109 protein-coding genes, 2 tRNA genes and 1 pseudogene (2 of these 112 running past the window's edge) are annotated in these 111,728 nt (G+C 64.5%); 60 read left to right on the forward strand and 52 right to left on the reverse strand.

Annotated elements, in window-relative coordinates; genetic code table 11:
• The 4 genes in view from GDR53_RS10025 to GDR53_RS10040 are tightly spaced (at most 56 nt apart) and all read left to right on the forward strand, a layout consistent with a single transcriptional unit that may run on beyond the window.
• Positions 1-76, forward strand: the 3' end of a protein-coding gene (locus GDR53_RS10025; RefSeq protein ID WP_193334382.1) for an STAS domain-containing protein. The gene continues 215 nt to the left of window position 1, outside the view; the window shows 76 of its 291 coding nt (coding positions 216-291); its start codon lies beyond the left edge, outside the window; the stop codon is at positions 74-76.
• A complete protein-coding gene (locus tag GDR53_RS10030; protein ID WP_193334383.1) occupies positions 73-441 on the forward strand; it encodes a response regulator in 369 nt (122 codons plus the stop codon). The genes GDR53_RS10025 and GDR53_RS10030 overlap by 4 nt, the downstream gene beginning before the upstream one ends.
• Before the next feature lie 33 nt (positions 442-474).
• Entirely contained in the window at positions 475-2,835 is a 2,361-nt protein-coding gene (locus GDR53_RS10035; protein ID WP_193334384.1) for a chemotaxis protein CheA, read from the forward strand.
• A gap of 56 nt (positions 2,836-2,891) precedes the next feature.
• The gene (locus GDR53_RS10040; protein ID WP_193334385.1) at positions 2,892-3,380 is read left to right on the forward strand and encodes a chemotaxis protein CheW; all 489 of its coding nucleotides are present in this window, start codon (positions 2,892-2,894) and stop codon (positions 3,378-3,380) included.
• A gap of 247 nt (positions 3,381-3,627) precedes the next feature.
• Here the strand turns inward: GDR53_RS10040 and GDR53_RS10045 are convergent, their stop codons facing one another.
• Positions 3,628-3,981, reverse strand: a complete 354-nt coding sequence (locus tag GDR53_RS10045; protein WP_193334386.1) for a hypothetical protein — start codon at positions 3,979-3,981, stop codon at positions 3,628-3,630.
• 164 nt (positions 3,982-4,145) lie between these two features.
• Between GDR53_RS10045 and GDR53_RS10050 the strand changes: the two genes are divergently transcribed.
• From GDR53_RS10050 to GDR53_RS10135, 18 genes and pseudogenes are all read left to right on the forward strand, one after another.
• Positions 4,146-4,736, forward strand: coding sequence for a chemotaxis protein CheD (locus tag GDR53_RS10050; protein WP_193334387.1), 591 nt, complete (start codon positions 4,146-4,148; stop codon positions 4,734-4,736).
• A gap of 154 nt (positions 4,737-4,890) precedes the next feature.
• Positions 4,891-6,237, forward strand: a pseudogene (locus GDR53_RS10055) (methyl-accepting chemotaxis protein); the annotation flags it as partial.
• A gap of 201 nt (positions 6,238-6,438) precedes the next feature.
• Positions 6,439-7,284 carry a CheR family methyltransferase gene (locus GDR53_RS10060; RefSeq protein ID WP_193334388.1) on the forward strand — a complete coding sequence of 282 codons (846 nt, stop codon included), beginning with the start codon at positions 6,439-6,441 and terminating at the stop codon, positions 7,282-7,284.
• On the forward strand, positions 7,281-8,330 hold the full coding sequence (locus GDR53_RS10065) for a protein-glutamate methylesterase/protein-glutamine glutaminase (RefSeq protein WP_193334389.1): 1,050 nt from the start codon (positions 7,281-7,283) through the stop codon (positions 8,328-8,330). The genes GDR53_RS10060 and GDR53_RS10065 overlap by 4 nt, the downstream gene beginning before the upstream one ends.
• 117 nt (positions 8,331-8,447) lie before the next feature.
• Positions 8,448-8,837 (forward strand): response regulator, encoded by a 390-nt coding sequence (locus GDR53_RS10070; RefSeq protein ID WP_056233086.1) that lies wholly within the window; start codon positions 8,448-8,450, stop codon positions 8,835-8,837.
• Positions 8,838-9,099: 262 nt separating this feature from the next.
• The gene (locus GDR53_RS19765; RefSeq protein WP_232846589.1) at positions 9,100-11,628 is read left to right on the forward strand and encodes a methyl-accepting chemotaxis protein; all 2,529 of its coding nucleotides are present in this window, start codon (positions 9,100-9,102) and stop codon (positions 11,626-11,628) included.
• A gap of 155 nt (positions 11,629-11,783) precedes the next feature.
• On the forward strand, positions 11,784-13,844 hold the full coding sequence (locus GDR53_RS10080; RefSeq protein ID WP_193334390.1) for a methyl-accepting chemotaxis protein: 2,061 nt from the start codon (positions 11,784-11,786) through the stop codon (positions 13,842-13,844).
• A 247-nt stretch (positions 13,845-14,091) separates the two neighbouring features.
• Complete coding sequence (locus tag GDR53_RS10085; RefSeq protein WP_193334391.1) at positions 14,092-16,173, forward strand: methyl-accepting chemotaxis protein; 2,082 nt, start codon at positions 14,092-14,094, stop codon at positions 16,171-16,173.
• Between the two features lie 209 nt (positions 16,174-16,382).
• On the forward strand, positions 16,383-18,434 hold the full coding sequence (locus tag GDR53_RS10090; protein ID WP_193334392.1) for a methyl-accepting chemotaxis protein: 2,052 nt from the start codon (positions 16,383-16,385) through the stop codon (positions 18,432-18,434).
• A gap of 263 nt (positions 18,435-18,697) precedes the next feature.
• A complete protein-coding gene (locus GDR53_RS10095) occupies positions 18,698-21,091 on the forward strand; it encodes a methyl-accepting chemotaxis protein (protein ID WP_193334393.1) in 2,394 nt (797 codons plus the stop codon).
• Between the two features lie 246 nt (positions 21,092-21,337).
• Positions 21,338-22,975, forward strand: a complete 1,638-nt coding sequence (locus GDR53_RS10100) for a globin-coupled sensor protein (protein ID WP_232846590.1) — start codon at positions 21,338-21,340, stop codon at positions 22,973-22,975.
• Positions 22,976-23,071: 96 nt separating this feature from the next.
• Entirely contained in the window at positions 23,072-23,434 is a 363-nt protein-coding gene (locus GDR53_RS10105) for a methylglyoxal synthase (protein WP_193334394.1), read from the forward strand.
• Between the two features lie 121 nt (positions 23,435-23,555).
• Entirely contained in the window at positions 23,556-24,338 is a 783-nt protein-coding gene (locus GDR53_RS10110; RefSeq protein ID WP_193334395.1) for an ABC transporter ATP-binding protein, read from the forward strand.
• The gene (locus tag GDR53_RS10115; RefSeq protein WP_193334396.1) at positions 24,338-25,042 is read left to right on the forward strand and encodes an ABC transporter ATP-binding protein; all 705 of its coding nucleotides are present in this window, start codon (positions 24,338-24,340) and stop codon (positions 25,040-25,042) included. Before GDR53_RS10110 ends, GDR53_RS10115 begins: the two co-directional genes overlap by 1 nt.
• 3 nt (positions 25,043-25,045) lie before the next feature.
• Positions 25,046-26,050 carry a branched-chain amino acid ABC transporter permease gene (locus GDR53_RS10120; protein ID WP_193334397.1) on the forward strand — a complete coding sequence of 335 codons (1,005 nt, stop codon included), beginning with the start codon at positions 25,046-25,048 and terminating at the stop codon, positions 26,048-26,050.
• Complete coding sequence (locus GDR53_RS10125; protein WP_193334398.1) at positions 26,047-27,330, forward strand: branched-chain amino acid ABC transporter permease; 1,284 nt, start codon at positions 26,047-26,049, stop codon at positions 27,328-27,330. Before GDR53_RS10120 ends, GDR53_RS10125 begins: the two co-directional genes overlap by 4 nt.
• Before the next feature lie 83 nt (positions 27,331-27,413).
• Positions 27,414-27,920, forward strand: coding sequence for an MbcA/ParS/Xre antitoxin family protein (locus GDR53_RS10130; protein WP_193338039.1), 507 nt, complete (start codon positions 27,414-27,416; stop codon positions 27,918-27,920).
• Entirely contained in the window at positions 27,917-28,582 is a 666-nt protein-coding gene (locus GDR53_RS10135; protein WP_193334399.1) for an RES family NAD+ phosphorylase, read from the forward strand. Before GDR53_RS10130 ends, GDR53_RS10135 begins: the two co-directional genes overlap by 4 nt.
• A 196-nt stretch (positions 28,583-28,778) precedes the next feature.
• Here GDR53_RS10135 and GDR53_RS10140 read toward each other — a convergent pair whose 3' ends face one another.
• Entirely contained in the window at positions 28,779-29,984 is a 1,206-nt protein-coding gene (locus GDR53_RS10140) for an ABC transporter substrate-binding protein (RefSeq protein WP_193334400.1), read from the reverse strand.
• A 224-nt stretch (positions 29,985-30,208) separates the two neighbouring features.
• Between GDR53_RS10140 and GDR53_RS10145 the strand changes: the two genes are divergently transcribed.
• The 4 genes from GDR53_RS10145 to pyc all read left to right on the forward strand — a co-directional run bounded on the left by GDR53_RS10145 (position 30,209) and on the right by pyc (position 37,049).
• A complete protein-coding gene (locus tag GDR53_RS10145) occupies positions 30,209-31,240 on the forward strand; it encodes a glycine betaine ABC transporter substrate-binding protein (protein WP_193334401.1) in 1,032 nt (343 codons plus the stop codon).
• A gap of 203 nt (positions 31,241-31,443) precedes the next feature.
• Complete coding sequence (locus GDR53_RS10150; RefSeq protein WP_193334402.1) at positions 31,444-32,949, forward strand: putative bifunctional diguanylate cyclase/phosphodiesterase; 1,506 nt, start codon at positions 31,444-31,446, stop codon at positions 32,947-32,949.
• A gap of 143 nt (positions 32,950-33,092) precedes the next feature.
• Positions 33,093-33,509 (forward strand): TIGR01244 family sulfur transferase, encoded by a 417-nt coding sequence (locus tag GDR53_RS10155; RefSeq protein WP_193334403.1) that lies wholly within the window; start codon positions 33,093-33,095, stop codon positions 33,507-33,509.
• A gap of 99 nt (positions 33,510-33,608) precedes the next feature.
• The gene (gene pyc / locus GDR53_RS10160) at positions 33,609-37,049 is read left to right on the forward strand and encodes a pyruvate carboxylase (protein ID WP_193334404.1); all 3,441 of its coding nucleotides are present in this window, start codon (positions 33,609-33,611) and stop codon (positions 37,047-37,049) included.
• Positions 37,050-37,079: 30 nt separating this feature from the next.
• Here pyc and GDR53_RS10165 read toward each other — a convergent pair whose 3' ends face one another.
• Both GDR53_RS10165 and GDR53_RS10170 read right to left on the reverse strand, forming a co-directional pair.
• Positions 37,080-37,568, reverse strand: coding sequence for a DUF421 domain-containing protein (locus tag GDR53_RS10165; RefSeq protein ID WP_193334405.1), 489 nt, complete (start codon positions 37,566-37,568; stop codon positions 37,080-37,082).
• Positions 37,569-37,663: 95 nt separating this feature from the next.
• A complete protein-coding gene (locus tag GDR53_RS10170) occupies positions 37,664-37,987 on the reverse strand; it encodes a YkvA family protein (RefSeq protein WP_193334406.1) in 324 nt (107 codons plus the stop codon).
• A gap of 126 nt (positions 37,988-38,113) precedes the next feature.
• On the opposite strand from GDR53_RS10170, the gene ispG reads away from it, so the two are divergent.
• Positions 38,114-39,352, forward strand: coding sequence for a flavodoxin-dependent (E)-4-hydroxy-3-methylbut-2-enyl-diphosphate synthase (ispG, locus tag GDR53_RS10175; RefSeq protein ID WP_193334407.1), 1,239 nt, complete (start codon positions 38,114-38,116; stop codon positions 39,350-39,352).
• Positions 39,353-39,439: 87 nt separating this feature from the next.
• Here the strand turns inward: ispG and GDR53_RS10180 are convergent, their stop codons facing one another.
• The 4 genes from GDR53_RS10180 to GDR53_RS10195 all read right to left on the reverse strand — a co-directional run bounded on the left by GDR53_RS10180 (position 39,440) and on the right by GDR53_RS10195 (position 42,760).
• On the reverse strand, positions 39,440-40,639 hold the full coding sequence (locus tag GDR53_RS10180; RefSeq protein ID WP_193334408.1) for a GGDEF domain-containing protein: 1,200 nt from the start codon (positions 40,637-40,639) through the stop codon (positions 39,440-39,442).
• Positions 40,640-40,719: 80 nt separating this feature from the next.
• A complete protein-coding gene (locus tag GDR53_RS10185) occupies positions 40,720-41,196 on the reverse strand; it encodes a YbaK/EbsC family protein (protein ID WP_193334409.1) in 477 nt (158 codons plus the stop codon).
• A gap of 22 nt (positions 41,197-41,218) precedes the next feature.
• Positions 41,219-41,854 (reverse strand): MOSC domain-containing protein, encoded by a 636-nt coding sequence (locus GDR53_RS10190; RefSeq protein WP_232846591.1) that lies wholly within the window; start codon positions 41,852-41,854, stop codon positions 41,219-41,221.
• A 3-nt stretch (positions 41,855-41,857) separates the two neighbouring features.
• Complete coding sequence (locus tag GDR53_RS10195) at positions 41,858-42,760, reverse strand: polyprenyl synthetase family protein (protein WP_193334410.1); 903 nt, start codon at positions 42,758-42,760, stop codon at positions 41,858-41,860.
• A 133-nt stretch (positions 42,761-42,893) separates the two neighbouring features.
• On the opposite strand from GDR53_RS10195, the gene GDR53_RS10200 reads away from it, so the two are divergent.
• From GDR53_RS10200 to GDR53_RS10215, 4 genes are all read left to right on the forward strand, one after another.
• The gene (locus GDR53_RS10200) at positions 42,894-43,607 is read left to right on the forward strand and encodes a transglycosylase domain-containing protein (protein WP_193334411.1); all 714 of its coding nucleotides are present in this window, start codon (positions 42,894-42,896) and stop codon (positions 43,605-43,607) included.
• A 166-nt stretch (positions 43,608-43,773) separates the two neighbouring features.
• Entirely contained in the window at positions 43,774-43,953 is a 180-nt protein-coding gene (rpmF, locus tag GDR53_RS10205) for a 50S ribosomal protein L32 (protein ID WP_193334412.1), read from the forward strand.
• 134 nt (positions 43,954-44,087) lie between these two features.
• Positions 44,088-45,488, forward strand: a complete 1,401-nt coding sequence (fumC, locus tag GDR53_RS10210) for a class II fumarate hydratase (RefSeq protein WP_193334413.1) — start codon at positions 44,088-44,090, stop codon at positions 45,486-45,488.
• 107 nt (positions 45,489-45,595) lie between these two features.
• Positions 45,596-46,045 carry a hypothetical protein gene (locus GDR53_RS10215; RefSeq protein ID WP_232846592.1) on the forward strand — a complete coding sequence of 150 codons (450 nt, stop codon included), beginning with the start codon at positions 45,596-45,598 and terminating at the stop codon, positions 46,043-46,045.
• 79 nt (positions 46,046-46,124) lie between these two features.
• On the opposite strand, the gene GDR53_RS10220 is transcribed toward GDR53_RS10215, so the two are convergent.
• The 5 genes from GDR53_RS10220 to gloB form a co-directional block, all read right to left on the reverse strand.
• Positions 46,125-46,772 (reverse strand): DUF4389 domain-containing protein, encoded by a 648-nt coding sequence (locus GDR53_RS10220; RefSeq protein WP_210321315.1) that lies wholly within the window; start codon positions 46,770-46,772, stop codon positions 46,125-46,127.
• A 143-nt stretch (positions 46,773-46,915) separates the two neighbouring features.
• Positions 46,916-47,254 (reverse strand): hypothetical protein, encoded by a 339-nt coding sequence (locus GDR53_RS10225; protein ID WP_193334414.1) that lies wholly within the window; start codon positions 47,252-47,254, stop codon positions 46,916-46,918.
• Positions 47,255-47,317: 63 nt separating this feature from the next.
• A complete protein-coding gene (locus tag GDR53_RS10230) occupies positions 47,318-49,150 on the reverse strand; it encodes a methyl-accepting chemotaxis protein (RefSeq protein ID WP_193334415.1) in 1,833 nt (610 codons plus the stop codon).
• Positions 49,151-49,389: 239 nt separating this feature from the next.
• Positions 49,390-49,653 (reverse strand): hypothetical protein, encoded by a 264-nt coding sequence (locus GDR53_RS10235; protein ID WP_193334416.1) that lies wholly within the window; start codon positions 49,651-49,653, stop codon positions 49,390-49,392.
• Positions 49,654-49,897: 244 nt separating this feature from the next.
• Entirely contained in the window at positions 49,898-50,665 is a 768-nt protein-coding gene (gene gloB / locus GDR53_RS10240; protein ID WP_232846593.1) for a hydroxyacylglutathione hydrolase, read from the reverse strand.
• A gap of 105 nt (positions 50,666-50,770) precedes the next feature.
• On the opposite strand from gloB, the gene GDR53_RS10245 reads away from it, so the two are divergent.
• Positions 50,771-51,502: a class I SAM-dependent methyltransferase gene (locus GDR53_RS10245; protein ID WP_232846594.1), complete on the forward strand. Its 732-nt coding sequence runs from the start codon at positions 50,771-50,773 to the stop codon at positions 51,500-51,502.
• Positions 51,503-51,892: 390 nt separating this feature from the next.
• On the opposite strand, the gene GDR53_RS10250 is transcribed toward GDR53_RS10245, so the two are convergent.
• Positions 51,893-52,675, reverse strand: a complete 783-nt coding sequence (locus GDR53_RS10250; protein WP_193334419.1) for a DUF3108 domain-containing protein — start codon at positions 52,673-52,675, stop codon at positions 51,893-51,895.
• Between the two features lie 217 nt (positions 52,676-52,892).
• Here GDR53_RS10250 and rpmB point away from each other — a divergent pair, with 217 nt between their 5' ends.
• Positions 52,893-53,177 (forward strand): 50S ribosomal protein L28, encoded by a 285-nt coding sequence (gene rpmB / locus GDR53_RS10255; protein ID WP_193334420.1) that lies wholly within the window; start codon positions 52,893-52,895, stop codon positions 53,175-53,177.
• Positions 53,178-53,302: 125 nt separating this feature from the next.
• The gene (locus GDR53_RS10260) at positions 53,303-53,989 is read left to right on the forward strand and encodes a queuosine precursor transporter (RefSeq protein WP_193334421.1); all 687 of its coding nucleotides are present in this window, start codon (positions 53,303-53,305) and stop codon (positions 53,987-53,989) included.
• Between the two features lie 97 nt (positions 53,990-54,086).
• On the opposite strand, the gene fdxA is transcribed toward GDR53_RS10260, so the two are convergent.
• The 3 genes from fdxA to GDR53_RS10275 all read right to left on the reverse strand — a co-directional run bounded on the left by fdxA (position 54,087) and on the right by GDR53_RS10275 (position 58,087).
• Positions 54,087-54,425 (reverse strand): ferredoxin FdxA, encoded by a 339-nt coding sequence (gene fdxA, locus GDR53_RS10265; RefSeq protein ID WP_193334422.1) that lies wholly within the window; start codon positions 54,423-54,425, stop codon positions 54,087-54,089.
• A gap of 152 nt (positions 54,426-54,577) precedes the next feature.
• Positions 54,578-54,991: an RNA-binding S4 domain-containing protein gene (locus tag GDR53_RS10270; protein ID WP_193334423.1), complete on the reverse strand. Its 414-nt coding sequence runs from the start codon at positions 54,989-54,991 to the stop codon at positions 54,578-54,580.
• Positions 54,992-54,994: 3 nt separating this feature from the next.
• The gene (locus GDR53_RS10275; protein WP_193334424.1) at positions 54,995-58,087 is read right to left on the reverse strand and encodes a helicase-related protein; all 3,093 of its coding nucleotides are present in this window, start codon (positions 58,085-58,087) and stop codon (positions 54,995-54,997) included.
• A gap of 548 nt (positions 58,088-58,635) precedes the next feature.
• Between GDR53_RS10275 and GDR53_RS10280 the strand changes: the two genes are divergently transcribed.
• Entirely contained in the window at positions 58,636-59,730 is a 1,095-nt protein-coding gene (locus GDR53_RS10280; protein ID WP_193334425.1) for a pyridoxal phosphate-dependent aminotransferase, read from the forward strand.
• On the forward strand, positions 59,727-60,674 hold the full coding sequence (locus GDR53_RS10285) for a prephenate/arogenate dehydrogenase family protein (RefSeq protein WP_193334426.1): 948 nt from the start codon (positions 59,727-59,729) through the stop codon (positions 60,672-60,674). The genes GDR53_RS10280 and GDR53_RS10285 overlap by 4 nt, the downstream gene beginning before the upstream one ends.
• Here GDR53_RS10285 and GDR53_RS10290 read toward each other — a convergent pair.
• Entirely contained in the window at positions 60,671-61,642 is a 972-nt protein-coding gene (locus GDR53_RS10290; protein ID WP_193334427.1) for a DUF2125 domain-containing protein, read from the reverse strand. The genes GDR53_RS10285 and GDR53_RS10290 overlap by 4 nt on opposite strands.
• A 157-nt stretch (positions 61,643-61,799) precedes the next feature.
• Here GDR53_RS10290 and GDR53_RS10295 point away from each other — a divergent pair, with 157 nt between their 5' ends.
• On the forward strand, positions 61,800-62,348 hold the full coding sequence (locus tag GDR53_RS10295; protein WP_193334428.1) for a gamma-glutamylcyclotransferase: 549 nt from the start codon (positions 61,800-61,802) through the stop codon (positions 62,346-62,348).
• Here GDR53_RS10295 and GDR53_RS10300 read toward each other — a convergent pair.
• The 4 genes from GDR53_RS10300 to ftsE form a co-directional block, all read right to left on the reverse strand.
• A complete protein-coding gene (locus GDR53_RS10300) occupies positions 62,345-62,668 on the reverse strand; it encodes a hypothetical protein (RefSeq protein ID WP_193334429.1) in 324 nt (107 codons plus the stop codon). The two genes, GDR53_RS10295 and GDR53_RS10300, sit on opposite strands and share 4 nt — an antisense overlap.
• Before the next feature lie 154 nt (positions 62,669-62,822).
• The gene (locus GDR53_RS10305) at positions 62,823-63,632 is read right to left on the reverse strand and encodes a lysophospholipid acyltransferase family protein (RefSeq protein ID WP_193334430.1); all 810 of its coding nucleotides are present in this window, start codon (positions 63,630-63,632) and stop codon (positions 62,823-62,825) included.
• 108 nt (positions 63,633-63,740) lie between these two features.
• Complete coding sequence (locus GDR53_RS10310) at positions 63,741-64,670, reverse strand: cell division protein FtsX (RefSeq protein ID WP_193334431.1); 930 nt, start codon at positions 64,668-64,670, stop codon at positions 63,741-63,743.
• On the reverse strand, positions 64,663-65,325 hold the full coding sequence (gene ftsE, locus GDR53_RS10315) for a cell division ATP-binding protein FtsE (RefSeq protein WP_193334432.1): 663 nt from the start codon (positions 65,323-65,325) through the stop codon (positions 64,663-64,665). Before ftsE ends, GDR53_RS10310 begins: the two co-directional genes overlap by 8 nt.
• 220 nt (positions 65,326-65,545) lie before the next feature.
• Here ftsE and GDR53_RS10320 point away from each other — a divergent pair, with 220 nt between their 5' ends.
• Positions 65,546-66,625, forward strand: coding sequence for a zinc-ribbon domain-containing protein (locus GDR53_RS10320; protein ID WP_193334433.1), 1,080 nt, complete (start codon positions 65,546-65,548; stop codon positions 66,623-66,625).
• Entirely contained in the window at positions 66,625-67,035 is a 411-nt protein-coding gene (locus tag GDR53_RS10325; RefSeq protein ID WP_193334434.1) for a response regulator, read from the forward strand. Before GDR53_RS10320 ends, GDR53_RS10325 begins: the two co-directional genes overlap by 1 nt.
• Before the next feature lie 6 nt (positions 67,036-67,041).
• Here the strand turns inward: GDR53_RS10325 and lysA are convergent, their stop codons facing one another.
• The 3 genes from lysA to argH all read right to left on the reverse strand — a co-directional run bounded on the left by lysA (position 67,042) and on the right by argH (position 70,697).
• Positions 67,042-68,301: a diaminopimelate decarboxylase gene (gene lysA, locus GDR53_RS10330; RefSeq protein ID WP_193334435.1), complete on the reverse strand. Its 1,260-nt coding sequence runs from the start codon at positions 68,299-68,301 to the stop codon at positions 67,042-67,044.
• Between the two features lie 177 nt (positions 68,302-68,478).
• Positions 68,479-69,177 (reverse strand): gamma-glutamylcyclotransferase, encoded by a 699-nt coding sequence (locus GDR53_RS10335; RefSeq protein WP_193334436.1) that lies wholly within the window; start codon positions 69,175-69,177, stop codon positions 68,479-68,481.
• Positions 69,178-69,248: 71 nt separating this feature from the next.
• Positions 69,249-70,697, reverse strand: a complete 1,449-nt coding sequence (argH, locus tag GDR53_RS10340; RefSeq protein ID WP_193334437.1) for an argininosuccinate lyase — start codon at positions 70,695-70,697, stop codon at positions 69,249-69,251.
• Between the two features lie 21 nt (positions 70,698-70,718).
• Here argH and GDR53_RS10345 point away from each other — a divergent pair, with 21 nt between their 5' ends.
• On the forward strand, positions 70,719-71,381 hold the full coding sequence (locus tag GDR53_RS10345; protein WP_232846595.1) for a TlpA family protein disulfide reductase: 663 nt from the start codon (positions 70,719-70,721) through the stop codon (positions 71,379-71,381).
• Positions 71,382-71,479: 98 nt separating this feature from the next.
• Here GDR53_RS10345 and GDR53_RS10350 read toward each other — a convergent pair whose 3' ends face one another.
• Positions 71,480-71,695, reverse strand: coding sequence for a hypothetical protein (locus tag GDR53_RS10350; RefSeq protein WP_193334438.1), 216 nt, complete (start codon positions 71,693-71,695; stop codon positions 71,480-71,482).
• Positions 71,696-71,712: 17 nt separating this feature from the next.
• On the reverse strand, positions 71,713-71,895 hold the full coding sequence (locus tag GDR53_RS10355) for a putative motility protein (RefSeq protein ID WP_193334439.1): 183 nt from the start codon (positions 71,893-71,895) through the stop codon (positions 71,713-71,715).
• Between the two features lie 208 nt (positions 71,896-72,103).
• Between GDR53_RS10355 and GDR53_RS10360 the strand changes: the two genes are divergently transcribed.
• Positions 72,104-73,270, forward strand: a complete 1,167-nt coding sequence (locus GDR53_RS10360) for a GGDEF domain-containing protein (RefSeq protein WP_193334440.1) — start codon at positions 72,104-72,106, stop codon at positions 73,268-73,270.
• A gap of 25 nt (positions 73,271-73,295) precedes the next feature.
• Here GDR53_RS10360 and GDR53_RS10365 read toward each other — a convergent pair whose 3' ends face one another.
• From GDR53_RS10365 to GDR53_RS10375, 3 genes are read right to left on the reverse strand one after another with little or no spacing between them, the layout of a single operon-like run.
• Positions 73,296-73,889: a cob(I)yrinic acid a,c-diamide adenosyltransferase gene (locus GDR53_RS10365; RefSeq protein WP_193334441.1), complete on the reverse strand. Its 594-nt coding sequence runs from the start codon at positions 73,887-73,889 to the stop codon at positions 73,296-73,298.
• A 5-nt stretch (positions 73,890-73,894) separates the two neighbouring features.
• A complete protein-coding gene (locus tag GDR53_RS10370) occupies positions 73,895-74,095 on the reverse strand; it encodes a twin transmembrane helix small protein (RefSeq protein WP_193334442.1) in 201 nt (66 codons plus the stop codon).
• A gap of 19 nt (positions 74,096-74,114) precedes the next feature.
• A complete protein-coding gene (locus GDR53_RS10375; protein WP_193334443.1) occupies positions 74,115-75,005 on the reverse strand; it encodes a LysR family transcriptional regulator in 891 nt (296 codons plus the stop codon).
• Between the two features lie 88 nt (positions 75,006-75,093).
• Here GDR53_RS10375 and GDR53_RS10380 point away from each other — a divergent pair, with 88 nt between their 5' ends.
• A complete protein-coding gene (locus GDR53_RS10380) occupies positions 75,094-76,041 on the forward strand; it encodes an NAD-dependent epimerase/dehydratase family protein (RefSeq protein WP_193334444.1) in 948 nt (315 codons plus the stop codon).
• Here GDR53_RS10380 and gluQRS read toward each other — a convergent pair.
• Entirely contained in the window at positions 76,038-76,901 is an 864-nt protein-coding gene (gene gluQRS / locus GDR53_RS10385; protein WP_193334445.1) for a tRNA glutamyl-Q(34) synthetase GluQRS, read from the reverse strand. The genes GDR53_RS10380 and gluQRS overlap by 4 nt on opposite strands.
• A gap of 13 nt (positions 76,902-76,914) precedes the next feature.
• On the opposite strand from gluQRS, the gene GDR53_RS10390 reads away from it, so the two are divergent.
• The 5 genes from GDR53_RS10390 to GDR53_RS10410 all read left to right on the forward strand — a co-directional run bounded on the left by GDR53_RS10390 (position 76,915) and on the right by GDR53_RS10410 (position 79,480).
• Positions 76,915-77,574, forward strand: a complete 660-nt coding sequence (locus GDR53_RS10390; RefSeq protein ID WP_193334446.1) for a DNA-3-methyladenine glycosylase family protein — start codon at positions 76,915-76,917, stop codon at positions 77,572-77,574.
• Positions 77,571-78,230 carry an alpha/beta hydrolase gene (locus GDR53_RS10395; RefSeq protein WP_193334447.1) on the forward strand — a complete coding sequence of 220 codons (660 nt, stop codon included), beginning with the start codon at positions 77,571-77,573 and terminating at the stop codon, positions 78,228-78,230. Before GDR53_RS10390 ends, GDR53_RS10395 begins: the two co-directional genes overlap by 4 nt.
• Before the next feature lie 89 nt (positions 78,231-78,319).
• Positions 78,320-78,877: an HNH endonuclease gene (locus tag GDR53_RS10400; RefSeq protein ID WP_193334448.1), complete on the forward strand. Its 558-nt coding sequence runs from the start codon at positions 78,320-78,322 to the stop codon at positions 78,875-78,877.
• A 67-nt stretch (positions 78,878-78,944) separates the two neighbouring features.
• Complete coding sequence (locus tag GDR53_RS10405; protein WP_193334449.1) at positions 78,945-79,196, forward strand: type II toxin-antitoxin system ParD family antitoxin; 252 nt, start codon at positions 78,945-78,947, stop codon at positions 79,194-79,196.
• Positions 79,196-79,480: a type II toxin-antitoxin system RelE/ParE family toxin gene (locus GDR53_RS10410; RefSeq protein ID WP_193334450.1), complete on the forward strand. Its 285-nt coding sequence runs from the start codon at positions 79,196-79,198 to the stop codon at positions 79,478-79,480. Before GDR53_RS10405 ends, GDR53_RS10410 begins: the two co-directional genes overlap by 1 nt.
• A gap of 2 nt (positions 79,481-79,482) precedes the next feature.
• Here the strand turns inward: GDR53_RS10410 and GDR53_RS10415 are convergent, their stop codons facing one another.
• The 10 genes from GDR53_RS10415 to GDR53_RS10460 form a co-directional block, all read right to left on the reverse strand.
• A complete protein-coding gene (locus GDR53_RS10415; RefSeq protein ID WP_193334451.1) occupies positions 79,483-79,992 on the reverse strand; it encodes a disulfide bond formation protein B in 510 nt (169 codons plus the stop codon).
• A 78-nt stretch (positions 79,993-80,070) separates the two neighbouring features.
• Positions 80,071-80,907 carry a DUF72 domain-containing protein gene (locus tag GDR53_RS10420; RefSeq protein ID WP_193334452.1) on the reverse strand — a complete coding sequence of 279 codons (837 nt, stop codon included), beginning with the start codon at positions 80,905-80,907 and terminating at the stop codon, positions 80,071-80,073.
• Between the two features lie 152 nt (positions 80,908-81,059).
• Positions 81,060-82,973, reverse strand: a complete 1,914-nt coding sequence (locus GDR53_RS10425) for a glycoside hydrolase family 127 protein (protein WP_193334453.1) — start codon at positions 82,971-82,973, stop codon at positions 81,060-81,062.
• Between the two features lie 9 nt (positions 82,974-82,982).
• Entirely contained in the window at positions 82,983-84,041 is a 1,059-nt protein-coding gene (locus GDR53_RS10430; protein WP_193334454.1) for an ABC transporter ATP-binding protein, read from the reverse strand.
• A complete protein-coding gene (locus GDR53_RS10435; RefSeq protein ID WP_193334455.1) occupies positions 84,038-84,865 on the reverse strand; it encodes a carbohydrate ABC transporter permease in 828 nt (275 codons plus the stop codon). Before GDR53_RS10435 ends, GDR53_RS10430 begins: the two co-directional genes overlap by 4 nt.
• Positions 84,862-85,764 carry a carbohydrate ABC transporter permease gene (locus GDR53_RS10440; protein ID WP_193334456.1) on the reverse strand — a complete coding sequence of 301 codons (903 nt, stop codon included), beginning with the start codon at positions 85,762-85,764 and terminating at the stop codon, positions 84,862-84,864. Before GDR53_RS10440 ends, GDR53_RS10435 begins: the two co-directional genes overlap by 4 nt.
• A 70-nt stretch (positions 85,765-85,834) precedes the next feature.
• Positions 85,835-87,061 carry an ABC transporter substrate-binding protein gene (locus GDR53_RS10445; protein ID WP_193334457.1) on the reverse strand — a complete coding sequence of 409 codons (1,227 nt, stop codon included), beginning with the start codon at positions 87,059-87,061 and terminating at the stop codon, positions 85,835-85,837.
• A 107-nt stretch (positions 87,062-87,168) separates the two neighbouring features.
• Entirely contained in the window at positions 87,169-88,206 is a 1,038-nt protein-coding gene (locus GDR53_RS10450; protein ID WP_232846596.1) for a LacI family DNA-binding transcriptional regulator, read from the reverse strand.
• A gap of 78 nt (positions 88,207-88,284) precedes the next feature.
• The gene (locus tag GDR53_RS10455) at positions 88,285-89,184 is read right to left on the reverse strand and encodes a sugar phosphate isomerase/epimerase family protein (RefSeq protein ID WP_193334458.1); all 900 of its coding nucleotides are present in this window, start codon (positions 89,182-89,184) and stop codon (positions 88,285-88,287) included.
• Positions 89,181-90,194 carry a Gfo/Idh/MocA family protein gene (locus GDR53_RS10460; protein ID WP_232846597.1) on the reverse strand — a complete coding sequence of 338 codons (1,014 nt, stop codon included), beginning with the start codon at positions 90,192-90,194 and terminating at the stop codon, positions 89,181-89,183. Before GDR53_RS10460 ends, GDR53_RS10455 begins: the two co-directional genes overlap by 4 nt.
• A 192-nt stretch (positions 90,195-90,386) precedes the next feature.
• On the opposite strand from GDR53_RS10460, the gene GDR53_RS10465 reads away from it, so the two are divergent.
• Positions 90,387-91,412, forward strand: coding sequence for a LacI family DNA-binding transcriptional regulator (locus GDR53_RS10465; RefSeq protein WP_193334459.1), 1,026 nt, complete (start codon positions 90,387-90,389; stop codon positions 91,410-91,412).
• 142 nt (positions 91,413-91,554) lie between these two features.
• Here GDR53_RS10465 and GDR53_RS10470 read toward each other — a convergent pair whose 3' ends face one another.
• From GDR53_RS10470 to GDR53_RS10485, 4 genes are all read right to left on the reverse strand, one after another.
• Complete coding sequence (locus tag GDR53_RS10470) at positions 91,555-92,232, reverse strand: outer membrane protein (protein WP_193334460.1); 678 nt, start codon at positions 92,230-92,232, stop codon at positions 91,555-91,557.
• Positions 92,233-92,431: 199 nt separating this feature from the next.
• Positions 92,432-92,515 (reverse strand) — tRNA-Leu (locus tag GDR53_RS10475).
• A gap of 55 nt (positions 92,516-92,570) precedes the next feature.
• Entirely contained in the window at positions 92,571-92,879 is a 309-nt protein-coding gene (locus tag GDR53_RS10480; RefSeq protein WP_193334461.1) for an AzlD domain-containing protein, read from the reverse strand.
• On the reverse strand, positions 92,869-93,585 hold the full coding sequence (locus GDR53_RS10485; RefSeq protein ID WP_193334462.1) for an AzlC family ABC transporter permease: 717 nt from the start codon (positions 93,583-93,585) through the stop codon (positions 92,869-92,871). The genes GDR53_RS10480 and GDR53_RS10485 overlap by 11 nt, the downstream gene beginning before the upstream one ends.
• A gap of 301 nt (positions 93,586-93,886) precedes the next feature.
• On the opposite strand from GDR53_RS10485, the gene GDR53_RS10490 reads away from it, so the two are divergent.
• Positions 93,887-95,245, forward strand: a complete 1,359-nt coding sequence (locus tag GDR53_RS10490; protein WP_193334463.1) for an MATE family efflux transporter — start codon at positions 93,887-93,889, stop codon at positions 95,243-95,245.
• A 67-nt stretch (positions 95,246-95,312) separates the two neighbouring features.
• Here GDR53_RS10490 and secA read toward each other — a convergent pair whose 3' ends face one another.
• Positions 95,313-98,069, reverse strand: coding sequence for a preprotein translocase subunit SecA (secA, locus tag GDR53_RS10495; protein WP_193334464.1), 2,757 nt, complete (start codon positions 98,067-98,069; stop codon positions 95,313-95,315).
• A gap of 373 nt (positions 98,070-98,442) precedes the next feature.
• On the opposite strand from secA, the gene GDR53_RS10500 reads away from it, so the two are divergent.
• The 5 genes from GDR53_RS10500 (at position 98,443) to GDR53_RS10520 (ending at position 102,123) form a co-directional block, all read left to right on the forward strand.
• Entirely contained in the window at positions 98,443-99,369 is a 927-nt protein-coding gene (locus tag GDR53_RS10500) for a peptidylprolyl isomerase (protein ID WP_232846598.1), read from the forward strand.
• Between the two features lie 147 nt (positions 99,370-99,516).
• Positions 99,517-100,749 carry a bifunctional glutamate N-acetyltransferase/amino-acid acetyltransferase ArgJ gene (gene argJ / locus GDR53_RS10505; protein ID WP_193334465.1) on the forward strand — a complete coding sequence of 411 codons (1,233 nt, stop codon included), beginning with the start codon at positions 99,517-99,519 and terminating at the stop codon, positions 100,747-100,749.
• Positions 100,750-100,751: 2 nt separating this feature from the next.
• A complete protein-coding gene (locus GDR53_RS10510) occupies positions 100,752-101,501 on the forward strand; it encodes a GNAT family N-acetyltransferase (RefSeq protein WP_193334466.1) in 750 nt (249 codons plus the stop codon).
• Positions 101,498-101,902 (forward strand): (deoxy)nucleoside triphosphate pyrophosphohydrolase, encoded by a 405-nt coding sequence (locus tag GDR53_RS10515; protein ID WP_193334467.1) that lies wholly within the window; start codon positions 101,498-101,500, stop codon positions 101,900-101,902. The genes GDR53_RS10510 and GDR53_RS10515 overlap by 4 nt, the downstream gene beginning before the upstream one ends.
• 29 nt (positions 101,903-101,931) lie before the next feature.
• A complete protein-coding gene (locus GDR53_RS10520) occupies positions 101,932-102,123 on the forward strand; it encodes a Flp family type IVb pilin (RefSeq protein ID WP_193334468.1) in 192 nt (63 codons plus the stop codon).
• A 15-nt stretch (positions 102,124-102,138) separates the two neighbouring features.
• Here the strand turns inward: GDR53_RS10520 and GDR53_RS10525 are convergent, their stop codons facing one another.
• Complete coding sequence (locus GDR53_RS10525) at positions 102,139-103,620, reverse strand: M48 family metalloprotease (protein ID WP_193334469.1); 1,482 nt, start codon at positions 103,618-103,620, stop codon at positions 102,139-102,141.
• A complete protein-coding gene (locus GDR53_RS10530) occupies positions 103,617-104,426 on the reverse strand; it encodes a thermonuclease family protein (protein WP_232846599.1) in 810 nt (269 codons plus the stop codon). Before GDR53_RS10530 ends, GDR53_RS10525 begins: the two co-directional genes overlap by 4 nt.
• A gap of 171 nt (positions 104,427-104,597) precedes the next feature.
• On the opposite strand from GDR53_RS10530, the gene GDR53_RS10535 reads away from it, so the two are divergent.
• The gene (locus tag GDR53_RS10535) at positions 104,598-105,749 is read left to right on the forward strand and encodes a D-alanyl-D-alanine carboxypeptidase family protein (RefSeq protein ID WP_193334470.1); all 1,152 of its coding nucleotides are present in this window, start codon (positions 104,598-104,600) and stop codon (positions 105,747-105,749) included.
• Positions 105,750-105,763: 14 nt separating this feature from the next.
• On the opposite strand, the gene GDR53_RS10540 is transcribed toward GDR53_RS10535, so the two are convergent.
• Positions 105,764-105,985: a sulfurtransferase TusA family protein gene (locus GDR53_RS10540; protein ID WP_332872311.1), complete on the reverse strand. Its 222-nt coding sequence runs from the start codon at positions 105,983-105,985 to the stop codon at positions 105,764-105,766.
• Positions 105,975-106,472, reverse strand: a complete 498-nt coding sequence (locus GDR53_RS10545; RefSeq protein ID WP_193334472.1) for a CAP domain-containing protein — start codon at positions 106,470-106,472, stop codon at positions 105,975-105,977. Before GDR53_RS10545 ends, GDR53_RS10540 begins: the two co-directional genes overlap by 11 nt.
• Before the next feature lie 261 nt (positions 106,473-106,733).
• Here GDR53_RS10545 and GDR53_RS10550 point away from each other — a divergent pair, with 261 nt between their 5' ends.
• Positions 106,734-107,126: a host attachment family protein gene (locus GDR53_RS10550; protein ID WP_193334473.1), complete on the forward strand. Its 393-nt coding sequence runs from the start codon at positions 106,734-106,736 to the stop codon at positions 107,124-107,126.
• Complete coding sequence (locus GDR53_RS10555) at positions 107,123-107,467, forward strand: c-type cytochrome (RefSeq protein ID WP_193334474.1); 345 nt, start codon at positions 107,123-107,125, stop codon at positions 107,465-107,467. Before GDR53_RS10550 ends, GDR53_RS10555 begins: the two co-directional genes overlap by 4 nt.
• A 48-nt stretch (positions 107,468-107,515) precedes the next feature.
• On the opposite strand, the gene GDR53_RS10560 is transcribed toward GDR53_RS10555, so the two are convergent.
• Both GDR53_RS10560 and GDR53_RS10565 read right to left on the reverse strand, forming a co-directional pair.
• Positions 107,516-107,592, reverse strand: a tRNA-Arg gene (locus tag GDR53_RS10560).
• A 98-nt stretch (positions 107,593-107,690) separates the two neighbouring features.
• Positions 107,691-109,157 carry an alanine/glycine:cation symporter family protein gene (locus GDR53_RS10565; RefSeq protein ID WP_193334475.1) on the reverse strand — a complete coding sequence of 489 codons (1,467 nt, stop codon included), beginning with the start codon at positions 109,155-109,157 and terminating at the stop codon, positions 107,691-107,693.
• A gap of 215 nt (positions 109,158-109,372) precedes the next feature.
• Here GDR53_RS10565 and GDR53_RS10570 point away from each other — a divergent pair, with 215 nt between their 5' ends.
• From GDR53_RS10570 to GDR53_RS10580, 3 genes are all read left to right on the forward strand, one after another.
• A complete protein-coding gene (locus GDR53_RS10570; RefSeq protein ID WP_193334476.1) occupies positions 109,373-109,942 on the forward strand; it encodes a DJ-1/PfpI family protein in 570 nt (189 codons plus the stop codon).
• Positions 109,943-110,073: 131 nt separating this feature from the next.
• Positions 110,074-110,442 carry a hypothetical protein gene (locus tag GDR53_RS10575; RefSeq protein WP_193334477.1) on the forward strand — a complete coding sequence of 123 codons (369 nt, stop codon included), beginning with the start codon at positions 110,074-110,076 and terminating at the stop codon, positions 110,440-110,442.
• Positions 110,443-110,680: 238 nt separating this feature from the next.
• Positions 110,681-111,728: the 5' portion of an MFS transporter gene (locus tag GDR53_RS10580; protein WP_193334478.1), read on the forward strand. The gene runs 176 nt beyond the window's last position; the window shows 1,048 of its 1,224 coding nt (coding positions 1-1,048); it begins with the start codon at positions 110,681-110,683; its stop codon lies beyond the right edge, outside the window.

Below are 111,728 nucleotides of genomic sequence, written 5' to 3' on the forward strand. Positions count from 1 at the left end.
GCCGAGCGCGGCCTTGACCAGCGCGATTGAGCGTCTGGGCCTTGGTGCTCAGTTTTCAGGAATGATGAGAGGATGACGACTTTGCGGGTTCTTACCGTAGACGATTCGAGGACTATCCTGGCCATGCTGCACCACACGCTGAGCAATGCCGGATTCGAGGTGCTGCAGGCCCAGGACGGCCAGCAGGGGCTCGATGTGCTCAAGACCCAGACCGTGGATGTGGTCATCACCGACATCAACATGCCGGTCATGGATGGCATCGAATTCATCAAGAATGTGCGGGCCACGGGCAATCACCAGAGCTTGCCAATTCTCATTCTCACCACCGAAACCTCGCAGGACAAGCGGGATCAGGGCAAGGCTGCCGGGGGTACCGGCTGGATCGTCAAACCATTCGATCCGGAAAAGCTGATCTCCGTCATCCATCGTGTGGTCCACTGATAGCAAGCGCCCAAAAGGGTTGGATATTCCGGCATGAGCGATCTCGACGATTTCAAAGCCACCTATTTCGACGAGTGTTCCGAGCTGCTCAATGAGCTGGAGGAACAGTTCGCGGCGATCGAGGCCGGCGAGCGTGATGCCGACAGGCTGAACGCGGTATTCCGGGCCATTCACTCCATCAAGGGTGGCGCGGGCGCCTTCGGCTTCACCGCCATGGTGGGCTTTGCCCATGCCTATGAGACCCTGCTGGACTATGTCCGCGATGGCCGCGTCGAGCTCACCGATGACGTCGTGGTGCTGTGCATCCGGGCCAATGACATCATTGCCGATCACGTCAATGCCGCCCAGACGGGCGAAGCGCTGGCGGCCGATTACGGCATGGAAGAAAAGAACCGCTTCGATGCGCTGGCCCGCGGCGACAAGGGCGAAGACGATGATATCGGCGGCGAACATGTCGAAGAGTTCGACATCGAGTTCGTGCCGGTCATGGTGAACCTGGGTGGCGCTGCGGACGATGTTGCTGGCGACATGTCCATGGCCCTCGACGCCGATCTGGCACTGAGCGCAGTGGCTGCCGGTGATGCGCCGGCTGCCGATGCCTTTGCCGCCGCGCCGCTGCAGATCGAAGCCGGGCACTGGGAAGTCAAGTTCACGCCGCACCGTGCGCTCTATGCACGGGCCAATGATCCCCTGCTGCTGTTCCGCGAACTGGCCGTTCTGGGCGAGATGCATGTGCGGGCGGTATTGACCGATGACCTGCCGGCCCTGGCCGACTTTGAACCCTTTGCCGTCTATTGCAGCTGGGAAATCACCCTGATCTCGCCAACACTGAACGAGGCGATGATCCGCGAAGTCTTCGAATTCGTCGATGGCGACTGCGACATTGTCGTGACGCAGCTGGGCGCGAGCGCCGCGCTGGATGTCGGCAGCGATGCGGCCGGTCCGGTCCTGGTTCCGGCCAATGACAGCGACGATCTGCTGGCTCTGGCCGATGACGAGGTGGCCGGGCTCGGCGACCTTTCGACCGAAACGGCGCCGATGCCCACACTGGCCGCGACCGCCCAGGACAGCTTTGAAGAGCCACCGGCCATGAGCTTTGCCGAACTGGCTGCCTCGATTGCGCCGACCCCCGTGGTCAAGGCCGCGCCACCCAAGCCGGTGGCCCTGGCCGCCGCTCCAGTGGCGGAAGGCGAAGAAACCAGTAGCCGGAGCAATGGTGTCCAGTCGATCCGTGTCGATCTCGACAAGGTCGACCGCGTGGTCAACATGGTGGGCGAGCTGGTCATTACCCAGTCGATGCTGACCCAGCAGATGGATGAGACCCTGCGCGTGCGCTATACCGAACTGGTGCGCGGCCTCGAAGTGCTGGCCCAGACCACGCGCGGCCTGCAGGATTCGGTGATGGCGATCCGCGCGCAACCGGTCAAGTCGGTGTTCTCGCGCATGCCGCGCCTGGTGCGCGAGCTGGCCACCAAGACCGAAAAGAAAATCAAGCTCGAGACCATCGGCGAGAATACCGAAATCGACAAGACGGTGATCGAGCAGCTCAGCGATCCGCTGACGCACATGATCCGCAACTCGGCCGATCACGGCATCGAAACGCCCGAAGTGCGGGCTGGCCGCGGCAAGAACGAAACCGGCACCATTCGCCTGTCGGCCGAACAGGCGGGCGGCAATATCCTGATCATCGTGGAAGACGATGGCGCCGGCATCAACCGCGAACGCGTGCTGCAGGTGGCCCGCGACAAGGGCATTGTGGCGCCCGACGTCAATCCGACCGAAGAGCAGATCGACCAGCTGATCTTTGCGCCTGGCTTCTCGACCGCCAGCGAAGTCAGCGATCTGTCCGGCCGTGGCGTCGGCATGGACGTGGTGCTCTCCAATATCAAGAAGATCGGCGGCTCGGTGCATGTCCGCTCCTGGACCGGCAAGGGAACGCGCATGACGCTGCGCCTGCCGCTCACCCTGGCGGTGCTCGATGTCATGCTGGTCAAGGTCGGCGGCAGCCCCTATGTGGTGCCGCTGTCCTCGATCGTGGAAACCATCCAGTGTTCGCGCGCCAGCTTCGAGCGGGTGCCGAGCGGTGGCCAGGTGCTGCAGGTGCGCGGCGAATATGTGCAGGTCATCGATCTGGTCGAACGCTTCGAGCTGGTTGCCGATACGCCGCAGGAAAACCGCTTCGTGGTGCTGTGCGAGGCCGAGGGCAGCCACAAGGTGGCGCTCGTGGTCGATGATATCATCGGCCAGCAGCAGGTGGTGATCAAGTCGCTGGAAGAAAACTTCCAGAGCGTTGAAGGTGTCGCTGGCGGCACGATCCTGGGCGATGGCAATGTTGCGCTGATCGTTGACGTGCAGGGTCTGAAGTCAGCGGTCATCCGTAAGAATGCAGCCTAAGGGCTGTTTGTAAAAGCGTAGGTCGTCCAGAACAGGCGACAGAAAGGCAAAGTTGAATGGAAGCGCTCGGTATGCGCGACGAGATGGGCGACAAGTCCGCGATCGCCGCCCAAAATTCTCTGCAGTTGATCGCTTTCTCGATCGGCGAACAGACCTATGGTGTGGAGATCACCACGGTGCGGGAAATCCGCGCCTGGAATGGTGCAACGCCGCTGCCCAATACGCGCGAATTCGTGCGCGGGGTGATCAATCTGCGCGGCACGATCGTGCCGATCTTTGATCTGCGCGCCCGCTTTGGCGACGGCCCGACCTCGCCCACCAAGAACCACGTCGTGGTGGTGATGAGCGTTGGCGACAAATGGGTCGGCATCCTGGTCGATGCGGTCAGCGACATCCTGACGGTGTCGCGCGACGACATTCACAATGTCCCCGAAGGCAATTCGGTCGATACCGAACTGCTCAACGGAATTGTCACCCATGACAGCCGCATGGTCGGCCTTATCGACCTGCATGCCGTGGTCAGCGGCGCCAAGCTGGACGGCTAGTTCGCCAGTCCAGGAACAGTTCTGCAAGAAGGGCGCCGCAAGCGCCCTTTTTCTTTGTCTGCTGGGCGGAAACAGGCGCCACTAGTGCGCGGGCCGCGGCAAGGCGGGGCCCGGGGCTGTCGGGGCGGCCTGGAAAGGGACTGGAAAATGGCCTGGAAAAGCGCCCGGGCGTGAAGCGGCGGCGGGCCGAAGCCCTTGTGAGCAGGCCACAGCGATGGGGAGGCGGCGTCAGCCCGGGATGGGCCGACTAGAACAGTTCGGCGTCGCCGTGGTTCTGCAGCGCGGCAATGCCGGACATCGAGGAAACGCGCAGCTCGTCGAGCGACAGGCTTGACCAGATCTCGTCATAAACGCTTTCGGGCGCTGCCGTGGGCAGCAGGGCAAATTGCCGTGTCGCCAAGGCCATGTTGTGGCAGCGTTGCTCGATCCGGTCCTGTCCCTGCAGAGCGGTGATGATCATCATGATCGCATCGCGGACCGAGGGGTCCTTGTTGAGCTTGCCATCGGAGAGGATGTCGAGGGCCTCGGTGAACCCTTCGACCATGGCAGCCGATTGGCGCGCGGTCTCATCGAGTTCTCTTGCCAGTCTATGCAGTGACATATAATCCAACCCCAGCCCTGAGCGCCCAAGGTAACGCGACATTCCTAAAGTAGTTGTTGCAAATCGTTGCTTTGTGTCGTCCTTGATTGACGTGGTTAGCGATTGGCTAACGAGTTTAACGATACCATCGGAACATAAGCGTCACCGAGGTATGAGCTCGATAAATGGCACTGGCCAATGCACTCCCGCCCGAATTCGATCGCGGCGTGGTTACTACTGTCCACCAGGGTGACTGTCATGTCTCCAATGCGGTGGATCTGACCTTTTCGACCGTGCTTGGTTCCTGCATCTCGGCCTGTGTGCGCGATGTCGTGGCCAATGTCGGGGGTATGAACCACTTCCTGCTCGCCGTGCAGTCGGGCGCGGCCAAGGATCGCTACGGCGCCTCGGCGCGCTATGGCGCCTTTGCCATGGAGCAATTGATCAACAAGGTGCTCGCCCAGGGCAGTGGCCGCAAGTCGAACCTCGAAATCAAAGTATTCGGCGGCGGCAAGATCAATGCGGCGCTTGACGATGTCGGGGCCAAGAACATCGAGTTCGTGCACGAATTTCTTGCAGCTGAAGGTTATACGGCGGCCAGCAAGGATCTGGGCGGAAATTATGCGCGACGGGTGCTGTTCAAGCCGCATTCCGGACGCGCCTTCGTCAAGCGGCTGGACAGCGATTCGGGTGCCAATGTGGCGCGCGAGGAAATCGCCCTGGCCACGCGCCGGGTGGTCATTCCCGCGCCGGTGGACGATATCGAATTGTTCTAGCGCCGGGCGGCAACCAGGCCGGCCTTTGCATTTTGGCAACCTTGCTTAGCAAAGTGTTACCAGCGTGCAGGGCCGGATAGGTTTGGTTAACCATTGGCCGCCTATGGTTGGGCATGTCGTCACCGCTTGCCCCCATTTTCGCTTCAGACATCCTATGCCTGGCCTGAGTCTAGCGGCGATCGCGGCCGCGTGCTGGCTGGTGGCCGGCGCGCTGGCATCGGGCCTGAGCGCCTGGGTCGCGCCGGGCCTGCCACAGCTCGCCCTGCAGATCGGTGTTGGTCTCATCGCGCTTTTCGGCACGCTGCTGGCGGGGCTGCAGCTGGACCGGCAAACCGCTCGCGACAGGCTGGCGCTGGCCGACGCGGCAGAATTGGGCGATCCCAAACCCGTGCTGGCGGCCATCCTGACGCAGCTGGAGCAGCGCCGGGCCCGGATGCAGCAGCTCGCAGGGGCCTTGTCGGCGCTTGACCATCCTGCACTCCTGATCGACGAAAACGGCCGGATTCTGGTCGCCAGTGCCGGCATGACGCGCCTTACCCCAGCGGCCGCGGCGGGCGCAACGCTTGAGTCTGTGCTCGGTCCGGGCCATCGGGGGGCGGCAGTCCAGACTGAACAGCGCCTGGCCGTGGTTGGCGGCGCGCGGTTCACCCTGCGACGCCAGGCCGTGCCGGGGCAATACCTGCTGATCGAGCTGGTGCCGGCGGGCAGCTATCTGCAGGATGACGAACTCGATGCCTTTGCCGGCGCCCTGGCCGGCGGGCAGACCGGCTTTCGCTTCGACACCAGGGCGGCTCTGGCCAATCCGGCGCTGGCGGCGCTCAATCGCGGGTTGGCACGGCTGGATGGCAGCCTGCGCCAGCTTGGCGCGGTGGCGGCGGGCGGGGGCGATTTGCCCGATGCGCTGGAGGGGCCGCTGGGCGCGGTGGCACGCCAGTTCGATGATTTTGTGCGCGCGCTGGGCGAAGAACTGGACGAGACGCGCGACAGCCGGGACCGGCTAGAGGCGCGGTTGGGCCAGATCGGGCCGCTGGTCGCCCATTTCGAGGCACGGCTGGCCCGGCTGACGGCATTGGCAACCAGCAATCTGAGCGATGCCGAGGATGCAAGGCTGGCGCTTGGCACGGGTGCCGGACAGCTGGGCACGACGCGGACCATCCGCAACAATGCGCAGAATCTGGCGGGGGCGGCCGAACAGGCCGTGCAGCGCACGCAGGTCATGGTGGGCGAATTCGACGGCATGACCGGGGAGATCGACAAGCTGGTGCAGGCCATCGAGGCGGTGTCGTTCCGCACCAATCTGCTGGCGCTCAATGCGGCGGTGGAAGCGGCGCGGGCCGGCGAAAAGGGGGCCGGCTTTGCCGTGGTCGCCGACGAGGTGCGGCAGCTGGCGCAATTGATCAACAGATCTGCCAAGGAAATCCGCGCCGTCGTCAGTCGCGGGCGGGCGCAGACCGAGAATGAAATCAATGCAGTCAAGGGTTTGGCAAAAATCATTACAGATCTGGCGGCGCATTTACGCAATCTAAGTAATGAGACTGACAATATCAGCGCGACCCTGAGCCAGGGTGAGGCGGCGCTGAGCCGACTGACCGGGCGGCTGGGCATATCGGATGAGCCCGCCACAGTCGCCCATCGGCCGACGCGACGGGCTAACGCTTAAACGACTGCCTTGCCGGTGGTCGGGGCAATTGGGGTAGCTGGCATGGAACAGGGGGAAATCTCCCTTAGCGAACGTGAATTTGCGCGGATCAAAGGTCGCGTTTATCAGGTCGCAGGAATCTCGCTGAGTGATGCCAAACGGACGCTGGTGGTCTCGCGCCTGTCCAAGATCGTGCGCGCGCTCGGCCTGCCAAGCTTTGATGCCTATATCGATTTTCTCGAGCGCGGCGGCACCGGCCAGGATGGCCAGGAATTCGTCAACGCGCTGACCACCAATCTGACCCGGTTCTATCGCGAGGACCATCACTTCGATCACCTGCGCAAATATGTCGAGGGCCTGCTCGCGAGCAAGCCACGCGGCAGCCGGCTGCGCATCTGGTCGGCGGGGTGCTCGACGGGCCAGGAACCCTATACGATCGGCATGGACCTGCTGGGCGCCTTTCCCGAACTCAAGCGCTGGGACTTCAAGATCCTGGCCACCGATATCGATACGGCGGTCATCGAAAAGGCGGCCCGTGGCGTCTATCCGGAAAATGAGCTGAGCGGGCTGTCGCGCGAACGCGCCGCGCCGTTCACCCAGCCTGGCGACGGCACCATAAGGGTGCCCGAGGTGGTGCGCAGCCTCGTCTCGTTCAAGCCGCTCAACCTGATCGGCGCCTGGCCGATGAAGGGGCCCTTCGATGCCGTGTTCTGCCGCAATGTGGCGATCTATTTCGACAAGCAGACACAGGGCGAAGTGTTCGGCCGCTTTACCAAGCTGATCGCGCCTGAAGGCTTTCTCTATATCGGCCATTCGGAAAATGTCGGCTCGGGCGGCGACGGGCTGCGGCTCGTCGGCAAGACCATTTACCAGGCCAAGGCCAAACAGAACAAGCAGGAGGCAGCATGAGTATCAAGGTCCTCGTGGTCGACGATTCGGCGCTGATCCGTGAAGTCCTGACCCGCACACTGACGCGCGACGGCGATATCGAGGTGGTGGGAACCGCCACCGATCCGATCGATGCGCGCGAGAAGATCAAGCAGCTCAACCCCGATGTGGTGACGCTCGATATCGAAATGCCCAATATGAACGGGCTGCAGTTTCTCGAAAAACTGATGCGGCTGCGGCCGACGCCGGTCATCATGGTGTCGACGCTGACCAAAAAGGGTGCCAGCGAAACCTTGCTGGCGCTCGAACTGGGTGCCGTCGATTTCGTGGCCAAGCCCAGCGCCGAATTTGCCGGCGGCATCGAGGCCTTCGGCGTGGGCCTGCGTGACAAGATCCGCGCTGCGGCCAAGTCCGATGTGCGCGGGCGCTCCAATACGCGGGCCGAGGCCCCGCGGGTTGCCCTCAAGACGGCTGCCGCGCCGCATGGCGCACTGATTGCCATTGGCGCATCGACCGGTGGCGTCGAGGCCATCCGCGCCGTGCTGGCGCAGATGCCGGGCGACTGTCCGCCCATCGTCATCGCCCAGCACATGCCACCCGGCTTTACCAGCCGGTTTGCGGCGCGGCTCGATGAAGTCTGTTCGCTCAAGGTGGTGGAAGCGGAAGACCGCATGCTGCTGCTGCCCGGCCATGCCTATGTGGCCAAGGGCGACTATCACCTGCGGGTGGAAAAATCCTCAGGACAGCTCAAGTGCCGGCTGACCCAGGACGAGTTGACCTCGGGCCATCGTCCCAGCGTCGACATCCTGTTTGAATCGGTGGCCAAGACGGTGGGCAATATGGCGGTGGGCGCGATCCTGACCGGCATGGGGCGCGACGGCGCGCGTGGCCTCAAGATGATGCGCGATGCCGGCGCCTATACGGTGGGGCAGAGCAAATCCTCGGCCCTGGTCTATGGCATGCCGCGCGTTGCCTTCGAAGAAGGCGCCGTTGTCGAGCAGGCGCCGGTCGAAGAGATCGCCAGCCGCCTGGCTAACGCGCTGGTGCGGCTCAAGTCTGCAGCCTGATTGGCTGCTTGGCGCAATGTCGCGGTGCGGATTGAGAGATTTGTAACGCTTCTTGCCTAGTGTTTGCACAAATACCGGGGCTTTCATGTCCCGGGCACCAGGAAGGTGAATTCTAACATGCCTAAAGCCAGCGCAGTCAGTGTTCTCATCGTCGATGATCAGCAGTCCATGCGCGGTATCTGCAAGTACATCCTCACCCAGCTCGGCTTCAAGGATATCATCGAGGCCAAGAGTGGCCGCGACGCCCTGGGCAAGCTGGAAAAGTCCAATGTCGACCTGATCATTTCCGACTGGAACATGGAAGACATTGACGGGCTGACCTTGCTCAAGGTGATCCGCAAGCATCCGCGTACCCAGGCCATGCCGTTCATCATGGCGACCGGCCGTTCCGACAAGGAACAGGTCAAGGAAGCCATTTCCTTTGGCGTGAACAATTACATCATCAAGCCGTTCGACGCCTCCACCATGAAAAAGCGTATCGAGGCGGTCATCGGCGCGCTGAGCTGATCGCTCGGCCGGCCATCATTCGACCGCATGCCATTTTGCGCCCCCTGACCCCGGTCAGGGGGCGCCTTTGTTTGTGCTGTAGCGCTGCGTCCGGGCCGTGTCTCCGAATCGGCGCGGACCCGCTGTGGGCGTAACAAGCTCTTAATCCCCACAGATGTATCGTTTGCATGATTTGGATCACGTTGAGCGTGACGATCGACGCCGGAGCCGTACAGGACTCCATTTGCAACAGGCGCGATCATCGTTGAGGAGTTTGAAATCCATGAGATTGTTTCCGCGCCTGAAGATTGCCCAGAAATTGCCGCTGGCGCTGGTGGGGTCCGCCCTGCTGGTAGGGGCGGGCGTCGGCCTGGCCAGTTACTGGATCGGGCTGGGGACGGTGCAGCAGCAGCGCGAACAATCCATGCAGGCATCGCTGCAGACGGCAGTGGCGCTGGTCAGTGACTATTACGCGAGTGCCGAAGTCGATCTGCGCCTGTTCGTGCAGCGCTCCGATACCGTGACGGCGATGAAGAACCTGACGCGCGCGCTCGACGAGTTGCGCATGGGCCTCAAGGAACGCGCGGCCCTGCAGCTGCAGACCGCATATGTCACCGAAAGTCCCAACCCGGAAGACCGCGCCGCCGTCGACAGCAATATCATGGCGGCAAGCTATGATGCGCCGCACAAGCGCTACCATCCCGGCTTCCGCACGCTGATGCAGGAACGCGCCTATGCCGACGTGCTGCTGATCAGCATGGCGGGCGACGTGGTCTATTCAGTCGCCAAGAATACCGATTTCGCCACCAACGTGGTCGCCGATACTGCCATGGCCGGTTCGGGCCTGGGCCAGATCTTTGCTTCAGCCAAGGACCTCCCCGAGGGTGAAGCGGCCTTTATCGACTATTCCAACTATGCACCGACCGGTGTGGCGGCGAGCTTCATGGCCATGCCGGTGTTCGAAAAGGCAGAGGTCACCGGCGTCATGGTGCTGGCCATCCCCACCGATGTGATCAGCGCCCGGGTCGCGGCGCTGTCGGGTCTCGGGTTGAGCGGCGAAGTGGTGCTGGTGGGCGGCGATGGCCTGTTGCGCACCGAGTCGCCGCGGACCGACACACCGGACGTGCTGCAGGCGAGCCTCAGCTCCGATGTGGTTGCGCGGGCCCTGGCCGGCGAATCCGCCGAAGGCACCAGCACCGACTATCGTGCTGCGCCCATGGTGGTGCGGGCGCAGGCGGTGAGCGTGGGCGACGTCTCCTGGGCCGTGGTAGCGGTGCAACCGGAAGAAGAAGTCTATGCCGCGGTCACCCATATGGGCACGATGATCGTGCTGGTGGGCGGCGGGCTGCTGGCCCTGGCCGCTTTGGCGGGCTATTTCTTCGCCCGCTCGGTCAGCCGGCCGCTCAGCCGGTTGACAGAGACCATGGAAGCCCTGGCCGAGGGCGATCTCGACGTGACCGTTGCGGGTACGGCGCGTCAGGACGAGATCGGCGCCATGGCCGGCGCCGTGGAAGTGTTCCGCGAAAACGGGCTCAAGATGGCGCAGATGACCGAGGCGGAAGCGGCCCAGATTATCCGCAGTCAGGCCGACCGCGCCGCCATGATGGCGGATCTGCAGCGCGCCTTCGGCGCCGTGGTTGATGCGGCGATTGCCGGCGATTTCAGCCGGCAGGTGGAGGCCGAGTTCCCCGATGACGAACTCAACACGCTGGCGCGCTCGGTCAACAATCTGGTGAGTACCTTCAATCGCGGCGTCACCGATATCGGGGTGGTGCTGGCGGCGTTGGCCGATACCGACCTGACGAAGCGCATGGAGGGCGACTACGAGGGGGCCTTTGCCAAGCTCAAGACCGATACCAATGCGGTGGCCGACAAGCTCGGCGACGTGGTCGGCCAGCTCAAGGACACCTCGCGCACGCTCAAGACCGCGACCGGGGAAATCCTGAGCGGCGCCAATGACCTGTCCGAACGCACCACCAAGCAGGCGGCGACCATCGAAGAGACCTCGGCGACGATGGAACAGCTGGCGGCGACAGTGCTGCAGAATGCGCAGCGGGCCAATGATGCCGCGGCGGTGGCCGCCAATGTGACGCGTACGGCCGAGGAGGGTGGGCAGGTGATGGGCCAGGCCACCGATGCCATGGAGCGCATCACCCAGAGCTCGGCCAAGATCTCCAACATTATCGGGCTGATCGACGATATTGCCTTCCAGACCAACCTGCTGGCGCTGAACGCCTCGGTGGAAGCCGCCCGGGCGGGCGACGCCGGCAAGGGTTTTGCCGTGGTGGCGGTGGAAGTGCGCCGGCTGGCGCAATCGGCCGCCAGCGCCTCGGCGGACGTCAAGGCGCTGATCGAGCAGAGCGCCACCGAGGTCAAGGGCGGCTCACGGCTGGTGGCCGATGCCGCCGCCAAGCTTGCCTCGATGCTGGGGGAGGCGCGCACCTCCAATGCGCTGATGAGCGGCATTGCCAAGGAAAGCCGCGAGCAGGCTTCCTCGATCGACGAGGTCAACACCGCCGTGCGGACCATGGACGAGATGACCCAGCACAATGCGGCACTGGTCGAAGAGATCAATGCGGCCATCGAGCAGACCGAGGCGCAGGCCAGCGAACTCGATCGCATCGTGGATATCTTTGCCATCGATGACAGCGCGGTCCGGACGCGCCAGGCCACTCCCGGCCAGCCGGTGCCCGCCGCTGCCAAGGGCTTTGGCGAGGGTGCACGGGGTCTGCAGAACAAGCTCAAATCGGTGGCCAAATCCTATCTGAGCCATGGCAATACGGCGGTCGAGCGGGACTGGAACGAGTTCTAGCTCGTTACTGATTGCTGATCATGCAGCGGGGCTCAATGGGCCCCGTTGTTTTTGGATCATTCAGATTCTTCAACGCAACCAGACGTTAAGAACCATCATGGTATCTACCATACAAGGCGGCGCATATTTTCGTGCTGAGGGGAGCAGGTCATTTCATGAAAGCCATTTCGGGATTTTTTGGCAATATCAAGCTGACAACGGCGATCGCCGGGCTGGTATTGACCAGCATCGTGGTCACCATCGTGGCGTTTTCGGTCAGCGGTTATATCAACCTGCGCCAGCAATCGGTCGAGCAGAGCATCACCCAGCAGGTGTCCAATCTGCAGGTGGCCGGCACGATCCTCGAAAAGCGGCTGTCCGGCTCGGCAGTGACCTGGGCCGAAGATGGATCGGTCGCAGCGTTCCAGACCTATTCTATCCCGTTCTTTCACGACAACGGCGCGGTTGACGCGGTGACCCATATAACCAAGGGCGCGGCCGTCATTTTCGGCCTCGACAAGGACAGCCAGCAGTTTGTGGCCAAGTCGACCAGCTTTGTCGGTGCCGATGGCGCGCGCATCATTGATTTCGTCCTCGACCCGGCCTCGCCCGAACATGCGGCGCTCACGGCCAACCAGCCCTATTTCGGTACGGTGACGATGAACGGGGCGCAGTTGTTTGGCGCCTTTCAGCCGATTGCTACCCTCAAGAACGACCTTATCGGCGCCTATTTCGTGGGCAGCGATGTGGCGGCGGCGGAAGCCAGCGCCAATGAGGCTGTGCCCGGCATGGTGGTGATGGGGTTGGTGCTGATCGGTGTGCTCGGCGCCATCAGCCTGGTGGTCACGCGCCTGCTGATGCGCCCGATTCCGCGCATCGCCACGGCCATGGAAGCCATTGCCGCCGGCGATTTCGCCACCGAAGTGCCCTATGTCAACCGCGGCAACGAGCTGGGCGCCATGGCGCGGGCGGTGGAAGTGTTCCGCGCCAGCGGCTTGCGCATCAGCGAGATGACCGAGGCCGAGGCAGCGCGCATCATTGCCGACCAGCAGGCGCGCCAGGAAATGATGACGCAGCTGCAATCGGCTTTCGGCGCGGTGGTCGATGCCGCCGTGGCCGGCGATTTCAGCAAGCAGGTGGCGGTGGAATTCCCTGATCCGGAACTGAACGGGCTGGCGGCCAGCATCAATTCGCTGGTGGCCACCTTCAATCGCGGTGTCACCGGCATCGGCGCGGTGCTGGGTGCCCTGGCCAATACCGATCTGACGCAGCGCATGGGCGGCGACTATGACGGCGCCTTTGCCACGCTCAAGAGCGACGTCAATGCGGTGGCCGACAAGCTGTCTGAGGTGGTCGGGCAGTTGCGCGAGACATCGGGCACGCTCAAGACGGCGACCGGCGAGATCCTGAGCGGCGCCAATGACCTTTCCGAACGGACCACGCGACAGGCGGCCACAATCGAGGAAACCTCGGCGGCGATGGAACAGCTGGCGCGGACGGTGATCAAGAATGCCGAACTGGCAGGCGAGGCCAGCACGGTGGCCGGTACGGTGACCCAGGCGGCCGAGGATGGTGGCCAGGTGATGCATCAGGCCACCGAGGCGATGGAGCGGATCACCCAGAGTTCGGCCAAGATCTCCAACATTATCGGGCTTATCGACGACATTGCCTTCCAGACAAATCTCCTGGCGCTGAACGCCTCGGTTGAAGCGGCGCGGGCGGGTGACGCGGGCAAGGGCTTTGCCGTGGTGGCGGTGGAAGTGCGCCGGCTGGCGCAATCGGCGGCCAGCGCCTCGGCCGAGGTCAAGGTGCTGATCGAGCAGAGTGCGACCGAGGTGGCGGGCGGCTCGAGGCTCGTAGTCGATGCGGCCGGCAAGCTCGAAGCCGTGCTGGGCGCCTCGCGGTCATCGAGCGCGCTGATGATCGATATTGCCCGCGAAAGCCGGCAGCAGGCGGGCTCGATCGACGAGGTCTCGACCGCCGTGCGGACCATGGATGAAATGACCCAGCACAATGCGGCGTTGGTTGAAGAGATCAATGCAGCGATCGAGCAGACCGAAGCCCAGGCCAGCGCGCTGGACGGCATTGTCGACATCTTCGCCGTGGGTCATGCGGGCCAGCGCCACGCAGCCGTGCCGGCCCGAGACGTGCCGGCGGAGGGGCGCCGCGCCCCCGCACCCCGGGCCTATCTCAGCCATGGCAATGCTGCCATTGATCGCGACTGGAACGAATTCTAGCCGTCACAAACGCCTGAAACGATCCGACCTGCCCGCCATCCCGCGACGCCAGAGGCGCCGCGGGATTGTCTTTGTCTAGCGATTGCCAAAAAAATAATCCCTTGACCTGAGTGGTTTACGTCCAGAAACGCGAGCGAAAGTCTGCCGAAAAGCCCGTTAAACACTCAGGTAAGCCGGCACTGATACCTTTGATCGCAATTTAAGTGTTGCGGTTGACAGCAATGCATTCCGGTTTTGGGGCAAAAACATGATCAGACGGCTCGGTCAATTCATTGGCAATATCAAGTTAACCACGATGATTGCGGCGCTGGTGATCTCGGCGATCATCGTTTCTGTGGGCGTGGTTACGGCGGCTATCTATATCAATCTGAGCGCAGCGACGACTGAGAATGCGATGCGGCAGCAGGTTGCCAACCTCAAGACTGCCGCCACCATTGTTGAAGGCAGCCTGCCCGGCGCCGAGGTGGAATGGAACGAGGCCGGCGACATCACGGCCATCCGCACCTGGGCCATGCCACGGCAGTTTCTGGACAATGGTCTGGTCGATTCCATCGCCCGGGTCACCGGCGAGGCCGCCACCATCTTCGGCTGGGATGAGACCGAACAGGACTTCATGCGGATGACGACCACGATTGAGGGCGCCGATGGCGCCCGCATCCTGGGCACGCCCCTGGGCAAGACCGGCGCCGTCTATGCGGCGATCATGGAGGGCAAGACCTATTTCGGCGAGGCAACGATCGTCGGCCGTCCCTATTACACCGCCTACCAGCCCATCCTTGATCAGGCGGGCACGCCGGTGGGCATCGTGTTTGTCGGTATCGACAAGGCCGATATCCAGGCGGTGATCTACCAGACGCTGACGCTGCTGCTGATCGTGGGCGCGGCGACGCTGCTGGTACTGGGCGGGCTGGGCTACTGGCTGTCGCGCCTGATGATGGCGCCGGTACCGCGCCTGGCCGAAACCATGCGTCGCGTGGCCGATGGCGACTACAGCGCTGAGGTGCCCTATATCGGCCGCGGCAATGAAGCCGGCGAGATGGCGCGTGCCGTCGAGGTGTTCCGTCAGAATGGCCTCAAGATGGCCGACATGACCGAGGAAGAACGCGCGGCAGCTTTGCGCCGCACTGCCGAGCGCACCGACATGATGGTGACGCTGCAGGCGGCGTTTGGCGAGGTGGTGGACGCCGCCATTGCCGGTGACTTTTCCAAGCGGGTGCATGCCCAGTTTCCCGACCCCGAGCTCAATGCCCTGGCGACCAGCGTCAACAATCTGGTGGAGACGGTGGATCGCGGCATCGGCGAGACCGGCGCGGTGCTGGGTGCGCTGGCCAATACCGATCTGACGCAGCGCATGCGCGGCCAATATCACGGCGCCTTTGCCCAGCTGCAGAGCGATACCAATGCCGTGAGCGAAAAGCTGACCGAGGTGGTGGGCAATGCCAAGAAGATCTCCGGCTCGCTGAAGCAGGCGACCGGCGAGATCCTGTCGGGCATGAACGATCTGTCCGAGCGGACCACCAAGCAGGCTGCCACCATCGAGGAAACCTCGGCGGCCATGGAACAGCTGGCCAGCACGGTGGCCGAGAATGCGCGCATGGCCGAGGATGCCAATGGCAAGGCGCAGACCGTGTCCGGCAGTGCCACCCAGAGCGGCGTCACCATGAGCGAGGCCAATGCGGCCATGGCGCGCATCACCTCAAGCTCGGCCAAGATTTCCAATATCATCGGCATGATTGACGACATTGCCTTCCAGACCAACCTTTTGGCCCTCAATGCCTCGGTGGAAGCGGCGCGGGCCGGCGATGCCGGCAAGGGTTTTGCCGTGGTGGCGGTGGAAGTGCGGCGGCTGGCCCAATCGGCGGCGAGCGCGTCGGCCGACGTCAAGGCGCTGATCGAGCAGAGTGCCAGCGAGGTTTCGGGCGGCTCCAAGCTGGTGTCCAATGCGGCCGACCAGCTGGCGGCCATGCTGGCGGCGGTCAATGAAAATGCGGTGCTGATGCAGGCGATCGCCAAGGCCAGCCGCGACCAGGCCTCGGCGATCGACGAGGTATCGGTGGCGGTGCGCACCATGGACGAGATGACCCAGCACAATGCGGCATTGGTGGAACAGACCAATGCGGCGATCGAGCAGACCGAGGCACAGGCCAGCGAGCTCGACCGGGTGGTTGAAGTCTTCACTCTCGACGAGAGGGCCGCCGTTGCGGCGCCACGCCCTGTGCGGGCTGCGCCGGCCGTTTCGCAAGGGTCGGCGGACAAGGGGTCGTCGGCGGCCCGCGCCTATCTCAGCCGTGGCAATGCCGCACTGGCGCCGGACTGGTCCGAATTCTAGTCGCCAGCGACCATCGACAAGCAAAGGGCGCCTGCGGGCGCCCTTATTTTTTGCCCGGTCAGTAGTGGATTTACCGAACATTAAGGCAGACGCCACAATTGTTCTGATGACGGCATGAGTGACTGGATGCGAGGCCTGACGATCGCCACCAGGATTTTGTCCGCCCCCCTTTGTCGACTCTCCGTCAACATCCCTCCCGGAGCCTTTTCGTGATCAACCTCTTCACCGGCAGCATCGCGCGGCGTCTGTACGCGCTGATCTTCATTTTCGCCATCGGTTTTGCCAGCGTACTGGCCTATCAACTCTATACGCTGCGCGAGAACCTCGACAACTTCAAGCGCACCGAGCTGCAAAGCGTGGTGCAGGGCGCGACCAGCATCGCTCAGAACTATTATGACCGCTTCCAGGCCGGCGAGTTCACTGAAGAGCAGGCCAAGACGATGGCGCTCGAGTCGCTGCGCGGCTTCCGCTACCAGGGCAAAGAATACGTCTTTGTTGACAGCTATGACATGGTCCTGCTGATGCATCCGACCAAGCCGGAAAAGCAGGGCAATGACCGCTCGATCGAAGAGGATGGCCGCGGCAAGCTCTTCATCAAGGAGATGATCACCAATGCCAAGGCGAACGGCTCGACCTTCGTCACCTATCTGTTCAAGTCGCCTGATGGCGGCGAGTTCGACAAGCTCAGCTATGCCCAGGCATTCGAGCCCTGGGGCTGGACCATTGCCTCGGGCGTATTGACCACCCAGGTGGACGCGATCTTCCTGCAGGCGGCCCAGATCAGCGGCGCCATTGCCTTTGGCGTCACGCTGCTGCTGCTGATCATCGGCGTGATGATCGCGCGTTCGATCTCCAAGCCCATCGCCAAGCTCAACAGCGACATCGTGCGCATCGCCGCCAGTGATTTCGGCGTGGTGCCGCATGGCATGGATCGCCGCGACGAGATCGGCGACATGGCCCGCTCGGTGGAAGTGTTCCGCGAACAGGGCCTCAAGGTAAGCCAGATGACCGAGGCCGAGGCCGGCCGCATCATTGCCGAAGAGCAGCAGCGCCGGGTCATGATGACTCAGTTGCAGGGTGCCTTTGGCGAAGTGGTGGATTCGGCCATTGCCGGCGATTTCGGCAAGCGCGTGCAGGCCGAATTTCCCGATCCTGAACTCAACAGCCTCGCCAGCAGCGTCAACAGCCTGGTCAAGACGGTCGAGGATGGCCTCAATGAAACCGGTCGGGTGCTCAAGGCGCTGGCCAATACCGACCTGACCGAGCGCATGGAAGGCAGCTATCACGGCGCCTTTGCCCATCTGCAGGCCGATACCAATGCCGTGGCCGACCGTCTGACCGATGTGGTTGACCGGCTCAAGAACACGTCGCAGTCGCTGCGCACGGCCACTGGGGAAATCCTGGCCGGTGCCAATGACCTCAGCGAACGCACCACCAAGCAGGCGGCGACGATCGAGGAGACCTCGGCGACCATGGAGCAGTTGGCCGCCACCGTGCTGGCCAATGCCGAACGGGCCAAGGATGCCAGCGTCAATGCCGGCGCGGTGACCCAGACCGCCGAAGAGGGTGGCGCGGTGATGCAGAAGGCCAATGAGGCGATGACGGCGATCGAGGCCAGTTCGGGCAAGATTTCCAACATTATCGGGCTGATCGATGACATCGCCTTCCAGACCAACCTGCTGGCCCTCAATGCCTCGGTGGAAGCGGCGCGTGCCGGCGATGCAGGCAAGGGCTTTGCCGTGGTGGCCGTGGAAGTGCGGCGCCTGGCGCAATCGGCGGCCTCGGCCTCGGCCGACGTCAAGCTGCTGATCGAGCAGAGCGCGAGCGAAGTGGCCGGCGGCACCAAGCTGGTGTCGGACGCTGCGGGCAAGCTGACGGCAATCCTCGAAGGCATCCGCGAAAACAGCGTCGTCATGGAGGGCATTGCCCGCGAGAGCCGCGAGCAGGCTTCGGCCATCGAAGAGGTCAATGTCGCCGTCCGCCTGATGGACGAAATGACCCAGCATAATGCGGCGCTGGTTGAAGAAACCAATGCGGCGATCGAGCAGACCGAGGGCCAGGCCAGCGAGCTGGACGAGATCGTGGCGGTGTTCACCACCGCGGGCGGCTCGAGCAGTGCCGTGATGGCCCGCGCTGCGGTGGCCAACCGGCCGGCAGCAAAGTCTGTGGCCAAGCCGGCCGCCCCGGTGGCGCGCAAGGCGGCTGCGCAATATCTCAGCCAGGGCAATGCCGCGGTCTCGACCGACTGGAACGAATTCTAGCCAGACCAGCCTGCACAGGTTCACGATGGCGGTCATGGGTAACCATGGCCGCCATTGTCGTTGGCGAGGGGCGCAGCGCTGCCAGAACGGCGCGCCCTCCGACGCGCCGCTGACCGCTTATGGTTAATGAAAAAGCAAGGCTCACGGGTGCACAGTAAGTGACCGTTAATGAGCGCCGCGAGTAAATTCCTCAACGGCATATAATTGGCCTAAGTACCTGCGACCGAACTGCCCGGAACCATTGTGGCAGAGAGAGAGCGTCGATGACTCAACTCCGGATTGCCTTCAAACTGCCTGCCATGGTGGTCGCCATTTCGCTGGTTGCCGGGGCGAGCGTTGGCCTGGCGGCCTATCTGATCAGCAGTGCCATCGTGACGCAGCAGGCCGAACAGCGCCTCGATGCGGCGGCGGACAATGCCAGCACCGTGCTGTCGGCCTATCTGGCCGAGGTCGCCGCGGACCTGACGCTGTTTGCCGGGCGCGCCGACACCGTCAGCGCCCTCGACCAGCTGTCGGGCGCGGTAGGCGGGCTGCAGGCCGGCGGCGATGCGACCGAGTTGCTGCAGGGTGCCTATATCACGCAGAACCCGCATCCGGCCGGTGAGAAACTGCTGCTCGATGCGTCCAGCCTGCTGCCCGATTACGATCGTGTGCATGCGGCAGTGCATCCCGACCTGCGCGGTCTGCTGCTCAATCGCGGTTATTACGACATCTTCCTGTTCGATGCCGGCCTGAACAATGTCTACACCGTCTACAAGGAGGCGGATTTCGCCACCAATTTTGCAGAGGGCGGCGGTCCCTGGTCCGACAGCGATCTGGGCGCGGTCGCGCGCGCGGCGCTCGCCAGCCCGGAAGGATCGATCATCCTGTCCGATTTCGTGCCCTATGCGCCCAGTGCCGGCGCGCCTGCCAGTTTCATGGCCACCCCGATCTATCGCGATGGCGCCATAGACGGGGTCCTGGCCGTGCAGCTGCCGACGCAGCGGATTGACGACGTGCTGGGGCGGGTCAAGGGCCTTGGCGCAAGCGGCGAGGTCTTCCTGATCGGCGCCGGTGGCATGGTGCACAATGATTCGCCCCTGACCCAGGATGAGGATGCCGGCAATCTGGTACTGCAGGGCGCTGTGATCACCACTGCCCTGGACGGCGCCAAGGGGCAGGGCAGTATCGAGCACCATGACGGCGCGCCCTATCGGGCCGCTGCCGAGCCGATCGACTTTGCCGGGGTGGACTGGGCCGTGGTGGCCATGGAGAGCCAGGCAGCCATCGAGGCGCCGGCGGCCGGATTGCGCAACACCATCCTGGCTATCGGTGCGCTGATGCTGGCGATTGCCGCGGGTGTCAGTATTGCCTTTGCCCGCACCGTGACCAGGCCGGTCTCCCGACTGACCGATACCATGACCGAAATAGCCCATGACAATTACGCGCTGGCGGTGCCCGGGCTCGAGCGCGCCGATGAGCTGGGCTACATGGCCGAGGCGGTCGAAGTGTTCCGCAACAATGGCATCAAGATGCGCGACCTGCGGGCCGCCGAGCTGGACATGAGTGAGGAGCGGGCTGGACAGGTCCAGGTCATACAGGCGCTGCAGCGCGATATCGGCGTGGTTGTGGCCGCCGCCCTGGACGGCGACTTTTCCCAACGGCTGGCGGCCAATCAGCCCGATGCCGACCTGCGGCAGCTGGCCGAGAACGTCAATGCGCTGGTGGCATCGGTCGATGACGGGCTCAAGGCCACCGGCACCGTGCTGGCGGCGTTGGCCCGGGCCGATCTGGGCGAGCGGATGACGGGCAGCTTCAAGGGCGCCTTCGACCAGCTCAAGAGCGACACCAATGCGGTCGCCGAACGGCTGAGCGACATCATCGGCCAGTTGCGCGACACCTCCGGTGCGCTCAAGACGGCGACGGGTGAAATCCTCTCGGGGGCCAATGACCTGAGTGAACGCACGACGCGGCAGGCGGCGACCATCGAGGAAACCTCGGCGGCGATCGAGCAGCTGAGCCGGCGGGTGATGGAGAATGCCGACGAGGCCGATACCGCCAGCCAGCAGGCGCATGCGGTTTCGGGCGATGCGGAAACCAGCGGCGCGGTGATGGGGCAGGCCACCGAGGCGATGAACCGGATCACCCATTCCTCGGCCAAGATTTCCAACATTATCGGGCTGATCGACGACATCGCCTTCCAGACTAATCTCTTGGCGCTGAACGCGTCGGTCGAAGCGGCGCGGGCCGGCGATGCCGGCAAGGGCTTTGCCGTGGTCGCGGTGGAAGTGCGCCGGCTGGCGCAGTCGGCCGCCAGCGCCTCGGCGGAGGTCAAGGTGCTCATTGAACAGAGTGCCATCGAGGTGGCGGGCGGGTCGCGGCTGGTTGGGGATGCGGCCCAGCGGCTGGTGGGCGTGCAGCAGGCTATCAAGGCCAATGCGGGGATGCTGGAGGGGATTGCCCGGGCCAGCCGCGCACAGGCGCAGGCGATCGACGAGGTGACGGTGGCGGTGCGGCAGATGGACGAGATGACCCAGCACAATGCCGCGCTGGTGGAAGAGACCAATGCGGCGATCGAACAGACGGAAGCCCAGGCCAGCGAACTCGACCGGGTCATCGGGGTCTTTACCCTGGGTGATGGCGGACGAGCGCTGCAGCGGCTGAAGCGGGCCAGCTGAGGCCTGCCGCGCGGTCACTCTCTTCCAGTCAAACAAGAGGCACCTTCGGGTGCCTTTTTCTTGTCTTGCGGTGGGCGGGGTACCCGCCTCAACGCCGTTCCCGGCGCGCACATATTAATAAGTTCCGCGGAGAAATATTTAATGCTCTGTTAAGTACGGAAAGGTACGCTTGGACAGCATTGATCAAGATCAATTCAGGGCGATTACACCCGGTCTAGTCAGTTGCCGATAATTCACGGGGTCACCATGGCAAATAAAATTGAACTGCAGGATAGACTTGACTTCATCGGCCTCGATGACGCGGCCCGCAATCGACTGTCCGGTGTCCAAGGCGCCGTCGACAAGCACCTGTCCAATGCGCTGGACAAGTTCTACGCCAAGATTCGCACTGTCCCCGCGGTAACGAAATTCTTTGACGGCAAACCCCAGATGGACCGGGCGCAGTCCAAGCAGATCGGCCACTGGAAGGCCATTGCCGCCGGGCAGTTCGATGACGCCTATTTCGAAGCCAGCAGCAAGGTGGGCCTGCGCCACGCCCAGATCGGCCTCGAGCCGCGCTGGCATATCGGGGGCTATGGTGTGATCGTGGAGACCCTGGTGCAGGGTCTGGTGCATGACATGATGGAAGCGGCGCTGCAGCCGGGGCGGGGCCATTTCGGGAAGAAGGTTCCGGCCTCGCCGGAATCGGTGCTGGCGGCGGCCGACAAGATGGGCGCGGTGCTGACCGACGTACTCAAATCCATGCTGCTCGATATCGATATCGGGGTATCGGCCTATTTCGAAAAGCTGACAGTGGAAGCCAAGGCCGCCGATGATGCGTCCAAGGCCAAGGTCAGCCGCGCGGTCGAGCTGACGGGCCTGGTGCTGCAGGATCTGGCACAGGGCGACCTGACCAGCCGCATTACCGAGACCTTCGACGCCGATTTTGACCAGATCAAGAACGATACCAATGCGGTGGCCGATCGGCTGACCACCATTGTGGGCCAGCTGCGGCAGACGTCGCGCTCGCTTCGCACGGCAACGGGGGAAATCCTGGCCGGCGCCAATGACCTGGCCGACCGGACGACGCGGCAGGCGGCCACCATCGAAGAGACGACGGCCGCGGTCGAGCAGCTCTCCGCCACCGTGATCGAGAACGCCAATATGGCGGGTGTGGCCAGCGACAAGGCCCAGTCGGTATCGCGCAATGCGACCACGGGCGGGACGGTGATGAACGAGGCCAATGAGGCCATGAGTGCCATCGAGGCGTCGTCCTCGAAGATCTCCAACATTATCGGCCTGATCGACGATATCGCCTTCCAGACCAATCTGCTGGCGCTCAATGCTTCGGTGGAAGCAGCCCGCGCCGGCGATGCCGGCAAGGGCTTTGCCGTGGTGGCCGTGGAAGTGCGCCGCCTGGCGCAATCGGCTGCCAATGCCTCCTCGGACGTCAAGCAACTGATCGAGGCCAGTGCGGTGGAAGTGCGCAATGGCACGCAACTGGTGGGCAAGGCGGCCGAAACGCTGCTCGAAATCCTGGGCGGGGCACAGGAAAGCGCCTCGCTGATTGATGCCATTGCCCGGGCCAACCGGCAGCAGTCCGACGCGCTGGGGGAAATTGCCGTTGCGGTGCGACAGATGGACGAGATGACCCAGCACAATGCCGCGCTGGTGGAAGAGACCAATGCGGCCATCGAGCAGACCGAAGGCCAGGCGGGCCAGCTCGACGATATCGTTGATATCTTCAAGCTGGCGGATGGGGGCATGCATGCCGCCAGCCGCGCACCCGTCCGGGCCGCCAGCAAGCCGGCCAGCCGATCCGGTGGCAAGCCCGCCGGCAAGCCGGCGGTCGCGCTCAAGCCGACCAGCAATCTGGCCCCATCCCCCGACTGGAACGAGTTCTAGCACCGGCGACGACTTGCAGCAGGCAGTGGCCGCGACCCGGCCATTGCCCTGCCGCCGTGAAGCTGGTTGAACTGCGATACCTGCAGGGAGACCGACATGGCACGCATTGGCCTGGTGGCACACGACGACAAGAAGGACGAGCTGTGCCAATGGGCGCTGCGGCACAAGCACAAGCTGAGCGAGCATGAACTCTGGGGCACCGGTACCACCGGCAGTCGCATCATTGCTGCCACCGGCATGCCGGTGACGCTGCTCAAGAGCGGACCGCTGGGCGGCGACCAGCAGTTGGGCGCGATGATTGCCGAGGGGCGGCTGGACGTGCTGATCTTTTTCATCGATCCGCTATCGGCCCAGCCGCATGATGTCGACGTCAAGGCGCTGACAAGGCTGGCCACGCTTTATGACGTGATGTGCGCCAATAACGAGGCCACCGCCAATGCCGTGCTCGCCTATCTGTGAGCAGAAGTCCCGGCTTTGCGGCGACGCCCGGTTGACCCTGTGCCCGCCATATGAGCAGATGCCGCAAAATCGCCTGGATTGAACCGGGCGCCCTTGGCTTCAGGAATCGGGACGGATTTGGGTGTCCTCTGACTTGGTTATCGACGTTCGCAACGTCAGCAAACGCTTTGGCGGCCTGACCGCCGTCAACAATTGCTCGCTCTCGGTGCGGCGCGGCTCCGTCACGGGGCTGATCGGCCCCAATGGCGCTGGCAAGTCGACGCTGTTCAACATGGTGGCCGGCAATATCGTGCCCGATAGCGGCGCGGTGATCTTTGACGGCAAGGATGTGACCGGCCTTGAGCCGCACGAACTGTTCCGCACCGGCATGCTGCGCACCTTCCAGATCGCGCATGAATTCTCCCAGATGACGGCGCTGGAAAACCTGATGGTGGTGCCGGGCGACCAGCCGGGCGAAAATCTGGGCAATGTCTGGTTCCGGCCGGGCCTGGTCAAATCGCGCGAAACCGCTGTGCGCAAGAAGGCGCTCGACGTCATCGATTTCCTCAAGCTGGGCCATGTGCGCAACGAGCTGGCGGGTAACCTCTCGGGTGGGCAGAAGAAGCTGCTCGAGCTGGGCCGTACCATGATGGTGGATGCCAAGGTGGTGCTGCTCGACGAGGTAGCGGCCGGCGTCAACCGTACCCTGCTCAACGACCTCGCGGCCAATATCGAACGCATGAATAGCGAACTGGGCTATACGTTCTTTGTCATCGAGCACGACATGGACCTGATCGGTCGGCTATGCGACCCGGTCATCGTCATGGCGCAGGGCGAAAAGATCGCCGAGGGGCCGATGGCAGAAATCCGCGCCAATCCGGCGATCGTCGAGGCCTATTTCGGCACCCCAGTCGAGGTAGCGTAATGGCCCTGATCGAACTCAAGCACGTTGTCGCCGGCTATGGCGGCGCGCCGATCCTCAATGGCGTCGACATGGCCATCGAACAGTCCGATATCGGGGTCATCGTCGGCCCCAATGGCGCGGGCAAGTCGACCACGCTCAAGGCGATTTTCGGCCTGCTCAAGGTCACCGGTGGCACGATCGAGTTTGATGGCGAAGATGTCGCCAATTCGCTGCCCGACAAGCTGGTGCCCAAGGGGCTGAGCTTTGTGCCGCAGGAAAAGAACGTCTTCACCTCGATGAGCGTCGAGGAGAACCTGGAAATGGGTGCTTTCACCCGGCGCGATGATTTCAAACCCACCATGGACTGGGTCTATGCCATGTTCCCGGTGCTGGCGGAAAAGCGCCGCCAGCCGGCCGGCGAACTGTCGGGTGGCCAGCGGCAGATGGTGGCCATGGGCCGGGCGCTGATGAGCAAGCCGCGCCTGCTGATGCTTGACGAACCCTCGGCCGGGCTGTCGCCGCGCTATGTCATCGAGATCTTCGAGACCATCGTGCGCGTCAACAAGGAAGGCGTGGGCATCCTGATGGTCGAGCAGAATGCGCGCCAGGCGCTGGCCTTTGCCAGCAAGGGCTTCGTGCTGGCGCAGGGACAGAACCGTTTCACCGGCACGGGCGCCGAGCTCATCGCCGATCCCGATGTCGCCAAAAGTTTCCTCGGGGGCTGAGCCGTGACCGAATTCATCTTCTTCATCAACCAGGTGGTGATTTCCGGCGCGGTGCTGGGCTGCATCTATGCGCTGGGCGCGGTCGGGATCACGCTGATCTTCGGCATCCTGCGCTTTGCCCATTTCGCCCATTCCGAACTGATGACATCGGGCGCGTTCTTCGCCTTCCTGCTGGCGGCGCTGTTCGCCAGCTGGGGCATTGTCACCCCGATCCCGATGGGCTTTGTGGTGCTGCCGCTGGCCATGGTGCTGTCGGCCGTGTTCGCGCTGGGTGTCGACAAGGGCTTTTACGCGCCGCTGCGCCAGCGCGGCGCCAAGCCGGTGATCCTGCTGATCGCCTCGATCGGCGTGACGCTGATGATCCAGGGGCTGATCCGGCTGTTCTTCGGCGCGGGCAGCTATTCGTTCTTCGAGAACGAGACCAAGGACGTGTTCCGTGTGGATACCAGCTTTCTCGGCTCGACCCGGCCGCTGGTGATCACCGAGCCGCAGCTGCTGATGATCATTGTCACCGTCATCTCGGTACTGGCGCTGCACTTCTTCCTGACGCGCTCGCGGCTGGGCAAGGCGATGCGCGCCATGGCCGACAATGCCGATCTGGCGCAGGTCTCGGGCATCAATACGGCACTGGTGGTGCGGGTGACCTGGATCGTCGCCGGGGCGCTGGCCTGCATGGCCGGCACCATGCTGGCATTGGACGTGACGCTCAAGCCTGACCTGGCCTTCAACATCATCATCCCGATCTTTGCTGCCGCCATCGTTGGTGGCCTGGGCCAGGCCTATGGCGCCATTGCCGGGGGGCTGCTGATCGGCTTTGCCGAATCGCTGGCCGTGTTCAACTGGACCATGGTGCTGCGCCCGCTCAATGGCGTGCTGCCCGAGGCGCTGCAACTGCCGGCGACGCTGGCGCTGGTGCCTACCGAATACAAGCTGACCGTGGCCTTCGTCATCCTCGTCGTGGTGCTGCTGGTACGGCCCACCGGCATCTTCAAGGGAGCCTCGTCATGATCGCGCGCTCGCTGAGCCTCTTTGCCGGCCTCTTCGCGCTGATCCTGGTGATCGGCTGGCTGATGGGCGTGCCCTTCACCTCAAGCCGTCTCGTCGAGGCCACCGCCTATGCCCTGATCGCCTTGGGCCTCAATATCCAGTGGGGTTATGGCGGGCTGTTCAATTTCGGCATTATGGGCTTTCTGATGCTGGGCGGCTTTGCGGTCACCTTCATCTCCTATCCGATCAATCCCAGTTTCTGGGGCTCGGATGGCCCGTGGATGCTGGGCCGGGCGGCCCTGGCCTTTGGCGCCGGTGCGCTGCTGGTCTATGCGGCGCGGCAGAGCCATCGACTGGGCCTGCGCGGCGGGTGGAAGACGTTCACCATCGTGCTGGCTTGGTTCGTCGCTTATTGCCTCTATCGCAGCCAGATCGATCCGGCTGCCGCCTATATCGAAAGCACGGCCGGCTTTGTCGGCGGGCTGGGCATCAATCCGGTCTTCGGCTGGCTGTTCGGCGGCGTGCTGGCTGCCGGCGTCGCCCTGATCGTGGGCAAGATCGCGCTGGGGCTGCGCACCGATTATCTCGCCATTGCCACGATCGGCATTTCGGAAATCATCCGGGCGCTGATCAAGAACATGGACTGGCTGACGCGCGGCACGCTGACCGTGTCGCCGATTCCCTGGCCGACGCCACTGCCGCAGGAATACCAGGCGTCGGGCGCCGATCAGCTCAGCTCGCTGATCCTGGCGCGCGGCGGCTATCTGGCGCTGGCGCTGCTGGTGCTGGCGGCGGCGATTTGGCTGGTCAGCCGCGCCTATGCCGGGCCCTGGGGCCGGATGATGCGGGCCATTCGCGACAATCATGTCGCGGCGTCGTCCATGGGCAAGGATGTCAAATCCCGCCAGCTCGAAATCTTCGTGCTCGGCTCGGTGCTGATGGGCATTGGCGGGGCCATGCTGGTCAGCTTCACGCAGATCTTTGATCCCAGCAGCTACCAGCCGATCAACCATACCTTCCTGATCTGGGTGATGATCATTGTCGGCGGGGCCGGCAACAACTGGGGCGCGGTATTTGGGGCGGTCCTGATCTGGCTGGTCTGGGTGATTTCCGAGCCGCTGGCCAAGACCATTTTCGAAACGGCCAGCTACTGGTCGACCAGTGTGGGCTGGCCGGAGATTCCCGATATCGAGTCGCGCTCCGCCCAGATGCGGGTCTTCGTGCTGGGTCTGGTCATCACCATTGCGCTGCGCTACGCGCCCAAGGGGCTGATCCCCGAAGTTGTCCGACGCGACAGCTAGTCCAAACTTGCATTTTGTCCATATCTGGACTATATGTCTGTGCATAACAGGAGGCAGACATGGCCAATGCAGGTTTCGCCGACATGAACCAGGCCGCGCTGGTTGCCAGCGCGCCGCTCGGCCCCGACCGCTTCGAGCCGGCCAATCGGCGGCGGCTGAGCGGGCCGGCCCTGCGCAGCTTTGCCGCCATTGCCGATCTCTGGGGCCTTTCCGAACAGCAGCGCCGGCTGGTGCTGGGCTATCCCTCGCGCTCGACCTATCACAACTGGATGCGGCTGGCGCGGGCGCAGGCCGAGGTTACCCTTGATGTCGACAGCCTGACGCGGCTGTCGGCACTGCTGGGCATTCACCAGGCGCTGGGCGTGCTGTTTGCCACCCAAAGCGAGGCTCTGGCCTGGCTCAATGGGCCCCATTATGCGCCGCTGTTTGGCGGCCAGGCGCCGCTGGAGCTAGTCACCGCCGGCACGCTGGATGGTCTGCTGCAGGTGCGGCGCTTCCTCGACGCGGCGCGTGGCGGGCTCTATATGGCGCCCAATGGCCTTGATGCCGGCTTTGCCGCCAGCACCGATCAGGATCTTGTCTGGCAGTGAGCATTGCCCATGCCGCAGCCCCCAGGCCGGCGCACCGGCTGATCCCCTCGCAGTTTCCGCCGATCGGACTGTTCGACACGGTGACGCGGGCGGCAGACCTCGAAGCGGTGATGGAGCTGGCGGGCTGGACCAATGACCGACTGGTGGCCGAGCGGCTGGGTCGCCTGCCGGCCAGTGACTGGGTATTCGGCCGGCCCAATGCCTCGGTGGTCATGGCGGCCTTCCTGCATGCGCCGGTCAGCGGCGCGCGCTTTTCCTGCCCCGACCTGGGCGCCTGGTATGCTGCCGCCAGCATCGACACCGCCATTGCCGAGGTGGCGCACCATCTGCGGCGGGAGGCCTTTGCCCGCCGATTGCCCACTGCCAGCCGCCGCTATCGCGCCTATGGTTGCCAGTTGCTGGGCCGCTATCGCGACATTCGGGGGCTTGATGACGGGGCGCTCTACAGTCGCACCAGCTATGCGGCCAGCCAGGCGTTTGGCGAGGGCCTGCGGGCGGCGGGCGAGGATGGGGTGATCTATGACAGCCTCCGACACCAGGGCGGCGTCGCCATCTGCGCCTACCGGCCGGGCAAGATTGTCGAGGTGGTGCAGGCCGACCATGTCGACATCGCGGTGACGGTGGCGAGCCCGACCATCACGGTGACCCGGCTGGCTGGCTAGACGCTCCTTTGCGGTGCTACCCACAGCCATCGGGGTTCGATGAACAATCATCCAAAAAAAGGCCCGGGATCGCGCCCGGGCCTTCGCATTATGCGGATCTGCGTCCGAGCCCTGCGCGCATAGCGCTTCGGGCCTCGGTACCTTAAAACCCTCCACCGGAGGGTTTTGCCGGCGCTTTGCGCCGGACGGTGCCGAGTTACTGGATCAGGCCCTTTTCGACGAAGGCACCGCCTTCGACGGCCAGTTCGACGATGATGCCGTCAACGTCGCCAGCGGCGTCGAAGTCGAGGGCGCCGCCAGCGCCGTCATAGTCGATGTCGGTGCCGGCCTTGATCAGCTCGACAGCCTTGGTCCATTCGCCGGGCATGATCTTCTCGCCGGGGGCCGAGGAAACGTCGCGCAGCGCGGCAGCAATGCCGGCACGGTCGGTCGAACCGGCCTTTTCGATGGCCAAAGCCAGCAGGAAGGCGGCGTCATAGGCCTGCGGCGCATAGGTCGCATTGGCTTCGATGCCGGCCGCGGTGGCCAGGTCGGTATAGGTGGTGGTGGCAGCGCCTTCAGGTGCGCCGGCGCGGGTGGCGATCAGGCCTTCCACGGCAGCGGCGTCGATGCCGCTGAGCAGGTCGTCGCCGACCATGCCGTCACCGCCGACATAGGTGGTGAAATTGCCGGATTCAACGGCCTGGCGCAGGATGGTGTTACCCGAGGCATTGGCATAGGCCAGGATCACCAGGTTCTGGCTGGCGACCAGGTTGCCCAGCTCGGCGCGATAGTCGGCCTTGCCTTCTTCATGGGCGACATTGGCCGAGACGGTGCCGCCGGCAGCGGTGTAGGCAGCGGTCAGCGCGTCAGCAAAACCCTTGCCATAGTCATTGTTCACATAGGTCACGGCGATATCCATGACGCCCTTGGCGATCAGCAGATCGGCCATCTTGACGCCCTGCAGGGCATCCGAAGGCGTGGTGCGATAGACCAGGTCATTGTCTTCGAGCGTGGTCAGGGCCGGGGCCGAAGAGGCCGGCGAGATGAACACGACGCCGCCCGACAGGCCCGAGCCGTTGAAGGCGCCGATGGTTTCGCCGGTGCAGAGGGCGCCGACAATGCCCACCACGTTGTCGGAATTGATCAGCTTGTCGGCAGCGGCGGCGGCGGCGGTCGCGTCGCAGGCACCGTCGGCGGAAATTAGGTTCAGTTCACCACCCAGGATGCCGCCCTGCTCGTTGACCTGCTTTACCACCAGTTCGGCACCGGCAAAAATGGGTGGGGTCAGCGATTCAATCGGGCCGGTGAAGCCGCCGATAAAGCCGATGGTCGCGCCGGTGTCCTGGGCAAAGGCGGGCACGGCAACGACCAGGGTCGAGGCGGCTACGGCCAGGGTCAGGGTTTTCTTGAGATTGAGCATGTACGTCCCTCTGCTGGGTTGTTCCGGGGAGCGACCCTTGCATGGGTCGTCTTGCCACGCGAAACAACGCGATAAAGGGGGCGCAACCCGCGCCCCGCTGGGCAGACTGTTGCACAGATCGGGCGGGCGAGTCACCGGCTATTGCGGGCGCTGCGAAGGCTGAACACACAGTTGCTTAACGGGCAGGTCTTGGCCATAGACTGTTGCAGTGGCGGGAGGTTGGCGTGGACACAGCAAGCCGGGCAGGGATGGTGGCAGGGCTGTTGCTGGCGCTGATAGGCGGACCGGCACAGGCGCAGTTGAGCGTGCTCGACCAGGCGCAGGATCAGGTCGGGCAAGAGGCGCCCGGCGCCCCGGCCCCGCCCTGTGGCAGCCAGACCATCAGCATTGCCAGCATGAGCTGGCCCTCGGCGCAATTGCTGGCCGAAATTCATGCCCGTGTGCTGACGCGCGCCTTTGGCTGTGCCGTGCAGGTGGCGCCGGGCGACCTGGCCGCCACCGGCTCGTCAATGGGCTCGACCGGCCAGCCTGCCGTGGCGCCGGAAATGTGGCCGACACGGGTAGCCGATGTGTGGAATGCCGGCATGGCAGCCCAGATGCTGCGGCCGGCAGCGCCGACCTACGTCGAGACGGCGCTTGAGGGGTGGTTCATCCCGGCGGCACTGGCCGCCGCGCGGCCGGACCTGATCAGTGCCGGTCAGTTGGCCAGCGTACTGCCGGCGCTCAATGGCGGGGACAGGGTGCCGTTCATCTCCTGCCCGGCCGACTGGGCCTGTGCCGTGATCAACCGGCACCTGATCGCGGCCCACGGGCTGGAGGCACTGGTCGATGTCGTCGAGCCGGCCAACCGCTTCGAAATGGACAGCCTGATCGCGGAGGCGGTCAATCGCAATGACCCGGTACTGTTCTACTATTGGCGGCCCAATGCGCTGCTCGCCCAGCTCACCCCGGTCGCCCTCGACATGGGTGACTATGATGCCGAGGCCGCCAAATGCCTGGCCCAGGCGGTCTGTGCGGCGCCGCAGCCCAGTGCCTTTGCGCCCGAAGCGGTGCTGGTAGCGCTCAGCGAGTGGGTGTTTACCGATATTCCGGCCATTGCCGGCTATTTCCAGCGCACCAGCCTGCCCGTGGCGGCGATGAACACGCTGCTGGCGCAGCTGAACGAACCGGGGGCCAGCGTGGCCGGCGTGGCCGACCGGTTCATTGCCGAGCGTGGCGACATCTGGCGGCAATGGGTGGGACCCGCCGTGCCTTAACGCCAGCTTTACCCTTCGTGACGGCGACCGTCAGGGTGTCGTCTCCCTGTCATACAGCGCCAATAAAGTGGCGGATCAATATCGCAGCCTCCGCCTAAGCTACTGACAGAAAAGCATTTTTGTTTCCGCTTTACGAATTGTTCATGTCTGATCGCCGATAGTCTACCGGCCCGGCATTCTCGGGCGGACCGGACCAGATCGCCATGCGGCGTAACTTAGCACTTTCCCAGATTCTTGACGGCTATCGCGGCATTGCCCTGGCTGCCGCAACCGTCATCGCGGCGCTGTTTATCGCCAGTGGCCTGGCGCTGTCAGGCCTGCTGGACCGCGCCGGCATGACACTCCCCGTCACCACATTGCTGGCCGGCAGCCTGCTGCTGGCCGTGCTGGCGGTGGGGCACAAGATGATACGGATGCGCATTGTCCTGGCCGCCAAGGCCACCCATGACATCATGGCCTCGATCCATCGCGATGCGCTGACCGGGGTGGCGACGCGCTCCTATTTCCTCGAGATGCTGCGCGGCGAAGTCTATCACGGCTCGGAGCGGGCGGTGGGCTATCTGCAGCTCGACATGGACAATCTCAAGGTGCTCAACGACACCGCCGGCCATGGCGCGGGCGATGCGGCGCTGCTGCATCTGGCGGCGACAATCCGCGACATGCTGCCCAATGCGCTGGTCGGCCGGCTGGGCGGGGACGAATTCGGCATTGCCGTGTTCGGGCATGACAACCGCGCCGGCCTCAAGCGTCTGGGCGAGGAATTGCTGCGGCGGCTGGAGCGCCCGGTGGGGATTGCCGGCCGGCCGGTCCGGCTGGCGGCCACCATCGGCATTGCCCTGGCACCACTCGACGCTACCGATGTGGACGAGCTGATGTCCAAGGCCGATCTGGCGCTCTACAAGGGCAAGAAGAGCGGCCGCCACATGGTGGTGGCCTTTGATGCCGACATGCTGGGCGATGAGCGGCATCGCCGCTTCGTCGAGCGCGAACTGCGCGCCGCCTTGCTGCTGGACGAACTCGAGCTGCACTATCAGCCGGTCTTTGACGGCGACCGCCATGTGACGTCCCACGAGGCATTGATCCGCTGGCGCCACAAGGTACGCGGCGTCATCTCGCCGGCCCAGTTCATTGCCATTGCCGAAGAGAGCGACCTGATCGACAAGGTGGGTGAGTGGGTGCTGCGCCGCGCCTGCCAGGATCTGCCGCAACTGGGCACGCCGGTGGCGGTCAATGTGTCGCCCGCCCAGCTGCGCCATGCCGATTTTGCCCCGCGCTTTGCCGCGCTGCTGGGTGAAACCGGCACCGATCCGCGCCACATCATTGTCGAGATCACCGAGACGGTGCCGCTGCAGGCCCAGGGCATCGAGCTGGCCAATGTCGATGCGCTGCGGGCGCTCGGCGTGCGCATCGCCATCGACGATTTCGGCGCCGGCCATGCCAGCCTGCAATATCTGCGCGGCTTTGCCTTCGACATCATCAAGATCGACCGCACCTATGTGTCGAGCCTGGGCAGCAGCCGGATCGACGCCATCATCGTGGCGGCGATCTGCGACATTGCCCGGTCCCTGCCGGTCGAGGTGGTGGCCGAAGGGGTGGAGACCGAGGAGCAGTTCCGCCTGCTGCGCCAGGCCGGCTGCACGCGGTTCCAGGGCTTTCTGCTTGGCCGGCCGCAGCCGCTCGAGGCGCGGCGGGTCGCCAGCGCCGCCTGATCTCTCTCGCCAGAAGTTTTGCTGCCGACGCTTTGCTGCAATGACAGCTTGATGACAGCGATTGCGTTCTCGCAGTTGCGTCGCACGCCGCCGCGCGGATATAAGGCTTGTGGGAAGCCTTTTATGGCAGTGGGAGTAGTGCCTTGGATTTGAAGCGGATCAACGATCATGTCAGCGTTTCGGGGCAGATTCGTCCCGAGGACGTCGCAGCGCTCAAAGCCGCCGGGTTCGTCGCCATTGTCAACAATCGCCCCGACGGGGAATCCCCCGACCAGCCGGACGGGGCCGAGATCGCGGCCGCCGCCGCGGCAGCGGGTCTGGCCTATCATGCCATTCCGCTCGGTCGCGAGGGGGTTTCTCCCGAAATGGTGGCACAGACCAAAGCCGTGCTCGAGGGGAGCGCGGGGCCGGTCTTTTGCTACTGCCGGTCCGGAACGCGCTCCACCACCTTGTGGGCGCTGAGCCAGGCCGGCACGGTCGATGCCAGCCAGATCATCGCGCAGGCGGCCGAGGCCGGCTACGATATGAGCCATCTGGCGGGTCATCTCGACCGCAACTAGACGCCTTCAGGCGCTGGGGCGGGCGACCGCCCCCGGCCATATGCCGATTGCTGAGCCGGACCGTCACAGGTCCTTCCCCCCTCCTGCTCGGACAGATTCATGCCCATCAAGAAAATCCTCGTCGCCAACCGCAGCGAAATCGCCATCCGCGTGTTCCGCGCCGCCAATGAACTGGGCCTCAAGACGGTCGCCGCCTATGCCGAAGAGGACAAGCTGGCGCTGCATCGCTTCAAGGCTGACGAGGCCTATCTGATTGGCAAGGGCAAGGGGCCGGTCGAGGCCTATCTGCAGATCGATGAATATATCCGGCTGGCCCGCATTTCGGGCGCGGATGCGATCCATCCCGGCTATGGCCTGCTGTCGGAAAGCCCCGAATTCGTCGATGCCTGCGAGGATGCCGGCATCATCTTCATCGGCCCGCGGGCGCAGACCATGCGCGACCTGGGCAACAAGGTCGCCGCGCGCAATATGGCGATTGCCTCCAATGTGCCCGTCGTGCCGGCCACCGATGCGCTGCCGGACGATCCCGCAGAGATCAAGGCCATGGCCGCCGCGATTGGCTATCCGCTGATGCTCAAGGCCAGCTGGGGCGGCGGCGGGCGCGGCATGCGTCGCATCATGGACGAATCCTCCCTGCTGGCGGAAGTTTCCGAAGGCAAGCGCGAGGCCAAGGCGGCGTTCGGCAAGGACGAGATGTATCTCGAAAAGCTGGTCGAGCGCGCGCGCCATGTCGAGGTGCAGCTGATCGGCGACGATCACGGCAATCTGGTGCACCTTTATGAGCGCGACTGCTCGGTGCAGCGGCGCAACCAGAAGGTGGTCGAGCGGGCACCCGCCCCCTATCTCAGCGCCGAGGTGCGCAAGGAACTGACCGACGCCGCGGTGCGGCTGGGCAATGCCGCCAATTATCGCGGCGCCGGCACGGTCGAATTCCTGATGGATGCCGATACCGACAAGTTCTATTTCATCGAGGTCAATCCGCGCATCCAGGTGGAACATACCGTCACCGAAGAGGTGACCGGCATCGACATCGTCAAGGCACAGATCCACCTGCTCGACGGCGCCGTCATCGGCACGCCGGAATCGGGCGTGCCACTGCAGGAAGATATCCACCTCAACGGCAATGCCATCCAGTGCCGGGTGACCACCGAGGACCCGGAACAGAATTTCATTCCCGATTATGGCCGCATCACCGCCTATCGCGGCGCCACCGGCTTTGGCGTGCGCCTTGATGGCGGCACGGCCTATGCCGGCGCTGTCATCACGCGGTTCTACGATCCGCTGCTGGAAAAAGTCACCTGCTGGGCGCCCTCGGCCGAGGAAGCCATTGCCCGCATGCATCGCGCCCTGCGCGAGTTCCGCATCCGCGGCGTCTCGACCAACCTGGCCTTTCTCGAAAACATCATCACCCATCCCGACTTCGTCGAGAACCGCTATACGACGCGCTTCATCGACACGACGCCGGAGCTGTTCAACTTCAAGCCGCGCAAGGATCGCGCGACCAAGCTCTTGAGCTACATTGCCGACGTGACCGTCAACGGGCATCCCGAGGTGCGCGACCGGCCGCGGCCGCCCGCCGAAGCGGCGGCGCCGGTGCTGCCGGAATTTCCGCCCCTGGCGGTCGTGGATGGCAGCCGGCAAATTCTGGATCGCGACGGGCCCAAGGCGCTGGCCGAGTGGATGAAGGCGCAGCAGCGCGTGCTGTTCACCGACACGACCATGCGCGACGCCCATCAGAGCCTGCTCGCCACGCGGATGCGCAGCTTTGACATTACCCGCATTGCCCAGGCCTATAGCCGGGGCCTGCCCAACCTCTTCAGCCTTGAATGCTGGGGCGGGGCGACCTTTGACGTCTCGATGCGCTTTCTCAACGAGGATCCGTGGGAGCGCCTCGCCAAGGTGCGCGATGGCGCGCCCAATATCCTGACGCAGATGCTGCTGCGCGGCAGCAATGGCGTGGGCTACACCAATTATCCCGATAATGTGGTCAAGTTCTTCGTCGCCCAGGCGGCCAAGGGCGGCGTGGATATCTTCCGGGTGTTCGATTGCCTCAACTGGGTCGAAAACATGCGCGTCTCGCTCGACGCGGTGGCCGAGGCGGGCAAGGTGGCCGAGGGCGTCATCTGCTATACCGGCGACATGCTCGACCCCGACCGGGCCAAGTATGACCTCAAATATTACGTGGGTCTGGCCAAGGAACTCGAAGCGGCCGGCGCCCATGTGCTGGGCCTCAAGGACATGGCCGGCCTCTTGCGCCCGGCGGCGGCGAAAAAACTGATCGCCACGCTCAAGCAGGAGATCGGCCTGCCGATCCATCTCCATACCCATGACACGTCAGGCGCTGCTTCGGCCACCGTGCTGGCGGCGGTCGATGCCGGGGTCGATGCGGTCGACGCGGCCATGGATGCGCTCAGCGGCACCACCAGCCAGCCGACGCTGGGCTCGATCGTTGCCGCCCTGCGCGATGGCGACCGTGACCCGGGGCTCGACGCCAAGGCGATAAGGCAGATCTCGTTCTATTGGGAAGCGGTGCGCACGCAGTACCGGGCCTTCGAGAGCGATCTCAAGGGCGGCGCCTCGGAAGTTTATCTGCACGAAATGCCCGGCGGCCAGTTCACCAATCTCAAGGAACAGGCGCGTTCGCTGGGTCTGGAAACCCGCTGGCACGAGGTCGCCCAGACCTATGCGGACGTCAACCAGATGTTCGGCGATATCGTCAAGGTGACACCCAGCTCCAAGGTCGTCGGCGACATGGCCCTGGCCATGGTCTCGGCCGGGCTGACCCGGGCCGATGTCGAAAATCCGGACAAGGATATTGCCTTCCCCGATTCGGTGGTGGGGTTCTTTGCCGGCGATCTGGGCCAGCCGCCCGGCGGCTTCCCGCCGGCGCTGCAGAAGAAGGTGCTCAAGGGCAAGCCGGCGCTGACCGAACGGCCGGGCTCCTATCTCAAAGATGTCGACCTTGAGGCCGAACGCGCCAAGCTGGTCGAGGAGGTCGGCCACGAGATCGACGATTATCGTCTGGCCTCGTACCTGATGTATCCCAAGGTCTATGCCGATTTCGAAAAGACCCAGGATCGCTACGGCCCGACCGAAGTGTTGCCCACCCCGGTCTATTTCTATGGCCTCTCGGAAGGCGACGAACTCTTCGTCGACATCGAAAAGGGCAAGACGCTGGTGCTGCAATATCTCGGCCGCGCCCCGACCAATGAAAAGGGCGAGGTCCGCGTCTTCTTCGACCTCAATGGCCAGCCGCGCACCATTCTGGTCCCCGACCGGCTCAAGGTGGGCGAGGTCAAGGTGCGGGCCAAGGCCGCGCTGGGCGATGCCAAGCAGATCGGCGCGCCAATGCCGGGCGTCATTTCCGGGCTCAATGCCAAGGAAGGTCAGAAGGTCAGCGCCGGCGACGTGCTGTGCTCGATCGAGGCGATGAAGATGGAAACCGCCATCCATGCCGAGATCGACGGGGTGATCGCCGAAGTGCTGGTCAAGCCAGGCGACCAGATCGACGCCAAGGATCTTTTGGTGCGGTTCGAATAAACAAAGGCCCGGAGCGATCCGGGCCTTTTGCTAAGCAGCGCTGCGCAGGCGGATACTGATCGAGCCGTCGCTTTCCAGCACCATGGCTTCGACGTCCCCGATACCATTCCCCCCATTGGCGCGCACCGTGCTCAGTGCCTCCTCCTGGGTAACGCGTTCGCGCCGCATGCTGGCGTCGCAGAAGCGCCCATCCTTGGCCAGCAGTGCCGGCTCGCTGCGCACCAGCCCGGCAAAACGCTGGGAGCGAACCGAAAAAAACGTGACGAGAAACTGCACTGTGATCAGCAGCGCCAGGGCGGTGGCGCCCTCGGCCAGGGCAATGGATTCCTGCAGCAGGATGGCCGACAGCGTCGAGCCCAGAGCCACCGTCACCACCAGATCGAATGCATTGAGCTTGGCCAGGGTGCGCTTGCCCGAAATGCGCAGGAACAGCACCAGCACGATATAGGCCAGCGTGCCCACGATCAGGGTGCGCACGATGCCTTGGGCATCCTGATAAAACATTGTCGACCAATCCATGGCGGCTCTCCCGAATAGACAGCAGGCCCGCCGCTTGCGCAGGGGCCTGGTGAGCTAACGTCGGCAGATGCTGATGGTTCAGCCGGGCAGGGCGACTAAAGCCGGCGGGCGCGGCCATCGATGGTGGGGCCGTTGCCAGCGCCCGGACGGTCATTGCGCTCGCGGTGGTCGGCCTTGACCGGCACCGGCAGGCGCGAGACGATCCAGCTGACCATCAGCGGCACCAGGATCAGATCATCCATCCAGCCCGCCAGCGGGATGAAATCGGGGATGATATCGATCGGGTTCACCAGGTAGAACGCTGCGAACAGCGTTGCTGCCTTGAGGTAGAACGGGGTTTGCGGGGCAAAAAACGCCTGCCAGAGCCGGACGGCTTCCTTGCGGAACAGAACGATGCGGGGGAGGAGCGTTTTGAACATGATCTATAAATGGGCATGGCCTGGTTTGGTTCAAGGGCATGGGCCCCGCTGACGATCACATTTCGACAGACATTGCGCCGTCATCATCATGGGCCTATTTCTGTGCGCGAACGAGTGAGGTGTTTGATGGCTGGTCCGGCAATGCGCAGGCAGGCGGTTGGTGTGAATGTCGGTGGCGTGCTGGTGGGCGGTGGTGCGCCGATCGTCGTGCAATCGATGACCAATACCGACACGGCCGATATTGATGCGACGGTGCGTCAGGTCATGGCCTTGGCGCGGGCCGGCTCGGAAATCGTCCGCATCACGGTGGATCGCGACGAATCGGCGGCGGCCGTGCCGATCATCCGCGATCGCCTGGCGGTGCTGGGCTATGACGTGCCGCTGGTGGGCGATTTCCACTATATCGGCCACAAGCTTCTTACGGATCATCCGGCCTGTGCCGAGGCCCTGGCCAAGTACCGCATCAATCCGGGCAATGTCGGCTTCAAGGCCAAGCGCGATACGCAGTTTTCGACGCTGATCGAGATCGCCAATCGCTACAACAAGCCGGTCCGCATCGGGGTGAACTGGGGGTCGCTCGACGAGGAATTGCTGACCCGGCTGATGGATGAGAATGCCGCGGCCGGCAGCCCGCTTGGCGCCGCAGCGGTTCAGCGCGAGGCGATCATCCAGTCGGCACTCTTGTCAGCGAGCCGTGCGGAAGAGCTCGGCATGGCGCGCGACAAGATTATCCTGTCCACCAAGGTTTCCGACGTCCAGCACCTGATCGCGGTCTACCAGGATCTGGCGGCGCGCTGCGATTATGCGCTCCATCTCGGCCTCACCGAGGCGGGCATGGGAACCAAGGGCGTCGTAGCGTCGTCTGCCGCTCTGGGCATTCTGCTGCAGCAGGGCATTGGCGACACGATCCGCATTTCCCTGACTCCCGAGCCCGGCGGCGATCGCACCACTGAGGTCAAGGTGGCGCAAGAACTGCTGCAGACCATGGGCTTCCGGCAGTTCGTGCCGGTGGTGGCTGCCTGCCCGGGCTGCGGCCGCACCACCTCGAGCACCTTCCAGACCCTCGCGCGGGACATCGAGGATCACCTCTCGAGCTCGATGCCGGAATGGAAGGAACGCTATCCGGGGGTGGAAACCCTGTCGGTGGCGGTGATGGGCTGCATCGTCAACGGGCCGGGCGAGAGCAAGCATGCCAATATCGGCATTTCCCTGCCCGGCACGGGCGAAAGCCCGGCGGCACCGGTCTTTGTCGATGGCCAGAAGGTCGCCACCCTGCGCGGCGCCGACGTGGCCGAGCAGTTCAAGGTCATGGTGGCGGACTATATCGAGGCCAAGTTCGGCACCGGCCGGGCCGCGGCGGAATGAACGAACGCAATCAACGCCGGCTGTTCTGGTTTGCCATGCTGATCATCGTGCTGAGCGCGCTCAAGTTCATGGGGCAGCTGGGCTAGATCAGCCCGTGGCCTGCAGCAACATGTCGGTGGCAAGGCGGTCGCGGCCACTCGATTTGGCGGCGTAAAGCAAGCGGTCGGCGCGTTCATAGACCTCGCTGAGGGATTCGGTGCCGACCGGGCTGGTAGCGCCGATGCTGATGGTCAGCGGTGGCGTGCCGGTGGGCACGGCCAAAGCCGAGATCTGGGCCCGCAGGGCCTCCAGAACCGGGCTGGCGCTGCCCAAGTCGCTGCCATGCAGCAGCAGGGCAAATTCCTCGCCGCCCAGTCGGGTGGCCATATCCATGGGCTGGCGGGCGACGCTGGCAATGGCGTCGGCGACGCGGCGCAGCGCCTGGTCGCCGGCGGCATGGCCGCAGCGGTCATTGAAGTTCTTGAAATGGTCGATATCGAGCATCGCCAGCACCAGCGTCTCGCCATTCCGGTTGGCATGGGCAATGGCCGCCTCGGCATGGCGCTGGAACAACCGGCGATTGGCCAGATTGGTCAATGGATCGAACTGGGCCTGGCGCGACAGCATGGCGGTGAGCAGGAATTGACGGCGGTGCGCCAGTTCGCGCATGTAGCCGCCAATGGCGCCCACCGGTATGGCCAAAGCGAGCACGAAGATCATGCCGGGCAGGCCGCGGATATTGTTGTCCTGCAGCAGGATGGCGCCGGCAATGGCGGCCACTACCACCGGCACGAAGGAGGCCATGAGCGAGCGATAGAAGGTCATGCCGATGGGCAGGAACGGTGCCATGACGACAATGACCAGGGCCGATTCGGCGGCCGGAATGCCATGGGCCTTGTAGATCACGGCATTCATCGCGGCCACCAGGGCCATGAGGGAATAGATGGCGAAGGCAGCCGGTTCCAGCCGGGCACGGGCGCGCAACGGGCTGACATAAAAGGCGGCGATGGCAAACAGGGCGGCCCAGCGGGAGCACAGCAATACCCAGAGGTCGGCACTCGGGACGCCTTTGTTCAGCACATCGAGGCGCAGCAGGTCGAAGCCGGCAAAGCCGGCCCAGATGGTCAGCGCGACGCCGCCGAAGATCAAGGCGGGTCGACGTTGCTCCTGGGCAAAGGCTGCGCGGTATTCAGCTTCGAGCGCCGGGGCGAAGCACAGCCGGGCAAAGCCCTGCGCCAGCTGGCGCTCATAGGGCTCGTCGTGCATTTCCTGCAGACGGGCATAGTCATGTTCGGTCGTCGCGTTCAAGCTGTCGTCTTCCTGGCGCCGGGCCGAACACGATTCATCTAGCGGCGGAGCTTAAGGGCTGGTGGTTGCCGAGAAGTAAATTAATCAGTGGCTTGTGGTGGTTGGCAGGCATCGACCCATCTATTGCCGCACAGGGCGGCCAGCCGCTCGACGCTGAGGCGCACCGAAGCATGGGTATCGCCGCCGGCCGGAATCACCACGTCATAAATCTTGAGTGAGACATCGAGATGAATGGGCAGGGGCGCCGGCAGGCCAAAGGGGCAGACCCCGCCGACCTTGTGGCTGGTCAGCTGCTCGACCTCTTCGGCGCCCAGCATGCGCGGGCGGCCGCCAAAGGCGAGCTTGGATTTCTGGTTGTCGAGCCTTGCATCGCCACGGGTCACCAGCAACAGCACCTCGCCGCCAACGCGGATGCACAGGGTCTTGGCGATCTGGCCGGGTTCGACACCATGGACCAAAGCCGCGGTCTGCACCGTGGCGGTGGAGTTTTCGGTGACTTCCACGACGAGGTCAGGGGCGCGGGCAGCCAGATCGGCTTGAACGGATTGCAGGCTCATGAAGGTGCTTTCGGTGACGCTTTCAGAACAGGCGGGCGAGGCGATCCTGGTAGTCTTCACGGGTCTTGTAGTGCAGCGGCGTCGTGAGGGCGCGCTGCATGAAAGCGGCATCGATCTCGCGCACGCCATCGAGCGCCATCATCTCGGCCACCGTGATGCGCTCGCCGGCAAAGGGCTCGAGCCGCACCGGCTCGCCGGCGTGGAAGGCGCCCGGCTTGATCACCCGGCAATAGGCGCCGGGCCGGCCCGCCTGATGAAAGCGCCTGGCGAATTTGGGGTCGCCCATGCGGGCGGCAAAGACCATGCAGGGGGTGCGGTGCGAGGTCACCTCGAGCACCACCTCGTCGATGATGAAGTGGTCACCGATGGCAACGCTGCGGCCGTCGACGCCGCCAATGGTGAGGTTTTCGCCAAAGGTGCCGGGGGCAAGCTCGGTGCCCAGTTGCTGGCTCCACCAGTCATAGTCGTCCTTGAAATAGAGATAGACTGCCTGGTCCTTGCCGCCATGGTGGCGGCGGTCAAGGATGGCATCGCCTTCCAACCCCTCGCGGGTGACGGCGACGTCGCCGTCCATGGGCAGCTTGTAGATGCCGGTCTGGGCGGATTTGCCGGGAATGGGCCGGGGCTGGCCGATATTGATGCTGAGCAGAATGGCCAATTGTCAGTTCTCCCGACTGGCAAAGTAACGTGCGGTGGCGCGCAACCCATCCGCCTTGGGGCCGAAGGTGCGCAAGGCGGACAACGCCGTGGCCACCGTATCGTTCAGGTGCCCGCGTGCGCCATCGACGCCCAGCGTGGTGACCAGGGTCTGCTTGCCCAGCGCGGCATCCTTGCCGGTGGCCTTGCCCATGGTGGCGGCAGAGGCCGTGACGTCCAGAATGTCGTCGGCCAGCTGGAAGGCGCGGCCGGCGGCCTCGGCATAGGCGGTGAGCACGGCCAGAGCACGCGCATCGGCCCCGCCCAGGATGGCGCCCATGCGGACGCTGGCGCGGATCAGTGCGCCGGTCTTCATGGCCTGCATGGTGGCGATGTCGTGGCCGGAAAATCCGCCCGCTTCGCCCTCGATATCGCGCATCTGGCCGCCCACCATGCCGCCGCCGCCTGATCCGCGAGCCAGTTCGGTGACCAGGGCAATGCGTACCGCCGGATCGGGATGGCATTGCGGGTCGGCCAGCAAGGCAAAGGCCTCGGTCAGCAGGGCGTCACCGGCCAGGATGGCGGTCGCCTCGTCATATTGCTTGTGCACGGTAGGCCGACCCCGGCGCAGGTCGTCATCATCCATGGCGGGCAGGTCGTCATGGATCAGCGAATAGCAATGCACCATTTCCACGGCGAGGCCGGCGGTCAGGGCCTGCTGCATCGGCACGTTGAAAATGGCGGCGGCCTGGCGCAGCAGCAGCGGCCGCAGGCGCTTGCCGCCCTCAAGGCTGCCATGGCGCATGGCGGCCACCAGCCGCTCGGCCACCGGGCCGGGGCCGGACAGGGTGGCTATGCTGAGGCGCTCGGCCAAAGCCAGCTCGACGGCCTGGGCGCAATCGGTCATGTCGGCGGAAAAATCATACATGCCTGTTGCTAGCCGGTTTGGTGGCGGGGCGGCAAGCCACCTGTGCAGCGCCGGCGGCCTTGCGCATGGGGGCAAGTGCGGCACGCGAGCAATTGCGGCTTTCTTCACGGCGTCCGGATGGCTAAGGGAAGCCATGGCACGACGCAAATTCAAAGGCCTGATGGCGCTGCTGCGCCCGCTGGGCATGGTCCTTCTGCTGGTTCTGGCCATTCCGGCCGTGCTGACCCCGCTTTATCTCGTGGTGCAGCCGGTATCGGTGCCCATGCTGGAGCGGCTGGTCACCAACCGGCCGATGGATCGGCAGTGGCGCGATATCGGCGATATTTCCGACCGGCTCAAGGCCGCGGTGATCCTGTCGGAAGATGGGCAGTTCTGCCGTCATTGGGGGGTCGATCTGGGCGCGCTGCGCGACGAGGTCACCCGCTTCATGGCCGGCGAGGATGCGCGCGGCGCCTCCACCATTACCATGCAGGTGGCGCGTAACCTGTTTCTGTGGAACGGGCAGAGCGTCGTCCGCAAGGCGCTCGAAGTGCCGCTGGCCTTCTATATCGACCTGGTGCTGCCCAAGCGGCGCATCATGGAGATCTATCTCAACATTGCCGAATGGGGCCCCGAGGGGCAGTTCGGCGTGGCGGCCGGGGCCGAGCGGGCCTTTGGCATCGAACCGCAGAACCTGGACTGGCGCATAGCCAGCCTCCTGGTCACTGCCTTGCCCAATCCGCTGCTGCGCCAGCCCGGTCGTCCCTCGGCCGGCATGGTGCGCATTGCCGGCATTATCGAGGGCCGGGCGCGCGAATTCGGCGCCAGGGCCGATTGCGTTGGCGAAGGCGGCAGGCTGGCGCTATAGAGGCGCGGCACAGGGCTTTTGACGGCTGTCGGTTTTGTCTGCCAGACTCGCCAACAACCCCCTAGCCAAGGCGCCGGAGTTGCTCTATAGAGCCGGTCAACCCCTTCAGAGCTACGTCTCTGGGCCGCTCTGGCGGCGCAACGATATTGAATTCGGAGTACCGATCATGGCAGTGCCAAAACGCAAGACCTCGCCGATGAAGCGCGGCTTCCGCCGTTCGCACGACGCTCTGTCCGCCCCCACCTATGTCGAAGACAAGGATTCGGGCGAGCTGCGTCGTCCGCATCACGTCGACCTCAAGACCGGCATGTATCGCGGTCGCCAGGTTTTTGAAGTCAAGAAGTAGTTCTTGAGTCTGGCAGCGCCATGCGCTCCCTTCTGATATGCAAGCGGCCGATCCTGTAACGGGGTCGGCCGTTTTTCTTTGCCTTGCCGCTCCTGCCTGCCGCAATCTGGAGCAGCACAATCCCGGAGATTGCCATGACGACGCGCGTTGAATCGGACACCATGGGCACCATCAATGTGCCGGCCGACAAGTATTATGGCGCCCAGACCGCGCGCAGCCTGGCCAATTTCGACATTGGCGGCGAAAAGATGCCGGTCGAGATCATCACCGCCTTCGGTATTCTGAAGAAGGCGGCGGCCCTGGCCAATTTCAAGCTCGGCCTGCTCGACGAAAAGACGCGCGACCTGATCGTGGCGGCCGCCGACGAGGTGATTGCCGGCAAGCTGGCCTCCCATTTCCCGCTGGTAGTCTGGCAGACCGGCTCGGGCACGCAGTCCAACATGAATGTCAACGAAGTCATTTCCAACCGCGGCATCGAGATGGCCGGCGGCACCATGGGCTCCAAAAAGCCCGTGCACCCCAATGACCACGTCAATATGAGCCAGTCGTCCAACGATACCTATCCGACGGCCATGCATATCGCCGCGGTCGAGGCGATCGAGGGCTATCTCTATGAGCGCGTGCTGCTGCTGCGCGATACGCTGGCGGAAAAGGCCGAGACCTATATGGATGTGGTCAAGATCGGCCGCACGCATCTGCAGGATGCGACGCCGCTGACGCTGGGCCAAGAGATTTCCGGCTGGGTGGCGCAGATCGATTATGCGCTGGCCAATATCAAGGCAACGCTCCCCCAGCTCAAGGAGCTGGCTTTGGGCGGCACGGCCGTGGGCACCGGGCTCAATGCCCATCCCGACTATGCCGTGGCCGTGGCCAAGGAGATCGCGACACTGACCGGCCGCAATTTCGTCACCGGCCCCAACAAGTTTGCCCTGCTGGCCGGACACGACGCCTTTGTCGGCTCCTCGGGCGCGCTCAAGCAGCTGGCCGTGGCCTTCATGAAGATCGCCAATGACGTGCGCTGGCTGGCTTCAGGCCCACGCTCGGGCCTGGGCGAAATCACCATTCCGGAAAACGAGCCCGGCTCGTCGATCATGCCGGGCAAGGTCAATCCCACCCAGTCGGAAGCCATGACCATGGTCGTGGCCCAGGTGATGGGCAATGACGCGGCCATCGGTTTTGCCGCCAGCCAGGGCAATTTCGAGCTCAATGTCTTCAAGCCGGTCATTGCCTACAATTACCTGCAGTCGGTGCGGCTGCTGGCCGATGCGGCCAAGTCGTTCAACGACCATTGCGCCGTGGGCATCGCGCCCGATCGCGCGCGCATCCAGGAGCTGGTCGACAAGTCGCTGATGCTGGTCACCGCGCTCAACCGCAGAATCGGCTACGACAATGCCGCCAAGATCGCCAAGACCGCGCACAAGAACGGCACGACGCTGCGCGAAGAAGCCGTGGCCCTGGGCCTGCTGACCGGCGAAGAATTCGACGCCGAGGTCAAGCCCGAGCAGATGGTCGGCCCGCTCAAGCTCAAGAAGTAAACTGACGCGGACCTGCCCTGCCGGAACGGGCGGGGCAGGCCCGCGTTGCTCCCTTCACGCCGTCACGCGCCTCTGGCATGGTGAGGCGCGCAACCGGAGCCAATGCCATGACCGAAACCGTGATGATGCCGACCCACCGCGCGCCGCGCCAGACCGGGCGCTTCATCCCGCCGCTGCTGGTCGTGCCCTTCGTGCTCTACAATGTCATCGCGTTTCTGTTCTATGCCGGCTCGCCGGCGGGCTGGAGCCAGGGCCTGTTTCTCATCCCCATGGTCTCGGGCACGGACTGGGCGATTACCGCGGGCGATTTCCTGCTCGTGATCGGCATTATCATGCTGTTCTTCGAGGTGGTGAAATCGACCAATAGCGGACGCAATTCGATCGTCGAGCACATGCTCTCCATGCTGCTCTTCGTCGCCTTCCTCATCGAATTCCTGCTGGCCGGCGCCGCCGCCAGCTCGGTCTTCTTCCTGCTCATGGTAATGGCGCTGATCGACGTGGTCGCCGGGTTCACGGTCTCGATCACCAGCGCCGGGCGCGATGTGACGATGAACTGACCGACGCAGCAGGCCGGCTTCAACCAGGACGGCGCGGGGCAATCCTGCCCCGCAGCCGCCGTCGTCCGGCGCGCTGGACTTACTGCAGGCTGAAGGGGGGATAGACGTCGGTGACGAGCAGGAAGGCATAGGCCCAGACCCGCGTCGCCCAGCGACCGACACCGACGACGAAGTCGAACATGCCGCGGGGATAGGTCCCGGTCAGCAGAATGGCGAACCAGGCAATGATGGTGAGCAGCACAACTGCCGCGGCCAGCACAACCAGCACGAGATAGTGGGGCAGAGCGAGCAGCCATTTGACCAGCGGCAGCCAGCGGTTGAGATCGCGCTCGGCGTCCGGATAGACGACGTCGAGGTGAACCGACTGCGCCTCGGTGGTGGAGGGGTAGCGGTCGGTCAGCAGTAGCAGGTAGCTTGTCACCCGCGCGCCGAAGCGGCCCAGTTCCAGGGCGAAGTCAAACCACCAGCGCGGATAGCGCTGCCGGAACAGCAGCATGAGCACCGTGGCCGCGAACAGGCCAGCACTGATGCCGCCGGCGCTGGATTCCACCACCCGGCCGGCTTCGGTGACATAGCGGCTACTGCTGGCGCCCGACAGCAGGCCGAGGATGATCAGGATGGGAAGGGCCCAGATCGGCCGGAAGAAGGTGGAGAGCCGATCCATCGACCCGGGATAGTCGATGTCCAGGCGGACCGCGGTGGGGGCGGGAGACGACATGTCAGCCATTTGGGGTCTCATGGATCATGGAACTGACCCAGCCTAGCACGGCCGCGATACCGGTCCTTGACGCAGATCAAGCGCCAACGGGTGTGCTCCTGGCCTGTGTTCGTCCCGGCCCCCGCCAGAGCCTCCAGGCGTCCTATCGGCCCCTACATCCCGCTTTTGAGTTTCCTGATCTCTGCGGCCAGTCTTGTCAGTTGCTGCATGATGACCTCGGCCTGTGCCCCGATGCTGAGGGCCGTGGAGAGATCGATGCCGTCAGCAAGAAGCTCCGCCTGTTTCTTGACCAGTTCGGCCCGCAATTCCAATAGGGCCGACTGCAGGTCCATCAGATCAACCCCACCCGACGGACCGTGGTCGATATGACTGCTCTCAATGTCATGGTAGAGCGCGCTGACTTCAGCAGCAGCCCCAGCATCCTGGGCAACTTGCAGGCCCCGCTTGATCGCCGACAGTCTGGCAACAAAATCTACAACTTCAGCGGACATGGCGACGCTCGCGGGTCTAAGACGTATCGATCGCTTGATGGCAACGGGAAAGGCCGGCCCGGCCTAGAACTCGTTCCAGTCCTGCTTGATCGCCGCATTGCCCTGCACGCCGTAGGATTTGGCCGCCTGGCCGGCGCGGGCCTGCAAGGCCTTGACGTCATTGCCGGGTCTGGCTGCGGGGCGGACCGCTGGCCGGGGTGCTGCCTTGGGCTGTGGCCGGGTGACGCGGACACTGTCGTCGACGACAAAGACTTCGACGATCTCGTCGAGTTCGCGGGCCTGGGTTTCGGTCTGCTCCAGGGCGGCGTTCATTTCCTCGACCAAAGCGGCATTGTGCTGGGTCATCTCGTCCATCTCGCGCACCGCGGTGGTGACTTCGCCAATGGCGGTGGACTGCTCCTGGGTCGCGCTGGCGATCTGGGCGATCAGGCTGCTGCTCTGTTGTACGCTTTCCACCATGGCATTGAGTTTGGCAGCCGCATTCGAGACCAGTTTGGAGCCGGTTGCCACCTCGGTGGCGGACTGTTCGACCAGCACCTTGACGTCGGCCGAGGCACTGGCGGCCGACTGGGCCAGACGCCGCACTTCGACGGCCACCACCGCGAAGCCCTTGCCCGCATCACCGGCACGGGCGGCTTCCACAGAGGCGTTCAGCGCCAGCAGGTTGGTCTGGAAGGCGATATCGTCAATCATGCCGATGATGTTGGATATTTTCGACGAGGAGAGGGAGATCCGCTCCATCGCCAGATTGGCCTCGCTCATGACCTCGCCCGTGCTGGCTGCAGCTTCGGAAACTGCATGCGAGGTCTGGCTGGCCTCCTCGCTGCGCGTGGCATTTTCCTGCACCGTGCCGGCAATCTGCTCCATGGCGGCGCTGGTCTCTTCAATGGCGGCGGCCTGCCGTGTGGTCCGCTCGGCAAGATCATTGGCGCCGGACAGGATTTCGCCCGTCGCGGTCTTGAGAATGGAGGAGGTGTCGCGCAGCTGGCTGACAATGCCAGCAAATTTTTCCACCGTGTCGTTGAAGGCCCGGCGCACATCATCGAGTTCGCCGACCAGCTGCGTGTCGATGCGGACGGTCAGGTCACCCTCGGCCAGGCGCGCCAGTCCGGCGCCGATCATGGTCACGGCGGCCTTGCGGGCAGTAATGTCAGTGGCGAATTTGACGACCTTATAGGGGCGGCCGTTCATGTCCATGATCGGGTTATAGGACGCCTGGATCCAGACTTCCCTGCCACCCTTGCCGATGCGCAGATACTCGGCGGCCTGGAATTCACCCCGCCCCAGCTTGCTCCAGAATTCGCGGTATTCACTGGCCGCGGCCTCCTCCGGCCGCACAAAAATCCGGTGATGCTGGCCGACGATCTCGTCCTGCCGGTAGCCCAGGGCCGCGCAGAAATTGGCGTTGGCCGTCAGGATGGTGCCGTTCAGGTCGAATTCAATCACTGCCTGCGATTTGCCGATCGCTGCCAGCTGCCCGGTCCGGTCGGCATTGAGCAGCTTCTGGGCGGTGACGTCCGTTGCGATCTTGACGACCTTGAAGGGCTTGCCAGCAGCATCCAGCACGGGATTGTAAGATGCCTGGATCCAGACTTCCTTGCCGCCCTTGCCGATACGCTTGTATTCGGCAGCATCAAATTCACCGCGGCGCAGGTGGTCCCAGAACTGCTGGTATTCAGCAGATCGGGCATAATCGGGCGCAACAAAAATGCTGTGATGTTTGCCTTGAACTTCCTCAAGCGAATAGCCGATCACAGTAAGAAAATTCTGATTCGCAGTAATAATCGATCCGTCCATGTGGAATTCGATTATTCCCTGCGACTTGGATAGTGAAATAAGAGTCGAATGATCTGAAAATGCAGCATTAGTCTTTGTTGATGACGAGAAAAGGCCCATTTTGGCAACCATTGCTTCCAGTAGCGTTGGATTACAGGTAGCCGCGGAATATAAACAAGGTATTAAATTTCTTTGTTCTGTACAAATTCGTACAATTGACCTTTTTTGCCCTATTTGTTGTTTTGTATCTACTTAGGTCCGGGGTCGCTTGCACCAATACGGCACAGGTTCGCACCATCTCTACGGTGGCCGCATTCGATTGGATCAGATTGGCGCCGTCAGGTTGCCGCAGGGGACAATTAGGCCACTACTGTCTTGCGATACCCGGCCGGCATACGCTTGATGGCGACGCGCGCGCCGTCGGCATAGGCGCCGATGGCGCCCTCGGCACTGCCGCGGCGGCGCAGGCGCTGGGGTTGCAGGTTGGCGCGGGCGGCCAGCAGCTGGCTGACAAAGGCGGCGGCGGTCTGGCTGCGGGCCAGCGAGGGGCGGGGGCGGGCCGGTTCGGTCAGCATGGGCAGTCCGGGTGCCGGCATTTCCAATGGTGTTTCAGTGTCGGCCATCTTCGCCTCGTTTGTCTCGAAACGGGCCAGACTGTCTCACAATGAAACACACAAACTGACCCTATGCCCCTTTGGGAGCAAACGCTGTGCCAGATGGTAACGATTTGTTAAGGAATTTGGATGGGAAAACGGGACGTAGTTAACATCAAAGTGGCGTGACCGCCTTTGGTGTCGCTAGGTCAAACGACAATCGGCGCCCCGGAGGGCGCCGATCACACGGTCTGCGAGACTGTTGGCCTAGGCGCTAGAAGTTGTCCTTGCCCTTGCGGATGGCGGCGAACACGGCAGCCGGGTCGGCGCCGGTAAGGCCAAAATGGGCCGCCAGTTCGGGCGCGTCGGCGCGCAGGAAGGGATTGGCCGCCTTGTCCTCGCCCAGCCGGAACGGAATGGTTGGCTGGTCGGCGGCGCGCAGCCGCGTCACCTCGGCCGCCCGGCGCTGCAAGGCCAGATTGTCGGGGTCGACGGAGAGGGCAAATCTGGCGTTGCTGGCGGTATATTCATGGCCGCAATAGACCAGGGTCTCGTCGGGCAAAGCGCGCAGCGCCTTGACGCCCTCCCACATGGGGCCCGGCGTGCCCTCGAACATGCGGCCGACGCCCAGCGAGAACAGCGCATCGGCGCTGAACAGGTGCTGGCCGACCGGATCGTGAAAGACGATGTGGCCCAGCGTGTGGCCGGGAGTGTCATAGATGTCGAAGCTGGTTTCGCCCAGCGTCACGGTATCGCCGCCGCCCACCAGCACGTCGAGGCCCTCGATCTTGTCGGCCTCGGCGCGCGGACCGACGACGCGGGCGTCGAATTCGGCCTTGAGCTCGGGGATGGCTTCGACATGGTCGATATGGTGGTGGGTGATGAAGATGTCGGTCAGCTCCCAGCCGCGGCGGGCAAGCGCTGCGCGGATGGCGGTGGCCTCGGGGGCATCGATGGAGGCGGTGCGGCCGGTGGCCTCGTCATGCACCAGATAGCCAAAATTATCGTCCCGCGCGCCAAAGACTTCAACGATCGCCGCCACTGCACCACTCCTGAACCAAACCTGTTGGGCGAAAACTAGGCATCCGGCACCGACATGACAACCGGCTATTAGACAAGTGAAGGCGAAACCGGCAGAGTTGGCGCCATGACCGCTGACGTGCACCGCCTCATCGCCTTTTACCGCTCGCCGCTGGGCCGGATATCCCGGGCGCTGGTGCGCGAACAGGTGGTGGCTCTGGCCGAAGATGTCAGCGGCAAGCGCGTGTTGGGGCTGGGCTTTGCCACGCCCTATCTGCGTTTTGCCTTGGGCACGGCCGAGCGGGTGCTGGCCTTTATGCCGGCGCGGCAGGGGGCCTCGGCCTGGCCGCGCGAGGGGCCGTCGCATACGGTCCTGTGCGATCCGCTCGACATGCCGCTGACCGATGCGGCGATCGACCTCACCATTGCCGTGCATGCCATGGAGCATGTGGCCGATGCCGAGGAACTCATGCGTGAGCTCTGGCGCGTGACGGCGCCCAATGGCGAATTGATCCTCGTGGTGCCGCGGCGCCGCGGGATCTGGGCCCAGCGCGACAATACCCCGTTCGGGCAGGGCAATCCCTATTCGGGCAGCCAGCTCGACAAGCTGCTGCGCGACCACAGCTTCGTGCCGATTGCCTGGCGCGACGGGCTGTTCCTGCCGCCCTTCCAGCATCCGCTGGTGCTGAAATCGACGCGGCTGTTCGAGCGGGTGGGGCGGCTGTTCGGGCCGGCCATGAGCGGGGTGATCTGCGTGCGCGCCCGCAAGCAGGCCTTTCCCGCCATTCCCCGGCGCAAGCGCGAGGAGCGATTCGTCCGCGTGCCCGGCATGAGTGCCGCAACGGCGCGGCAGGGCTGACACTGGCCAGTGGGCGTCCCGCTCCGGCACAGTTTGCCGCCGCCCGGGCCGGCTTCCTTCAGGCTTGACCCAAAGCAAGAACGAACAGAGGGCGAATCGCGCTTTGCGGGGAATGCCGCTTTGTTCACGGCTGCATGTGGTGGGCCGAAGGCGCAGCAGGCACTAGTCGACTGGGAGAGGCGGCGGATGGGCCAAATTCCGGTCATTACCCGTTCATACTGGTGAACAAAGTATGAAGATCGGGCCAAAACGGGCAGGTGTTGCGACAAGCTTGCTCAGACGAGGCGGCGTCGCGGGGCGGGCGTTAACCGGCCCAGGCAGGCGGGGCGGGCGCAAAAATCGACGAAATTATCAAAACAGCAATTGACCGTCCCGAAGCGGGACGCGGCGCTAAAAGCGCATGCCGGTCAGGACCATGGACAGATCGCCCATATTGGTGCCGAGCAGCACGCGATAGGGGATGAAATAGCCCGTCTCGCCCAGCGGGGCGTACCAGACGATGATGCGGTCGCTGTCGGCCAGGTAATTGGTGATCTCGGAACTGGTGAAATGGCCCGAGATCGGATTGTAGTCGACCGAACACAGCACGACCGGCCCCTGATAGCCGGTGCGGGCCGAGGTGGCATTGTCATCGCCGGCATAGCGCATGACGAGGTTGAAGCGCTCGACGCCGGTAAAGACGCCGACCTCGCGGTCGCACAGGCTCTTGTCGAGGGCGGTGCCCTTGAGCACGAAGGCGGAGAGGAAATCGCTGACGCCGGTCAGATGCTTGCGCTCGAGCGGCACGCGGTCATAATTGTCGATGATGGGCGGCTCGACCTTGAAGGAGCCGACATCGCCACCGGCAAAGGTGACGTCGATGTCGAAGGTCTCGCCATTGGCGCGGGTCTGCAGGGTGAAGGCCTGGGCGGCCAGCCGGCTGCCGGTCGAACTGCCCGAGGCGCTGGCCTTGGCGGTGCCACTGGCAACCACGGCGCCGAGCCCGGCCACATTGGCGGAGAGATCAAGGCCGAAGCGGGCGCCGTCATCGCGCAGGTCGACATTCATGGTGGCGATGTTGATGCCGCCCAGGGTCAGTACATAGCCGGCAGTGGCATCGACCTCGGCCGCGATCGCAGGCGGGCAGGCGAACAGCGCCAGTGCGGCGAGAACGGCGAAACGGGGCTGGGTCAAGGGCGGGCGTCTCTGCAAAGGGGTCGCGAATCGGGGTAAGGTCTGAAAGTGCCGTTTGCCGCGGCCCTCTGCAAGCCGCTCGCGCCGGATTGAGGCGGCCTTTGTCTTGACGGGCCCGCCCATATTCTCTAAAGAGCCCTCAGATTTCAGACACTACAGGCCCAATGCGGGGCATTGATCCCTGCACCAGAGGCCTTTTGCAACAGGATAGATGACCATGGCACGGCGCTGTGAACTTACCGGCAAGGGCGTTTTGGTTGGCAACAACGTTTCGCACGCTCTCAATCGTACCCGTCGTCGGTTCCTTCCGAACCTGGTGAACGTGACGCTGATCTCGGAGGCGCTCAACCGCCCCGTCAAGCTGCGCATCACCGCCTATGCCCTGCGTTCGGTTGAACACCGCGGTGGGCTCGATGCTTTCCTGCTCAAGCAGAGCGACGACACGCTGTCGACGCTGGCCCAGGGCATCAAGAAGGAAGTGCGCGCCGCTCTGGCTGCGTAAGCTTCTGTCCTTGTGACGAATTGACCGCGTGGGGTTCAGCTCCACGCGGTTTTTCTTTTGTGCCAATCTCGGCACATTCCGCCCCGGTCTTTTGCCGGTTGGCGGCCTTCTAGAGGTGCATTGTTATGCTAGCTCGCTTGCTGGCGGCTATTGCCGCCATGGTCGTTGTCGTCGCGGCCTCCAATATTCTCGTGCTCTATCCGCTGCAGGCCCAGCTCGGCCCGGTCAATCTGGCGGACCTGTTGACCTGGGGCGCCTTCACCTTCCCCTTTGCCTTCCTCATCACCGATCTCACCAACCGGTTTGACGGCGCGCGCAGTGCCCGCCTGGTCGTGCTGGTGGGCTTTGCCGTGGGTCTGGGCGTCTCGCTCTATCTCAGCTATCAGCCCCTGCCCTGGAACCCCCAGGGCGGTCCGGCAACGACGCAGCGCATTGCGCTGGCTTCGGCCACGGCCTTCCTGGTCGGGCAGTTGCTCGATATCGCCGTGTTCTCGCGGCTGCGCGCGGCCAGGGCCTGGTACCTGCCGCCGCTGGTGGGGTCGCTGTTCGGTTCGCTGATCGATACCACGATCTTCTTCTCGGTAGCCTTTGCGCCGGCGCTGGCCGGCGTGGACGCGCTGTTCGGCCTTGCCGATGGGTCGCTGGGCTTTCCGGCGCCCTGGCTGGGCCTGGGCCCCGACGTGCCGCTCTGGACCTCGCTGGCGACCGGCGACTTCCTGGTCAAGTTCCTTGCCGCCCTCCTCTTGCTGGCGCCCTATCGCCTGCTGATGGGCAGGATCAGGCCGCTGCCGCCGCTGGGCGCCCGCGCCTAGGCCAAGCGACGCCATAGACTGAAAAACCCGACATCGGCCTCAGGCTGATGTCGGGTTTTTTGTTTGGGGTATTGGGCAAAGCGGCAGACGGAAGATCTCAGTCGCCTTCGCCAGGCGCCTCGGAGAAGTACTTCTCGAACTTGCCGGTCTCGCCGTCCTTTTCCTTGGCCTGCGGCAGCGGATCGCGCCGCTCGGTCAGGTTGGGCCAGAGCGAGGCGAATTTGGTATTGACCTCGAGCCAGTGGTCGAGCCCGCTTTCGGTATCGGGCTTGATGGCTTCGGCCGGGCATTCGGGCTCGCAGACGCCACAGTCGATGCACTCGTCGGGGTGGATCACCAGCATGTTCTCACCCTCATAAAAGCAGTCCACCGGACAGACTTCGACGCAATCGGTGTACTTGCAGGCAATGCAGTTGTCGGTGACGATATAGGTCATCTAGGCGGGCATCCCGAACAGAAGCCGGGCCAGCGCGGTTGGCGCGGCGCGGCAGGTCTCAACGGCTCCGTTGCTAAACTTTTTCTGTGGGCGCTGCAAGGCTGGCAGGGGGCAGGGTTTGGCGCGTTGGGTGGCGCAGGCAGCAAAATTTGTCAGGGCTCGTCATCCCCGCCGCGAAACCGGTCGGTGTCGCGCCGTTCCTTCTTGGTCGGGCGGCCCGCCCCGTCGTCGCGTTGCGCGATGGCGGCCTCATAGGGGGATCGCTCGGCCCTGGGCAGTGTAGGCGGCGACAGGTCCTCGTAGAGCGTCTGGGCCTCGCTGGCAGGGCCGCGCCGGGTGCCCGGATCGATGATGCGCCAGACCAGGATGCGCTCATGCAGCGCCATGGTCAGCACATCGCCGGCACCGACCTTGAGGTCGCTGCGGATGGTGCGTTCGGCATTGACCCGAACGGCGCCCGATTCAATGTATTTCTGCGCCAGGGTGCGCGACTTGATGGCGCGCGCAAAGAACAGGAACTTGTCGAGCCGCTCCTTGCGGGCGGCGGGCTCGACAAGCCCTGCCAATTGCTAGTTTGCCTTGCCGTCGCGCAGGGCGGCCAGCTTGGCGAAGGGGCTATCGGGATCGAAAGCCTTTTCGCGCTTTTCCTCACGCGGCTGCTGGAACCGGGCCTGCTCGCCCTTCTGGCTGTCCGGACGGCGGTTTTCGCTGTGCGGGCGGGCATCGGGCTTGGCCGGCCGCGCATTGGCGGGCCGGGCATTGGCAGGGCGGGTATTGGCCGGCTTGGGGTTGAGATGCTGGGCCTTGGTCAGGTCCTGCACTTCACCCTCGGGCCGGCGGGGCGCGGTCGAGCGATTGCGCTCGGGACGCTTGGCCTGTGCTTCGCCCTCGGGGCGACGACGGCCGTCATGCCGTTTGGCCTCGGGGCGCTTGCCGCTGGGCGACCAGATTTCGTCATATTCGGGCTCGGCCGGGGCAGCCGGCTCGACCGGTGCCGTCTGGCCAGTGGTCGCCTCGGTTGCGGGCGAGGCCTCGACAATGGTCGTGTCAGGCATGGCCATGCTCTGGGCGGGGGTCGCCTCGTCCATGACAGCCTCGATTGGCGCCTCGTCGGCGGCATCGGTGCTGGCCGGGGCCTCGGTCAGGCTCTCTTCAAGTGCGGGCGCATCGGCGCTGGCTTCGGCCGGGGTCGCTGCCACGGGCTCAACCGGCGCTGGCGCTGCCGTCTTGAGCGTACGTTTGACGCGATAGCCCAGCGAATTGAGGATCGAGGCGAAGTCTTCGCCCGAGCAACCCAGCAGCGAGGTCATTTCCACGGTGACGCGGAAGCCATTGCCTTCGGCGGCGCCGGCGGGCAGTTCGCCCTGGTGCCGCGTCGGATCGAGCGCGATCAGCGGCCGGATGATGTCGGCCAGGCGCTCGAGGATATCGACGCGGACGGCGCGCTTGCCGGCCACCTTGAAGCCGGCAATCTCATAGAGCCTGGTGTCGACCTCGGGATCGACGACAAAGCTGGTGCGGCCGCTCAGCACGATGTGGGGGATATCGGTGACGCCGGGCTGGCGCACGCCGCCATTCTTGAGCGCAAACAGGATCAGCGCCAGTTCGCGCGGGGCGGGCTTGAGCGAGAGCGGCAGGTAGATGTGATAGGCGCCGAACTTGATGCCCAGCTTGCGCATCTTGCCGCGCACGTCCTGGTCGAGGTTCTTGACCTCGTCAGCGACCTGGTTGCGGGGGATGAGCCCGAGATGCTCGAACAGCTGGAAGCCGATGCCGCGCGCGGCGCCATCGAGATCGGCCGGGGCTTCGAGCGCCATGACGGGCTCGAGAATGGTGTTGACGTGATGGCGCAGCCAGAGGCTCAGCCGATCCTGCACGCGTTCGAGGTCGGTGCCGGTCAGCGTCTCGTCCGCCAGGATCAGGATGCGGGGCCGGTAGAGCGTGTCGCCCTCGATCAGCTCGGCGACGATGTCGCCCTTCCAGCGCATGCGGCCATCGGTGGCCAGCACGAATTCCTCATTGGGCGCCCCCGCCAGGCGTTCGGCCCGGTGGTGGATTTCGGGCGCGACAACCTGATCGGCGGCGGAGCGCAGATTCTTGATGTCGGCATCGCCGTCGTTGCGGGCCAGGGTAAAGCGGAAGCCTTCAAGCGTGCCGATGAGATGGCCTTCCAGCCGTACTTCGCCGCGCTCATTGATCTCGGGAGATGCCATACGTTTGTCTTTCAGGTGACGAAGCAACACGCTGGTGCGCCGGTCGACGAAGCGCTGGGTCAGGCGCTCGTGCAGCGCATCACTCAGCCGGTCCTCAATGTCTCGGGTCTTTTCGCGCCAATGTGAAGGGTCTGCAAGCCAGTTTTTGCGGTTGGCGACGAAGGTCCATGTCCGAATCTGCTTGATCCGGTTGCTCAAAGTATCGATGTCGCCGCTGGCATTGTCGCAAAAGCGGACCTGCTCGGCAATCCAGTCTGCGTCCACCTTACCCCGCTTGACCAGATCAGCGTAAATATGGGTAACGATTTCGCCGTGATTGGCGGGTGAAATGCCCTGATAATCAGGGATTTGGCAGCATTCCCACAAAAGTCGGGCGCCATCGAGGCCGCGCGCCAGCTTGCCGGCCTCGTTGCGGGCGACAAATTCGAGCGCGCGCTGGTCGGTTGCGATTGGCACCCGGGTCAGCGTGCGGCTGTCCGAACTCATTTCGAGGCTGTTGAGCAAAGCCGGGATGGATGAATAATCCAGCCGGTTGTTGCGCCATTGCAGCACTTTGATGGGCTCGAAATCGTGGGTTTCGAGCGCAATCACCATTTCCTCGTCGAATCCCTCGGTGCCGGCAGTGACGCCAAAGGTGCCGTTGCGGGCATGCCGACCGGCGCGACCGGCGATCTGGCCGAGCTCGGCGGGGGTCAGCGGCCGGCTGGTGCGGCCGTCGAACTTGCTGTCATCGGCAAAGGCGACGTGATGGATATCAAGGTTGAGGCCCATGCCGATGGCATCGGTGGCGACGAGAAAATCGACATCGCCATTCTGGTAGAGCTCGACCTGGGCATTGCGGGTGCGGGGGCTGAGCGCGCCCATGACCACGGCCGCGCCGCCGCGCTCGCGCCGGATCAGCTCGGCAATGGCGTAAACCTGGCGGCCGGAAAAGGCGACGATGGCCGAGCGGGGCGGCTGGCGGGAAATCTTCCTGGAGCCGGCATAGACCAGCTGGCTGAAGCGCGGCCGATCGATGATCTGGGCGTCGGGCAGCAGCTTGCGGATCACCGGCGCCATGGTGGCGGCGCCCAGCAGCAGCGTCTCATGCAGGCCGCGGGCGTGCAGGATGCGGTCGGTAAAGACATGGCCGCGGTCGAAATCGGTGGCGGTCTGGATCTCGTCGATGGCCAGACAATCGACGCGGATATCGGTGGGCATGGCCTCGACCGTGCAGACCCAGTAGCGCGGCTTGGCCGGCACGATGCGCTCTTCGCCGGTGACCAGCGCCACGGCCTGTTCACCGACCCGTTCGACACAGCGCTGATAAACCTCGCGCGCCAGCAAACGCAGCGGCAGGCCGATCATCCCGGTGGGATGGGCCAGCATGCGCTCGATGGCAAAATAGGTCTTGCCGGTATTGGTGGGGCCAAGGATCGCCTTGACGGATTGGGCGGGCGCAAAGGTCATTTGGCCTCAATGTAGGGCGTCCCCGCGACAGTTGCGAGTGGGTGCCTTCATTGTCCCAAGAAAGGACAGTCATTGCGACCTTTTTGCCATGCGGTTCGGGAATAGAACAAGGCGCGAACGAAACAGAACCGAATCGGCGTGTTCAGCAGAATCCCGGTTCGTTCACGGCTAGCTGTGGTGGGTCGCTGCCCGCGTCAGGCACAAGCGGGTTCATGCGGTTGTCATCGCCGCCCGAAAGGCGCCAAATCCGTTCAGCTTCCCTAACAAAGCGTGAATTTTGGCGCGCCGAGGGCGAATGTGACGGAAAAGTTAACGCGCCGGGCCGGCACTTTTCTTTGCCCTTGTGGTTTGCCTGCCCGGCCCGGCTGGCGGCAGACGCGGCACGTTCATGATAAAGCCGGTTGACCGTCCTGTTGCGGGACAGGGGCATGGAATCGGCAGGGGTCGCGCCGCGCCATCGGGCAGGGGTACAATCAGCGAGAAGCGCTTTGCCAAGCCCTGGTAGTTTGACTATGGTCCGCGCGGTTTTTCAGCCCAGAAATGGCATCATGTCAGACGATAGCGCACCCATTCCCCAGCCCGGCATTCTCGATATTGCGCCCTACCTGCCCGGCAAATCCGGCGCGGCCGGCAGCAATTCGGTCAAGCTCTCGGCCAATGAATCGCCTTTGGGCGCCAGCCCCAAGGCCGTTGAGGCCTTCCGCGCGGCGGCCGAACAGCTGGAAATCTATCCGGAAGGCACGTCGCGCCTGCTGCGCACGGCTCTGGCCGAAGTGCATGGCCTCGATGCCGACCTTATCGTCTGCGGCAATGGCTCGGATGACCTGCTGCACCTGATCGCCCAGTGCTATCTGGGCGCAGGCGACGAGGCGGTGATGAACCGCTATGGCTTTTCGGTCTATCCCATCATCACCAAGGCGGCCGGCGCATCAATCGTCATGGTCGATGAGGTCGATTACACCGCCGATGTCGACCTGCTGCTGGCGGCGGTAACGCCCCGCACCAAGATCGTCTGGCTGGCCAATCCGAACAATCCCACCGGCACCTATCTTAGCGATGCGGAGGTGCGGCGGCTGCATGCCGGCCTGCGCCCGGACATCCTGCTGGTCATCGACAATGCCTATGCCGAATATGTCACGGCCGAGGATTTCGCCGTCGGCCAGGCGCTGGTCGCCGAGACGAAAAACGTCGTCATGGTGCGCACCTTCTCCAAGATGGGTCTGGCGGCAGCGCGGATCGGCTGGCTGTTTGGTTCACCCGAACTGGTGGACGTGATCAACCGCGTGCGCGGGCCGTTCAATGTCAACCTCCCAGGCCAGCTGGCCGCGGCAGCGGCAACGCGTGACGTGGAATTCACCGCCCGGCTCAAGGCGCATAATGCGCAGTGGCGCGACTGGATTACCGAGGAACTCGATTCCAACCACATCCATGTCGTGCCCAGCCAGGGCAATTTCGTCATGCTGCTGTTTCCCGATGCCGAGCATGCGCGCATGGCCTTTACGGCCCTGATGGAACGCGGGCTGATCGTGCGCGAGATCGGGCCCTCCTATGGCATTGACCATGGTCTGCGCATTTCCATCGGCTCCGAACAGGCCATGCGTGGCGTCGTCGGCATCATCAAGGCATTGGTCAAAACCGCATGAGTGTCCAGTTTCGCAAGCTCGCCCTGATCGGCATCGGCCTGATCGGCTCCTCGATTGCCCTGGCCGCCCGTCGGCAGGGGCTGGTCGACACCATCGCCATCGCCACGCGCAAGCAGGAAACGCTCGATGAGGCCCGCGCGCTCGGGCTGGGCGATCTCTATTCGCTCGACGCTGCCGAGGCGGTGCGCGGCGCCGATCTCGTCATCCTCTGCACGCCTGTCGGCGCCTATGAGAGCGTCATCAAATCCATCGCGCCCTTCCTCGAACCCGGCGCCATCGTTTCCGATGTCGGCTCGGTCAAGGGCCATGTGGTCAAGGTGCTGGCGCCCTATATTCCCGCCGGCGTCCATCTCATTCCGGCCCATCCCATTGCCGGCACCGAGCATTCCGGCCCGTCGGCGGGTTTTCCGGAACTGTTTGCCGGGCGTTGGTGCGTGCTGACGCCCGGCCCCGAGGTCGATGCGGCAGAGACGGAAAAGCTGGCCGCCTTCTGGCGCGCCATGGGCAGCCAGGTCGAATGTATGGAGCCCGGCCACCACGACATGGTGCTGGCCATTACCAGCCATATTCCCCATCTGGTCGCCTACAATATCGTGGGCACGGTGGCCGATCTGGAGGCAGCCACGCAGTCGGAAGTGATCAAGTTCTCCGCCTCGGGCTTTCGCGACTTCACCCGCATCGCGGCCTCCGATCCGGTGATGTGGCGCGACGTCTTCCTCACCAATCGCGATGCCGTGCTCGAAATGCTGGGGCGATTTACCGAGGATCTCTCGGTGCTGCAGCGGGCGGTGCGCACCGGCGACGGGCCGGCGCTTGAGGCCATGTTCACCCGCACCCGCGCCATTCGCCGCTCGATCATCTCGGCGGGCCAGGAAACCGCCGCGGCCGATTTCGGCCGGCCGCATGAGGCGCCGCCGGCGCCCGCGTCTGACGACAAGGTCTAAAAGAGCGGGCCGATGGCAGCGATGGGCACGAGGCCGGACAGGATGGCCCCATCGCGGAAATTGAGCTGATTGGCAAAGCTGCCATCAGCGGCCGGCGCGCCCAGCACCAGGGTGCGCCAGGGTTCTTCGAGCAGCGGGCCGATGCGTTCGGCGACGCCCGTCGAGGTGATGGTGATCTGGCCGTCGATCTGCCCGGCCGGATCGAGCGCCAGCGCACCGCTGGCGTCGAGCGTGGAATCGGCATCGGTGCCGTGGATCGAGACCACATTGAGCTGGCCATTGGCCGCCTGCAGCGCCATCAGCATGTCGGGGGCGCCCCAGTTGCGCACATCGTCGGGCAGGCCGGTCAGCTCGAGCTGGACCTCGGCCGTGGTGTCGGTCAGCGTCAGGCCCGGATAGGCCAGCGCATTGGTGCGCAGATAGCCCGCCAAAGCGGCGGTCTGGCGATCGGGATCGTGCTGCTCGGGAATGTCGAACAGGTGCAGTTCGGCCAAAGGGGCCTGGGCGATGGTGCTACTGCCCAGCAGCGTATCAGCCCATACCAGATTCTCGCCCGAGATTGAGGCGCGAGCGATGCGCCAGTCGCTCAGGCGGATACTGGCCGCCAGCGCCGACCAGTCGAGCTGGTTGCGCGAGCCGGTAAAGGTATCGGTCACCTGCATCGGGCCCAGAGCGGAGGCCAGCAGATGGGTGGGCGCATAGACCAGCACGCTGGCGCGCAGGCCGGGCAGCTCGATCACCGCGTCGCCGCTGACGATGCGGGCCTGTGTACAGTCGGCGTCAAAGCGGAAGGGGAAGCCGCCCACCGTCAGCATGCCGCAGGTCAGCTGCGGCGATGTTATTCCATCGGCCTCGGCCTGCAGCGCAATCTGCTGCCGGACCATGCCGGACAGCACCAGCCAGGCAGCGCTCCACAGGACGACGACGGCGAGCACAACCATGCCCAGGATAATGATTCGTTTCTTCATGGCTGGCATTCTTAGCGCCGAGGGCGGAAAAGCGCCATCGGCCGACGGCGTGGCGGACGGTGCAAACCGGGTCGTGCGGCTTGCGCAAGGCGGTTATGGCAGCATGGCAATGGCGCTTGCCGGCAAGCGTGCCTATGTGTGGGGTCAGGAAAAGACAATGACAGAAATCAGCAGCGAAAACGGCACGCACTGGGTCTTCGGCTACGGCTCGCTGATCTGGAATCCCGGCTTTGCCCATGTGAGCGCCCAGCAAGGCCTGCTGCGCGGCGCGCATCGCAGCCTCTCCATCGTGTCGCATCATCACCGCGGCACGCAGGAGCGGCCAGGCCTGGTGTTCGGACTGGCACGCGGCGGGTCATGCCGCGGCATGGTCTTTGAAGTCGCCGACGGCGACTGGGTCGCGGTGCAGGCCTATCTGCAGGCGCGCGAGCAGGTCACCGCGGTCTATCGCGACGTCACAAGGCCGGTGCATCTGGTGGATGGTCGCACGGTGATGGCGCTGACCTTCATGGTCGACGCGCGGCATGAGCAGTTTGCCGGCAAGCTGTCGCTGGAGCAGCAGCTGGCCATGGTGCGGGCCGGGGTGGGGCTTTCGGGGCGCAATATCGACTATGTGCTCAATACGGCCAGCCACCTCAAGGCGCTGGGCATTGCCGATCGGCAATTGCAGGCCCTGGCCGATATTCTGCGGGCTGAAGCGGCCTAGGCAGCTTCGGCGGCCTGGGCTTCGGCCAGCGGCGCGGCGCCTTCGAGATCGTAAATAGTGGCGAGGCGTTCGGTCTGGCTTTCCGGTGTCACCACGCGGAAGACGCGGTCGGCGCAGCTCAGCGCCAGGCGGAAGCGCGAGCGGCTGAGCGGATCACTGACCAGGTCGGTGGTGGCGCCCACCCAGAGCACATGGCTGCCCTTGGCCAGCAGATGCAGCTCGGTATCGCCCAGGGCGAAATGCTCGAGCGGTTCGCCGATCAGGTCATAGGACCGCCCGGAGCGACCCTGCCAATGGCTCTGCCGACCGAAGCTGTGCATTACGACTTTGCTGTAATTGCCGACCATCACGCTATCCCCAAAGCGAGCATTGCATTAGAACAAAGATAGAACAAAATGCCATCCATGTCAAGCAGTGCCGTGCCCGATTTCTATATCTATGGGTTAGCCTGACCTCTTCGTCAATATCTAGTGGTCATGCCTCGCTCGAACGCTGCCGCTTGAGAGCCTCAAAGCGGCTGCGCAGCTCGGGGCCGATCGGGCGGGCAAGCCCCTCTGCCTCTGCCTTGAGCGCGAGGGTATCGGATTCGGTTTCGATGGCTTTTTTGAGTCGCTCCAGAAAAACATCGGCCGTCAGGCCCGCTTCAATGGCGGGCAGGAATTTTGCCTCGGCGGTGCCGGGCCAGATGACGGGGCTGTTGCGTCCCCAGAACAGGCCGGAATTGAGCGCCACGGGAACCACGGGCACATTGAGCTCGAGATAGAGCCGGACGATGCCCTGGCGATAATCGGGCGGGGCCAGCGGGGCGCGGCGGGTGCCTTCGGGGAAGATGACGATGCGGCAGCCGCGCGCGATGGCGGCATGGGCCTGCGCCATCATGGCGGGCACGGCCTTGGCGCCCTTCTTCCGGTCCACCTCGATGCAGTCGAGCGAGCGGGCGGCCCAGCCGAAGAAGGGGATGTTCATCAATTCCTTCTTGATGATATAGGCGGGCCGGCCGGCATAGGGGAAAATGGCAAACACATCCCAGTCGCTCTGGTGCTTGGCGGCAATGATGCAGCCGCCTTCGGGAATGTTCTCAAGGCCGCTGACCTTGGTCTTGACGCCGGTCAGCCAGCGCAGAAAACGCAGCGACGAGGTGCCCCAATAGACGGCAATGGCCCAGCTGGCCCTAGTGCGGCCACTGATCAGCGCGATGGTCCCCAGCACGATGGCGATGACGGCGGTCTGGCCGATAAACAGCGCATAGAACAGCGCGGTGCGAATTGCCTGAAAGACCATCATTGTCGTTTGCTCCTGGATCGGCTGCCCGGACAGCGTCATAGCGTTGTGCTGCGGCTTTGGCGAGGGTGTTGCCCCAGCGCGCCGGGACAACACAACTCTAGCGGCGGTTTACGACGTCTGGGCGAGGTAGCGGCGCACGGTGTGCCGCGAGGTGATGGCGGTGAGCGCGGCGATCACCGGGATCACTGCGGCGATGCCGACAAGACCATCGAGGCCCAGGGCAAAGCGCCCGAACAGCACGCCGACCTGGGCGCCGGCCTCGCTCGAGAGCATATTGCCCGCCAGCGTCCCGACCAGCACGAAGAACAGCAAGGCAGCCGCGGCGCCCAGCAGACCGCCCTGCAGGCCGATGGAGAGAAAGCGGCCCTGGAACTCGCCGGCGATGAACTTGTTGGAGGCGCCGATATAGTGCAGCACGTCGACGATTTCGCGGTTGGTCGCCATGGCGCCGCGGGTGGCAAAGATGATGGCCAGCACCGTGGCAGCGCCGATCAGCAGCAGGACCAGCAGGCCCGAGAGCACGATGGTGCCGGCCATGGTGTTGAGCTGTTGCCGCCAGGCGGCATGGGTATCAAGGCTGGCGCCATTGACCGCGGCCAGGTTGCGCTCGAGGCCCTCGATGTCGGCATCGGCGGGGTCGGCGAGGCGCACCACGACAAGGCGCGGAATTTCAATGGCCGTCAGGTCGAGGCCGGCGCCCAGCCAGGGCTCGAGCAGGGCCTCGCTCTCTTCCAGCGTCAGGGCGCGCGCCGAGGCGACGCCCGGCGTGGTTTCGGCCAGCGAGACGGCGGTGCGCAGATTGGATTCCATCACCTCGCCCGCGACCGGGCGGATCTGGATGGTGACCTCGCGGCCGACATCGGCCGACCAGGCAATGGCCGATTTCTGCACCAGGACCACGCCGCCCAGGGTGACGGCCGAGAGGAAGCCCATAATGGTGATCATCAGCAGCAGGGTGCGGCCGGCAACGCTCTTTTCCGGGACGATGGGGGCGGCGCCGCCGCGGCGCGGCAGCAAAGCCAGAATGCGCTCAATCATGGATGGCCAGCTCCCCTTTGCTCAGCAGCATGCGCGGATAGCTGAATTTGTCGAGCAGCGGCAATTCGTGGGTCGCCAGGATGATGGTCATGCCCAGCGTGCGGTTGAGCTCGGCAAACAGGTGCACCAGCCGGCTGGAGAGGTCGGGATCGACATTGCCGGTCGGCTCGTCGGCCAGCAGGATCTTGGGGCGGGCAATGACGGCGCGGGCGATGGCGGCACGCTGCTTTTCGCCACCCGACAGCAGGGAGGGCGGCGCATTCATGCGCTCGCCCAATCCCACCCATTCGAGCAGTTCGGTGACATTGGGGCGGTATTCGCTTTCGGGCTGGCCCAGCACGCGCAGTGGCAGCGCCACATTCTCGAAGGTGGTCAGATGGTCGAGCAGGCGGAATTCCTGGAAGACGATGCCGATATGGCGGCGCAGCTGCAGCAGCCGGTCCTGGCTGAGCGTGCTGACGTCCTCGCCGAACATGGTGACCTGGCCGCGCGTCGGTTTCAGCGAGAGCAGCAGCAGGCGCAGCAGGCTGGTCTTGCCGGCCCCGGAAGGGCCGGTCAGGAAATGGAAGGAGCCGGGCTCGACCGAAAAAGTCAGGTCGCGCAGGACTTCGGGGCCATTGCCATAGCGCAATCCCACATCGGCGAATTCGATCAAGAGTGCAGGCTCCCCGTTGCTTGGCTTGGGTTCAGGCGAATCACGCCGTGGCGGCAGCATAACAGCGGCGCCCGGCCGATGCGGCACCGACCCGTGCCCGGCCGCGATAAAGCGGTACAAATGTGGTGGAATTGGCGAGTGCCAGGCCGGATTTGAGGAGTCTTAACACCCTGTCGCTAATTTGAAGCATGTTTTGCGTCCGTCCCAGCAGTCTGGCCCCATGATCATTTCCTGTCCGCATTGCCAGACCAAGTATCAGGTGACCTACGAGGCCATTGGCTCGGCCGGTCGCAAGGTGCAGTGCGCCCATTGCCAGCAGGCCTGGGATCAGCCCCCGATCGCCAAGGACGAACCGCCGCCCGAGATCCGCAAGGCCGAGCAGGCCATCGAGGAAGACGGGCTGGACGACGCCATGAGCGCCCAGGACAAGGCCGCGGCCGCCCGGTCCGACAAGGCAGCCGGAGACAAGGCCGCCAAGGCGGCAAAGCTCGACAAGCAGCGCGCGGCCAAGGAGGCCAAGGCCGCCAAGGGCAAGAAGACCACCAAGGCGGTTGACCAGGCCTCGGCCGGCAAGATCGATCCATCGGTCGTCCGCAAGCGGCGCAAGGCCTTCTCGCGACCCGATCGGCAAATGCTCGATGAGGTGCCGCTGGCGCGCCTGCGGCTGGCGCTGCGCATTATCGGCGCCACCACGCTGGTGGGCGTGCTGGCCTTTGCCTATCTGGGCCGGGTGCAGGTAGTGCAGCGCTTTCCGGCCATGGCCGGGGTCTATAGCGCCGTCGGGCTGGGCATCAATGTGGTGGGCCTCGATTTCAGCACGGTCAGCGCCATGCAGACCCTGCGCAATGGCAAGGAAGTGCTGATCGTCTCGGCGCAGATCGTGGGCCTGTCGCCCAGTCCGGTGGCGGTCCCCGCCGTCGTGGTCACGCTGCTCGGCGCCGATGGGCATGGCGTCTATCAATGGAGCGTGCAGCCGACGGTTACCGATCTGATGGCGGGCGAGCGCTCGACCTTTGACACCCAGCTGACCCTGCCGCCCGGCGAGGCGTCCCGCGTCCGGTTGAGCTTTGCCGGCGGATCGGGCTTCCGCGCCGGCACGCAGCCTGCCGCGCCGGCTGCCGGTTCGGGTGCCGAGGTCGGCGGCCATGCCATGGAAGCGCCTGTGAGCGATGGCGCCGCGCCCGCGCATGCCGATCCTGCCGCGCCGGAACATGCAGACGCCGCGGCGCATGACGCGACGGCCGAACCCATTCATGGCGACACCGCCACCCCCGAACATGCCACGCCGGAGCACAACTGATGGCCCGCATTCTTGTTGCTGAAGATGATCCGTCGGTGCGCGCCTTCGTGGTCAGCGCGCTGACCATGAAGGGTCACGAGGTCATGGCAGAGGAGGATGGTGGCCTGGCCGCGGAAACCGCCGATGCCGAAGGCGGACGGTTCGACCTGCTGCTGAGCGACATCAAGATGCCCATCATGGACGGCATTGCGCTGGCGCTCGATGTGGCCGCCAAATATCCCCATATCATCATCGTGCTGATGACCGGCTTTGCCGACCAGCGCGAGCGGGCACATGGGCTGGACGCGCTGATCTATGACGTCATCGTCAAGCCGTTCACCCTGGCCGACCTCTTGACCAAGATCGATGATGCGCTGGAAGGCAAGCCGGTCGAGGTGGTCTCACTGGGTCGGCAGGCGCGCGAGGAATAGGCCGGCTCAGACCCAGTCGGGCACCGAATCGAGCGCGATCAGTTCCTCGAGGGACTTGCGCGGGCGGATGACGTGGAAGCGGTCGCCGTCGACCAGCACTTCGGGGATCAGTGGCCGCGAATTATATGTCGAGGCCATGACCGCGCCGTAGGCGCCGGCGCTCATGATGGCCAGGAGATCACCCTCTTCGACGCCGGGCATGGTGCGGGCCTTGGCCAGATAATCGCCCGTTTCGCAGACCGGGCCGACAATGTCGGCAGTGATCGGGGGCAGGTTGGAATAGTTGACCGGCACCACGTCGTGATGGGCCTCGTAGAGCGTGGGGCGGATCAGGTCGTTCATCGCCGCGTCAACAATGACGAAGTTGCTGCTGCCCTGCTTCACATATTCGACCTTGGTCACCATGATGCCGGCATTGCCGACCAGCAGGCGCCCCGGCTCGATCACCAGGGTGCAGCCGAGCTGGCCGATCTTGTCGCGCACCATGGCGGCATAGGCCTCGGGATGGGGCGGCGCCTCCTGGTCGTGATGATAGGGAATACCGAGGCCGCCGCCGACATCGACATGCTCGATGGCGTGGCCATCGGCCTTGAGCGCCGTCACCAGTTCGGCCATCAGGCCAAAGGCGGTGCCGAAGGGTTCGAGATCAGTGAGCTGGCTGCCGATATGCATGTCGACGCCGACCGCCACCACATTGGGCAGCGCGGCGATGCGGGCGTAGACGTCGCGGGCCCTTGCATAGGGAATGCCGAACTTGTTCTCGGCCTTGCCGGTGGAAATCTTGGCATGGGTGCGGGCATCGACATCGGGGTTGATGCGCACCGAGACGCGGGCGGTCATGCCCATTTCGGACGCGACCATGGAGAGGCGCTCGAGCTCGGGTTCGCTTTCGACATTGAAGCACTTGATGCCGGCGGCCAGGCCGCGGCGCATTTCGGTAATGGTCTTGGCGACGCCTGAGAAGACGATCATGTCCGGCCTGATGCCGGCGGCCAGAGCGCGTTCGAGCTCGCCCAGCGAGACCACGTCGGCGCCGGCCCCTTCGGAGGCCATCAGCCGGAGCACGGCCTGGTTGGAATTGGCCTTCATGGCATAGGCGAGCAGCGTCGGGATGCCCTCAAAGGCCGCCTTGACCACCCGCACATGCCGGCGCAGCGTCGCGCTGGAATAGACATAGAAGGGTGTGCCGACCTTGTCCGCCAGGTCATTGAGATTGACGTCTTCGGCATAGAGGCTGCCGTCGCGGTGTTCGAAATGGTGGACCATTTTGCTCTCGATCTGTCCCCTCTCCACGATGTCACCCCGGCGCAGGCCGGGGTCCATCCTCAGATCGGCGGATTGGCAGCTTCTCGGGATGGATTCCGGCCTGCGCTGGAACGACCCGAGAGGGCGCATTAAGTTGGATGTTCCCTAGTCCAGCGCGCCTGAAAACGAAAGCAAGACTTATCGATCCGCCTCATAAGCGGCCTCGATCTGCTCGGCGACCAGCGCCTGCAACTGCCAGAGATGGGGGTCGTGAATGCCGACCTGCTCGAGATGGGCAACGGTGGCGTGCAGATATTCAGCCATCGAGCCGCGATTGCCGACCGCCCTGGCCAGCACGGCGGCAATCTCCTGGTTGCTGAGGCCCGAGACATAGCGGCCCGACTGGCGGTCAATGCAGAAGGTGAGGGCGCGGATGGTGCGCTCGCCGGAGCGGGCATTGACCCAGCGCGGCGGGAAGGCCGAGGGCAGCCAGCCCATTTCGCGTTCGAGCAGGCTGGTCATGGCCGCGTCGATGCAATCGGGCGGCAGGCGATAGAGCACGCCGTTGCAGGCGCCGCCGCGATCGAGCGCCAGCATCAGGCCGGGATTTTCGTCGGAGCCGCGGAAGCGGGTGTTCCAGCCCAGGCAGAAGGCGCGGTGCCAGCCATGCACCAGGCCATTGCGCATTTCGACAAAGTCGCAGGCCGGTTTCCAGATCAGCGAACCATAAGCGAAGATCCAGACCTCGCGGCCGTCCCGGTCGGGGCCGAGCAGCTGGGCAATGGTGGCGTCGTGGTCGGCCTGGGTCGCCGCGCGCATGCCCTCGGGCGGCGGCGGCATCTGTTCGGAGGTCTCTACCGGCTGCAGATAGCCCACATGACGCTGGGTCAGGCGCATCTGTCGCAATCTGCCGGCCATCTGGTTCGTTACCCGTTCACTCTGGTGACCAAGTTAGGGTGTCGCCGGCGTTACGCAACCCCGCCATCGCCATGGGTACCATGCTTTTTGCGCGCCAGCGGCCTGGGCTCGTGCGCGGTGCCGGTCAGCGCCGTCTTCCAGCGCGCCGCCTGGGCCAGCACATTGGCCGGCGCTGTGCCGCCATAGCTCTGCCGCGCCGCCACCGAGGCTTCCACGGTCAGCACCTTGTGGATGCGGCTGTCGATGCGCTGATCGACTGCCTTGAAGTCCTCGATCGTCAGGCCCTCGAGACCGCAGTTCTTCTGCTCGGCCAGAGCCACGATCTGGCCGGTAATGTGGTGGGCGTCGCGGAAGGGGATATTGATTTCGCGCACCAGCCAGTCGGCGATATCGGTGGCGGTGGAAAAGCCGGCCATGGCCGAGGCCCGCATGCGCTCGCGGTTGGGGACGAGGTCGGCCACCATGCCGGTCATGGCGGCCAGAGACAGGCTGAGGGAATCGAGCGCGTCGAAGGCGACTTCCTTGTCTTCCTGCATGTCCTTGGAATAGGCCAGCGGCAGGCCCTTCATCACCACGATCAGGCTGGTCAGGGCGCCCAGGATACGGCCGATCTTGGCGCGCACCAGTTCGGCGGCGTCCGGATTGCGCTTTTGCGGCATGATCGAGCTGCCGGTGGTGAACTTGTCGGAGAGGCGGATGAAGCCGAACTGGGCCGAGCTCCAGATCACCATTTCCTCGGCAAAGCGGCTCAGATGCATGGCGCAGATACTGGCAGCGGCGAGAGTTTCGAGAATGAAATCGCGGTCGGAGACGGCGTCGAGCGAATTGGCGGTGGGCCGGTCAAAGCCAAGCTTTTGCGCCGTCATGTCGCGGTCGATCGGATAGGGCGTGCCGGCCAAAGCGGCCGAGCCGAGCGGGCTTTCGTTGAGCCGCTTGCGGGCGTCAAGCAGCCTTCCGGCGTCGCGGCCGAGCATTTCGACATAGGCCAGCATATGGTGGCCAAAGGTCACGGGCTGGGCGTTCTGCAGATGGGTAAAGCCGGGCATGATGGTCTCGGCCTCGTCTTCGGCCTTGGTGACCAGCGCCAGTTGCAGCGTTGTCACCTGCACCACCAGGGTGTCGATGGTATCGCGGACATAGAGCTTGAAGTCAGTGGCCACCTGGTCATTGCGCGAGCGCGCCGTGTGCAGGCGCCCAGCGGCATCGCCGATCTTCTCGCGCAGCCGGCTTTCCACATTCATATGGATGTCCTCGAGCGCACGCGAGAACGTGAAACTTCCACCCTCGATTTCGGCCAGCACCTCGGTTAGACCGGCAATGATGCTGTCGCGGTCTTCCTGCGTCAGAATGCCCGTCTCGGCGAGCATTGTGGCATGGGCGATCGATCCGGCAATATCCTGGCGGAACAGGCGCTGATCAAAGCCGATCGAGGCGTTGATTTCCTCCATGATGGCGTCGGGGCCGGTGGCGAACCGTCCGCCCCACATCTTGTTGCTCATCGAATACCTCGGAGACCTGTTATGACCGATATGCCCGCGCCTCGCCCCGGCGCTTCCAGCCGGGTTCGACTGCTGCTCGCGCTGGGGGTGACGGGATTGGCGGTAGCTATAGCGGCGTGGGTGTGGCTCGGCAATGCCGGGCAGGCCCGGGAATGCCCGGTACAGGCAGAGGCCGCTGCAGCCATTGACGCGGCCGCTGTCGGCGAGCTGGCGGCCCTCAACGGCACGGGCGAGGGGCGCGGCTATGCCAGCCTGGCGTTCAAGGACGCAGCGGGCGGCGAGCTGACCATTGCCGACTTCAAGGGCAAGGCGCTGCTGGTCAATTTCTGGGCCAGCTGGTGCGTGCCCTGCCGCGAGGAAATGCCGGCGCTGGACGCCCTGGCCACCAAATATAACTCGGATCGCTTCATGGTGCTGCCGATCAATCTCGATATCGGCGCGGGCGGGCTGGAAAAGGCCCAGGCCTTTCTCGATACGAACGGTTTTGCCAATCTGCCGCTCTATGCCGACAATACCTTTGCCGCCTTCGACCGTCTCAAGCAGCAGGCCGTTGCGGTCGGGTTGCCGGCGACGCTGGTGCTGGACGAGAATGGCTGTGAGCTGGCGGTGCTGCAAGGGCCGGCAGAATGGCACACGCCCGATGGCGAAGCGGTCGTCGAGGCGCTGATCGCGCAGCGCGGCTAGAGCGTTTTCAGGAAAAGTGGATACCGGTTTTCCGGTTCGAAAACGCGACCAACAAGAACTTAGAACAATTCACCGCGTCAACGACGCGGTGAATTGTTCTAAACTAGGCGGTCGACTTCGGCGCCGGTCGTCACGGGCTCGGTCACGGCTTCGGGGTCGAACTGGGCAACGCGGACCTGCTGCTCGGTCTCGGCATGTTCCAGCCGCAGGCGCAGGGCGGCGACCCGGGCCAGTTCGGCGCCGGGAGGCGTGGCTTCGCGCGCGACAATGCGGTTGATCATGACGGTGGGGCTGACGGTCAGGTCATTGCTCATCAGGATGGTCTCCTGTGTCAGGCCTGACGGTCGAACTTGGTGCCCTGGCCGGCAGGCGCTGGCGACAGCGCGGCCTGGGTGAGCGTGGTCAGAAGCTCGTTCTGCATGTCATTCTGCTTCTTGAACACCGCTATCTGGATGCTGTTCTGCGTCTTGACGGTATTCATGGCCAGCATCTGCGTCGAGAGGTCGGTATTCATGGCGGACCTCCTTTCCAATAGTGGTTCGAGATCCAGTCATAGGGCGCAGGGGTAAACAAAGCCTGCCGGCGGCCAGACAAGTGGCCCGATATTTGGGTCGGTCTGCTTAACCCGCCGCTAACCCTATGGCGTTCGGGCGCTGCTTCTTTCACGCAAAGCTTACACATGGGCGCTCAGATGGTGGCAACGGGGGCCGTCGGGGGACGCGATGTTCGCACAAGACATGTTCATTGCGCTGATGCAGGGCATCAGCCTGCTGGCGATGATGGCGATCGCCTTTGGCGTGGTGGAGCGGCAGAACTGGCCGCGCTATCTGCGCTCCTGCATCCAGGGCGTGATCTTTGGGGTGGGCGCGATCGCCGCGATCATGGCGCCGGCCCATCTGGGCGTCGGCGTGATGGTGGATGCTCGCGGCATCATCATCGGCTTTGCCGCCGCCTTTGGCGGCTGGCCGGCTGCCCTGGTCGCCATCGTCATCGGCGGCGGTTATCGCCTCTGGCTGGGTGGCATGGGGGCCATGCCCGGCGCGGCCGGCATCGTGCTGGCCGGTGTGCTGGGGCTGAGCTGGCGCTATTTCCTGCGGCCCAAGACCCGCGTGCAGGCCCGTCATCTGGTGGTGCTGGGCCTTGTCGTCTCCTGCTACCTGCTCACCGGTCTTGGCATGGGCTATGCCAGCCTCTGGGCCCTGCTCAGCCTGATCGGCCCCTATATGGTGTCGACCTCGGTGGTCGGCGCGGTGCTGCTGGGCCTGTTTGTCGAGCGTGAACTGCGCCAGATCGACCGCGAGCAGCAGTGGCAGATGCACGCTTTGACCGATCCGCTGACCGGCCTGCCCAATCGGCGCGGTTTCGAGCGCGGCATGGAGGGGTTGCGGACGCCGGACACGTCATCGGCGCTGATGGCGATCGACCTCGACCACTTCAAGGTCGTCAACGACACCCATGGTCATGCCGCTGGCGACCATGTGCTGCAGAATGTCTCGCGGGTTTTGCGCGGCGCGCTGCGCAACCGTGACCTGCTGTCCCGCCTGGGCGGGGAAGAACTGGCCGTGCTGCTGCCCGAAACCGATGCGGCGCTGGCGCGGCTGATTGGCGAGCGCCTGCGGCGCGCCATCGACGAGATGGAGATCCTCTGGGAGGGCCAGATCATCCATGTCACCGCCAGTTTCGGCGTGGCCACAGCCCTTGGCACGCTGCCGATGGACGAGCTGTTCGCGCAGGCCGATGCGGCGCTCTATACCGCCAAGCATGCCGGCCGCAATCGGGTCGTCTTCGCGGGCGAAGCGCCGCTGAGTACGGACAATCTGGTGGTGATCGAGCCACCCCGGCCTTTTGTCGAGCGGCGCCAGAGCCGGGACAAGCCGCACGCGGCCTGACCGATCGGCTCCCAGCGAAGCGCAATCAGGGTTTCTTCAGATCGCCGTGATTGCCGGGCACCCAGAGCACATCCTTGCTGCCATTGCCATTGGCCACGCGCGACAGCACGAAGAGCAGGTCTGACAGCCGGTTGAGGTAGCGGATGGCTTCCGGACTGGTATCGGGCTCATGGGCGGCCAGTTCCACGGTGATGCGTTCGGCGCGCCGAGTCACGGTGCGGGCGACATGCAGGGCCGCCGCCAGCGGTGACCCGCCCGGCAGCACGAAGCTGCTTAGCGGTTCGAGCGCCTCGTTATATTGGTCAATCTGCTTTTCGAGCGCCTCGGTCTGGATCGGGCGGACGCGCAGGCTGGGATATTCGGCGTCGGGGGCGTCTGTCCCGGGCGTCGCCAGGTCGGAGCCGACGTCGAAAAGATCGTTCTGGATGCGGCTGAGCAGATTGTCGATCTTGGGCTGGGCGGCAGAATGCAGGCGGGCCATGCCGATGGCCGCATTGGCCTCGTCGACCGTGCCATAGGCTTCGACCCGCAGGTCATATTTCGGGCGGCGCGGGCCACGCACCAGGCCCGTGCTGCCGTCATCGCCGGTCTTGGTATAGATGCGGTTGAGCTTGACCATCCGACCTAGCCCCGGCCGCTGCCAAAGAAGAACAGCGCGCCCATCAGCAGGATGAGCGCGACGGCCTGGCCCATGACGCGCAGCCGCATCAGGCGCTGGCTGGTATTGCCGGGACCGGCTTTGAGCATGTTCCACAGGCCCATGCCGAGTACGGCGACGACAAAGATCAGGGCGATGGCGATGGCGAGATTGAGGGCGGTCTGCATGATGTCCTACTGAAACTGTCTAGCCATTGATATACGCAACAAGACCGTCGGCCAGAGCATCATAGATGGCACGAATTCGCTGTGAGGTGAACAATTCCCTGTGCGTGGTCAGCCAGACCTCAAGCGGCGGTATGGCCAGATTGATCGGCAGCGCCACCATGGCCGGGGTGCGGCGCACCAGATTGGCCTGGCCAAAGCCGATGCCGAGACCGGCGCGGATCAGCTCCCACAGATGGGGCTGATCGTCCGAGCGGAGCGGGAAATTGTCCCGGGTGATGGCGTGGCCGAGCCGGCGGGCGTGCTCGATGATGGCGTCGGAACGGTCAAAGCCGATCAGCTCATGTTGCCAGAGTTCGTCCAGACTGCTGGGGCGGCCGCGCCGCGCCAGATAGCGCTCATGGGCTGTGGGCACCAGCGCGATGTCGCCCAGGTGCCGGGTGACCAGTTCGAGCTGGGTGGGGCGGAACATGCGGATGGCGATATCGGCCTCGCGCAGCAGGAGGTTTTCCGAGGAATCGGACGGCACGATTTCCAGCGCTATCTGCGGGTAGCGCGCCCGGGCCGTCACCAGGATGTCGGGCAGCACATAGTTGGAAATCATGGCGCTGGCGGTGATCCGCACCGTGCCGCCGGCGGTGTCCTGGGCGCCCTCGGCCATCATGGTGGCCTCGGCCAGGGCCGCCTGGGCCCGCGTGATGGGGGCCAGCAGCGCCAGGGCCGCGGCATTGGGCTTGAGCCCGGTCAGCGTGCGCTCGAACAGGGGCAGGTCAAGCTGGGCCTCCAGCGTTTCGATGTGGCGCCCCAGCGTGGGCTGGCTGAGGCGCAGGGCCCGGGCGGCGGCTGACAGCGAGCCATGCTCGACGACGGCGGCAAAGCTGCGCCACAGGGACCAGTCAGGCTCTCTATTCATTCTTGAATGTCTAACCCTCATTTTCTGCCAATCGCCATAAATTATTGTAGCGCGCATTGTCGCCGTCATCAACCTGATGGAGATGACAATGAACAAGGGTAAGGTAACAGTTCTGGGCAGCAATGGTCATTTCGGCCATGCGGCAATGGTGGCGTTTCGCGATGCCGGGTGGGCAGTGACCGGGCTGGCCCGCAGCAATCGCCGCCCGGTCAGCGGCGCAACAATGGTTATCGGCGATGCCAATGACGGCGCCGTGCTGGCGCGGGCCATTGCCGATGCCGATGTGGTGGTACAGGGCCTGCACCTGCCCTATGACCAATGGGGCAATGGCCGGGCCGAAGCGCAGCTGCAGGGCGTGATCGACGCCATGAACGGCAGGGGCAAGACGCTGCTGTTCCCCGGCACCATCTACAATTACCGCGCCAGCGACCGCACGGTTTCGCCGGCCACGGCGCAAAGCGCCGAGGCGCCGCGCGGGGAGATCCGCATCCGGCTGGAGGCCATGCTGGCCCGGGCGGCCGCGACGCATGGCTTCCAGACCATCATCCTGCGCGGCGGCGACTATTACGGACCGGGTAATCGGGGCGAATGGTTCGAACAGGCCATGCTGGCCAATGTGCAGCGGGACAAAATCGCCCATCTCGGCGACCTCAAGCTGCGCCACAGCTGGGCCTATCTGCCCGATCTGGGCCGCGCTCTGGTCGTCCTGGCCGAGCAGCGCGCCCGCCTGGCGCCGTTCGAGAACTTCCACTTTGCCGGCCATTTCGTGTCGCATGGGCAGATGATGGGGGCGATTGCCAGCACGCTGGCCAGGAAGGTCACCGTCGCGCCGCTGGCCTGGTGGCAGTTGGGCGTCCTCGGCCTGGTGATGCCGATGATGCGCGACATCTATCGCATGCGCTACATCTGGCGCAACGAGATGGAACTGGTCGATCCGCGGCTCGATGCCCTGCTCGGCCCCGGTTTCACCACGCCCTTCGAGGTGGCGGTGGCGGCGACCGTGCGCGAACTGGCGCCGGCCCAGGCGGCTGGCTAGGACGGCAGGCCGACCGCGCGGCGGATATCGTCGGGCGTCCAGCCATCTGCACGCAGGCTCGCCAGCGATGGCGAGCCTTTGGATTTGGCGAGCTTTCGGCCGTCATCCCCCAGGATCAGGCGGTGGAAGTGATATATCGGGGTGGGCAGGCCGAGCAGCATCTGCAGCAATATGTGCAGGTCGGTCGCCGCTTCCATGTCGCGACCGCGCGTCACATGGGTAATGGCCTGGGCCGCGTCATCGACGACGACACTGAGATGATAGCTGGCCGGACTACCCTTGCGCTGCAGCACCACATCGCCCCAGCGCCCGGGCCGGGCATAGCGGATCTGCGGGCGATCGGTGACCAGCGGGCCCACCACCGAAAAGGTCAGTAGGCCCGCCCGCGCCTGGGCCGCCTCATTGTCCAGCCGGAACTGCACCGGATCGCCGCGTTGCAGCCGCTCGATCTGTTCGCCGCGGTGCAGGTGGCGACAGGTGCCCGGATAGAGCGGGGCGCCGTCGGGATCGGTGTGGGTGGCGAGCGCAGCAATCTCGGTGCGGCTGCAAAAGCAGGGATAGAGCAGCTGCTGGTCGCGCAGCGCGTTGCCGGCCTCGGCATAGGCATCGAGGCGCTCGGACTGCTGCATGACCGGCTTTGGCCAATCAAGACCCAGCCAGGCCAGGTCCTCGTAGATGGCTGCGGTGAATTCGGGTTTACAGCGCTCGCTGTCGATGTCTTCGATGCGCAGCAGGGCGGCGCCATCGAGGGCGGTGGCGGCCTGCCACGTGTAAAGCGCCGAAAAGGCGTGACCGAGATGCAGCCTTCCATTGGGGCTGGGGGCAAAGCGAAGGAGCGGTTTTGAGCGTTTTTGCGACACCGGGGTTTTCTACATGAGCCCTTTGCCGCCGTCACCGCGTATCGACAGTGCCGAGACGATTGCCGGCCATATCGAGGTGCTGGTGGGCATGGATCGACGCCTGGCGGCCGTGCGCGATTTTGCCGGGCCCGTCGCGCCGCGCATCAACCCGCCCGGCTTTGCTGGCATGGCCAAGGTGATCACCGGCCAGCAATTGTCGGTCACCAGCGCCGCGGCGATCTGGGGGCGATTCGCGCAACTGCCCGGCGCGCTCGATCCGGTGGCCTATCTGACCCTCAGCGAGGAGGCGGTGCGTGCCACGGGATTTTCCGGCGGCAAGTTCCGTACCGTGCGCGCCATTGCCGAAGCCATGGTGGCTGGCGAACTCGATTTCGATCATCTCGAGACCCTGCCGGCCGGGGACGCCGTGCGCTATCTGATCGCGCACAAGGGCATCGGGCCGTGGACGGCCGAGGTTTATCTGATGTTCTGCGCCGGCCATCCCGATGTGTTTCCGGCCGGCGATCTGGCTTTGCTCAAGGCGGTGCAGCACGGGCTCGGGCTTGACGCTCGGCCCGCCATCAAGGACATGATCGGCATTGCTGCCGCCTGGGCGCCCTATCGCTCGGCCGCAGCGCTGTTGTTCTGGCGCTATTTTGCGGTCATGCGTGACCGGGAAGGAATCCTGTTGTGACCAAGCTGTCCGGCCCCATGCTGCTGCCCGCCTCGGGGACCCAGCCCAAGCAGGCTGTGGTGCTGCTGCATGGCTATGGCAGCGATGGCAATGACCTGATCGGGCTGGTGCCCTATTGGCGCGATACGCTGCCCGATGCCCTGTTCGTGGCGCCCAACGGGCCAGCGCCCTGCGACGGCTTTGGCGAGGGCTATCAGTGGTTCGAGGTCGACTTTGCCGGGGACCGGCTGGCGTCGCGCCAGACCGGGGTGCTCCAGGCGCGGCCGATCCTTGAGCAATTTTTCAACGACATGTGGGCACAGACGGGGATCCTGCCGCAGGATACGCTGCTGGTCGGCTTCAGCCAGGGCGCCATGATGGCGCTGCATGTCGGGCTGGCATTGCCGCAGTCGCTGATGGGCATTGTCGCCTTTGCCGGCGCCCTGCTGCCACCCGAAGGCTTCGGGACGGCCAGCGCCGGCAAGCCGCCGATCTGCCTGGTGCATGGCGATGCCGATACCGTGGTCGATCCGGAGCGCAGCGCGGATGCGGCGCAGGCGCTGGAAGCCGCCGGCTATGACGTGGCCTACCATGTCAGTCCCGGCGCGGGGCATACCATTGCCCCCGACGGGCTGGAATTTGCCAGCACTTTCATCGCCCGCGTTGCCGCAAAATAAGCTCTGTCCCCCCGCTTCACAGGGCTGACACAAAGGGCCTAGTATAAGGGGGATATGGACTTACTCGATTCCCTTTCCGGGAGACTCTAGTGACCATCCACGTGTCGCCTGAGGCCTGTCCCGCTCTGGTGTTGAACGCCGATTTCCGGCCGCTCAGCTATTACCCGTTGTCGCTCTGGTCCTGGCAGGACGCGATCAAGGCCGTGTGCCTGGATCGGGTCAATATCGTCAGCCAATACGACACGGTCATCCACTCGCCCAGCTTCGAGATGCGGCTGCCCAGCGTGGTGTCGCTGCGCGATTATATCAAGCCGGCGCGCAATCCCGCCTTTACCCGCTTCAACGTCTTCCTGCGCGATCGCTTCACCTGCCAATATTGCGGCACGCGCGACGACCTGACCTTCGACCACGTCATTCCCCGGTCCAAGGGTGGCCAGACCACCTGGGAAAACGTCGTGGCGGCCTGCGCGCCGTGCAATCTCAAAAAAGCCAATCGGATGCCCAGCGAGATCAAGATGTTCCCGCATCAGGCGCCCTATCATCCCACGGTGCATGACCTGCACAATAATGGCCGGGCCTTCCCGCCCAATCATTTGCACCAGAGCTGGCTGGATTATCTCTACTGGGATATCGAGCTCGAGCCCTAGGTCCAGCCTCTTGCCGGTAACGCGACCAATAACTATTATTGGTCACAGGCAAGTGGAGCATCCCATCATGGCGATCAGTGCAGAACTGGGCGAGGCCCTCGAACAGGCGGTCAGCGACCTCGTCGCCACCGGCCGCTACAATTCCAAGAGCGAAGTGCTGCGCGAAGGCGTGCGCCTGGTGCAGGAGCGCGAGGCGCGGTTCCAGGAGCTCGATGCAAGTTTGAAGCTTGCTGCAGCGGAGGCCGATGCGGTCGGGTGGCTGTCAGAAGAAGACGTATTCAGCGAGCTGGAGGCTCGCTACGCCGACAAGCGTGACTGATGCGCGTCGTTTACGCTCCGGCTTCCCTGCGGGACCTGGCCGAAATCGGCGACTATATTGCCTTTGATAGTCGCGGGCGCGCCCGGACATTCGTGGTCGAACTGCGCGCTGCCTGTCGTTCACTGGCTGCCGACAGTCGTCGCTACCCATATCAGCAGGAATTGACAGACATCCGGCGCATGCCCGTCGGCAATTGCCTCGTCCTCTATCGGGTACTGGAGGACAGCGTGCGGATCATTCGCGTCATCCATGCCGCGAGGGATATTGGCAGCCTGACGCTCTAACGTCAGCCCCTTTTGTGCCGCCGTGCCTGGGCCCAGATCGACAGGCCCAACAGTGCCACGATGGCCAGCGAGATCAGTGCATTATAGCCGGCCAGGGAAATCCCGAGAAAGCGGAACTGCACCACGTCGCAGCCGATGACCGGCTCCATGCTGCTCAGCGCGTCGAAACTCATGGCCTCGCCAATGCCGGTACAGGCGGTGGGTCCGGGCCAGAAGCCCCATTCGACGCCGGCATGGTAGGCGCCCATATAGATGCCCCAGGCGAAGATCGCGGTGACGATGGCCATGGCGATGTACCAGACCATCAGCGGCAGGCGGTTCCAGGTGATCAGCACCGCGGCCAGCAGCGGCAGGCCATAATAATAGGCCATGCGCTGCTCGAGGCAGAGCTCGCAGGGGTAAAGCCCGCCAATGATCTGGCTGCCCCAGGCAGCAGCGATGGTGGCCAGGCCCAGCACGAAGGCGAGGCCGGCCGCTTTCTTGTCGAGCGGGCGAAAAATCGAGGCGGGCATGGAGGAGCTTTCAGGGTGACGCTTGGACAGTGCTTAGCCTGCCGTTTTCAGCATGGCCAGAGAACAACAGGTTTTTGATCAGTCGCCCGGCAAAGCGAGGCCCATGGCTTGGCGCAGGGCGATGGCATTGGCGGGGGCATGCAGTTTGTCCTCATGCACGAAATAGGCAAAGACATCGGTGCCGGCAGCGGTCCAGCCGGCAATGGTCTTGGCCCAGTCGGCAATATCGGCCGGTTCATAGCCGGTCGCATCGGCGCGGGCAGGGCCCTGCAGCCGGCAATAGGCAAAATCGGCGGTGAGGTCGCGTTGCGGGCTCTGCACCGTGTCCGCGATGACGCGCGCCACATTGTGCCGGGCCAGCAGGGCGTTGACGGCCGGATCGTCAAAGCTGGGATGGCGCAGTTCGATGGCGTGGCGCAGCGGACCAATATTGTTGATGTCCAGAAACGGTTCGCTCTTGAGCCGCGCATCGGCCTTGCCGGCCAGGGCCAGATAGTCGGCGGGGGTCCTGGGCAGCAGGGCCACAAAGGTCCCGAGCACGTCGGCGTCAAAGGCCAGGTTGGGCGGCAGTTGCCAGACGAAAGGCCCCAGCTTGGCGCCCAGTGCCAGCGGGCCGGAGGCAAAGAAGTTGGCGAGTTCGACCTCGCAGTTCCTGAGCCGCTTGATATGGGTGACCAGTTGCGGGCCCTTGACGGCAAAGACAAAACCATCCCCGGCCTCGTCGGCCCATTTGGCAAAGCTGGCCGGCTTCTGGTTGGCGCGGAAGGTGGCGTTGATCTCGATGCTGGACAGGCGCGAGCTGGCAAAGGCCAGTTCGTTCTTCTGCACCAGGCCGTCGGGATAGAACGTGCCGCGCCAGGCCGCAAAGACCCAGCCGGCCGTGCCGGTGCGCGCGATACCCTGACGACCCATCATCGACCCTCCGTCGCCCGGGCAGTGCCCGGGATATTGACGACCGCCGCGCCGGTCCGGCAGCCGCGATCGCCGCATCCCCAAACTGCTCTATTTCGCGCGATGTTTCCATCGTTTCGTCCAAGCGCCGCCTGGCGGTGTGGCAGGGCGGTGCCTCAGCCCTGTTGCTCTGGCACCCAGACCATCATGGAGCCCTGGCCCCGGTTGGACCACAAGTAATAGGGTATGGCGGTCAGCTTGGCCGGCGTCTCCTGCGGCGGGGTGGTGCGGTAGAGCGTCTGCCAGTCATGCTCGTCAATGGCGGCGGCCTGGGCGGTGAGCACAACGATGCCGTCAAACAGGTCCGCCCGCGTCTCGGCCATGAGCTCGGCCTTGCGGGGCAACTTGAGCCGCTGCACCCTCCCGCCGGGATTGTCGACTTCCTCGAGACAATAGACCAGCGGACCGCGCTTGAGCGCCACGCGGCCGGCATCCATGATCACGCCGGGATGGGCATAGAGCCGCACCGGCGGCATGGGCAGGTCCAGGGTCACCACATCGCCGGCGAACCAGTCGCGATGGATGGTGAGGTAACCATTGACCGCCTCGGCGATGTCGACAGAAACACCATTGACCGCAACCTTGGCGCCCCGGCTCCATCCGGGAATGCGCAGCTTGAGGTCAAACGTGGTCGGCACCACCGGTTCGACCTCGATGCGGATGTCCCCGCTCCAGGGATAGGTCGAGATTTCGCGCAGGCCCACCATGGTGCCGGCAATCTCGACCTCGGTGTCAATGCCGCCATAGAGGTGGAAGGCCACCCCGTCTGCTGCGGTCGAGAGGAAATAGCCGCCCACCGAGGCCACCAGCCGGCTGACATTCATGGTGCAGCAGGGGCAGGTATGCCAGTCCCAGCGGGTCGGCGTGCCGTCGCTTTCAAGCGGATTGGCGTAGAAATAATGTTCGCCGTCGCGGCTGAGACCGCTGAGGGCGCCGTTGAACATGGCGAGCTCGAGTATGTCGGCATATTTGCCGTCGAGATCGAGATGCAGCATGCGCTGCGCCCAGAAGATCAGCGCCACCGAGGCGCAGGTTTCCGCATAGGCGGTCTGGTTGGGCAGGTCGAAATCATGGGTGAAGCCCTCGTTCTGCGCCGAGGGGCCAAGGCCCGCCGTCACATACATCTTGGTTTCCATCACGTCGTCCCACAGCACTTCGCAGGCGTGCTTGAGGCCGGCATCGTCGAGCTCGGCGGCGAGGTCGGCCATGGCGGTATAGAGATACATGGCGCGCACGGCGTGGCCGACGACCTTGTCCTGCTCGCGCACCGGCTTGTGGCTCTGCGAATATTCGTAATTGGCGAAGACATAGGGCTGCCGGCTGTCGCCGCCCTCGCGCTTTTCGCGTTCGACATCGAAATAGTGCGGCGGCTGCCTTCCGCGCTCGTTGATGAGGTAGGCGGCAAAGTCCAGGTGCTTCTTCTCGCCGGTGAGATAATAGAGCTTCATCAGCGCCAGCTCGATTTCCTCATGCCCGTCATAGCCGCGGCGCTGGTTCGGCCCGGTGCCGAAACTGGCATAGATGTGCTCGAGATAGCGCTCCATGATGTCGAGGAAGCGCCTTCGGCCGGTCACCTGGAAATAGGCGACGGCGCCCTCGAGCAGGTGGCCGGCATTATACATTTCGTGGTTGTCGCGCAGATTGGTCCAGCGCTTGTCCGGCTCGTGGCCGAGATACCAGCAGTTGAGATAGCCATCGTCAGCCTGGGCTTTCTCGAGATCGTCGATCGCGGCCTCGATCTTGGCTTCGATATCGGTATTGCGGCGATGGGCCAGGGCATAGCTGGCCGCCTCGATCCACTTGCCGACATCGCTGTCCCAGAACACCTGGACGGTAAAGCCATTGGCATGGCGCGGAAAGCGCAGGGGCGGCGGCGGATCGGGGAGTTTGAGGGAATCGAGGATGCCGTATTCGCCCAGCTTGCGGTGCTGGCTGGGGACGGTGCGGTCGAGCACGGTGTCGAGGCGCTCGTGCCAGAACTGGCCCTCGAGCTTGACCTGGGGGAATGGCACGGCAGTGTAGCGGGACATGACAGTTCCTTAAAGGGCGATGCCGGTCTGGGGATCAAAGAGGTGGATCTTGGCGGGGTCGATGCGCAGGCCAAGGCGATCGCCTGACACGAGGCTGGTCCGCTCGGACTGGACGAGCTGGAAATTGCCGTCGGACGAGGTGAGATAGGTGGCCGAGCCGGTCGATTCGACCACGCCGATATCGAGGTGGAAGGTGGCGCCGTCCTCGGCCACATCGAGATGCTCGGGGCGAATGCCGGCGATCACCGCCGTTCCCGGCTGCAGCTGGCGATCGAGCGGCAGGGTGCCGGCGCCATCGGCCAGCACCACGCCAGTGCCGGAATCGGCAATGTGACCAGACAGGAAGTTCATGGCCGGCGAGCCGATGAAGCCGGCCACAAAGCGGTTGACCGGCCTGTCATAGAGGTGGAGCGGGCGGCCCTGCTGCTCGATGATGCCATCGCGCATGACCACGACCCAGTCGGCCATGGTCATGGCCTCGATCTGGTCATGGGTGACATAGACCGAGGTGGCGCCGAGCCGGTCATGCAAAGCGCGGATTTCCTTGCGCATCTGCACGCGCAGCGAGGCGTCCAGATTGCTCAGCGGTTCGTCGAAGAGAAACGCCTTGGGATTGCGGATGATGGCGCGGCCCATGGCCACGCGCTGCCGCTGGCCGCCGGACAGCTGCCGGGGATAGCGACCCAGCAGGCTCGTCAGCCCGGTCGTGGCCGCCACCTCGGCCGCCTTCTGTTTGGCGTCAGCCTTGTTCACGCCATGCAGGCGCAGGGAATAGGTGAGGTTCTCCTCCACCGTCATATGCGGATAGAGCGCATAGCTCTGAAACACCATGGCAATGTCGCGGTGCCGGGGCGGCACGCCGTTCATCGCCTTGCCGGCAATGCGCAGCTCGCCCGAGCTGATGGATTCCAGCCCGGCAATGGCGCGCAGCAGGGTGGACTTGCCGCAACCGGAGGGGCCGACCAGGGCGACGAAACTGCCCTTGTCGATGGTCAGGGAAATGCCCTTGAGAGCGTGGAAAATCCCATAATGCTTCTGGATATCGCGCATTTCGATCTGAGCGGTCATTTGAGGGCTCCCGAGGTGAGGCCGGATACGATGCGGCGCTGCAGGATGACAAAGGCGACAAGGATCGGCGTCACATAGATGGCCGAATAGGCCATGATGGCGCTCCAGTCGGTGGAGTTGGGGCCAAGAAAGCCGGAGAGACCAACGCTGGCCGGCTGCAAAGCAGGGCTCTGGATGATCGACTTGGAGTAGATATATTCGCCAAAGGCGCTCATGAAGGTGAGGATGGCGCAGACCAGGATGCCGTTGCGGGCCAAAGGCAGCACGATGAAGAAGAAGGCGCCGACGCGCGAATTGCCGTCCACCAAAGCGGCCTCTTCAAGTTCGCGCGGCACGCTCATGAAGGTGGCGCGGACCAGCACCACGAAGAAGGGCATGGCCTTGGCCGCCGCCGCCAGCACGACCGCTGTGCGCGGATAGCTGAGCAGGCCGACCTGGTTGAACCCGACAAAGAGCGGCGTGATCATCACCGATGCCGGCAGCACCTGCAGCATCAGCACGAAGAACAGGCCGACATCGATCCAGTTGTTGCGATAGCGGGCCAGCACATAGGCGCAGCCGGTGCCCAGCACCACGGTAATGGCGGTGACGCCGCTGGCGATCAGCACCGAGTTCCACAGATAGGTGGGCATGGCGCGCCGGGCCCAGACCTCGGGATAGATGCCCGGATTGGGATTGTTGGGCCAGAAGGTGGGCGGATTGGCGAACATTTCCGAGCCGGTTTTGAGGCTGGTGACATACATCCAGTAGAGCGGGAACAGGTAGACCGCGGCCAGCGCCAGGGCGACGGTGAGCAGGATCCAGGGCGTATAGGTCCGGGTCATCCGCGCACCTCGTGGCGGGTGGAGCGGACATAGACGACCGAGGCAAACAGCACGAGCAGGAACATCATCACCGATACCGTGGCGCCCTTGGCGAAATCGTAGAGCTGGAAACTGAGCTGCCAGGACCAGTAGCCGGCAACGTTGGAAGTATTGGCCGGCCCGCCTTCGGTCAGCGCGGGGAAGAGGTCGAACTGCTGCAGCGTGCCGATCAGGCCGAGCGACAGCACGGCGCCGATGGTCGGGCGCATCAGCGGCAGGGTGATGGTCCAGAAGCGTTGCAGGGCGTTGGCGCCATCGAGTTCGGCCGCCTCGTAGAGGTCGCGCGAAATGGCGGCCAGCCCCACCGAGAGCAGCAGCATGTTGAAGGCAAGGCCCAGCCAGATATTGGCAATGATGACGGCCCAGATGGAAAAGTTCGGGTCCGATTTCCAGAATACATTGGCGTCGATAATGCCGAGCGCCTTGAGGATGACGTTGAGCACGCCATAGTCGCCAGCGAGAATGAAGCTCCAGATGCCGCCGACCACGAGGCCCGGCATGACCCAGGAGACCAGGAACAGGCCGCGAATGGTGGATGCGCCGGGAAAATCCTGCGCGAAAAACAGCGCCAGCGCGAAGCCGAGCACGAACTGGCCGGTCATCGAGCCGAAGACAAAGACCAGTGTATTGCGCGTCACCAGCCAGAATTCGGGCTGCTGCACCACAGCGACGTAATTGTCGAAGCCGACAAAGGGGCGGAACAGCTCGCCCAGGGTGAACATGTCCACCTGCTGGAAGCTCATCAGCACATTGTAGACTAGGGGCGCGCCGGCCAGAGCGAGCAGGAAAAGCAGGGCAGCGCCGACCAGCAGGATATCAAACCCCACCCCGTCCCGCAGCCAGCTGAAAAATCGCGACACCGTATCCTCCAAGGGAGCTGAACAGAAAATGCCGGCCAGAGCTTGGCTCCGGCCGGCCCAGTCGGGAGGACTAGTTGAAGATGCCGTCTATGGTGGTCTGGGCCTGGTTCAGCGCGTCCATGGACGACATCTGACCGGTCAGGGCCTGCTGTTCGGCATCGTAGATGGCCTTGGAGATCTTCTGCCATTCCGGATGCGGCCCGCGTGGCTGGGCATATTGCAGCTGCTCCTGGAAGACCTTGAGGGCGGCATCCTTCTTTTCAATGCCGGTCACGGGCAGCGGGATATCGCCGCGCGCGGGCAGGTTGCCGAATTCGGGGAAGATGCGGTCTTCCTGGCTCACGAAATATTCGAGCAGGCGGAAGGCCTCGTCGGGATGGGCCGTATTGGCCATGATGCCCCAGTTGAAGCCACCCAGAGCCGAGGAACGCTCATCGCCGTCCTCGATGGTGGGCAGCAGCGCCACGCCCCAGTCGAACTTGGCATCCTCGACCATGCGGTCGATTTCCCAGGGGCCGGAAATGGCCATGGCGGCATTGCCGGAATTGAAGACGCCGGTGGAGTCCCACTGGCCCAGGCTCAGCACGTCGCGCGAGGCATAGCCGCTGTCGATCAGGCCCTTCCAGATATCGAGCACCTTGGCGGCACCCTCGGTATTGACCTTGTCGGCGCCACCACCGGACATCTGGATCACTGGCAGGAACTGGAACGTGCCCTCTTCACCGGCACGGGCCGAGAAGGTGATGCCATAGACATTGTTGGCCGGGTCGGTGAGCTTTTCGGCATATTCGGCGACCTGGGCCCAGGTCTGGGGTGGCTCGGTCAGGCCGGCCGCGGCGAACATGTCCTTGTTATAGAAGATGCCGATGGTGTCGGTATATTTGGGCAGGCCGAACAGCTTGCCGTCCCAGGTCACCGAATTGAGCGGCCCCTCGAAATATTCCGCCTTGCTGACGATCTCGGAGCCGGCGACGCGGTCGGTGATGTCGAGCATGGCGCCGCGCGACGAGAACAGCGCGAAATCGGGATTGTCGAACGAGACGATGTCGGGCGCATTGCCGGTGGCGAAGGCGCGCAGCGTTTCGTTGACGATCTCGTCAAACGGGATGCCGCGATACTCGACCACGATATCCTCATTGGCGTCGTCGAACTCCTTGGAATAGGTGTCCGCGATGCCCGGCCGGTCGACCCCGTCAATCGACCAGACGGTCAGTTTCACCTGCGCGAAAGCCGGTGTGGCTGCGACCAAAGCGCCGACGGCCAAGCCGGCCAGTAGACCCAGTTTAGACAAGTGCATTATATCCTCCCTTGCGGCCTCGGCCGCGCTGCATACCGCTCGGGTTCCTCTTCCCTTGCGGCTTTCCTCGCTGCCACGGGCGGTTGCAACGCCTGTGGCAGCACTCCTTAGACCTCCTGAAGCACCTCTTGCCTGTTGGCGTGGGCGAGTGCATCGCCGCCGCAGGATTGGCGCACCACGAGATGGCATGGCAGCGTGCGGATGCCCGGCTCGACCGGCTTGCCTTCGGCAAGGTCGAGGATCAGGCGGCCGGCCACGCGGCCGAGTTCGATGAGATTCATGTCCACCGTGGTCAGCGGCGGCCGCGTCGCGGCAGCGACGATTTCCCAATTGTCAAAGCCGATGACCGAGACGTCGGCCGGTACGGCGACACCGCGTTCGCGCAGCGCGTCCACGACCCCGCGCGCGATCTGGTCATTGCCGCAGAAGATGGCGTCGGGCGGGGTGCCTGCCTGCCAGAGCTGGCTTACTGCCGCGTGGCCCCAGGCTTCCGACCAGCTGCCGTGCAGCACCGGGGCCTCTGCGCCCGCAGCCGCGCGGAAGGCGCCGGCCCGGGCGGCGACCGAGGCAAAGCTTTCCGGCCCGGTCACATGCACCAGCCGCCTGCGCCCGAGCCCGAGCAGCCATTGCGTGGCCAGTCGCGCGCCCTGCGCATCGTCGGATACCAGGGTCACTGCATCGGCTGGGCCTTCGGTAAAGGCATAGACAACCGGCACCGGCAGGTCGGACAGATCGACCGGCAGGCGGCGGTCGATGCGCTTGCCGGTGGCGATGATGCCATCGACCTGCTTGTCGAGCATGGCATCGACATGGATCTTGCCCAGGGCGGCATCATCTTCGATGCCGCAGAGAAAGACCGACACGCCGCGGTCAACCAGCGCTGCGTTGATGCCGGCCATGACCGGCAGGGTGAAGCGGCCATAGGTGTCGTTGGTCAGCAGGCCAATGGTGAAGCTGCGCTGCTGGGTCAAGGCGCGGGCCATGGCATTGGGCCGGAAGCCCAGCGCAGCCGCGGTCTGCTTGACGCGGGTGCGGGTCGCCTCGGTCATGCGACCGGTATCGTTGAGCGCCTTGGAGGCCGTGGCAACGCTGACGCCGGCAACGCGGGCGACGTCATAGATGCGTATCCGCTCTGCCTTGGCCACGTCCACATACCTCAAAGGAAAACCCTTTTCTCACACTAGGTAAAACGGTTTCTCACGATGCGTCAATAGTCATACTTATCAAGCCGCCTGCACGTGTTCGCCGCCACGGGCGGCCTTGAGATGGTTGAGGGCGTGCACCTGGCCGGTCATTTCCAGGGCATCGCGATAGACCGGGTCGTGCCAGCCCTCGATGTCGATCGAGCCGCTATAGCCGGCCAGGCGCAGCTCGGAGATCACGTCGGTCCAGTTACTGTCGCCAAAGCCGGGCGTGCGCATGAAGACGAACTTTTCCTTGCCGAAAATGCCGTGCTCGCGGATCACCTCCCAGCGCACGGTGGCGTCCTTGCCGTGCACGTGGAAAAACTTGTGGGCCCATTTGCGGATCTGCGGCAGCGGATCAATGAGATAGACCAGCTGGTGGCAGGGCTCCCATTCCAGGCCGATATTGTCGTCCGGCGTCTCGTTGAACATCAGTTCCCAGGCATCGGGATTGTGGGCGATGTTCCAGTCGCCTGTGGCCCAGTTGCCATCCATGGCGCAGTTCTCAAAGGCAATGCGGACGCCCTTGTCGGCCGCGCGCTTGGCCAGTTCGCTCCACACCTGCCTGTAGCGCGGCAGGCTGTCGGTCAGTTTCTGGTTGCGGATGCGGCCGGTAAAGCCGGCGACGCAGGTGGCGCCGAAATGGTGGGCATTGTCGATGCAGTCCTTCCAGCCCTGCAGGGTCTGGCGGTCCATCTCCTGGTCCTCGAGCGGATTGCCGAACATGCCCAGCGTCGAGATGGTGATGTCACGATCCCCGATCGCGTCGAGGCTACGCTTGCCCAGTTCGGCCAGGTCCTGGCCATTGGTGGTCTGCCAGAAGAAGGGCTCGAAGCTCTCAAAGCCGAGATCGGCAATGGCGGCAATATTGTCGGCGGCCTTGCCGGCGCTGGCCTGGATCATGGTGCCGATGCGGATCGACTTGGCGGGGTTGGTCACGGTGCGGTTTCCTGGGCTTGGATGAGGACGCGCTGGCGGGTGCGGGCGCTTTGGATGGCGCCAAAGACCATGGCCAGGCTCTTGATATTGTCGCTGCCGGCGGTTTCCGGCTGGCGCCCCGCGGCAATCGCCGCGAGGAATTCGGCGATGACGCTGGCATGGCCTTCGGTCAGGGTGGCGTCTGCGGCTTCGGGCACAGCGAGCGGGACGAGGTCGCGGAAAAAGCCGGACTCGCCGGCCACCTGGTGGGCCTCGAAGCGCTCAAGCCCATCCCAGAGCAGCGTGCCCCTGGTGCCGACGATGCGCCAGGCGCCTTCCCAGCTGGTATTGGCGCCCTCGGCGCACCAGGATCCGCGATAGTTGAAGACGATATCGCCGGCGAATTCGAAAATCGCATTGGCCGCGGCGCCATGGGCGTACCAGGAGCCGGGCGGATTGGTCTCAAGGCAATAGACGGCCTGGGGCGCCGTGCCGGCCATGAAGCGCGCCGCGTCGAGGGTATGGATGGCCATGTCGAGCAGCAGGACATTGTCCATCTGCTCGCGGAAGCCGCCGAAATGGGCGCCGACGAAGAAATCGCAATGCAGGGCGGTGAGCTGGCCGAGCGCGCCGCTCTCGATGACCTGGCGGATGCGGCGGATGCCGGCCACAAAGCGCCGGTTCTGCACCACCGCGTGGATGCGCCCGGCCGCCCGGGCCTGGGCCAGCATTGCCTGTGCATCGTCCAGCGCCGGCGCCATCGGCTTTTCGGTCAGCACGTGGCAGCCATGGCGGAGGCCGGTGGCCACGACATGCGGGCGCGCCGAGGGCACGGCGACATCGAACAGCAGGTCGGGGCGGGCCTGGGACAGGACGGCGTCGAGGTCGGTGCCGATAATGGCATCCGGCAGGCCGAATTCGGCGGCCCGGGCCGCAGCGGTTGCCGCATCGATATCGACCAGGCCGACGACCTCGACCTGCCCCTTGAGCAGGGGACTATCGGCCAGGGCGGACAGCCAGCCTTTGGACATGGCTCCGCAACCCACGAGCACGGCTTTCAACGACACCAGCAATCCTCCCGAACAGGGCAGCAGCCGTCTTGGAGCGGCGTGTCTGCATGTTCCCGTAAACGTTTACGACGCTACAATTGACGGTCAAAGCATGTCAAGAGTGCTCCGTAAACGTTTTTGGCACGATCGGCGTGGAACAGGGTGGCAGCGTCAATGAAGGGCATCCGCAGGCTGGCGCAACAGCTCGACATCTCGATTGGCACGGTGTCGCGGGCGCTCAATGGCCGCTCCGATGTCAGCGAGGAGACGCGGCGTCGGGTCATCGAGGCCGCGGCGGCCATGGGCTATGCGCCCAATCAGGCCGGGCGCAGCCTGCGCCAGGGCAATACCAATGCCGTGGGCTTCATGATCGAGCTGGGCTCGGACGCCGGCAGCAATAACGACAATTTCTTTCTGGGCGTGTTCGACGGCGTGCAGTCGGCCCTGGCGCGCCACCATCTCGACCTTGTCGTGCTGCCCTGCGCCACCGACGAGGATCCCACCCAATATGTGCAGCGCATGATCGCGCGCCATCTGGTGGATGCCATGATCATCTCGGCCACCCATCGCAAGGATACGCGCATCGACGTGCTGCAGGCGGCGCGCCTGCCCTTCATCACGCTGGGCCGCTCGGCCACCGAGGGCGAACATCCCTGGATCGATCTCGATTTTGCCGGGGTCGCCCGGCGCGCGGTGGACCGGCTCGCCGCCGCCGGACATCGTCGCATCGCGGTGGCCGTGCCCAGCAATGACATCAATCTGGGTTTTGTCTTTCTCGACAGCTACAAGAGCGCGCTGACGGCCAATGGCCTTCCTTTCGATCCAGAGCTGGTGTTCCGGGTCCCCTCGTCCGAGCAGGGCGGCTATCAGCTGGGGCATGACATCTGCGCCATGGGCGATCGTCCCAGCGCAGTGGTGCTCAATTATGAACTGCTGGCGCTGGGGCTTTATCGCCGGCTGGGAGAATCGGGGCTGACGCCCGGCCGCGACCTGGCGGTTATCGGCTTTCGCGAGGGGCCGGCCTCCCGCTTTCTGGCGCCGACACTCACCTGTTTCCGGCTGTCCCTACGCGAGCTGGGCATTGCGCTGGGCGAAGCGCTGCTGGCCTCGATGCCGGCCTATGCGGAAATCTACCCCCAGGGCATCGTGCGACGCATCTGGCCGATGGAACTGGTGGCCGGCGAAAGCGACCGCGCCTGAGCGCGACGCGATGCCGATAAAAATCGGGGCCCGGATCGCCCCGAGCCCCCAGCCTGTGCTGGAGTCTCAGGCGCTCCGGGCCCCCGATAGTTCGGTCGGGCGGATAGCTCTTGCCCGCCCATCAAATTGTCGTCCGCGACGGCTAGAAGCGGTAGTTGACGCCGGCGCGGACGACACCAAAGCGCTGGCTGATGTCCTGGCTGCCGCCGGGCAGGCCGTTATAGGTCTGGGTGCCCAGATCGACATAGAGCAGCTCGGCCTTGAGCGAGATCTGGTCGGTGGCCTGGGCCTCAAGGCCGGCGCCGACGGTCCAGCCGATATGGTTGGCGGACTGCGAGGTAACCACATTGGTCGTGCTGGTCAGGCTGGCGGTGCCGCGGCCGGCGGCAAAGCCCGCCGTCAGATAGGGCATTACCGAGCCAAAGGTCAGGCCGGCGCGACCACGAATGGTGCCATAGACATCCATGCCGGATTTCTGCTTGCCGTTGACGCCCAGGTCCCGCTCATGGCCGATCGAGGCGAGCTGGATATCGGCTTCGCCGCCCAGCACGACGCCGCCCATATCCATGTTATAGCCAGCCTGGCCGCCAAACTGCCAGCCGCCGGAATTGTCTTCGGTGCGGACGCCGCCGCCTGTGGGCTGGCGGGTCAATGTGCCCCAGCCGTAACCGGCATTGACGCCGGCATAAAAACCTTCCCAGCTCGAGGCCGGTGCGGCCGAATACATGGGGCTGGCGCCGCTGTTCCAGCCGAGATCGGCGGCCTGGGCGGCGGTGGACAACAGCAGCAGGGCAGCAATGGAAAGGGCCTGGCGCTTCATGGGGGTAACCTCGTCTAAAGGGATGCTGAACTTTCCCCTAAAATGCGATGCGATCCGTTAATACCTCGGTAAGGAACAAGGTTAACGCCATGCCGTAGCGCATGGCTGGCGTTCACTTTTGTGCGGGAACTTATTGGGGCATGCGTGCGCGTTGCTCCGACCCGCAGGGGCCGGCTCTCGATCAACGCTGTGCTGAAAATGGTGCCCCCCGCCGGACTCGAACCGGCACGCCTTGCGGCGGAGGATTTTGAGTCCTCTGCGTCTACCATTCCGCCAGAGGGGCACGGCATGGTCTCTAAACCAGGATGGGTTGGTCTGCAACGGGGTTTTGCGGTGGCTCAGCCGGCAAGCGCCAGGCGGGCGAGATAGACCGTGAGCACGCCCACGGCCATGGCGGCAAAGAGGTTTTTGGTCAGCCAATAGGCCAGCGTCGTGGCTGCGGCGGCGATGATGTCGGCGAGGCTCCCACTGACCAGTGCCGGGGCCACCAGGGCCGCGAGCACCGCGCCGGGAACGTGGCGGAGCCAGGCGGCGGCAAAGCCGTGCCGCGGCAGCCGATTGGCCAGCAGCAAGCCGCCCGCCTTGGTGGCCAGGGTCACCAGGGCCATGCCGGCAATGGCCAGCAGCGCTTCGGGGCTAGTCCACATGGCGGACCTTGTCGGCAAGGGCACCGGCGAGGCTGCCGGTGATGCCGCCGATCAGGATATACCAGCTGCCCTCGATCAGCCGTGCGGCGAGGATGGCGCTGAGCGCGGCGACGGTCCAGGGCAGGAGGTCGGCCCGGCCCTTCCACACGCCCAGCAGCAGCGCCAGGAAGGCGGCGGTAAAGGCGAAGTCGAGGCCATAGCGGGTCGGGTCATCGATGGCCGAGCCGAGCTGGTGGCCGAGCAGGGTGGTTGCCATCCAGACGGTATAGGTCAGCACACCGCCGCCGAGCAGGAAGGCGACGCTGCCACTGCCGCGCTGCATGGCCAGCATGGTGATGGCCCAATTTTCGTCGGACACAAAGAACATCAGCCCGGCGCTGCGGCCGACGCGGCCGGGGGGAAACAGCGGGCGCAGCGTCGCGGTCAGCAGCAGGTAGCGCAGGTTGATGACGAGCGCAGCAATGACCAGCGGGCCGATGGGCAGGCTGGCAGGCGTGGCGGTCCACAGGTCGAGCGCCACGAACTGGGCCGAGCCGGCAAAGACCAGGCCGCTCATCAGCAGCACGTCAAGCATGGTCATGCCGGCGCCGCGGGCCAGCACGCCCCAGACCAGGCCATAGGCGCCCACCGAGATGACCACGGGCAGGCAGGCGCGGGCGCCGGCAAGAAAGGCGGTGGCAAAGCGGGCAGGGGGCACGGTGGTCATGGCAAAGCACTAGCGCCCCGCGCGCATCGGCGCATCGACAAAGTAACGTCAGGAGGATGACTTGTGCTGATCACTGCCATTCGTGGCGCTGATAGAGGGGTCAAGATCGGCGTTGACGGCCCCAAAAGCACGGCATAGAGACTGCGCCTACGGCATCTCCAAGCTTCCCCGGCCCGTCCAGCCAGCCCTCCCGCTCCGGAGGGTAAATCGGTCCCTGCAGGCGCCTGAACCCAGGTTCAGCGTGGTCTGCCCTCGGGGCCGGTGACGGATGCGCCTTGTCCTGTGATCTTGGAGTGTTCAGATGATTGCCCAGTCCCGCCCGCTCTGGCAGCGGTTCGCCTTGTTCCTCGTGCCGCTGATGGCGGCCAATATCCTGCAGGCGCTGTCGGGCACAGTCAGCGCCATCTATGTCGGGCAGATGATCGGCGTGGATGCGCTGGCGGCCACGGCGACCTTCTTTCCCATCCTGTTCTTCCTGCTCAGCTTCCTCATCGGGCTGTCCTCGGGGTCCACCGTGCTGATCGGCCAGGCCTGGGGCGCGCGCAATATCGACAAGGTCAAGCAGGTGGCCGGCACCACGCTGATGACGGCCTTTGTCATGGGCGTGGTGGTGGCGGTGGTCGGGGTGACCTGGACCGACCAGATCCTCAGCGTCCTGGGTGTGCCGGCCGATATCGCGCCGATCACCGCCAGCTATGCGCGCATCATGCTGGCCAGCATGCCCGGCTTTTTCCTCTTCATCGTGGCCACCTCGGTGCTGCGCGGGGTGGGCGATACCATGACGCCGCTGTTCTCGCTGATCCTGTCGCTGGCCGTCACCGCGCTGGTGACGCCGGCGCTGATCCAGGGCTGGTTCGGCCTGCCGCAGCTGGGCGTCAACGCGGCCGCGGCGGCCTCCATCTCCGGCTTCCTGACCGTGCTGGTGTTCCTGTTTGTCTATCTGCGGGCCCGCAGCCTGCCGCTGGCGCCCGATGCCAAGCTGCTGGCCGCCATGCTGCATCCCGATTTCAAGCTGCTGGGGCTGATCCTGCGGCTGGGCCTGCCGGCCGGGCTGCAGATGGTGGTGTCGTCGATTTCGGGCATTGTGGTGGTCGGGCTGGTCAACCGCTTCGGCTCGGATGCCACGGCGGCCTATGGGGCGCTGGGCCAGGTGATGAGCTATGTGCAGTTTCCCGCCATGTCGATCGGCATTGCCGCCTCGATCTTCGGGGCCCAGGCGATCGGCGCGGGCAAGATCGACCAGCTCGGCGCCATTACCCGCACGGGCCTGGTCATGAATGTGGTCATCACCGGCTCGCTGGTGCTGCTGGCCTATCTCTTCAGCCAGCATCTGGTGGCCCTGTTCATCACCGATCCGGCAGTGATCGAGATGGCCGAGACGCTGCTGCATGTGGTGCTGTGGAGCATTGTCGCCTTTGGCGGCAGCGTGGTGTTTTCCGGCGTCATGCGCTCGAGCGGCACGGTGATCGCGCCCATGGTGCTGTCGCTGTTCTGCATCCTCTGCATCGAGCTGCCCGGCGCGATTGTGCTCAGCCAGACCAGCCTGGGCCTGAGTGGCATCTGGGTGGCCATGGCGGCCGGCTTTACCATGATGCTGGTGCTGCAGGGCGCCTGGTACCTGCTGGTCTGGCGCAAGAAGACCATCGTGGCGCTGGTCTAAAGCTACTCCCGCCAGGCAATAAAAAAGGCCCGCATCGCTGCGGGCCTTTGCTTGTGATGCGCGCTGCCTAGAACTGGCCGTGGCAGTGCTTGAACTTCTTGCCCGAGCCACAGGGGCAGGGGGCGTTGCGGGCCACCCCGACCAGCAGCTTGGGATCGATCGGCTTGAGCGAGGGATCGCTGCCGGTGGCGCCCAGCGAGTCGGCGATGGTATCGCCGCCATCGGCGTCGTTCTCGCCGGTCAGCGGGTCGATATGGGTTTCGCGCAGGGCGGTGAGGTCGGGCTGGGGCGGCGCCACCGGGCGCGGCTGCAGCTCGACATGGCTGAGCTGGGTGGTCACCAGTTCGCGCAGGTTTTCCAGCAGGCTATGGAACAGCTCATAGGCTTCCTGCTTGTATTCGTTGAGCGGATCGCGCTGGGCGATGCCGCGCCAGCCGACCACCTTGGAGAGGTGATCGAGCGTTACCAGGTGCTCGCGCCAGAGCCCGTCGATCGACTGCAGCACGATGGACTTTTCCACCTGGCGCATCACCGTGGGGTTGGCCGAGCCGGCCGCTGCCATGGCGGCAATGGTGCGGGCTTCCTTGGCGGCGGCATGGGCGTCGGCGGCCTCGACCAGGCGCTGGGTGACGATTTCGGCGTCGATGCCCTCCTCGTCGGCCCATTCCTGCACCGGCACGTCGATATTGAGATAGGTCTTGGCAGCGGCCTGCAGCTGCTCGGTCTTCCACTGCTCGGGATAGGCGCGCGGCGGAATGGCCTTGGTGACGATGGTTTCCACCACGTCGCGACGCATGTCGGCGACGATCTCGGAAATGTCTTCGGCATCCATCATTTCGAGGCGCTGTTCGAAGATCACCTTGCGCTGATCGTTCATCACGTCGTCGTATTTGAGGATGTTCTTGCGGATGTCGAAATTGCGCGCCTCGACCTTGCCCTGGGCCCGCTCGATGGCCTTGGACACCCAGGGATGGGTGATGGATTCGCCCTGTTCGAGCCCCAGCTTGCCGAGCATGGAATCCATGCTGTCGACGGGAAAGATGCGCATCAGGTCGTCCTGCAGGCTCAGGAAGAAGGCCGAATGGCCCGGATCGCCCTGACGGCCGGAACGGCCGCGCAGCTGGTTGTCGATGCGGCGGCTTTCATGGCGCTCGGTGCCGATCACCATCAGGCCGCCGGCAGCCAAGGCCTTGGCCTTGTCCTCGGCAATGGTGCGCTTGATCTCGGCGATCTTGGCGTCGCGCTCGGCACCCTCGAGGCCGCTGGCCTCCTTTTCGATGCGCATTTCCAGATTGCCGCCGAGCTGGATGTCGGTGCCGCGGCCGGCCATGTTGGTGGCAATGGTGATGGCGCCGGGCAGGCCGGCATCGGCGACGATAAAGGCTTCCTGCTCATGGTGACGGGCATTGAGCACGTTCATGGAGCCGACATTCTTGGCCCGCAGCAGCTCGGCCAGCATTTCGGACTTTTCGATCGAGGTGGTGCCCACCAGCACGGGCTGGCCGCGATCCTGGCACTGCTTGATCAGGTCGGCGATGGCGTTGAACTTTTCCTCGGCGGTGCGGAAGATGGCGTCCTCGTCATCGACGCGCATCACCGGCAGGTTGGTGGGAATGGTCACCACGTCGAGCTTGTAGATGTCGGCGAATTCCTCGGCCTCGGTGGCCGCCGTACCGGTCATGCCGGCCAGCTTTTCGTAGAGGCGGAAATAATTCTGGAAGGTGATCGAGGCCAGGGTCTGGTTTTCCGGCTGGATCTTGACGTGTTCCTTGGCTTCGAGCGCCTGGTGCAGGCCTTCCGAGTAGCGGCGGCCGGGCATCATGCGGCCAGAAAACTCGTCGATGATCACCACTTCGCCGCCTTCGGGCGTCTGGCGAACAATGTAGTCCTTGTCCTTGCGGAACAGCTTGTGGGCGCGCAGAGCCGAATTGGCGTGGTGCACCAAAGCGACGTTTTCCACGTCATACATGGACTCGGACTTCAGCAGGCCGTCCGCCGCCAGCCGGGCCTCGAGCTTTTCGATGCCGGCATCGGTGAAGGTGGCCGAGCGCTGCTTCTCGTCGAGCTCGAAATCGTCTTCCTCGATGATGGGCATCAGCGCGTCGATGGTGGTGTAGAGCGTGGTGCGGTCTTCGGAAGGACCCGAAATGATCAGCGGGGTGCGCGCCTCGTCGATCAGGATGGAGTCGACTTCGTCGACGATGGCAAAGGCGTGGCCGCGCTGGGCCATCTGCTCGCGGGTATATTTCATATTGTCGCGCAGATAATCGAAGCCGAGCTCGTTATTGGTGCCGTAGGTGATGTCGGCAGCGTAGGCGGCCTTGCGCTCCATGTCGGTCATGCCGTGCACGATGATGCCGGTGGTCAGGCCGAGGAAATTGTAGACCTGGCCCATCCAGGCGGCGTCGCGCTTGACCAGGTAGTCATTGACGGTCACCAGGTGGGCGCCGCGGCCGGTCAGTGCATTTAGATACATTGGCAGCGTCGCCACCAGGGTCTTGCCCTCACCGGTACGCATTTCGGCAATGCCGCGCTCGTTCATCACCATGCCGCCGATCAGCTGCACGTCGAAGTGGCGCATGCCGAGCACGCGCTTGCTGGCCTCGCGCACGGTGGCAAAGGCGGGGACGATCAAATCATCGAGATCGGCGCCCTGGGCCAGCTGCGCCTTGAATTCGGCCGTGCGGGCCTGCAGGTCGGCGTCGCTGAGCTTTTCAAGTTCGCTCTCGAGCGCATTGATGGCGGCGACCTTGCCCTGATACCGCTTGACGTGCCGATCGGATGTCGACCCGAAAATCCGCCGGGCGAGTGCAGCAAGTGCCATATGTCAGGTCCTTCGATGACTCATCGGGCGCAATGTGGGGGGCGGGTCGAGCCCCGCAGGCCATCGTCAGCGCGATGAGAAAGCCTTTCGGGCTTTGAATGTATGTATCTCCGCCGAGCGACGGAAAAGCGCGTGAGATGTAAGAGCGGGCCCTTGTCTTGTCAACGTCAGCGAAATCGGCGACACCTGCCGTGAGCTGCCGGAATCCGGGCAGAAATGGGGCCAATGCCCTTTGGTTGGTGACGCAGGACGGCCTGGCGCATTTTTGCCCCGTTATCGTGTCAGCCAGCCAGTCAGAAATCTGTGGCCCGCAATTGCCCGCCACCAATTAGCCTTCTGCCATCAGGCAGCTTCGGCCAAGGAGATCGATACGATGACGTTTTTTCCACGGCGCTTCATGCGCACCGCCGGCCTGCTGGCCACCATGCTGGCCGCGACGGCGCTGACGCCCGCCTTTGCCCAGGATGCGGCGCCTGCTGCCGATGCTGCCGCCGCGCCTGTGGCCGCCGTTGCGCCTGAAACCGTGATCGCCACGGTGGCCGGTTCGCCCATTACCGAGGCCGATCTGAGCTTTGCCGCCGAGGACCTGGCCCAGGAACTGCAGCAGATGCCACCCGACCAGCGCAAGCCCTTCCTGCTGCGCGTGCTCATCGACATGAAGGTGATGGCCCAGGCCGGCGCCGCTGCCGGCATGGCCGATACGCCGCTGTTCCAGCAGCGCCTCGAATATCTCAAGGATCGCAGCCTGCGCCGCGCCTATTTCGCCGAGCAGATCGCTGCCGGCGTGACTGAAGAAGCCGTGCGGGCCGAGTATGACAAGTTTGTCGCCGACTTCACCCCGGCCCCCGAAATCCGCGCCAGCCACATCCTGGTGCCGACCGAGGAAGAGGCCAAGGCGATCAAGGCCGAGCTCGATGGCGGCGCTGACTTTGTCGCCCTGGCCAAGGAAAAGTCGATCGATCCGGGTGCCGCCAATGGCGGCGATCTGGGCTTTTTCGGCGCCGGCAGCATGGTTGCCCCGTTCGAGACCGCGGCCTTTGCCCTCACCGATATCGGCCAGGTCTCCGAGCCGGTCGAATCCCAGTTCGGCTGGCATGTGATCCGGCTTGAAGAAAAGCGCGAATCCGCCCCGCCGGCCTTCGAGCAGGTCGCGCCGCAGCTGCAGCAGCAGCTGCTGATGACCACCTTTGACGAGACTGTCGCCACGCTGATGGAAGGCGTTGCCGTCGACATCCCCGATGCCGCGCTGGCCGCTGCCGTCGCCGGCCAGAGCGAGACGGCCCCGCCGGCCGCGCAGTAGACCGATCCGGCGCCCGGGGCCATCAGCCCCGGGCGCGTGTCCATCCCGGTGGCCGGGCAGCCGCCTGCGGATGCGGCTGCCCGCTTGCGAATGGCCTCTGTTTGAGGCAAACCCAAGGCCTGTCCGCTCCCCAGGAAAGTTCGTTCGATGGCCCATCCGGTTTCCCCGCTCGCCCCCAAATCCTATCCGGAACTGCCGGCCATTGCCGGGGTGCGCTTTGCCACGGCCGAAGCGGGCATCAAGTACAAGAACCGCACCGATGTGCTGCTGATGGCGTTCGATGCCGGCACCACCGCGGCGGGCGTGGTCACACAGTCCAAATGCTCCTCGGCGGCGGTGGACTGGTGCAAGGCCAATCTGCCCGGCGGGCTGGCGCGGGGCCTCGTGGTCAATTCGGGCAATGCCAATGCCTTTACCGGCGCCAAGGGCCAGCAGAGCGTGCAGCTGACGGCCGAACTGGCCGCCAAGGCGCTGGGCTGCTCGACCGCCGAAATTTTCCTTGCCTCGACCGGGGTGATCGGCGAGCCGCTCGACGCCAACAAGTTTGCCGGCGTGCTCGACGAAATGGCGACGCGGCTGGGCGATACGCCCTGGATGGACCCGGCCAAGGCCATCATGACCACCGATACCTTCCCCAAGCTGTTTGGCGCGACGCTCGATATCGACGGCGTCGAGGTGCGCATCAATGGTATTGCCAAGGGAAGCGGCATGATCGCGCCGGACATGGCCACCATGCTGAGCTTTGTCGTCACCGACATGCCCATTGCCGCCCCGGTGCTGCAGGCGCTGCTGAGCCGGCATGTGGCAACGAGCTTCAACGCCGTTACCGTGGACAGCGATACCTCCACCTCCGATACGCTTTTGGCCTTTGCCACCGGCAAGGCAGCGGTCGAGCCGATCGAGAGCCTTGATGATCCGCGCGCCGAAATCTTCGGCGAGGCGCTGCGCGACGTGCTGTTCGACCTGGCCATCCAGGTGGTGCGCGATGGCGAAGGCGCCACCAAGCAGGTTTCCGTGCATGTCGAGGGCGCCACGTCCGACGCCTCGGCCTTCCGCATTGCCAAGTCGATCGCCGACTCGCCTCTGGTCAAGACCGCCATTGCCGGCGAGGACGCCAATTGGGGCCGCGTGGTCATGGCCGTGGGCAAGGCGGGCGAGCCGGCCGACCGCGACAAGCTGTCGATCCGCTTCGGCGACCTGCTGGTCGCCAAGGATGGCGAGCGCGCGCCGATCTATGACGAGGCCGCGACCTCAGCCTATATGAAGGGCGAGGATCTCGAGCTGACTGTCAGCCTTGGGCTCGGCGAGGGCCGGGCGACGGTTTATACCTGCGACCTGACGCATGGCTATATCACCATCAATGGCGATTACCGGAGCTAGTCATGGGTCTGCCTGACGCGGCGGTTTTCGAGCGGTCCGGCCTTGCCGCCTGGCCCGGCATCGAGGTCGACTGGGATGGCGGCTGGGTGCGCCGGGCTGCCGGCGGCTATACCAAGCGAGCCAATTCCGTGCAGTGCCTCGACCCGACCGATGACGGCAATGTCGAGGCCCGGATTACTGCGGCCGTGGCCTGGTTTACCGCCCGCGACCTGCCCCCGGTCTTCCGCATGACGCCGCTGGCCGGCCCCGACCTCGCCGCGGCGCTGGACCGGCTGGGCTGGCGCAGCATCGACGCCAGCTACCAGTTTGCCATGGCGCTGGATCCGGTCGAGGCCGATCCGCGCGGGCGGATCTATGACGTGCGCGATCCGGCCTTTCTGGCGGTGCAGCAGCGCCTGGCCGGCTACAGCGACGAACGGCTCGGCAAGCTCGATGCGCTGCTGGCCGCCATGACGGTGGAGGCCTCCGGCGTGGTGCTGCAGGATGATGATGGCGCGCCGGTCGCCACCGCGCTGATGGCCATCGCCGATGGCATTGTCGTCACCGGCAATGTGGTGACCGATGCCAGCCGGCGCCGCCAGGGTCATGCCGGCGCCATGATGCGCACCGGCCATGCCTGGGCCCATGCAGCCGGGGCGCGGATTGCCGCGCTCAATGTGCAGGCCGACAATGCCGGCGCCCAGGCGCTCTATCGCGGGCTCGGCTATGCACGGCAATATGACTATCACTACCGGGTTCCGGGGACGCCATGAGCCAGTCGATCCTTCTTGTCGTCGCCGGGGCGCTGGTCGATGCCGACCGCCGCGTGCTGATCGCGCAGCGGCCGGAAGGCAAGTCCATGGCCGGGCTGTGGGAATTTCCCGGCGGCAAGATCGAGCCGGGCGAAACGCCCGAGGCGGCGCTGATCCGCGAGCTTGAGGAAGAGCTGGGCGTCACCACGCACACCGCGTGCCTCGCGCCGGTAAGCTTTGCCAGCCACTCTTACGAGAAATTTCACCTGTTGATGCCACTCTATGTGTGCCGAAAGTGGCAGGGCATACCGGCGCCGCGGGAGCATATCGCACTCAAATGGGTGCGGCCGCAGGCGCTGCGCGACTATGCCATGCCGCCGGCAGACCTGCCATTGATCGCCGCCTTGTGCGATCTGCTCTAGGCAAGACCGTTCGATCTTGGGGAATTGGAATGACGGCCACGAAAATCGGTAAGTTTCTTGTCGATGAATCCGGCGCCACGGCCGTTGAATATGGCCTGCTGGCGGCGCTGATCGCCGTGGCCATCATCGGCACCTTCAGCGTGCTGGGCAACAGCGTGCAGGGCCTGTTCAACAATGGCACTGCCGGCACCCTGGACAACCAGACCGCCAAGATAAACTAACCCAAGACCAACCAGCTATTGCAGCGTGACGATCTTGTACTGCTCGCCGACCTGGACCGGGTCGCCGGGATAGAGGTCGTTGATGATGTAAAACAGCTCGGTGCCGCGCGTCAGCGCGTTCATCTGGGCGGCCAGCTTGTCGGCCGTGTCGCCGGCCTTGGCCGTGACGACGCGGACGGCCACCTTGCGGATGGCGGAGAGGTCGCTCTCGGTGGTGCGGCGGAAGCTGGCCAACGTGGCGTCAGCGCCCTGGGCAAAGCGGGGACTGTCGGCCTTGGCGGCAAAGATGAAGCGATAGACCTGGCCGTCCAGCCGCATCACCGAGACACGGAAGAACCACTGGTCGGTCTGGGCCAGGCCGGAGGCCATCTCGATGCCATTGCGGGTGTCGCTGGTGACGCTGTCGGTCTTGAGCCCGGCGATCCAGCCCGATTTGAGATAATCGGCCAGCGCCATGCTGGGCTGCACGTCGGCGCTGTCAAAGCGCACGGCTTCGCCATCGCCGGCCACCCCGACCACGGCGCTGGGGGAATTCTGCAGCGTATAGCCGGTGGGCACGGTGAAGGTGAATTTGGAGGCCGGATTGAGGAAGCGGCGGCCGACAATGGAGCCCTGCGAGGGGCTGTCGCCAAAGGTAAGGCCGGCAATCGAGTCCAGATAGCCGTCGCGGTCAACCTCGCCCAGGCCGGCCTTGCCGAACATGGTGCTGGCCGTGTCGATGGCCTTCTGGATGCGCGCGGGGGTGGAGGGATGGGAGGACAGGAACCCCTCCGTGCCCTGGCCCGAGCCGGCCGAGAAACTGGCAAAGCGGCTCATCACGCCGAGGAAGCGCGCGGCCGCCTGGGGGTCGTAGCCGGCCTTGCCGGAATATTTGATGCCTTCGCGATCGGCTTCGAGTTCCTGGTTCTGCCCGAAGGCGGCCAGGGATTCGCGGGTGCGGCTGGCCGTGGCGTCGCTCGAAGTATCGCCGCCGAAGACCGAGGTGATGACGCGATCGACAATGGCGGTGGTGCGGGTGCGGTCGGTGCGGGCCCGGGCATGGCGCAGGGTGACGTGGGCGATCTCGTGCGCCAGCACGGCGGCCAGTTCGCTGGTGTCGCTGGCCAGAGCCAGGATGCCGCGCGTCACATAGATATAGCCGCCGGGCAGGGCAAAGGCATTGACCTCGGAGGTGTCGAGGATGGTGACCTGGAACTGGGCATTGGGCTGGTCGGCGGCGGCGAGCAGGCGGCCGACAATGCGGGCCACCATGATCTCGGCCGGACGATCGGAATAGATGCCGCCATAGGCGGCGACGATGCGCGGATGCTCACGGCTGCCGATCACCGCATCATCGGGATCGGTGCCTTCGGGCACCACGGCCGGCGCCGGCCGGTCGCCGGTCTGGCTGACCGCGATATTGGAACTGGTCAGCGTCGTGCAGGCCGACAGGGCCAGCAACATGGTCGCCAGCACGCCAATGCGCAAACCCTGCGCGATATGCCCCTTGCCCGTCATCGTATCGCCAAGACCTCAAGCTGCTCGGGATGGGTAATTTCGATGCGTGGACCATCCCGGTCGTCCACCCATCCGCGTATACGTACCAAGGCGCCGTCGAGCACCATGGGGTCGATGCCCGCCGCCACAAACAGCCGGCGGGCCGGCGCCTCGATCACGGCGGTGAAGTCCTGTTTCCAGAACCGGCCGAAATTGAGATAGATCCGCCCGCCGCGTTCCTCGGCCAGCAGGATCCTGCCTTCAACAAGTTCATAATGGCCGGCCCGGGCGAGCAATTCACCCGGCACGTCCGCCGCACGCACGCTGTAATAGGGATCACGCCAGATGCCAAGGCCGGAGAGCCGCGCCCGTCCTTCGGCGGCGAACAATAAATCGAGACATTGCCGATTGTCGGGGAAGGAATAGACCCGCGCCAGGCCCTGCGCGACCATGGCCTGCTGCGCCCAGGCCGGGCCATCGGCGGAATCGACAAAGACATGGGCGAGCTGGCGGTCGTAGCGGTCGACCCGTTCGCCGCCATAGCCGAGCTGGACCGGCTTGTTGAGCAATATGGTCTCGAGCGCCAGTTTGGCCTCTGGGGCCAGTGGCCAGCTCTCATAGCCCTCGCGGCCCAGCGGCAGTTTGGGCGCCTGGGTGCCGATCATGCGCACCACGCGGCCGTCATCGAGCACCACGGTATCGCCGTCGGTGACCTGCACGACCAGGCCGCCGGGCACCATGGCCAGGTCGGGGCAGGCCAGGGCCGCAGTCGAGACGGACGAGAGCGCGGCCAGTGCGGCGAGTTGAACAAGACTGGTGGTGCGCAAATCGGGCCCCGGAAACAATGGCTTCACCATGCACGCAAATGCGGCAAAAAATCATTACCGATGCCTGATCAGGTCAAAAGACTGTCAGCGGCCCCCCCCCTTCCTTGAGAAGGCGGGGTGGCGCTGGTAAGAGAGGCCGTCCTTGCCTACCCCTTCCGGAGCTGTTTTCCCTTGTCGCTTGTCCGCCAATTCGCCCTCGCCGCCCTGTTTGCCCTGCTCAGCCTGGGTCGTGCCGAGGCCAATCCGATGCTGCTGGTCGATATGGAAACGCTTGACGTGCTCTATGCCGAGGAGGCGGGGCAGCCCTGGCATCCGGCATCGCTGACCAAGATGATGACGGCCTATGTGGCTTTCGAGGAGATCGCCAAGGGCACGATCACTCTCGAGACGCCCGTCGTGCTGTCCAAGCATGCTCTGGCGCAGGCGCCATCGCGGTCGGGCCTGCCGGTGGGCTCTGCGCTGACCATGCAGGATGCGCTCTATGTCATGGTGGTCAAATCGGCCAATGACGTGGCCATGGCGATCGCTGAAACGGTGGGCGGCAGCGAGGCGGGCTTTGTTGCCAAGATGAATGACGTGGCGGCCCGCATGGGCATGACGGCCAGCCATTTCACCAATCCCAACGGGCTGCACGACCCGGCGCAATATACCTCGGCGCGCGATCTGGCGCTGCTGGCGCTCTATATCGAGCAGAGCTTTCCGCAATATATGCCGATGTTCGGCACCGAGGCGGTCAAGCTGGGCAAGGTGACGCTCGAATCGCAGAACGAATTGCTGACCAGCTTTGCCGGCACGACCGGCATGAAGACCGGCTATGTCTGTGCCTCCGGGCTCAACATGGTGGCGACGGTGGAGCGCAATGGCCGCCGGATGCTGGCGGTGGTGCTGGGCGGCCAGTCGGCGCGCGAGCGCAATGAGCGGGCGGCCGAGCTGATCCTCAAGGGCCTGTCCGGCTCGGCCCAGCCCACCGGCACCACGGTGCTGACCCTGGGCAACAATCCGGGCGCGGCGCCGGTCGACATGCGGGCGCAGATCTGCGGCGCCGAGGCCAAGGCCTATGCCGCGGCGGCCCAGGCCGCCTTTCCCATGGGGCTCAAGGGCCAGCCGAGCTATCTCAATGATGTGGTGGCGCCGCGCGCCTATGTGGCCACCGATCTCGGTCGCATCGCCGTGGGGGTCAACCTGCCACGACCGCGGCCGGCCCATCTGCCCCAGTTCACCCCGCCCAGCAGCGAGGCCGCGCTGGCGGTGGAGCTGCGCCCGGGGCTGAACGTTTCAGGCAATGGCGTGCCGATGCCGCTGGCGCGCCCCGACAGTCTCTAGGCTGGGATCAGGGCTCAGCCCTTAACGATGGTGAAGCTCAGGGTCTCGCCCTCGGCGGTGAGCGTGCAGGCATGGCCGTGCTGGCGGCAGTAGAGCGGAATGTCGATGCGGGCCATGGGGTCGGTGGCCAGCACCACCAGGGTGCTGCCCGTCGCCATGGTTTCAAGCCGCTTTTCCATTTTCAGCACCGGCAGGGGGCATTTGAGCCCCCTGGCGTCGATGCTGTCACTGACCAAGGACGAGCACCCAATGGGTGCCATAGGTCGAGCTGGCATTGAAGCTGACGGCAATGCCGGCCTTGGTGGCATTGGTGGTCATGCCGGCGGCATCGGCCGGATTGTTGCGCCAGCCCGAAAAGGTCTCGGCAAAGGTGGCGTAGCCGGCGCTCAGCTTCATGCCGGCCAGGCCCTGGGGCGTGGCGGGCGGCGTGCCGGTGCGGGCATACTGGTCGGCCAGGGCCTGGGCGGTGCCGTCCAGCCCGGCATCGGGCGTCAGGGCCGGCAGGCCATTGGTGGCGCGATAGGCATTGATCATGGCCACCGCCTGGGCGCGGTCGAGGCTGGCCCCCGGCTGGTCCATGCGGGCCGACAGGCCAGCGGCCAGCGGGATGCTGGTGCCACCGCCGCCGCCGAAGCCACCCATGGAGCAGGCGGCCAGCGTAACGGCGGCAGCCAGGGCGGCTAGGGGCAGCAAAGCGGGCTGGAAACGGCGCAAGACGGTCATGGGGCAATCCTGGTCAAAAAAAAGGGTCTGGCGGGCCGCTTAGGGTGCCAGCAAGGCCAAATCATGGTGCTGCCCCCTCTTATACCATTGTCTCCTGCCGTGCTCTTAACGGAGGCATGGCGCGCCGGCGCGGCCGGGGTTGATCTGCATCAAGGCGTCGACGCGCGCGGGGACTAGACTGGTTCGTGCCAGACGGCAGCCTGCGCGACCGGAAGGCACCGCAATGGCGCCTGTTCACTTCTATTATTTCGGAGACTTCCAATGATGCTACCCAAGGGCACGACAGTCGCGGTCGCCGATGGCGAAAAGCTCAACCTGTTCCGCAATGCGGGCGATGAGGCCCAGCTGCAGCTGTCCCCGCTCGAGCATGGTCATGTCAGCGAGGCGCATGGCTCACGCCAGACCACTTCCGGCAATCCTGATCCGGGCCAGGCCAGCGAAGACGGCTTTTCGGCCGGCATTGTCGATCTGCTCAACAAGGGCGTGCTGGAGGGCAAGATCCATGGCCTGGTCGTCATTGCCGCGCCGCGGGCGCTGGGCGAGATGCGCAAGCATTATCACAAGACCCTGTCGGCCAAGCTGCTGGGCGAAATCGCCAAGGATCTGACCGGCCATGGCGTCGGCGATATCGAAACCGCGATCCGGGGCGCATGAAGACCCTCCTGAACATAACCCTGGCGCTGGCGGTCGGACTGGGCCCGCTGGTCGCCGGTGGGCTGGTACTGGCGCAGGATTACAATCCGGTGGCCGATGGGCAGGCATTGGTGACGATGTATTGCGCCGACTGTCACGCCGTGGGCGCAACGGGCGACAGCGCGTTTCCGCCGGCGCCGCGCTTTCGCGAGCTGCATCTGCGCTATGACGTCGAGTTCCTGAGCGAGGCGCTGGTGGAAGGCATTGTCACGGCCCATCCCGACATGCCGCAATTCGAATTCGACCCGCAGCAGGCCGCCGCCATCGTGGCCTATCTCAAGTCGCTCGAACCGCAGGTCTAGGTCGACCGTCCCGGCCATCGGCCTGTCCCCCGACACAGGGCAGGCAGGTGGTGATCTCGGCGGGATTCGAACCCACGACCCCAGGATTAGGAATCCTGTGCTCTATCCAACTGAGCTACGAGACCACGCCTGATCGAATAGCAAATGCGCCGGGCCAGTGGAACCCTCATTGCGCCGCTCCGCGCTGCAAGGGTCCTGCTGACTTCTGCATACCGGCGCCGCGTCAGATCGGCGGGACCTGGGCGCTGCTGGCCCGGTGCTCGGGGCTGGTGGCATAGGGCCAGGCGGTCGGATCGATGTCGAGATCGCTGAACTGGGCGGGCTCGAAGACCGGCCGCGCGACGCCCCGTTTGAGCTGGGCGCGGAAATCGCTGAGCACGCGCAGCGCCACCGGAAACAGCATCATGATGGCCATCAGATTGACCAAAGCCAGCACGCCCATGACCGGGTCGGAGAAGAAGAACACGGCCGTCGCGCCGGGCGCCGAGGCGCCCAGGAATACCACGGCGACAATGGCGATGCGCAGGAAGTGCAGCGCCGCATTGTTCTTGGTCATGACCTTGAGCGCGGTCTCGCCGAGGTAATAATTGTAGATGATCGAGCTGAAGGCAAACAGCAGGATGGCGAAGGTCAGGAAATACTGGGACCAGTTGCCCAGGTGGCTGACCAGCGATTGTTGCGTCAGCACGACCCCATCGATGCCCTCGGCGCCGGGGACATAGATCGGGCTCAGCAGAATGATGAAGGCCGTGCAGGAGCAGACCACGATGGTGTCGATGAACACCGAGAACGACTGGGTGATGCCCTGACTGATGGGATGGCGCACTTCGGCGGTGGCCGCGATATTGGGGGCCGAACCCAGCCCGGCCTCGTTGGAAAACAGGCCGCGCCGCAGGCCCTGGGCCAGGGCGGCGCCGATGCCGCCGCCAACGACCTCTTCCAGACCAAAGGCATTGGCGATGATCGACCAGATCATGCCGGGCAGTTCGGTAATGTTGAGCACGATCACCAGCAGGGCCATGCCGATATAGACAAAGGCCATGACCGGGATGATGACATCGGCGGCCTTGGCGATGCGGCGGATGCCGCCATAGACGATAAAGCCGGTGATGATGGCCAGGAAGATGCCGCTCCAGACGCGGTCGATGCCCAGGCTGTCCTGGGCGGCGCCGGCAAAAGTATTGCCCTGGAAGGCGTTGAAGCCAAAGCCGAAGGCGGCCAGCAGGCAGATCGCATAGACCACGGCCAGCCAGCGATATTGCGCGCCCAGCCCATGGATGATGTAGGCGGCCGGCCCGCCGCGATAGGTGCCGTCGCCATTGGACCGCTTGTAGAGCTGGGCCAGCGAGGCTTCGACGAGGCTGGTGGCCATGCCGATCAGCGCCACCGCCCACATCCAGAACACCGCGCCCGGGCCGCCCAGGGTGATGGCGACGGCGACGCCGGCAATATTGCCACCGCCCACCCGGCCGCCGACCGAGACCAGCAGCGCCTCGCGGGCGCTGATGGCATTGGGGTCGCTGCTCTGGTTCTTGTTGGAGAGCACCCGGAACATGCGGCCGAAATATTCGAACTGGACGAAGCCGCTCATGACGGTGATGAAGCCGCCAAAGATGACGAGGATGGGGATGAGCGACCACCCCCAGGTGAACTCCTCCACCAAGGCGAATAGCTGTCTGAGCAGATCCATGTTCAACCCTCCTCCGTTCGCGGCAGGCTAAGGGGTTGGGGCGCCGCGCTCAACCCATTGATTGCGCGGCTCTGGTCAACTTTTGGGCGGCAGAAGTCCGGCGACTTGCCGGGGGACGCGGCAATCAACGGGCCGTGCTGCCGGGTGGACGCCCTGCTGACAGGAATTGGCAGGCCGGATGGGCAGTGTGGCGCTGTCCACACAAGGAGGCCCTGATGACCACCATCGTCACCATTCTGACCCAAGGCTATGCCGATTGGGAAACCGCGCTGCTCAATGCCGTGGCGCGGCAATATTACGAGGTCGATACGCTCTATGCCACGCCGGATGGCCGGCCGGTCGTCTCCGCCGGCGGGTTGCGGGTCACGCCGGACCTGGCCATTGCCGACATCGATCCGGGCGCCATGGATGCCCTGGTGCTCAATGGCGGCACGGCCTGGAGCGCGCCCGATGCTCCCGAGCTGGGCGACGTGCTGCATGCGGCCCGGGCTTCGGGCAGGCTGGTGGCCGCCATCTGCGACGGCACGCTGGCCCTGGCGCGGGCCGGACTGCTCGACCAGGTCCGCCATACCGGCAATGCCCCCGATGCGCTGACAGCCACCGGCTATGCCGGCGCAACGCTCTACCAGCAGACCCCTGCCGCCGTCAGCGATGGCGGCGTGGTCACCGCCCCCGGCACGGCGCCGGTCAGCTTCATGGCCGCAGTGATGGCGGGGCTGGGGCGGCACGACGACAACCTGGCCTTCTATCTGGGCCTGCACGCCGCCGAGCACCGGGCGGCGTGATTCGCCGTGGTCCTATGTACTATTTCATACAAACAACTTTTCAATCGTTGTTGATCTGACAATTGGTAAATTCTGTGTGTACAAAAGTAATTTCTCCCAATACGAGTATGTATTAATTTGGGGGACTTATTTTGAATAAGACTATTGTCTCCGGGGTAATTCTCGGATTGTTTTTGGCTGGCTGTGCGACACCACCGAAAGATATTGCTCCTTCCTATGTTTCGACGACGCTGTACGAAAATCTGACTTGTTCGCAACTGCGGGCGGAGGCGGAGGGGGTCTCTGCGCGAGCGGCCGCGGCGTATGGCAAGCAGGACAAGAACCGCAGCCAGGACGCGGCAATGACCGGTGTGGCTCTGGTGCTGTTCTGGCCCGCGGCGCTGTTCATGAAGGGTGATGGCGCCGACGCAGCCGAAGTTGCCCGGATCAAGGGTGAAATGCAGTCAATCGAGCAGGTCAACAGGATCAAGAAATGCGACATCGTCTTTGCAGCGATGTAGGCAAATCTGATCTTAGTTTTGTGCTCTAGAATGCTGACCGCGCGGGTCCGTGCCAAGGCGCGACCTGCGCGGTTGCTCTTTGAGCGGCGCCACTAGCCGCCCTGGCCCGGCCCGCCAGACAGTCTGCCCGCAAAAAGATGGGCGTCCGGCAGGCCATTTACGCCAATTCTGCACCCCCTTGTCGATTCTTCCTCTGCCGGCCCGTCGTGGCTAGGATTTCAGCGCTGGAGGGCGGAGCATGAGCAGGAACTATGGTTGGGTCATCGTGGGCGCGGGGGCAGTGATCTCCTGCGTGGCGGCAGGGTCAATGTTCGCCTTGCCGGTCTATCTGGCGCCGATTGCCGAGGAGACCGGCTGGGGCCGGGCCGGGATATCCGGGGCAATGACGCTGGGCTTTCTGGTCATGGGCGTGGCCGGGTTCTTCTGGGGGAGTCTCAGTGATCGCATCGGGGCGCGGCCGGTGGTGCTGATCGCTACGGTGATGCTGGGGCTTGGCCTGCTGCTGGCCAGCCAGGCCACCAGCCTCGTCATGTTCCAGCTCAGCTATGGCGTGCTGATCGGGGCGGCGGCGGGGGCGTTCTTCGCGCCGCTGATGGCCAATGTGATCGGCTGGTTCGATGCCAATCGGAGCCTGGCCGTCTCGCTGGTCTCGATCGGCGGCGGGGTGGCGCCCATGGTGGTGACACCTTTGGCCAGCGTGCTGATCGAGATCCATGGCTGGCGCGGCGCCATGGGGATGATCGCGGTGGGTGCGGTGGCCATCATCGTGCCGGTGGCGCTGCTGCTGCGGCAGGCGCCGCTATCGGCCGCAGGCGCAGAGATGGCGGACGGGTCAGAAGCCATGGCAGCGTCCCAGCCCAGCCGCATCGGCGCCATTGTCCGCACGCCGCAATTCATCGTTTTGGCCGGCACGTTCTTTCTGTGCTGCGCCGCCCATTCCGGGCCGATCTTCCACACCGTCAGCTATGCCATGATCTGCGGCGCCTCGGCGCTGGCGGCGGCCAGCATCTATAGCGTCGAGGGCGTGGCGGGCCTGTTCGGGCGGCTGCTGTTCGGCCTCTCGGCCGACAGGTTCGGGGTCAAGCGGGTGATCATCGGGGGCCTGCTGCTGCAGGCGGCGGGGATCTTTGCCTATATCTATGTCACCCAGCTGCGCGACTTCTACATGCTGGCGGCCGTGCTGGGCATGGCCTATGGCGGGGTCATGCCGCTCTATGCGGTGCTGGCGCGCGACTATTTCCCGCCCCAGGTGATGGGCGCGGTATTGGGCGGCATCACCATGACCT

Source organism: Devosia beringensis (assembly GCF_014926585.1).
GTDB classification, from domain to species: domain Bacteria; phylum Pseudomonadota; class Alphaproteobacteria; order Rhizobiales; family Devosiaceae; genus Devosia; species Devosia beringensis.

What these genes read in the sequence shown, in the direction of transcription:
- GDR53_RS10095 (WP_193334393.1), top strand. Translation starts at nt 18,698, where the DNA reads ATGACTCAACTCCGGATTGCCTTCAAACTGCCTGCCATGGTGGTCGCC.
- GDR53_RS10520 (WP_193334468.1), top strand. Translation starts at nt 101,932, where the DNA reads ATGACGGCCACGAAAATCGGTAAGTTTCTTGTCGATGAATCCGGCGCC.
- GDR53_RS10260 (WP_193334421.1), top strand. Translation starts at nt 53,303, where the DNA reads ATGCTAGCTCGCTTGCTGGCGGCTATTGCCGCCATGGTCGTTGTCGTC.
- GDR53_RS10070 (WP_056233086.1), top strand. Translation starts at nt 8,448, where the DNA reads ATGCCTAAAGCCAGCGCAGTCAGTGTTCTCATCGTCGATGATCAGCAG.
- GDR53_RS10125 (WP_193334398.1), top strand. Translation starts at nt 26,047, where the DNA reads ATGATCGCGCGCTCGCTGAGCCTCTTTGCCGGCCTCTTCGCGCTGATC.
- rpmB (WP_193334420.1), top strand. Translation starts at nt 52,893, where the DNA reads ATGGCACGGCGCTGTGAACTTACCGGCAAGGGCGTTTTGGTTGGCAAC.
- GDR53_RS10300 (WP_193334429.1), bottom strand. Translation starts at nt 62,668, where the DNA reads ATGCACAGCTTCGGTCGGCAGAGCCATTGGCAGGGTCGCTCCGGGCGG.
- GDR53_RS10035 (WP_193334384.1), top strand. Translation starts at nt 475, where the DNA reads ATGAGCGATCTCGACGATTTCAAAGCCACCTATTTCGACGAGTGTTCC.
- GDR53_RS10435 (WP_193334455.1), bottom strand. Translation starts at nt 84,865, where the DNA reads ATGACCCGGACCTATACGCCCTGGATCCTGCTCACCGTCGCCCTGGCG.
- GDR53_RS10225 (WP_193334414.1), bottom strand. Translation starts at nt 47,254, where the DNA reads ATGTCCGCTGAAGTTGTAGATTTTGTTGCCAGACTGTCGGCGATCAAG.
- GDR53_RS10555 (WP_193334474.1), top strand. Translation starts at nt 107,123, where the DNA reads ATGAAGACCCTCCTGAACATAACCCTGGCGCTGGCGGTCGGACTGGGC.
- GDR53_RS10235 (WP_193334416.1), bottom strand. Translation starts at nt 49,653, where the DNA reads ATGGCCGACACTGAAACACCATTGGAAATGCCGGCACCCGGACTGCCC.
- GDR53_RS10165 (WP_193334405.1), bottom strand. Translation starts at nt 37,568, where the DNA reads ATGGATTGGTCGACAATGTTTTATCAGGATGCCCAAGGCATCGTGCGC.
- GDR53_RS10185 (WP_193334409.1), bottom strand. Translation starts at nt 41,196, where the DNA reads ATGAGCCTGCAATCCGTTCAAGCCGATCTGGCTGCCCGCGCCCCTGAC.
- GDR53_RS10355 (WP_193334439.1), bottom strand. Translation starts at nt 71,895, where the DNA reads ATGAATACCGACCTCTCGACGCAGATGCTGGCCATGAATACCGTCAAG.
- pyc (WP_193334404.1), top strand. Translation starts at nt 33,609, where the DNA reads ATGCCCATCAAGAAAATCCTCGTCGCCAACCGCAGCGAAATCGCCATC.
- GDR53_RS10430 (WP_193334454.1), bottom strand. Translation starts at nt 84,041, where the DNA reads ATGACCGCTCAGATCGAAATGCGCGATATCCAGAAGCATTATGGGATT.
- GDR53_RS10410 (WP_193334450.1), top strand. Translation starts at nt 79,196, where the DNA reads ATGCGCGTCGTTTACGCTCCGGCTTCCCTGCGGGACCTGGCCGAAATC.
- GDR53_RS10275 (WP_193334424.1), bottom strand. Translation starts at nt 58,087, where the DNA reads ATGACCTTTGCGCCCGCCCAATCCGTCAAGGCGATCCTTGGCCCCACC.
- GDR53_RS10345 (WP_232846595.1), top strand. Translation starts at nt 70,719, where the DNA reads ATGACCGATATGCCCGCGCCTCGCCCCGGCGCTTCCAGCCGGGTTCGA.
- GDR53_RS10030 (WP_193334383.1), top strand. Translation starts at nt 73, where the DNA reads ATGACGACTTTGCGGGTTCTTACCGTAGACGATTCGAGGACTATCCTG.
- GDR53_RS10405 (WP_193334449.1), top strand. Translation starts at nt 78,945, where the DNA reads ATGGCGATCAGTGCAGAACTGGGCGAGGCCCTCGAACAGGCGGTCAGC.
- GDR53_RS10510 (WP_193334466.1), top strand. Translation starts at nt 100,752, where the DNA reads ATGGGTCTGCCTGACGCGGCGGTTTTCGAGCGGTCCGGCCTTGCCGCC.
- GDR53_RS10295 (WP_193334428.1), top strand. Translation starts at nt 61,800, where the DNA reads ATGACAGAAATCAGCAGCGAAAACGGCACGCACTGGGTCTTCGGCTAC.
- GDR53_RS10335 (WP_193334436.1), bottom strand. Translation starts at nt 69,177, where the DNA reads ATGCGCCTGACCCAGCGTCATGTGGGCTATCTGCAGCCGGTAGAGACC.
- GDR53_RS10415 (WP_193334451.1), bottom strand. Translation starts at nt 79,992, where the DNA reads ATGCCCGCCTCGATTTTTCGCCCGCTCGACAAGAAAGCGGCCGGCCTC.
- GDR53_RS10480 (WP_193334461.1), bottom strand. Translation starts at nt 92,879, where the DNA reads ATGTGGACTAGCCCCGAAGCGCTGCTGGCCATTGCCGGCATGGCCCTG.
- GDR53_RS10040 (WP_193334385.1), top strand. Translation starts at nt 2,892, where the DNA reads ATGGAAGCGCTCGGTATGCGCGACGAGATGGGCGACAAGTCCGCGATC.
- GDR53_RS10500 (WP_232846598.1), top strand. Translation starts at nt 98,443, where the DNA reads ATGACGTTTTTTCCACGGCGCTTCATGCGCACCGCCGGCCTGCTGGCC.
- fdxA (WP_193334422.1), bottom strand. Translation starts at nt 54,425, where the DNA reads ATGACCTATATCGTCACCGACAACTGCATTGCCTGCAAGTACACCGAT.
- GDR53_RS10310 (WP_193334431.1), bottom strand. Translation starts at nt 64,670, where the DNA reads ATGATTGAGCGCATTCTGGCTTTGCTGCCGCGCCGCGGCGGCGCCGCC.
- GDR53_RS10460 (WP_232846597.1), bottom strand. Translation starts at nt 90,194, where the DNA reads ATGTCCAAAGGCTGGCTGTCCGCCCTGGCCGATAGTCCCCTGCTCAAG.
- GDR53_RS10245 (WP_232846594.1), top strand. Translation starts at nt 50,771, where the DNA reads ATGACCGCTGACGTGCACCGCCTCATCGCCTTTTACCGCTCGCCGCTG.
- GDR53_RS10060 (WP_193334388.1), top strand. Translation starts at nt 6,439, where the DNA reads ATGGAACAGGGGGAAATCTCCCTTAGCGAACGTGAATTTGCGCGGATC.
- GDR53_RS10420 (WP_193334452.1), bottom strand. Translation starts at nt 80,907, where the DNA reads ATGATGGGTCGTCAGGGTATCGCGCGCACCGGCACGGCCGGCTGGGTC.
- GDR53_RS10425 (WP_193334453.1), bottom strand. Translation starts at nt 82,973, where the DNA reads ATGTCCCGCTACACTGCCGTGCCATTCCCCCAGGTCAAGCTCGAGGGC.
- lysA (WP_193334435.1), bottom strand. Translation starts at nt 68,301, where the DNA reads ATGGTCCACCATTTCGAACACCGCGACGGCAGCCTCTATGCCGAAGAC.
- GDR53_RS10525 (WP_193334469.1), bottom strand. Translation starts at nt 103,620, where the DNA reads ATGACGGGCAAGGGGCATATCGCGCAGGGTTTGCGCATTGGCGTGCTG.
- GDR53_RS10220 (WP_210321315.1), bottom strand. Translation starts at nt 46,772, where the DNA reads ATGGCTGACATGTCGTCTCCCGCCCCCACCGCGGTCCGCCTGGACATC.
- GDR53_RS10115 (WP_193334396.1), top strand. Translation starts at nt 24,338, where the DNA reads ATGGCCCTGATCGAACTCAAGCACGTTGTCGCCGGCTATGGCGGCGCG.
- GDR53_RS10570 (WP_193334476.1), top strand. Translation starts at nt 109,373, where the DNA reads ATGACCACCATCGTCACCATTCTGACCCAAGGCTATGCCGATTGGGAA.
- GDR53_RS10100 (WP_232846590.1), top strand. Translation starts at nt 21,338, where the DNA reads ATGGCAAATAAAATTGAACTGCAGGATAGACTTGACTTCATCGGCCTC.
- rpmF (WP_193334412.1), top strand. Translation starts at nt 43,774, where the DNA reads ATGGCAGTGCCAAAACGCAAGACCTCGCCGATGAAGCGCGGCTTCCGC.
- GDR53_RS10445 (WP_193334457.1), bottom strand. Translation starts at nt 87,061, where the DNA reads ATGCACTTGTCTAAACTGGGTCTACTGGCCGGCTTGGCCGTCGGCGCT.
- GDR53_RS10140 (WP_193334400.1), bottom strand. Translation starts at nt 29,984, where the DNA reads ATGCTCAATCTCAAGAAAACCCTGACCCTGGCCGTAGCCGCCTCGACC.
- GDR53_RS10080 (WP_193334390.1), top strand. Translation starts at nt 11,784, where the DNA reads ATGAAAGCCATTTCGGGATTTTTTGGCAATATCAAGCTGACAACGGCG.
- GDR53_RS10215 (WP_232846592.1), top strand. Translation starts at nt 45,596, where the DNA reads ATGACCGAAACCGTGATGATGCCGACCCACCGCGCGCCGCGCCAGACC.
- GDR53_RS10485 (WP_193334462.1), bottom strand. Translation starts at nt 93,585, where the DNA reads ATGACCACCGTGCCCCCTGCCCGCTTTGCCACCGCCTTTCTTGCCGGC.
- GDR53_RS10050 (WP_193334387.1), top strand. Translation starts at nt 4,146, where the DNA reads ATGGCACTGGCCAATGCACTCCCGCCCGAATTCGATCGCGGCGTGGTT.
- GDR53_RS10360 (WP_193334440.1), top strand. Translation starts at nt 72,104, where the DNA reads ATGTTCGCACAAGACATGTTCATTGCGCTGATGCAGGGCATCAGCCTG.
- GDR53_RS10150 (WP_193334402.1), top strand. Translation starts at nt 31,444, where the DNA reads ATGCGGCGTAACTTAGCACTTTCCCAGATTCTTGACGGCTATCGCGGC.
- GDR53_RS10305 (WP_193334430.1), bottom strand. Translation starts at nt 63,632, where the DNA reads ATGATGGTCTTTCAGGCAATTCGCACCGCGCTGTTCTATGCGCTGTTT.
- GDR53_RS10350 (WP_193334438.1), bottom strand. Translation starts at nt 71,695, where the DNA reads ATGAGCAATGACCTGACCGTCAGCCCCACCGTCATGATCAACCGCATT.
- GDR53_RS10065 (WP_193334389.1), top strand. Translation starts at nt 7,281, where the DNA reads ATGAGTATCAAGGTCCTCGTGGTCGACGATTCGGCGCTGATCCGTGAA.
- GDR53_RS10550 (WP_193334473.1), top strand. Translation starts at nt 106,734, where the DNA reads ATGATGCTACCCAAGGGCACGACAGTCGCGGTCGCCGATGGCGAAAAG.
- GDR53_RS10545 (WP_193334472.1), bottom strand. Translation starts at nt 106,472, where the DNA reads ATGACCGTCTTGCGCCGTTTCCAGCCCGCTTTGCTGCCCCTAGCCGCC.
- GDR53_RS10365 (WP_193334441.1), bottom strand. Translation starts at nt 73,889, where the DNA reads ATGGTCAAGCTCAACCGCATCTATACCAAGACCGGCGATGACGGCAGC.
- GDR53_RS10085 (WP_193334391.1), top strand. Translation starts at nt 14,092, where the DNA reads ATGATCAGACGGCTCGGTCAATTCATTGGCAATATCAAGTTAACCACG.
- GDR53_RS10130 (WP_193338039.1), top strand. Translation starts at nt 27,414, where the DNA reads ATGAACCAGGCCGCGCTGGTTGCCAGCGCGCCGCTCGGCCCCGACCGC.
- argJ (WP_193334465.1), top strand. Translation starts at nt 99,517, where the DNA reads ATGGCCCATCCGGTTTCCCCGCTCGCCCCCAAATCCTATCCGGAACTG.
- argH (WP_193334437.1), bottom strand. Translation starts at nt 70,697, where the DNA reads ATGAGCAACAAGATGTGGGGCGGACGGTTCGCCACCGGCCCCGACGCC.
- GDR53_RS10045 (WP_193334386.1), bottom strand. Translation starts at nt 3,981, where the DNA reads ATGTCACTGCATAGACTGGCAAGAGAACTCGATGAGACCGCGCGCCAA.
- GDR53_RS10390 (WP_193334446.1), top strand. Translation starts at nt 76,915, where the DNA reads ATGAGCCCTTTGCCGCCGTCACCGCGTATCGACAGTGCCGAGACGATT.
- GDR53_RS10290 (WP_193334427.1), bottom strand. Translation starts at nt 61,642, where the DNA reads ATGAAGAAACGAATCATTATCCTGGGCATGGTTGTGCTCGCCGTCGTC.
- GDR53_RS10370 (WP_193334442.1), bottom strand. Translation starts at nt 74,095, where the DNA reads ATGCAGACCGCCCTCAATCTCGCCATCGCCATCGCCCTGATCTTTGTC.
- GDR53_RS10470 (WP_193334460.1), bottom strand. Translation starts at nt 92,232, where the DNA reads ATGAAGCGCCAGGCCCTTTCCATTGCTGCCCTGCTGCTGTTGTCCACC.
- ispG (WP_193334407.1), top strand. Translation starts at nt 38,114, where the DNA reads ATGGCTGGTCCGGCAATGCGCAGGCAGGCGGTTGGTGTGAATGTCGGT.
- GDR53_RS10490 (WP_193334463.1), top strand. Translation starts at nt 93,887, where the DNA reads ATGATTGCCCAGTCCCGCCCGCTCTGGCAGCGGTTCGCCTTGTTCCTC.
- GDR53_RS10280 (WP_193334425.1), top strand. Translation starts at nt 58,636, where the DNA reads ATGTCAGACGATAGCGCACCCATTCCCCAGCCCGGCATTCTCGATATT.
- GDR53_RS10465 (WP_193334459.1), top strand. Translation starts at nt 90,387, where the DNA reads ATGAAGGGCATCCGCAGGCTGGCGCAACAGCTCGACATCTCGATTGGC.
- GDR53_RS10565 (WP_193334475.1), bottom strand. Translation starts at nt 109,157, where the DNA reads ATGGATCTGCTCAGACAGCTATTCGCCTTGGTGGAGGAGTTCACCTGG.
- secA (WP_193334464.1), bottom strand. Translation starts at nt 98,069, where the DNA reads ATGGCACTTGCTGCACTCGCCCGGCGGATTTTCGGGTCGACATCCGAT.
- GDR53_RS10325 (WP_193334434.1), top strand. Translation starts at nt 66,625, where the DNA reads ATGGCCCGCATTCTTGTTGCTGAAGATGATCCGTCGGTGCGCGCCTTC.
- GDR53_RS10195 (WP_193334410.1), bottom strand. Translation starts at nt 42,760, where the DNA reads ATGTATGATTTTTCCGCCGACATGACCGATTGCGCCCAGGCCGTCGAG.
- GDR53_RS10380 (WP_193334444.1), top strand. Translation starts at nt 75,094, where the DNA reads ATGAACAAGGGTAAGGTAACAGTTCTGGGCAGCAATGGTCATTTCGGC.
- GDR53_RS10285 (WP_193334426.1), top strand. Translation starts at nt 59,727, where the DNA reads ATGAGTGTCCAGTTTCGCAAGCTCGCCCTGATCGGCATCGGCCTGATC.
- GDR53_RS10375 (WP_193334443.1), bottom strand. Translation starts at nt 75,005, where the DNA reads ATGAATAGAGAGCCTGACTGGTCCCTGTGGCGCAGCTTTGCCGCCGTC.
- GDR53_RS19765 (WP_232846589.1), top strand. Translation starts at nt 9,100, where the DNA reads ATGAGATTGTTTCCGCGCCTGAAGATTGCCCAGAAATTGCCGCTGGCG.
- GDR53_RS10170 (WP_193334406.1), bottom strand. Translation starts at nt 37,987, where the DNA reads ATGTTCAAAACGCTCCTCCCCCGCATCGTTCTGTTCCGCAAGGAAGCC.
- fumC (WP_193334413.1), top strand. Translation starts at nt 44,088, where the DNA reads ATGACGACGCGCGTTGAATCGGACACCATGGGCACCATCAATGTGCCG.
- GDR53_RS10200 (WP_193334411.1), top strand. Translation starts at nt 42,894, where the DNA reads ATGGCACGACGCAAATTCAAAGGCCTGATGGCGCTGCTGCGCCCGCTG.
- GDR53_RS10105 (WP_193334394.1), top strand. Translation starts at nt 23,072, where the DNA reads ATGGCACGCATTGGCCTGGTGGCACACGACGACAAGAAGGACGAGCTG.
- GDR53_RS10230 (WP_193334415.1), bottom strand. Translation starts at nt 49,150, where the DNA reads ATGGGCCTTTTCTCGTCATCAACAAAGACTAATGCTGCATTTTCAGAT.
- GDR53_RS10320 (WP_193334433.1), top strand. Translation starts at nt 65,546, where the DNA reads ATGATCATTTCCTGTCCGCATTGCCAGACCAAGTATCAGGTGACCTAC.
- GDR53_RS10515 (WP_193334467.1), top strand. Translation starts at nt 101,498, where the DNA reads ATGAGCCAGTCGATCCTTCTTGTCGTCGCCGGGGCGCTGGTCGATGCC.